Below are 81,072 nucleotides of genomic sequence, written 5' to 3' on the forward strand. Positions count from 1 at the left end.
TGAGCAATCTGCCGAGATATGTGGTTCGGGCATTACGGTGGGACACGAGAACCTCCGAGCGGATGTGGGCCTTAGACAAGCCACACCCCACTCGGAGGTTCTCTTCACATCAAGCCGACACGCCCGCTACCAACGTCCTGACCGGGTACACCTAGAGCCAGCGTGGCGGCGTCAGGTCGCCCCCGGCGGTCAGCCCGGCCGACCCGCGCCCGCACGCCCACCGGACCACGGCCGCCAGTGGACCCGCGACCGTGTCGGTGACCGGCGGACCGTCCTCCACGACCACGAACCGGCGATCGTCCACCTCGAGGACCAGGCCCGCGCCGTCGCCCTTACGTCGCCACATCCCGACGACGTCGTCGAGCAGGGAGTCGAGCACCACGTCGGGGAACTCGTCGAAACGCCCGCCGTTCCCGAGATCGACCGCGTGGATCCACATCTCACGGCTGCGCATCCACGCGGTCTCCGACGCCGGAACCATCCGTCCCTGCGCCGTCCTCACCTCGACGCTCCACGCCTCCTGCCGAAGGTTGCGCCATCTCTCGTCGAGCCGGGCAGCTGTGTGGGTGAACAGGTTTCGCAACGACCCGGCACTGAGCGTCGAGCCCTCCTCGATCTCCCGGGCCCGCTGCTCCACCGACTCGTACATCGGTGTCTCGATACCGGTCGCAGCCCAGTCGAGGAGCCGGCACAACGCGGCGGCATTGTAGCCGACGTGCGCGACGAGATGCTTTCGCGTCCACCCGTCGAGCAGGCTCGGACCGGACAGGTCCGCATCGGACAGCACCGCGAGCCGCTGCGCGAAGTATGCGGTGCCCTCCCGCGCGATGTTCAGCCGCTCGGCCAGATCCAGATCGTCGAAACCCACGGACGCTCCTAGTTCACGATGGTCTTGTTGCGCACCGAGCCGAGCCCCTCGATGCTCACCTCGACCGTATCGCCGTCGCCGATGTAGCGTGCGGGCTTGCGCGCATGACCGACGCCGCCAGTGGTCCCGGTGATGATGACGTCGCCGGGCTGCAGGGTGACGATGTGCGAGATGTACTCCACGAGCTTCGCCGGGGTGAACACCAGGTCGTCGGTGGTGGCCGACTGCATGACCTCGCCCTCGAGACGGGTCTCGATCCTGGTACCCAGCCGGTAGTCGGTGACCAGGTGCGGGCCGAAGCCGCTGGTCTTCTCGAACGTCTTCCCCTGGTCCCACTGCAGTGTTCGGTACTGGTAGTCGCGCATCGTGTAGTCATTGATCACCGAGTAGCCGGCGATGTAGGACTCCGCGTCGGCCTCGGACACCTGGTAGGCCGGCTTGCCGATGACGACGGCCAGTTCGGCCTCCCAGTCCAACTGCGACGCCGCGTACGCGGGCACGATCACATCGTCGTACGGGCCGGTGAGCGCTTCCTTGAACTTCGAGAACAGCGTCGGGTACTCCGGCAGCTCGCGGCCCATCTCCTTGATGTGGGTTCCGTAGTTCAGGCCCACGCAGACGATCTTCCCCGGGCTCGGCACCACCGGCGCGTAGTCGGCGCCGGCCAGGTCGACGACCGCCCCGGACGCGTTCTCGGCGACGGTCTGCCAGTCCGGATCGTCAAGCAGCGCCGACAGGTCCGTATACCCGTCGACGACGGTGGCGGAGGTGTCGGAATCGACGCGGACGGCCGCGGTACCACCGTCGAGGCGGAGAGTAGCGAGACGCATGAGGATCAGGCTCCTTCGGAAATATGAGTGCGATGAAAATGAAGACGCTCCACGATCGGTGCGTCCGAGAAGGCGAACAGGTCTATCCCACCATCGGTTTCGAGGTCCCACGGCACCCACGACGGAACGACGATCATGTCGCCCTTCGCGACGTCGTGCGTCTGGTCGCCGAGCCGGAAACTGCCCTCGCCCTCGAAAACCTGGAACACCACCGAGCCGACGTCCCGGCGGGTGCGGGTGGTCGCGCCGGCGCGCAGTCGGTGGAACTCCGCGCGAATCGTCGGCATCACGTCCCCGCCCGTGGTCGGGTTCGTGTACCGCACGGCGGCGTGCCCGGGCTCGGACGTGGCCGGGTACCCCTCGTCCTCGAGCGCGAACTGCTCCCGCAGTGCCGCGTCGGTGTGCTCCCACCGGTAGCACGCGATCGGCGAGCTGGTCATGGCATCGACGCCGACCAGCGGACGCAGGCCCGGATGCGCCCAGAGTCGCTCCGAGCGTGAGACATCCGGCGTCGACATGTCGGTCACGCCGTCGGCCCCGAACTCGAAGAACCCGGTGTCGGTGTAGTTCACGAACGGGATGTCGAGACCGTCGATCCACGCCATCGGATGATCGGTCTCGTTGTGGTGGCCATGGAAGGCCCAGCCCGGCGTCAACAGGAAGTCGCCGCGGCGCATCGCCACCGGGTCACCGTTGACGACCGTCCACACCCCCTCGCCCTCGACGACGAATCGGAATGCGTTCTGCGAGTGGCGATGTTCCGGTGCGGTTTCACGTGGACCCAGGTACTGGATCGCCGCCCACAACGTCGGCGTCACATACGGCACACCACCCAGGCCGGGGTTCGCCAACGCGATCGCCCGACGCTCTCCTCCACGACCGACGGGCACGAGGTCACCCGCCCGCTGGGCCAGCGGGTACAGCGTGGACCACTTCCACACGAACGGAACGGCTTTCGACGTGGGTGCCATCGGCATCAGATCGCCGAGCTGCGTCCACAACGGATTGAGGTTCTCGGTCGCGAAATCGGCGTAGAGCTGATCCAGGGCGGGGTCGTGGGATTCTGCGGCAGTCATCGATTCTCCTCATGAGCACTCGCGTGCGACATCCGCCTCAACGTACGTAGCCGCTCCCGCGGAAACCCACTCAATTCTGCTGTGCGGAACTTGCGCCGAATGCTGCGCAAAGCGGCCTGCACCGTTGCGCTTCGCGCATAGTTCCGGCGCATTCCCCCTGCATACCGTGCCTGCACACACCCACCTACCTGCCGGCCGCCGAAACGGCCGGCACCCTGTCCCCCGCAGAGGAGAACGACATGTCGACCCCGACGATGAGTTACGACGACCTGCTCGAAGCCCGCCGCGCCAGCGGCGTCGCGATGTTCAACGACAACCGGATGAAGCTCGGCATCTTCGGTTCGAATGTCAGCCACGGACTCATGGCCACGCACGCGGAGACCACGTACGAGCTGACGTGGGAACACGGCAAGAAGATCGCGCAACTGGCCGACCGGCTCGGCTTCGAGGCGATGCTGCCGGTGGCCCGCTACCGCGGCATGGGTGGCGAGACCAACTTCAACGGCTCCAACTACGAGACCCACACGTGGGCCGCGGGCATCGCCGAGGCGACCGAGAACATCATGGTGTTCACCACGATTCACGTGCCGACCAAGCATCCGATCGTCGCCGCGAAGGAGTCCGTCACCGTCGACCACATCTCCGGTGGACGGCACGGACTGAACATGACCATGGGCTGGTACAAGGCCGAGATGGAGATGTTCGGCGGCACCCAGCGCGAACACGATGTCCGCTACCGCTTCGGCTCCGAATGGATCGAGATCGTAAAGCGCATGTGGACCGAGGGTGAGGGAGTGAACTTCACCGGCGAATTCTTCGAGGTCAAGGACGCGTTCTCGTCCCCCAAGCCGATCCAGCAGCCGTACCCGGTGCTGGTGAACGCCGGCAACTCTCCGGCAGGACTCGAATTCTGTGCTCGTGAATGCGATTTCAACTTCATCGCCTTCTCCGACCCCGCCGAGGCGAAGGACACTGCCACCCGGGTGCGCGGCATCGCCCAGCAGCAGGGCAGCGACCTCGGCATCCTCAGCTACGGCAACATCATCTGCCGCGACACTGAGAAGGAGACCAAGCAACTTCTCGACCACATCCTCGAGCAGGGCGACTGGGACGTCGCGCGCCAGGTGTCCGGCGGGCTGGGTTCCGAGAGTGGGTCCTTCGACAAGATCAAGGCCATGCAGGAGCGGTTCATCCTGGGCTACGGCGGATACCCCCTCATCGGCACGCCGGAGCAGATCGTCGACCAACTCCTCGAACTCGAGCAGGCCGGCGTCGGTGGCATGATGGTCGGATTCCTCGACTACGCCCAGGAACTCGAGTACTTCGGTGAGCGGGTGCTGCCGCTCATGCGCGAAGCCGGACTGCGTCAGTGACCCCGAAGTCAGTGACCCCGAAAGCTGTTGTGAAATGAAACTTCTCACCGTCTACGGGAGCCCGACACCTCCGGGAAAACTCGCTCGTGCACTCGGCCTGATCGAGGCTGACGTGCGGGCGCGGTATCCGGGTTGGATCGTCGACCGACTGTGTCCCGAACCCACTGCCGATCCCGTCGTCGCACTCTGGGGCGACGACGCCGTCGACCGCGTGCAGGCCGCAGACGCGGTGGTGCTCGCCTCCCCGGTGTTCCGCGGGTCGTTCACCGGCACGCTGAAACTGCTCGTCGACGCCCTGCCCAACGAGGCCCTGCGCAACAAGCCCGTCGGGATCCTCACCGTGGCGGCCGCCCCGCACCACTTCCTGTCCGCGGAACGGCACCTGCGCGACGTCCTGTCCTGGTTCGGTGCCCTCACCGCCCCCAACGGCGCGTTCTTCGTCGACCGCACCTTCGCGTCCGACGACGTTCCCGCCGACGCCCGCGCCGACCTGCGCGAGTTCGTCGAGCAGGTGACGGCGCTGGCCGAGCGCCTCCCCGGACACCACTTCGGTCCCGACCCCCTCCATGTGCGATTCACCCGGTCGCAGGCGTCCGGCGCCTCGACCCCGGCGACAAGGAAGACGACATGACCACGATCGAGTCGGCACTGCGAGCCGATACGGCGCGCAACTACATCGGCGGCCATTGGGTGCCGTCGGAGACGACGGGCACCTCGTACTCACCGGCGACCGGCGAACCGCTCGGCACCTACTACGAGGCCGACGCCGCTCAGGTGCACGACGCCATCCGGATCGCGAGGCACACGTTCGCCACCCATGCGTGGCGACGCGACCGGCAGCTGCGCGCCAGAGTGCTCGAGGAGATGGCGGACCGCATCGAGGCGGCGTCCGGCGAACTCGCGATGCTGCTCGCCCGCGAGAACGGAAAGATACTGCCGGAGGCGGACTTCGAGCTGAGCCTGACGCCGTCGAAGCTGCGGTACTACGCGGCACAGGCCCTTACCGATTCGGGCGGGGGCGGCCGGGTCCGCGACGGCGTGTACTCGATGCTGCTGTCCGAGCCGATCGGGGTCGCGGGCGTCATCGTGCCGTGGAACTCGCCGGTGGTGCTGGCGGTGCGGTCCTTCGCACCGGCACTCGCCGCCGGATGCACCGTGGTGATGAAGATGGCAGCGCAGACCGCACTCGTGAACGCGCGGCTGGCCGAACTGCTGGCCGACTGCCCGTCCCTGCCGGACGGCGTACTCAACATCTTCACCGAGTCCGGCAGCGACGGCGCGAAACTGCTGGTCTCCTCGCCGGACGTGAACGCCGTCAGCTACACCGGCAGCACTGCGGTGGGCCGGCAGATCATGGCGGCAGGCGGTGCCACCCTCAAGCGCTTGTCCCTCGAACTGGGTGGCAAGACGCCGATGATCGTGTTCGACGACGCCGATCTGGACGCGGCGGTCGGCACGATCGTCGCCGGAATCACCACGTTCACCGGGCAGTTCTGCATGACCGGCAGCCGGATCCTCGTGCAGCGATCCATCGCGGACCGGGTCCGGGAGGCACTCGTCCCCGCCCTCGCGCGGGTGCACGTGGGACCGGGCGACGACGACACGTCCCACATGGGTCCGATGATCGACGTCGCCTCACGCGACCGCCTCGAGGCGCTGCTTGCGGAGCACGCCGGCGACGCGGAGATCCTGGTCCGAGGCGGGCGCCCCGACGACCCCGCGCTCGACGACGGCGCCTACTTCCGGCCGGCGCTCCTCGCCGTCGACGACGTGAACTCCCCACTCGTGCAACGCGAACTGTTCGGACCGGTCGCCACGTTCGAGGTCTTCGACACCGAGGACGACGCCGTCAGGATGGCGAACGCCACCGAGTACGGACTCGCGGCCTCCGTGTGGACCCGTGACGGTGCGCGAGGACTGCGCATGGCAGACGCACTGGACGCCGGCACCGTCTGGACCAACGGCTGGGCCGTCGTCCTCGACCAGTTCGAGGAGGGCGGCTACAAGCAGAGCGGCCTCGGACGCCTCAACGGCCGACGGGCGCTCGAAGAGTTCCAGGAGTACAAGCACGTGGTTCAGGTGATCTGAGCCGCCGGGAGGGTGGGGCGCCGGAACACCGGCCGGCGCCCCACCCGCGTCACCGACATCGCGGCAGCATCACGAACGGCACCGCCGCAGCATCACGAACGGCACCGCCGCAGTGTCTCCGAGGGCGACTCCCCGTACATCTCCCGATACAGCAACGAGAACCGGCCCAGGTTGTAGAACCCCCACGACGCGGCAACGTCGGTGACGGTCACCTCGGGCGAGGACGGATGCAGCAGGTCGTCGCGCACACCGCGCAACCGCACGTCACGGATGTACTGGATCGGAGTGCGATCGAAGTGCCGCAGGAACTGATTCTGCAGCGTGCGGGCACTCGCGCCGGACACCGCCGTCAGGTCCGCCAGCGTCGGCAGGGATCGCGCGTGATCGTGCACGTAGTCGACCGCGCGCTGCAGCGCCTCGGGCACCTCCGGCCCGAGCGGTCGATCCAGGAGCTCGCGATGCGGCCCACCCGCCGCCATCACGAGATTCGTCAATGTCAGCGATTCCAGATGCCGACGGGAATTGTCGTATCTCGTGAGAATTCCCCCGTCCTCCCATTCCGACCGAATGAACTCGATACAACGGAGCAGTCCGCGGCCCGCCGTCGAATTCAAATCGACCACGAGATCGAAATCGACGGGGTCCGAAATTCGTGTCCGAGTCAGATTCTCGAGATGACCCTCCAGGTCCACCCGCGGCACGCGAAGCGCGAACTGCGCAGTGTCGGAATCCCATTCGATGGTCTGCAGATGATGCGGCACCAGTATCGCCGCACCCGCCATCGCCGCGGTCTCGCCCCGCACCGCGTCACCGCGCGCGACCCGACTTCCACCCGAAAGGGTGATGTTCACGTGGTACCAGTGCTTACTGGGCGGCAGTGTAATTCCCGCTCCCACACCGTAAGTCAGATAACCTAGCGTCAGCGCCCCATTCTGGACCGCATTCAGTCTCGCGTCCAGCCGACCACCGCCGCGAGGTTCCAGCACATGCGGTTCGTACACTTCCGACACGACCGACTGTGCCAGGTCGACGTCGTCGGTGCGTAATCGCCCGTGCTGATGAAGCGGCTCGACCGCCTCGTGCGGCAGGGACATTCCGACCTCCACGAAAGTCGTTCCCGCCAATGGATTTCCGGCGAACCCTGGCGCTCCCGTCGATGATAGCCAGGGAAACGCTGGAGATCGAGCCCCTTTCCGAACAACAGGGGACAACCCTCCGCCCGATCGGCACGCCTCGGCTCAGCCGATGTGGACGATCTCGACTTCGATGTCCCGGACGGCACTGCGCAGTTGCGCGATCAGTTGCCCGCCGAGGTGCTGCCGGTACCGCGCGGTCGGTACCGCCGCGGTGAGCGCGGCGATCGCCTGCCGTCGGCCGTTGCGCAGCGCGAGACCGAAGGCTGCCACTCCCGCCTCCGTCTGCTCGACGTTCACCGCGAAGCCGACTGCGCGGGCGGCCTCCAGCTCCGCACGGAACGCCTCGAACTCGCGCGGTGCAAGTCGGCGGTCCATGTCGTGTCCGCTTGCCGACGTCGGTGCCGGATCGACGTCCGGCCCGTCCGGCGAACGCAGGTACAGCTGCTCCAGTGTCTGCGGCGGCAGCCCTGCCAGCAGGATCCGGCCGCCGGCAGTCCGTTCGGCGGGCAGCACCTGCCCCTGCCGGTCTCCCACCCGCAACGTGGAATCGGTCTCGGCCGAGTACAGGAATCGCACCTGCGAACCCACGCGGATCAGCAGATTGACGGTCTCACCGGTCGAGGTGGCAAGTGCGTCCATGTGCGGTCGGCACACGTCCGCGAGCTCACGGGTCCACCCGTGCTGCGCGGGCCCCACGCCCATTGCGGGCCCGGGGTGGTAGAGGCGCTTCTCGTCCTGGACCGCGAACCCCCGATAGACGAGCATCGCGAGCAGTCGATGCGCGGTGGACGGCGCCGTCCCCAGTTCCTCGGCGACGTCCTTGAGCCGGAGAGCCCCCACATCACGGAGCATCTGCAGCAGGCGCAGTGCATTGTCGACCGATTCGAGCGCATACGACGGCCGGGTGATCGTCGTCGACGCCTTGGTGGTCGGCGCTTTCTTCCGCATGACGGAACTCTAGAGCGGCGGGCCGGAAACGCCTCGGGCGCCGTGACCGAATCGGTCACGGCGCCCGAGAAGGGTTGCCTGGGATCAGGCGCTCTGGCCCTCGCGCTCCGCGACGAGGTTCAGTGCGATGTCGACGATCATGTCCTCCTGGCCACCGACCAGCTTGCGCTTGCCGGCCTCGAGCAGCAGGGTGCGGACGTCGATGCCGTAGCGGGCCGACGCGGTCTCGGCGTGGCGCAGGAAGCTCGAGTACACACCGGCGTAGCCGAGGGTGAGGGTCTCACGGTCGACGCGGACCGGACGGTCCTGCAGCGGGCGGACGATGTCGTCGGCAGCGTCCTGCAGCGCGAAGACGTCGCAGCCGTGCTTCCACTCGTGCAGGTCGGCGACGGCGATGAAGGGCTCGATGGGGCAGTTGCCCGCACCGGCGCCGTGGCCGGCCAGCGACGCGTCGACGCGGTAGACGCCCTCCTCGACGGCGACGACACTGTTCGCGACCGACAGCGACAGGTTCTCGTGCGCGTGGATGCCGATCTCGGTGCCCTCGTCGAGCACGTCCTTGTAGGCGCGGACGCGGTCACGGACACCGTTCATCGTCAGGCGTCCGCCCGAGTCGGTGACGTACACGCAGTGCGCGCCGTACGACTCCATCAGCTTGGCCTGCTTGGCCAGCTCCTCGGCGGGAGCCATGTGGCTCATCATCAGGAAGCCGGAGACGTCCATGCCGATCTCACGGGCCGTCTCGATGTGCTGCGCGGAGACGTCGGCCTCGGTGCAGTGCGTCGCGATGCGCACCGAGCGCACACCCAGCTTGTAGGCGTGCTTGAGCTCCTCGATGGTGCCGACACCCGGCAGCAGCAGGGTGGTCAGGCGGGCGCGCTCGAGCACGTCGGCCGCGGCCTCGATCCACTCCCAGTCGGTGTTGGAGCCGGGACCGTAGTTGACGGAACCACCGGCGAGGCCGTCACCGTGCGCAACCTCGATCGCGTCGACACCGGCGTCGTCGAGGGCCTTGACGATCCGACGGACGTCCTCCGGCGAGATGCGGTGGCGCACGGCGTGCATGCCGTCGCGCAGCGTGACGTCCTGGACGAAGATGGTGGGGTTGGTGCTCATCGGGTGGCTTCCTTCTTCTGGGCGATGCGCTCAGCGATCTGCAGGCCGGCAGAGGTCATGATGTCGAGGTTGCCTGCGTAGGCGGGCAGGTAGTGTCCGGCACCCTCGACCTCGAGGAAGATCGACACCTGGTGCGTCGGACGGTTGCTGTCGGCGAGCAGGGTCTCGACCGGCTGATCCGCGGGGATCTCCGAGATCTGGACCTGCTGCTTGAGGCGGTAGCCCGGGACGTAGGCGGAGACGTCGCCGACCATCTTCGCGACCGACTCACGGATCTGGTCGTGGGTGGCCGGGTCCGGCGCGTCCACGAGGCAGAAGACGGTGTCGCGCATGATCAGCGGCGGCTCGGCCGGGTTCAGGATGATGATCGCCTTGCCGCGCTTGGCGCCACCGACCGACACGATCGCACCGGAGGTGGTCTCGGTGAACTCGTCGATGTTGGCGCGGGTGCCGGGGCCGGCGGACTTCGACGCGATGGACGCGACGATCTCGGCGTACGCCACCGGGACGACCCGGGAGACGGCCGCAACCATCGGGATCGTGGCCTGGCCACCGCACGTCACCATGTTGACGTTCGTCGCGTCGAGGTGCTCGTCACCGTTGACGGCCGGCACCACGAACGGGCCGATCGCGGCGGGGGTGAGGTCGATCATGCGCTTGCCGAGCGGGCGCAGACGCGCGTCGTTGACGAGGTGAGCCTTCGCCGACGTCGCGTCGAAGACGATGTCGATCTCGTCGAAGTTGGGGAGACCCACGAGGCCCTCGACGCCCTCGGCGGTGATCGGCACGCCCATGGACGCGGCGCGCGCGAGACCGTCCGACGCGGGGTCGATACCGACCATCGCGCCCATCTCGAGGTGATCGGAGTGATTGAGCACCTTGATCATCAGATCGGTGCCGATGTTGCCGGATCCGATGATCGCGACCTTGACCTTGCTCATGCCTCGGTTCCTTCCTTGAAACGTGTGGTCACGACACCGAGTCCGGACACGGAGACGGTGACGACATTGCCGGCCTGGACCGGCGCCATGGGGCCGAGGGCACCGGACAGGATTACCTGACCGGCGCGCAGCGGCTGGCCCAGTTCGCGTGCCGTGCGGGCGAGCCACACGACGGCCTCGATCGGGTCGCCCAGGCAGGCCTCGCCGTTGCCGGAGGACACCTCCTGGCCGTCGACTGCCATCGACATGACGACGTCCTTGGGCTCGAACTCGTCGAGCGTGCGGCGCTGCGTGCCGAGGACGTAGACGCCGGACGACGCGTTGTCGGCGACGGTGTCGCCGAAGCGGATGTCCCAGTTCTCGATGCGGCTGTCACAGATCTCGAGCGCGGCGACGGCGTACTCGATCGCGCCGCGCACCTGCGCGGCGTCGAGCGGGCCGTCGATGAGGTCGGCGCCGAGCACGAAGCCGACCTCGCCCTCGATCTTCGGCTGGATCAGCACGCTCATCGGGACGTCTTCGCCGTCGGCGTACTGCATGTCGGCGAAGAGGACGCCGAGATCGGGCTGGTTCACGCCGAGCTGCTGCTGGACCGCGACGGACGTGAGTCCGATCTTGCGGCCGACGACGACGGCGCCCGCCTCGACGCGAAGCTCGTTGACGCGCTCCTGCACGGCGTACGCGGCCGCGAGGTCCTCGGCGCCGATCAGGTCACGGATCGGCGCGCAGGGCACACCGGCCGCGGCGGCCGACGCGAGTCGCTCCGCGGCAGCGGCGATAGCGGACTCGCTCACCGCGGTGGGGTTCGTGGACTGGGTCATGACGCTAACTGTGCTGGGCCGAAGCCCCGCAGGCCAACCTTTCGTCTCACTCAGCGATACGCTCGGCGCATGACCGGCGCCACCAACCTCGACACCGTCCTCGGCAAGGCGGTGACGATCCTGCGCGCCTTCCGCCCCGAGGACCAGGCCGTCCCCCTGGCCGAGTTGGTCCGCCGGACCGGACTGCACAAGGCGACCGTGCACCGTCTCGCCAAGGAACTGGTCGCGAACCGACTGCTCGACCGCGTCGACGACGGCTACCGCCTCAGCGGCGGCCTGTTCGAACTCGGGATGCTCGCCTCGCTCGAGCGCAGCCTGCTCGAGATGGCGATGCCGTTCCTGCAGGACCTGTACGAGCGCACCCACGAGACCGTGCATCTCGGAGTCCGTGACGGTCACGACGTCGTCTACGTCGCGAAGATCGGCGGCCACCGGCAGGCCAACTCCCCGTCCCGCACCGGTGGCCGGATCCCGCTGCACTGCTCGGCGATCGGTAAGGCACTGCTCGCGCACTCCGATCCGGAGTTGCGCCGCGAGGTCCTCGCCTCCCCGATGGTCCGGCGGACGCCGCACACCGTCGTCGCACCGGGGATCCTGCGCGGCCAACTCGACAAGGTCGTCGAGACCGGGGTGGCGTTCGAGCGCGAGGAGTCGGCACTGGGGATCGCGTGCGTCGCCGCGCCGGTGTTCGGGCCCGACGACCGCATCGTCGCGGCGATCAGCGTCACCGGGCCCACCAACCGCTATCGGCCCGAGAGTCAGGTCGACGCGGTCCGGGCGGCAGCCGAGGGGCTGCGCAGCACCATGGCCCGCCGCGAACGGCTCCGCTGACGTCAGCCGCGCGCCCCCGCCACCGGGTCCGACCAGATGTCCATCGGAACGCATTCGACGCTGCGTCCGGCACCGTCGAGGATGCGTCCCATCCGCTTGAAGAAGCGGAGAGTCACGGACCGGTCGACGATCTCGAGCGACGGCACCGTTCGCCGCAGCGACCGCTCCACCCGGTGCACGTCCTCGACCGAACGGACCCACACCGAGTAGAAGAAGTTGGCCGGCGCACCGGTGAGGACCAGGCACGCACGGGTCTCGGACCGCGCGACCAGATGCCGGGCCACGTCGTCGCACTCGTCGACCGGCACCCGCGCCCACAGCCACACCGAGACCGGCCATCCCGAGAGTGGTTGCGCGACATCGCACCGCAGCAGCAGGGCGTGCCGGTCCAGGAGCGCGTTCAATCGCCGACGCGCGGTGCTGACACTGCAGTCGAGTTCGGCCGCGATCTCGGTGAGCGGCGCCCGGCCGTCCCGGAAGAGGGTCGTGATCAGCGCGCGGTCGGTCGCGTCGAGGGGACGCAGCGCCGACCCGGCCCGGTGCCCGCGGCCGTCCATCCGCGCACGCTGGTCCGCGTCGAGGGCCTGCAACTGCCACTCACCGCCCACCGCATACGGACGGATCACGAGATAGGTTCGGGTCGAACGAATTCCGGGAAGCGACTCGACGGACGCCAGCAACATGTCCGACAGTGACGCCAGGTCGGGCACGCTGACCGTGAGCAGCAGGTCCCGCGCGCCGCTGGTGTGCTCGACGGTCAGCACGTGCGGCCACCGGGCCAGGGTCTCAGCGGTCGCACGCACCTGCCCGGCCTCGCACTCGATCTCCACCAGGGCTGCCGTCTGCGGCCCCACGGGATGCGCCGTCACCCAGGCCGATCCGGTGTCGGCCAGTCGCGACCATCGTCGCGCAGCCGTCACGGGATCGATCCCCAGCGCGGCGCCCACCCTCGACCACGACGCCCTCGGTTCCAACTGGAGCGTGTTGATCAAACTGAGGTCGATCTCGTCCAGTTCGCCATATTTCTGAGCAAGCCTCTTGTTCACGGCAAAATCCTGCAAATTCGGCGGTGGTGATGCACGTCGTGTGCATCATGCCTCGAGCCGCCGGACGGCGCGCAGCACCGAGGAGAGGAGACGTCCGTGTCGTTGACCGAGGACGCGAAGGACCTGCACGAGGACCTGGTTCGACTGCGCCGCAGTCTCCACGCCGAACCCGAAGTGGGCCTGCTTCTCCCGCGCAGCCAGGACAAGGTGCTCGCCGCGCTCGACGGACTGCCGCTCGAGGTCGGCACCGGGACGTCACTGAGTTCGGTCACTGCGGTCCTGCGCGGCGCGCGGCCCGGGCCGACGGTGCTGCTCCGCGGCGACATGGACGCACTGCCGGTGGGCGAACGTTCCGGCGCCGACTACGCGTCGAGAACTCCGGGGCAGATGCACGCGTGCGGCCACGACCTGCACACCTCCATGCTGGTGGGCGCCGCGCACCTGCTGTCCGCGCGGCGCGAACATCTGGCCGGCGACGTCGTGTTCATGTTCCAGCCCGGCGAGGAGGGCTACGACGGCGCCGGGCACATGCTGGCCGAGGGCGTGCTCGAGGCGTCGGGGTCCCGCCCGGTCGCCGCGTACGGTCTGCACGTGACCGCGTCGGGGCCGCCCGGCGGCGTGTTCGTCACCCGGAAGGGACCGTTGATGGCAGCGAGTGCCGTTGCGACGGTGCGGGTCCTGGGCCGCGGTGGACACGGGTCGTCCCCGTACGCGGCGCTCGACCCGATCCCCGCGGCGTGCGAGATGGTGACGGCCCTGCAGACGTTCGCGACCCGCACGTTCGCCCCGTTCGACCCGGTCGTGCTGACCGTGGGCACCTTCCATGCCGGCACCGCGGCGAACGTCATTCCCGACGACGCCCGGTTCGACATCACGGTGCGGACCTTCTCCCCCGAGAGCCAGGCGAAGGCCCGGGACGGCATCACCCGGGTGTGCCGGGGCATCGCCGCCGCACACGGGCTCGAGGTGGACGTCGACTACGACGAGCAGTATCCGGTGACCGTCAACGACGACACCGAGGCCGAGTTCGTGGCCGACGTGGTCACCGAGGTCCACGGCCCGGAGCGGTTCGCGTGGCAGCCGCAGCCGGCGTCCGCGTCCGAGGACTTCTCGCGGGTGCTGAACGAGATCCCCGGCGCCTTCGTGTTCCTCGGCGCGTGCCCCGCGGACCGCGATCCGACGACGGCCGCGTTCAACCATTCACCGCTCGCGGAGTTCGACGACGCCGTCCTCGGCGACGGCGCCGCGCTCTACGGCGAACTGGCGCTCCAGCGGCTCGCCGCGAGCGAAGCGGAGGGCGCCGCCTGAGCCGTCCCCAGACCGGGCGATTCGCGGTCTTACGGGCGCGCCGCGTCTACTGCGAGACCTCGGGCATGTCGGGGACCCGAGTTGCGCCAACCACCCGGAGCGCGATGGCGACGTACTTCTGGGCAACCGCCTCCGGACCGTGAATACCCTCCGCTTGGTACCACCGGGGAATCACCTGGCACATACCGAGAATCGCCCGAGTAGCCTCGGCGGGATCGTCCACATCGAAGTCTCCGGCCTCGTCTCCGTCGCGCACGCATTCGAGCACCAGACCCTCGACGCTCTTCCGGACGGCGCGGTATCGCTCCCAATTCTCCGGGCCCAGGTACCGCGCTTCGCCCTCGAGAGCGGCCAACCGTGCACGGTTGGTCATCTGCAACACGATCGTGAAGATCACGTTGGCCAACCGCTGCACCGGATCGTCGCCGCCCGCGGCGTTCGCAGCGACCGATCGGGAATGCAGGTCGTCGATGCTGCGCTCGAGGAGCGCGATGAGCAACCCTTCCTTGCTCTGGTGGTGGTAGTACAGGGACGGGACGGTTACGCCGACCCGACGAGCGATCTCCCGGACCGACGCCCCGTGGAAACCCGACTCGTAGAAGGCGTCGAGCGACGCCGACAGGATGGGGGTCAGCTCCAACCTCTCCAGGCTGCACCAGTCACCCGAATCATCTGCACCTTCAGCCACGCCTGTCGACAACTCCGCCACTTGACCACACCTATCGTTCCCATTGTGCCGATGTCCGAGATTACTCGGGCGTCCTAGGACTTCCGATCGACTCCGATACCGCCGTCCGGATCGCCGACCGGCCCGGACGGCGGAGTGTCACTCCCCCAACCACTCCCGCAACACGTCTGAGCCGTCGACCCCCACCGGCCGCGGCGGGGTCGGCATTCCCGGCGAGCTCCGCGAGAACCGTGGTGCCGGCGCGGCCTGGGTGACGCCGTCGACATCCACCAGCGTGCCGCGCTCTCGGAGATAGGAGTCCCCGGCGACCTCGTCGAAAGACAGCACCGGCGTCACGCACGCATCGGTGCCGTCGAACACGTCGATCCAGTGCTCACGCCCCTTCGAGGCGATGACCTCGGAGAACCTCGCCCGCAACGTCGGCCAACCGGACCGGTCGTTCTGATCCGGCAGGTCCGCATCCGCGAGTCCCAGCCCGTTCAACAGCGCCTTGTAGAACTGCGGCTCGATGGCGCCGACAGCCACGGCTCGCCCATCGGCGCAGGCGTACGTGTCGTAGAACGGCGCGCCACCGTCGAGCAGGTTCGTCCCCGCACTCGACGACCACTGACCGAATCCACGCATCGCCCACATCATCTGGGACAGCACGGCCACACCGTCGAGCATGGCCGCGTCGACCACCTGACCCAGGCCCGACCGCTGTCGCTCGAACAACGCCGACAGGATGCCCACCAACAGGAACATCGAACCGCCGCCGAAATCGCCCACCAGGTTCAACGGTGGGACAGGTCGTTCGTCCGGCCGCCCGATCGCGTGCAGCGCGCCGGTCAGCGAGATGTAGTTGATGTCGTGGCCGGCCCGCGGGGCCATGGGGCCGGTCTGCCCCCAGCCTGTCATCCGGGCGTAGACCAGACCCGGGTTGACCTCGGCGCACGGTTCGGGCCCGAGCCCGAGACGCTCTGCCACGCCGGGCCGGTACCCCTCGATCAACACGTCGGCCTTCGAGATCAGCCGCAACACCATGTCGCGTTCGGCGCCGTTCTTCAGGTCGGCGGCCACCGATCGCCGGTTGCGCAGCATGTGGTCCGGGTTGCCGTCCAGCGCGTCGGGGGTGCTCGAGCTCGGTCGTTCGATGCGCACGACGTCGGCACCGAGATCACCCAGGATCATCGCGGCGTGCGGTCCGGGGCCGATACCGGCGAGCTCGATCACCCTCAGCCCGTCGAGAGGTCCGGTCATGAAGTCAGTCCTTTCCCGATCGGCGCCGGGATCACTACCGGCACCGTTGAGACGTTTCAGGGGTACAGGGGTTGCAGAGGGGTTCGACGACGCGGTCGGTGTGTCGACACCGACCGCGGTCAGTGCCGGAACCGCGCGGGACGCTTGTTCCGGAACGCGTCGACGCCCTCCGCGAAGTCAGCGGCGGCGAGTAGTTCGAGTTGCCCCTCTCGCTCACGCTCGAAGGCCTTGTCGAGTTGCCCGAGCGTGGCGGCATTGATCGCGGCCTTGGTCTTGTGGAAGGCGACGGCGGGGCCGGCGGCCAGTCGGCGCGCGAGTGCCTCTACCTCCGTGTCGAATTCGTCGTCGGCATAGACCTGTGCGATGAGTCCCGCATCCAACGCTTCGGCGGCACCGAGGCGCTCCGCCAACAGCGCCAAGGCCATCGCACGCGCCCGTCCGACCGAGGCGGCGACCAGCGCGGTGGCACCGCCGTCCGGCATCAGTCCGACTCTGGTGAAAGCCAGTAGAAAATAACTGGATTCGGATGCCACTACGAGGTCACAAGCCAACGCCAGCGATACACCCACTCCCGCAGCGGGCCCGCGGACGGCTCCGATCACCGGCCGCGAGAAGGTGCGGATCGTGTCGGCGACCCGGTTGGCGGCATCGATGACTGCCGGCGACGGCGGAGCGGAGAGGTCCAGGCCGTCCAGATCGGCCCCGGTGCAGAACGCGCGACCGGCGCCCGCAAGGACCGCGACCCGCACATCGGGGTCAGAGGAGCGCTTCTCGAACGCATCAGCGATTGCGTCCAGCGTCTCGGTACGGACAGCGTTCAAGCTCGTGGGTCGATCGATGACGACGCGCAGGACACCGTCCTCGACGGTACTGACGACACCCTGTTCGGTCGTTGTCACATGAGCTCCTTCGGTTGTCAGCCCTCGGATTCGGAGGGCCACCCGCGCGGTGGCGGAATGAGTCTCGAGCAAGGAACGGTCAAAGCCGCCCTGCGCGTCGGTGCAGCGTCACAATGCCCATCGGAATCAACTTAACGTGCGCTAGATAACACCTACCGTTGATCTTCCCCGTTTGCCATGGTACCAATTTAGCGATCGTTAAGTAAGTAGGATCGTCCTGAAGGAGTCCCATGGCCGACGAGCCGATCAACACCGAGCCCGCCGCACTCTACGAGCGCCGAGGCAGCGTCGCGATCATCACCCTCAACCGTCCGCGCGCACTGAACGCAGTCAACGCGGAGCTCTCCACGGCCGTCGGGACACTGCTCGAGCAGGCCGACGCCGACGCCGACGTACGGGTCATCGTCCTCACCGGTGCCGGACGCGCCTTCTGCGCGGGCGCAGACCTCAAGGCGCTCGGCAGTGGCGCCTCGCTCGACGCCGAGGGCCACCCGGAATGGGGGTTCGCGGGCTTCGTGCAGCACTGGGTGGGCAAGCCGACGATCGCGGCCGTCAACGGTTTCGCGCTCGGCGGTGGTACCGAACTGGTCCTCGCCGCGGACCTGGCAGTCATCGACGAACACGCACAGCTGGGGCTACCCGAGGTCACGCGCGGACTGTTCGCCGCGGCCGGTGGCGTGATCCGCCTGCAGCAGCAGATCCCCCGCAAGATCGCTCTCGAACTCGCGCTCACCGGCGCACCCATCACCGCGGTCGACGGACTGAACCTGGGTCTGGTCAACCGCGTCGCACCCGCAGGCACCGCGCTCGAGGCAGCCCTCGAACTCGCCGAGAGCATCGCCGCGAATGCACCACTCGCCGTGCGTGAATCGAAGTCGATGATCCACCGGACGGCCGCCTACTCGGACTGGGAACAGGGCGTGTGGGACCAGAACGCCAAGGCCATGGAGATCGTGTTCACCAGCGCCGACGCGCAGGAAGGACCGACGGCCTTCGCCGAGAAGCGCACGCCGGTCTGGCAGGGCCGCTGACCGACGACATCGCCGCGGACGTCACGAACCGTCCACGGTCACCCATTCCCATTCGAAAGGAACTCCCATGACGAAGGCTGTCATTGTCGACGCCGTCCGTCTCGCGTCCGGAAAGGGCAAGCCCGGAGGCGTCCTGTCCGGCACGCACCCGGTCGAGATGCTCGCCCAGGTTCTGCGCGCGCTGGTCGAGCGCAACGATCTCGATCCCGCAATGGTCGACGACGTGATCGGCGGCTGCGTCCAGCAGGTCGGTGAGCAGGCACTCAACATCGCCCGCACCGCGCTGCTCTCCGCCGGCTTCCCCGAGTCCGTGCCGGCCACCACCCTCGACCGCCAGTGCGGGTCGAGCCAGCAGGCCGCACACTTCGCCGCGCAGGGCATCATGGCCGGCGCCTACGACATCGTCATCGCGTGTGGTGTCGAATCGATGAGCCGTATCCCGATGGGAACGTCGGGCCTCGGCCAGGACACCGCCGGCCCAGGCATTGCCGCTCGGTACCCTGAAGGGCTTATCCACCAGGGCATCTCGGCCGAGCTGATCGCCGCGAAGTGGAAGCTGGACCGCGAGACCCTCGACTCGTACTCGGCCGAATCACACCGTCGCGCCGCCGCGGCGATCGAGTCGGGCTTCTTCGACACCGAGATCGTGCCGATCACCGTCACGGCCGGATCCAGCGAGACGTACGAGCACTCCACCGACGAGACCGTCCGAGCCGCGACCACCGCCGAGGGGCTGGCCGGCCTGCGCCCGTCGTTCCGCAGCGACGAGTTCGCGGAGCGGTTCCCCGAAGCTCAGTGGCACATCACTCCCGGCAACTCGTCGCCGCTGACCGACGGCGCCTCCGCCGTGCTGATCATGAGCGAGGAGATGGCGTCCAAGCTGGGCCTGACCCCCCGCGCCCGGTTCCACTCGTTCTCCGTCACCGGCGACGACCCGATGTTCATGCTCACCGCGCCCATCCCGGCCACCCGGAAGGTCCTCGCCAAGGCCGGGCTGTCGATCGACGACATCGACGCCTACGAGGTGAACGAGGCCTTCGCGCCCGTCCCACTGATGTGGGCCAACGAATTCGGTGCCGATCCCGCCAAGCTCAACCCCCGCGGCGGCGCCATCGCCCTGGGCCACGCTCTCGGTTCCTCCGGCACCCGCCTGCTCACCACTCTCGTCAATCACCTCGAAGCCACCGGCGGCCGCTACGGCCTGCAGACCATGTGCGAGGGCGCCGGCATGGCCAACGCCACCATCATCGAACGAATCTGAACCACAAACACTTTCGGAAGGAACTGACATGATCGTCAACGACAGCGTCGCCCTCGTCACCGGCGGCGCCTCCGGCCTCGGCCTCGCGACCGCCAAGGCCCTGCACGCGCAGGGTGCCAGCGTCGTCATCCTCGACCTGCCCTCCTCCAACGGTGAGACCGTCGCCAAGGAACTCGGCGACCGCGTCCGCTTCGCCGCCGGCGACGTCACCGACGAGGCCTCCGTCGTCGCCGCCCTCGATCTGGCCGAATCCCTCGGCCCGCTGCGCGTCACCGTCAACTGCGCGGGCATCGGCAACGCCATCAAGACCGTGGGCAAGAACGGCGCGTTCCCGCTCGCCGACTTCACGAAGATCATCAACGTCAACCTCGTCGGCACCTTCAACGTGCTGCGCCTGGCTGCCGAGCGCATCGCGAAGACCGAGCCGATCGACGGCGAGCGCGGCGTCATCATCAACACCGCGTCCGTCGCCGCGTTCGACGGCCAGATCGGCCAGGCCGCCTACTCCGCGTCCAAGGGCGGCGTCGTCGGCATGACCCTGCCCATCGCCCGCGACCTCGCATCGCTGCTGATCCGCGTCGTCACCATCGCACCCGGCCTGTTCAAGACCCCGCTGCTCGGCTCGCTGCCCGAGGCCGCACAGGCCTCCCTCGGCCAGCAGGTGCCGCACCCGTCACGTCTGGGCGATCCCGTCGAGTACGGCTCCCTCGCCGCGCACATCGTCTCCAACCCGATGCTCAACGGCGAGGTCATCCGCCTCGACGGTGCCATCCGCATGGCGCCGCGCTGATCATCTCGGCATGAGGATGGGGCCGACCCCGGGAGTGCGTTCCCCGAGGGTCGGCCCCATCCTCGACAGCGCGTCCGAACTCGTTGCCACCGTGCCGAACTGCCCGCCACCGCCGACACCGGACCTACATCCAGGAGCACCCCTTGAAGCGCAACCACTTCGAAGCCGACCACGAGGCGTACCGCGAGACGGTACGAGAGTTCCTGGCACGCGAGATCGAACCCAACTACGAACGGTGGGAGCAGGAACGTCTGATCAGCCGTTCGGCGTGGACCGCCGCCGGTAAGTACGGCATCGCGGGGCTCGGTATCCCGGAGGAGTTCGGTGGGGCCGGGGTCACGGACTTCCGGTTCAGGCAGGTCGTCTTCGAGGAGATCGCGCGGACCGGAACTACCTCGTTCGGCGCCGGCATGAGCGTGCACGACGACATCGTCGTCCCGTACATCCTGCATCTCGGTACCCAGGAGCAGAAGGCCCGCTGGCTGCCGGGGATGGCCGCCGGAGAGACCATCGGCGCGATCGCGATGACCGAACCCGGCGCCGGTTCCGACCTGCAGGGAGTGCGGACCACCGCAGTACGGGACGGCGACGAATGGGTGATCAACGGACAGAAGACGTTCATCACCAACGGCATCCACTCAGACATGGTGATCGTCGTGTGCCGCACCGACCCGAATGCCGGGTCGAAGGGCTTCTCCCTGATCGTCGTCGAGCGCGACACCCCAGGATTCACTCGCGGGCGCAAGTTGCACAAGGTCGGAATGGCCGCTCAGGACACCGCGGAACTGGTCTTCGAGGACGTACGCGTTCCGGCCGAGAACCTGCTCGGAACCGAAGGCCGAGGCTTCGTCCACCTGATGGAAAACCTGCCACTCGAACGGATCTCCATCGCCGTGTCTGCGATCACCGCAGCCCGCGCGGCATACGAATGGACCAAGGACTACGTGTTCGAACGCAAGGCGTTCGGAAAGCCGATCGGCGACCTGCAGAACACCCGATTCGTCCTCGCCGAGATGCGCACCGAGATCGAGGTCACCGAGTCCCACATCGACCGTGCCGTTCTCGCACTCAACACCGGTGACCTCACTGCTGTGGACGCGTCGATGAGCAAGTGGTGGGCAACCGAACTGCAGAAGCGGGTCATCGACCGCGGCGTCCAGATGCACGGTGGCTACGGCTACATGATGGAGTACCCGATCGGCCGCGCCTACGTCGACTCGAGAATCCAGACCATCTACGGCGGCACCACCGAGATCATGAAGGAAATCATCGGCCGCGACATCGCCGCCGAGTTCCGATGACACAAGACCACGACACTCTCCCCGGCCAGGCCGGCCTGTTCGGAAAGTAGGAGTCATGTTCCCCGGCACCCACAGCGTCACCACACCGGACAAGGCCGCCGTCGTCATGGCTGCGACCGGGGCGACCGTCACCTACGCCGAACTCGAAGAACGATCCGCTCGCTTCGCGAGATGGATGTTCGACGCGGGACTGCGGCGCGGCGACCACATCGCCGTGCTGTGCGACAACGATCCGACGATCTTCGAGTTGTACTGGGGCGCGATGCGTTCCGGGATCTACTTCACGGCCGTCAATCACCACGGCACGGTCGACGATCTCGCCTACGTGGTCACCGACTCGGATGCGGCGGTGCTCGTCGTGTCGGCCGCTCTGACCGGGCTCGCCACGGATCTGGCGGGACGCGTTCCGGCGGGCTGCCTGAGACTGGCCTTCGGTGGCCCGGTCCCCGGCTACGACTCCTACGAGGATGCGGTGGGCGCGGTATCGGCGGAGCCGTTGCCGGACCAGCCGTGCGGGGCGGACATGGTGTACTCGTCCGGGACGACGGGCCGGCCGAAGGGCATCAAGTCGCCCCTGCCCGATCGGCAGGTTCACCAGCCGCCCGGTCTCCCGGTGACGGCGATCGTCGAGAAGTTCTACGGATTCGGCGTCGACACCGTCTACCTCTCGCCGGCACCGATCTACCACGCCGCGCCGCTGCGGTACTGCACAGCAACCCAGTCGCTCGGCGGCACCGTGGTGCTGATGGACCGGTTCGACGCCCGCGACGCCCTCGCAGCGATCGAGCGGTACTCGGTGACGCACGCGCAGTGGGTGCCCACCCACTTCATCCGAATGCTGAAGCTGCCCGCTGAGGAACGGACCCGGTACGACCTGAGTTCGCTACGGGTCGCCGTCCACGCCGCCGCGCCCTGCCCGGTCGAGGTGAAGGAGGCGATGCTCGACTGGTGGGGCAACGTGCTCTACGAGTACTACAGCTGCTCCGAGAACAACGGATCCACCCTGATCGACAGCGTCGAGTGGCGGCGCAAACCGGGCAGCGTCGGCCGCGACGGCGTGCAGGGCATCGCCCACATCTGCTCGGATGACGGCCGCGAACTCGGCCCGGGCGAGGTCGGATTGCTCTACTTCGAACGCGACGACTGGACATTCGAGTACCACAACGATTCCGAGAAAACCGCCGCTGCAAGACATCCCGACCATCCGACATGGACGACGGTCGGCGACGTCGGCTACCTCGACGAGGACCGGTATCTGTATCTCACCGACCGGGCGACCTTCATGATCATCTCGGGTGGCGTCAACATCTACCCACAGCAGATCGAGAACTGCCTCAGCGTTCACCCCGCGATCTGGGACGTCGCGGTGATCGGTATTCCGGATCCGGAGATGGGGCAGTCGGTTCAGGCCGTCGTGCAGGTGATGCCCGGCGCGACTCCGTCCGACGATCTGGCCCGCGACATCATCTCCTACGCCCGTGACCGGCTCGCCCGCTACCTGTGCCCGCGGTCGGTGCGGTTCGTCGACGTCCTGCCCCGCACCGAGACCGGCAAACTGGCGAAGCACCGGCTGTAGGCAACCGGGGCGTCAATCGGATTGCGGGGCTCCCGATTCGGCATCCGCGCGGTCGAGACCGAGCGCTCCGATACACATCTGGTCCAGAGTATCGAGCAGGCTCGCCTCGTCCGCCTCGTCGCCCTGGACGAGCCACAGGTACAGGCTGTGGTCGACCATCGCCGCCATGGCACGGGCGGCCATGACCGGATCGAGGGACGCGCGAACCTCGCCCTGTTCCTGCCACCGGGCAATGGCACGCGCGGTGCGGTCGATCAGCTGTCGACGATGCTCGTGGCGGAGGTCGCGGAATTCGTTGTTGAACGTCGCGACCTGCTCGACGATGGCCATCAGCTTCGCGTTGCGTCGGTACGCCTGGTAGTACGACCGGTTCGTTGCAATCAGTTTCGCGGCCGGCGACAGGTCGGGGTCGAGAGGTTCCCGGCGGTGCACATCGTCGAACAGTCGGGTGCTCAACTCCTGGAACACGTCTTCTTTGGACTCGAAGTACCGGTAGAAGGTGCCGTAGGAGACGGACGCCTCCTGCGCGATCTGCTCCACTCGGGTGTCGGGGAACCCGACCTCCTCGAAGACCTTGCGCGCCGCGTCGAGCAGACTGTCCCGCGTCTTTCGCCCCCGCGCGGTGAGGGTGTCGACGGACGGCGGCGTGGAGGACGTGCTGGCGGGTGGCTTGCTCACTCACGCGAGTATCCCGGAAACATGACATGACTGTCAAGTCACATCACGCCTCGGGCACGGAGCACTCGACCCCTCCAGCGTAGACAGGCGTCGCGGGAGGGGTCGAGGTTCGAGCCGGGATCAGGCCGGAGACGGCCCGCGGAGGTGACGGGGGTTCGCCACCCGCAGCCGGGCGAGCACCGTCGTCGAGACGGTCCGGCAGACGGCGGGATCCGCGTACGGGAGGGTGCCCGCGCGAAGGCGGTCGGCAAGATCGGCCTCGGAACCGCAGCCGAGGGCCGTGAGCGCGGCCTGCACCTCGCCCGTGGAGTCGCCGGCACCGATCTCCCGTTCCGCGATACCCAGCAGGTTGACGCAGATCCGGAGCAGGTACCGCTCCCGCTCGTGCACGCCGTCGAGCACGGGGCCGACGTCGTCGCGAAGGGTGCCGCTGACCAACTCGAGGATCTCCGACAGGCTCGGACGGTCGTGCAGCGATGGCGCCGTGACGTCCGGGAGCGGCTCGACGTCGTCGAGCAGACCCAGGATCAGGAGCAGGTCGTACTCGGACTCGCACACCCGCCGCCCGATCGCGGCGAGCTCGATCGAGTCCTCGGCCCCGCTGAGGTGCCGCTGCGACTGGAACTGGCTGAGCACCAACCACCGGAGGGTGCCGTAGGCCTCCCACCAGTGCAGTTCGTCGTCCGACGGCCGGATGCCCGTGGCGCGTTCGTAGCCGTCGAGCAGCTGTGCCCGGGTACCGATACCGGCGACCGGCGGCTCCGCGCCGAACCGCCACGCGCGCACGCAGAGCCATCCGAGGTCCTCGATCGGGTCACCGAGGTGCGCGAGTTCCCAATCCAGCACCCCGCGGATCCCGGTGCCGTCGACCATCACGTTGCCGAGCCGGAAGTCACCGTGTACCAATGCGTCCGGCCGCTTGGCCGGCCGGTTGTCCCGCAGCCATCGAAGCCCGATCTCGACGACGGGGCGGGGCTGATCGAGGTTCCGGTACACGGCCTCGATCGCATCCAACGGATCGCGGGCATCGAGCATCCCGAGGGTGCCGGTGTCGGCGGAGTGGATCTGCCCCAGCACGTACCCCATGTCGTCGGCGAGATGCGCCCGCACCTCGTCGAGCCCGGGGTCCCGCTGCAGCTTCCGCGGGATCGACTCGCCGACAACCATGTCCATCACCAGATACGGTGCATCGATGCCCGGTGCAGTGTCCCCCGACGCGAGGACGGCGGGAGCCGGAACCCCCACTGCCGCGGCGGCCCGCAGACACGCGACCTCCGCCCGCATCCGGTCGGCGTCGCCGTGCCCGGGCGGGTCCCGGCGCAGCACCACCTCCTGCGATCGGCCGTCCGCGTCGCGGACCTCGATCGCCCACACCTGACGGCTCGCGCCGCCGGTCAGCTGGCGGGGTTCCCCGACGGTCACCTCGGTACCGAAGGCCTCGCGCAGCGTGAGACGAACTCCGTCACCGAGGCTCACGGGAGCGTGGGTCACAGCCACGGCGCGGCACCCGGATCGCGCAGCAGTCGACGCGCCGTCGACATGCGATGCACCTCGTCCGGACCGTCGTAGACACGCGCGTAGCGCGCCTGCCGGTACATCCGTTCGAGCGGGGTGTCGGCAGTCAGTCCGAGCGCGCCGTGCACCTGGATGGCGCGATCGACGACGTCGTGGAGCATCCGGGCTCCCCAGAACTTCACGAGACCGATCTGAATCCGAGCATCGTCGCCGGCATCCATCGCACGGGCGGCATCGAGGGTCATCAGGCGGGCCGCGTGGATCTGCGCCGCGGACTCCGCGATGTACCGGTGAATTTCACCCTTCTCGGCGAGCAGCGACCCGTGCACGTAGCGGGTGTTCGCGCGCTCGCACATCAGCTCGAATGCGCGCTGCGCCTGGCCGAGCCAGCGCATGCCGTGGAAGATCCGGCCGGGCCCGAGCCGGTCCTGCGCGACGACGAAGCCCTTGCCCCGTTCGCCGAGCAGGTTGGCCACCGGCACCCGGACGTCGGTGAGCCGGACCTCGTAATGGTCGCTGGGATCGTGCCCCATGGTCGGGATCGACCGGACGATCTCGAACCCGGGAGTGTCGGTCGGCACAATGATCGCGCTGATCCGGGAGTGCCGGGGCGCCGACTCCGGCTCGGTGCGCGCGAAGACCGAACAGTATCCGGCGTCCGCCACACCGGTGGTGAACCACTTGAGCCCGTTGATGACCCAGGTATCGCCCTCGAGTTCCGCACGGGTCTCGATCAGCGTGGGGTCGGAGCCCGCGGTGTCGGGTTCGGTCAGACCGACCGACGGCAGGAACTCTCCCGCGACGATCGGCGGGATCCACCGTTGCTTCTGCTCGTCGGTTCCGTGCTTGTGCAGCATCAGGGTGTCCTGCATGGACACCGAACCGACCGCCAGCTGACCGAACTCGGATCGGCCGATGACCTCGTTGAGGAAGACGAAGTCGAGGAACGGAACGCCGCCACCCCCGACATCGGCCGGGTGCCCGAGCGCCCACAGGCCGAGCTCCTTCGCCCGTGAGCGCAACTGTTCGAGAGTCTTGTGGGCGACCTCGTCCTCCTTCGCGAGGACGGGTTCCGCCGGGATCACCTCGCCGTCGATGAACGCGCGCATCCGAGCACACAGGTCGGCGATGTCGCCTTCGGGATGGTTCGCAGTCATGAGTGCCTCCTTGTGGCAGCAGCGGTCTGCAGGGGTCGAGTGGCGGCCGAATCGACGTACTCGTCGATACGGGAGACCCGCCCGTCCTCGACGCGGACGAACAGGCTGGCCGGCACCTCCAGCGGACCGTGTCCCGGGAGGGTGCCGCGCACGACGTGCTGTTGAGCGAATCCGTCGGGCAGCGTGTAGCGCCGAATGTCTTCGTAGCGGAGATTCTCGACGGTGCGGCCGAGCCAGCGCAGGGTGCGGAGATTCTCCGCGACCGTCTGTTCCAGTCCGTCGTCGTTGTGCCAGATGCGCGCGTCCGGCGAATACAGTTCGGCGAGCGTTGCCTCGTCGCCGCTGCAGACGGCGGCGAAAAAGCGATCTGCAAGGTCGTTCATACGAAAATGCTTCTCCTCACGGCGGTTACACGGAAGCGACAGCACGCAAGCCGCGCGCGGGACGGCGAAGGCCCGCAAGAACTCCCGGCCCCACCGATGGGGAACGAGGTGTTGACAGATGACCTGGCCACGGATGAGACTATCCAAGAATGTGACATGACTGTCAAGTCAAATACAGGCCTCTTCTCGCCACGCCGTTCCACGAAAGGACCGCCATGAAGGCCGTCAATCCGAAGTTCGAGTTCCGCGGAATCAATCACCTCGCGCTCGTGTGCTCGGACATGCAGCGCACCATCGACTTCTACTCGGGCACACTGGGTATGCCACTCGTCAAGACGCTCGATCTTCCCGGAAACCTCGGACAGCACTTCTTCTTCGACTGCGGAGGCGGAGACACGCTGGCGTTCTTCTGGCTGGCGGACGCACCGGACGGAGTTCCCGGGGTCTCCGCCCCGGCGGGACTGCCCGACCGGGACGAGCTCGTCAGCGCCGTCGGCTCGATGAATCACGTGGCGTTCGCCGTCCCGCCGGAGAAGTTCGACGAGTACCGCAAGCGACTCAAGGCCGACGGCGTGCCGCTGAGCATCACCCTCAACCACGACGACAGCCCCGAGGGCGCATCGCGGGAGATCCATGACGGCACCTTCGTCCGGTCGTTCTACTTCCAGGACCCCGACGGCGTCCTCCTCGAATTTGCCTGCTGGACACGTGAGCTCACCGAGGCCGACGTCTCGCACACGCCGAAGACCGCCGCCGACCGCCGCGTTCCCAGCGCTTCCTGACACCCCGAAAGGACACAGCATGCCCCGCCTTCGTGAGGTCCCCCGCGCCGAGGTGACCGACGAGAAGATCCTCTTCTTCTACGACCGACTGTTCGGCCCCGACAAGGATCCCGCCGTCGACCACGGCACCATCCACGCCACCCCCGGCGACTGGTGGACCGTCTTCGCCCAGTCCTCCGACGTATTCCGGCACGCGGTACGCGGGTTCGCCCTCTACCGCAACGCCAGCCTCGACCCGCTGCTGCGCGAACTCGGCCAGGCCCGCGCCGGCTACGCCCGCGGCAGCCAGTTCGTCTTCTCCCAGCACTGCAAGCAGATGCGCTCCCTCGGCGCGACCGAGGAGAAGATCGCGGCCCTCCCGCACTGGCAGATCAGCGACTTGTTCTCCGACATCGAGCGTGCCGTACTCGCCTACACCGACGGGCTCGTCCACGACGGCGGACGAGTCCCCGACGAGGTGTTCGCGGTCCTCCAGGCACACCTGTCGGACAAGGAGATCATGGAACTGACGTACATCACCTGCATGTACGACATGCACGCCACGATCTGCCGCGCACTGCGACTCGAGTTCGACGACCGCCCCGAGCTGATCGAGGAAGTTCGTATCCCCGAAGGCGTCGTCGTCGCCGACCTCTCCGCCGACCTGGCCGGGGAGTAGCCCACTCCGGTGCGGAAAACCCCTCCGCTCCCAGCTATCCAAGGATGAACTATGGAACTTGTCGCTGTCCTGGAACTGACGTTCAAGCCGGACTCCCTCGAGTCGGCGCGCACCGTGATGGCGCGGGTGCTCACGGAGACTCGCCAGTTTCCCGGTTGCATCTCCGTGAAGTCGGTCGTCGATAGCAAGCACCCCAACACCTGGCGTTTCGTCGAAACCTGGGAATCGGCCGAGCACGACGCCGAGTACCGCAAGTTCCGAGCCGGAGAGGGAGCCATCACCGATCTCGGCCCGCTGCTCGCAGGCGCACCGTCGCTCACCACGGGAACCGTCGACCCGGGACTGTGATCGACCGGCCGCCGGCCGTTCAACGATGAAGGTCCCCTGCTGGAATCACCAGCAGGGGACCTTCGTCGTCCGTGGCAGCGTCAGCTCGTCGCCTGGGCCGCGGTCCCGGCCGACTGCAGGTCCGCCCATTGGCCGTCATCGACGCCGGCCAGCGTGGCGAGGACCTCACGGGTGTGTTCACCGAGACCCGGCCCCGGCGCGGGAGTGGCCGGCTGGGACCGGGAGAACTTGGGTACGACACCGGCGGCGGGCACCGCCACCCCGAACTGATTGACGAGGCGCACCACCATGTCGCGCGCGGCGTAGTGCGGATCGGCGAGCATGTCCGGAGCGGTGTAGATGCGACCGGCCGGAACGCCGCTGTCCTCCATGATCTTCAACAGCACATCGGAACCCACCGTCGATGTCCAGGCACCGATGATGCCGTCGATCTCGGCCATGTTGTCGCCGCGCGGGCCGTGCTCGGCAAACCTCGGGTCGTCCGCCAGCTCGGGCCGGCCCATCGCGGTGCAGAGTCTGCGGAAGACGTTGTCGGCGTTGGCTGCGATGATCACTTCGGCTCCGTCGGATGTGGGGTACACATTCGACGGCGCCACACGGGGCAGCACCGATCCGGTACGGCCGCGGGTGACACCGGCGATTTCGTGGTCGGCCATCGTCGATTCCATCAGGGCCGCGACCGCCTCGTAGATCGCGACGTCCACCTCCTGGCCCCGGCCACTGACCGAGCGCTCGTGGATTGCGGCGAGCGTTCCGATCACGGCGAACAGGGCTGCCAGGGAATCGCCGAGGCTGATGCCGACGCGGGTGGGGGGAAGCTCGGGATTACCCGTCGTGTGCCGGATGCCACCCATCGCCTCGCCGACACTGCCGAAACCGGCGTCCGTCGAACGTGGTCCGTTCTGACCGAATCCCGAGACGTGGACGAGGATGATGCGCGGGTTGATTGCGGAGAGGGTCGCGTAGTCGAGTTCCCACTTCGCAAGCGTGCCGGGACGGAAGTTCTCGAGGACGATGTCAGCTTCGGCGACCAGTTTGCGGATCAGGTCCCGGCCCTCGGGCTGACGCAGGTCGATCGCCACCGACTTCTTGTTACGCGCGATGGAGGGCCACCACAGGCTTTCACCGTCGACCGTGACGCCCCACCGACGCATCGAGTCACCGGATGCGGGCGCCTCGACCTTGAGTACCTCAGCCCCGTAATCACCCAAGAGCTGCCCCGCGAAGGGGCCGGCAATGAAACTCCCCAGTTCGAGCACGCGCAGGCCGCTGAGCGGACCAGAAGATGTAGCCATGCGCCGATTGTACACAATCCAGCCCAGCATCGCCCGATAATCGCGGATACCAGGCCTCTCTGCATACAACTGTCGATGAGGGGTCGGGATAGGCTTGCCGGGAATCGGCCCGACACACGACAAAGAGGCACCGTGGCAACCACACCGCAGGCACCAGGCCAGGTCGCCTACTCCCAGATTCGCCAAGCGATCGTCGAGGGGCGCTACCGACCGGGTCAACGCCTGATCGAACAACGGATCGCCGAGCAGTTCGCGCTGTCTCGTACACCCGTGCGCGAGGCGCTTCGACGGCTCGAGGCCGAGGGGCTCGTCCTCAGCGAGCCGAACCGGGGAGCCGTCGTCCGCACCCTGTCGAGGGCCGACGTATCGGATATGTACGGTCTGCGCGCCCGACTCGAGGCCTACGCCGCCGAGCTCGCGGCCGAGCGCATCGACCCCGCCGAGCGGGAGCTTCTCGACGCGGGAATCGAGGCCTTCGCCCTGGCCCTGGCCTCCACTCCTGCCGATGCGGTCGATCGGGTTCGCGCCGTGGACACTGCGAACAGCCAGATCCATCGGGCCATCATGGCCGCCGCCAGGCACGAGCGGTTGAGCCGCCTACTCGAGAGCACTACCGACGTACCGCTCGTCTTCCAGGCGTTCCGCCAATACGATCGCGGCCAGACGGAGCGATCACACCTGTTCCACCAACTCATCCGCGACGCGATCGTCGACGGCGACGGCCGACGCGCATCAGCCCTGATGTACGAGCATGTCCTGCAGGGCCGCGACGTGCTTCTCGCCCACCTCGCAGCGACCAGCAGCGACGAGGTGGACGAGCTGTTCGGCACGTCAGCGCGGAAAGCCGCCCGCACGAGCGAGCTGACCGGGAACCGGGGCGCCGAGAACACCGCCGAGCCAGTCTGACGCCTCGATCAACTCGGACAGCCGGGCGCCCGACGGAATCCCACTGCGGTCGAGGAGATAGACCAGGTCCTCGGTCGCGATGTTGCCGGTGGCGTCCGGAGCAAACGGGCATCCGCCGATCCCGCCGATCGAGGAATCCAGCACTGTCACACCGGCATCGATCGCCGCGACCGCGTTCGCGTAGCCGGTGTTGCGGGTGTTGTGGAAGTGGCAGCGCAGCCGAACGCCGGGCGCCGCTGCCGCGGTCCCCGCAACCAATCGGGCGACCTGGGCGGGCACCCCGACCCCGATGGTGTCGGCCAGCGCAATCTCGTCCACCCCCAACTCGGCCACCTGCCCCGCCAGGGCGAGGACCGCGGCTTCGGGAACCTCCCCCTCGAACGGGCAACCGAAGGCGGTGGCGATGGTGACCGACACGCCGACGCCGGCGGCGCGGGCATCGTCGACGAGATCACGCACCGTGTGCACCGAGTCCGCGACCGACATCCGCTGGTTGCGCAGACTGAAGGTCTCGGACGCCACGACAACACAATTGACCTCGTTCACACCCGCCGCCACCGCGCGGTCGAAACCGCGGCGATTGAGCACGAGGCCGCTGTACGAGACATCGGCACGGCGCGGAACCCCCGCCATGACTGCCTCCGCATCGGCCATCTGCGGCACCGCGGCCGGGTGCACGAAGCTGGTGGCCTCGATTCGACGCAAGCCAGACGCGATGGCGCGCTCGATGAGCGCGATCTTGTCGGCCGTCGAAACGTGCACCGCCTCGTTCTGCAGCCCGTCGCGGGGGCTCACCTCCACGATCTCCACGGCGCGTCCCCTTCCGTTGCAACTCTGTTCAGCGAACCACACACGATTGTACACATTGTATACAATGCGATCACATCAGGTGGTGGACCACGGACCAGGACTCGACGGGAACACAGTCCGTCGCCGAACCGTCACGGTCGACAACTGCATCGCCGCACTCGCGCGGCGTCTGCACCTCACGACCCCCCGCACCGCCTTGCGGCACCACGCTGCAGGTAATGATTCCACCCCGCCGGCGCTAGTGGGTTCCGACTCCGAGACTCCCCGATGCGTCCAGTGCGCCAACAGTATTGAATGCGCGTGACGGACCTGCTTGCAGCGGGCGGAGTGACCCGCGCGAGCCTTCACTCCCGGACTCCATCGCCGCCCCGCCCCGTCCGGCAAGGGCCCGGTCGCGAGGCGCAACCCATCCGCACTCCGGGGCCACCCCACGGCCCGGTTTCCATACAGTCCGTCGGCCATCAGACCGGAAAGTTTCCATCCGTTTCGGGAATCCACTTGTGACCTGTGGCACTTGCGCGTTAGATTGTGTGCAATCCGCGCTCGCTCGGCCTCGTCCTGACTGGAGTCCCCCACATGCTTTACAGCGATCTTCTGCGGCGAAACGCCGTTCGCTTCCGCAATCGGACCGCGCTCGCGATGGACGATGGATCGGACTCCCGGACCTACGCCGAGCTCTACCAGCGTGCCCTGCGCCTGGCCAACGGTCTGAGCGGCCTAGCCGCGCCCGGTGATCGAGTTGCACTGCTGTCCGAGAACAACCTCGAGTACGTCGAGGCCTACTACGGCGTCCCGAGCGCCGGCATGGTTCTGACCCTGCTCAACTACCGGCTGCACCCCAAGGAATGGGTCTGGATCCTGAACGACTCGGGGGCCCGCGTGCTGATCGTGGAGTCGAAGTTCCTGGAGGTGATCGCGGACCACCGCTCCGAACTCACGAGCGTCGAGCACATCATCGTGATCGGGGAGAAAGCCACGGGTTTCACGCCGTACGAGAACGTCCTGCAGTCCGCGTCGACCATTGCCCCACGGCTGCAGATCAGCGACGACGACGACGCCTGGCTCCTGTACACCAGCGGAACAACCGGTAAGCCCAAGGGTGCTCGGCTCAGCCATCGCAACCTCAACACCGCGTTGGTCCAGTCCGCGATCGAATACGACCCGCGACCGGACACCTGCTTCCTCAACCCCCTGCCGCTCTGCCACATCGCCGGCTACCTGACCCCGCTCCACCAGTTCCACGGCGGCTCGGTCCTGATGATGACCGGCTGGGATCCCGAGCGGTGGATGCAGTTGGTGCGGGATCACCGCGTGACGAGCGCCGGGCTCGTTCCGACGATGGTGCAGATGCTGCTGACCCACCCGAAGATCAACGACTACGACCTCGGCAGCCTGGAGTGGTTGGGCTACGGCGCGTCGAAGATTCCCGCAGACGTGCTGCGCCACACCATCGATCAGTTCGGCCCGATCGTGTACGCGGGCATGGGCATGACGGAACTCGGCGGCAACATGCTCACGCTCGACAAGGCCGCACACGTCCGGGCGGCTCACGGCGAGGAGCATCTGCTCAACGCCGTCGGGAAGCCGATGTCCCTGGTCGATGTCCGCGTCGTCGATCCGTTCGGAGAAGACTGCGCGACCGGCGAGGTCGGGGAGATCGTGGTGCAGGGCGATCAGGTGACCAAGGGCTACTTCGGCAATCCCGAGGCGGACGGCCAGGCGTTCAGGGACGGCTGGTTCCACACCGGGGACCTGGCCCACCAGGACGAGGAGGGCTTCCTCTACATCGTCGATCGCGCCAAGGACATGATCATCTCGGGCGGCGAGAACGTGTACTCCAGCGAGGTCGAGAACGCGATCTACACCCACCCCGACGTCCTCGAAGCCGCGGTCATCGGAACACCCGACGAGAAGTGGGGCGAGCTCGTCACCGCTGTCGTCGTCCGCAAGCCCGGGACCCAGCTGACCGCCGACGACGTGGTCGGCAGTTGCAGGTCCCAGCTCGCCACCTTCAAGCAGCCCCGCAAGGTCGTCTTCGTCGACGAGATGCCCCAGACCGTCAGCGGCAAGATCCGCAAGAACGTTCTGCGGGAACAGTTCTCTGACAACTGACACACCACCCATGGCGCACGAACCGAGGAGAACCCGATGTCTTTCAACGTAGTCACGACCGGCCTCAAGTTCCCTGAAGGCCCGGTGGCACTGCCCGGCGGCGACGTGTTGGTCGTCGAGATCCATCGCGGCACGCTCACCCGCGTATCCCCCGACGGCACCACCACGGTGGTCGCCGAAGTCGGCGGCGGCCCCAACGGCGCCGCGATCGGCCCCGACGGTCGCGCGTACATCGCCAACTGCGGAGGGATGAACGCCACCGAAGCCTACGGTTACGTCTTCGCCGGCGGGACCCCCGACGACTACACCGGGGGCAGCATTCAAGCCGTCGACCTCGAAACCGGCGAGGTCGAGACGCTCTACACCGAGTGCGACGGCATCGCCCTTCGCGGCCCCAACGACATCGTCTTCGACGCGCACGGCGGCTTCTACTTCACCGACCACGGCAAGAGCGATGGCCTGACGACCGATCACGGCCGCGTCTACTACGGCACCATCGACGGTTCGTCCATCCGTCTGGTCGCCGCGGAAATGCACGGCCCCAACGGAATCGGGATTTCCCCCGACGGCACCCGCCTCTACGTCAGCGAAACCTACACCGCGCGCGTCTGGTGGTGGGAGGTCACCGGCCCGGGTGAAGTCGTCGGTGGCCTCACGCTCGCCGGCTCCGGCGGGGGCAACTTCCTCTACGGATCGCCGGACTTCCGCTACTTCGATTCGCTCGGCGTCGAGGCGGACGGCAACATCTGCGTCGCGTCACTGGCCACCCCCGGCATCTGCGTGATCAGTCCGGACGGCGAGTTGGTCGAGTTCGTCGGCATCGACACCGACGGCGACCCCGGGATCACGAACATCTGCTGGGGAGGGCAGGACATGCGGACGGCGTACGTCACCGCCTCGAGCACCGGCAAGCTGCTCCGATTCGACTGGCCCCGAGCCGGTCTGGTTCTCAACAACCAGGCCGTGCCGGTCTGACAACCCCGTCGTCGACGAACCCCCGTGGCGGCCCGCCACCTTCCGGTCGGGCCGCCCGGGGGTTCGTCAGCTGTACCCGATGTGGGCGCGAATCGCGCCGTCGGCCCGCACCCAGCCCTTGCCGCGCGCGTACTTCCGCATCGCCTCGAAACCGGGCCGCCAATCGTCGCCGGCCCCATCCGCTTCCGCCAGACGCGTGACCGCCTCGGCGGATATCCAGGCGTGCCCATCAGCGGTCTCGCCCACCCCTGCGGACGCGAGAGTCTCTCCCACCCTGTCGATCTCGGTGCCGACCGGTGCGCGCACCGCGAAGTCGGTGAAGATCTCCCGATTCTCCAGCCGGACGGCGCCGAACTCGTCTACCACCAATTGCATGACTGATCCTCGATCCTGAGTGTGATGTGCGGCAGGCGGAGACTCTAGATCGTCCTCGTCTCGGAACTCAAGCGCGGGATCCGACCGCGACCCAGTCCGGCATGAACTCGAGATCGTCAGCGTGGTAGCAACTTTCGGTGGTTTCACCCTTGACGGGAGAAAAAACTAAAACTAACGTCACTTTTAGATTTTGTGAACCCCGCCACCGAAAGGACCCTCACATGAAACTCGGCGTCATGAGCCTCGGCGACCACCTCCCCGACCCGCACACCGGAATCCGCACGTCACAGGGCGAGCGCCTGCGCTCCATCGTCGACAGCTCGGTCGAAGCGGAGAGCCTGGGATTCTCCATGGTCGCGCTGGGAGAGCACCACTTCAACGACTACATCATCTCGTCCCCGCAGCTCATGCTCGCCGCGATTGCCGAGCGCACGAAAACGATTCGCTTGGCGACGGCGGTGACCCTGCTCGCCACCTCCGACCCGGTCCGGGTGGCGGAGGATTTCGCGATGCTCGACCAGTTGTCCGGAGGCCGGGCCGAGATCGTCGTCGGACGCGGCATCAACCCCGAGACCTACGCGGCATTCGGCGGCCTGGATCCCAAGCAGGGCCACGCCATCATGGGCGAGAAGATCCAACTGCTGGATCAGCTCTGGAACTCCACGGAGCCCTTCAGTTGGTCCGGCGAGTTCCGCGGTCCTCTGGAGAATGTGCAGCTCAAGCCCTCACCGTTCGCGGGCGTGCCCCGCGTGTGGCTGGGCACCGGCACCACCGAGGAGTCCGTCCGGCGCACCGCCGAGCAGGGACTCCCCCTGATGCTGCCGAGCATCTTCGGCCGCCTCGACTCGTGGGGGCCGCTGGTGAAGCTGTACCGCGAATTGATGACCGAACAGGGCAAGGAGCCCCTGGTCGGGTCGTGCAGCTACGTCCATGTGGCACAGGACAGCAAGGAAGCTCACGAACGGTGGCGCCCCTACCTGGTCAACTACGTCACGTGGGCTCGTGAACTGACCGGGAACAACATGCCCGTCGACTACGACAAGCTGCTCGCAGGGACGGCCATGTCCGGCAACCCCGATGAGGTCGCCGACCGGATGCTCATGGTCAAGGATGTGGTCGACCCCGACATCCACCTGGCGGTCTTCGACGTGGGCGGCCTCCCGCACGAGCTTCTCGTCGAGAACATGCGCCTGTTCTCGTCCGAGGTCATGCCCAAGCTGTAAAGGCGTCTTCTCGATATCGATATGATCCAGGCCTGCAGTAGTCAGATCAAGGGGCCGCATCGTGCACACAAGGCGTACCGACCACCAATCCGCCGGGACCAAGGGACAGCAGACCGCACAGCTGATCAAGACCTCGGCGCGAACAGTTTTCGAACGCGACGGCTATCTCAATGCCAGGATGACCGATATCGCTGACGCTGCCGGCAAGTCTCCGGCCACGCTGTACAACTACTTCGACAACAAGAGCGAAATCCTCGCGGCGTTGCTGGAGGACTTCTTGGAGTACGTCCTCGCCGAGGGGAAGGATGCTCGGCGGCTCGACGGGTACACCCCGGATTCACTGAGATCGGCCATCGCGGCCTTCTGGCGGGCCTACACCGAGTTCATTCCGGAGTTGGTCGGCGTGACGCACGCCGCATCGGTCGAACCCGAGTTCACCCAGGTGTGGATGCAGATTCGCGACGTCGGCGTTCGCCAGATCGCGGCACACATCGTGAATCTGCAGGCCCATGGTTTCACCGATCCCAGCCTGAACCCGGAAGTCGCCGCCTCGGCCCTCTCTTCGATGCTCGAGCACAGTTGCTACCTGTGGCTGGGCACGAACGCGCAGGGCACGGGACGGCCGGCATCCGACGACCAGGCGATCGACACGATCAGCTACCTGTGGTCGCATGCGCTCGGGCTCGCCGAACCACGGCCGGGTGGAACGCGCCGAGCTCGTACGTAGCGATCTCCAGCCGACACAACGACAACGACCCCCGATCGACCCCCAAACTTCCAGGAGAGTGGGTCGACCGGGGGTCGTTCCGTCCGTCGGATGTGCGACCTTGTCGCGGCTGCGACTATCGGGACAGAATCTCGTACTGGCCGCAGTAGTAGAGCAGTGGGCGACCCGACGGCCTCCGTTCGGTGTCCACGACCCGACCGAGAACGATGTCGTGATCCCCGCCGGGGAAGACCGACTCGACAGTGCAATCGATATGCGCGAGGGAGCCCTCGATCAGCGGCGAACCCGTCTCTCCCGCACGCCAATCGATGGTGTCGAACTTGTCGTCGCGTCGCTGCGCGAACAGGTTGCTGACCTCGCGCTGGGACTCTTCGAGCACATTGATGCAGAAGGCCCCCGACGCCTTGATCTGTCCCCAACTCGACGATGTGGAGGAAGGGCAGAACATCACCATCGGAGGGTTTATCGACAAGGAGGAGAATGACTGACAGGTCAGGCCCACCGGCTTGCCCGAGACGGTACCGGTCACGATCACCACCCCCGACGCGAAGTGACCGAGGACGTCCCGCAGTGCGCGGCCTCCGTCCTGCACGATTGTGTCGGAGCTCGCCTCCTTGTCCATAGGCGAGTTGCTGGGCTGCATCATGAGAGTCCTCCTGGCAGAACGCGATTCAAATTACATAACTGAATATAACGTCAGTTTTGGGCGTAGTTCAAATCTCGCCGTCCGCCCTCTCTTCAGCGGAATCCCTTACACGGGAACGAATTCTGATATCCGGGCAGGCCCAGCCGAGGGCCCACCCTTCACGATGAGGTGAGTCCAGCGAGGAGGTGCGCCACCACGGGCAGCGACGCGTCCGCGTCTCCGCGCCGGCCGCGCAAGACGTCCGGCGTCTGGGCCAGAGCACCCTCAGAGACCTCGAAGTCGTGCCGCCATTCGACGAACGTGCGGTGCTCCACCATCAGCCAGCGGCCGTCGCGGCGCTCGAATCGGTCGAGGTAGCGGCCACCCGCAATGCCCTCGTAGTCCGTCTCGCGGCCGCCCCAGAAGGCGTCGACGGGAGCCGTCGGCGGAACGCGGTGGTAGGCGGTGACGTAGGTCTCGACCACAGCGGTGTCGCCGGCGAAGGAGAAGAGCATGTTGCCGATCTGGTGCTGGGTCCGCACCAGGGCACCCATCGATACGCGCGCGCCGGCCACCATCTCCTGCCAGCTCTTCTCAGTGTCGATGAAGACGGTTCGCCCGTCCTCGTGAAACACGCTGGGCATGAGGTCCCATCTGTTCCGGTCGACCGCGTGGCAGAACCGGGTGACCGCGTCGGCGATCTCTGCCCTGTCGACCAACCGTGCCACATCCATCCGGCCGGGCTCGCCTGTGCGCCAAGCCTCGACGACCGGCGCGGAGATGTCGGTGTCGTCCCGCCCACGCGACTGAGAGGGCACGTCGGCCAAGGCTCCCTCTCGCACCTGTCGATGGTTGCGCCACTCCATCAGCAGGCGCCGGTCGGCGATTCGCCAGAGCCCGTCGCGGCGCTCGAAGCGGTCGATGTACCGCGCGCCCAGCACGACCTCGTACGCCTCCCCGGTGCCACCGAAAGACCCGCCCGGAGGCGCGTCCTGCGGAACCTGATGGAAGGCGGTCACATAGGTTTCGACGTGGGCGACGTCGCCGTCGAAGGCAATCTGGATGTTGCCGACCTGGTGATGCGTGCGGCCGAGCGGCTCGAGCAGGGCGGACCCCTGGGCCACGAACTCGCGCCAGTGGCCGCCGATCGCCGACAGCCTGCAGGTGGCATCCTCGTGGAACACCGAGTCCATCAGCCACCAGCGTCGACGATCGGTCGCGTGACAGTACCGGTGGATCACATCGGTGATCGCGGCTCGGGCCGTTACCGATTCGAGTGTGTACTCAGCGTGCATATCTCGATCACTCCTGCGTTTCGAGGGGCACGCCGGCCGGCAGTTCACACGAAGCGGTGCCGTCGTCATTCAGCACGCAGACGGGGCAATCTTCCTGATCCTCGCCGAACGCGAGGTCTGCCGCCTTCATCATCTCCGCCAGGACGTGATGGCGATCCGACTTGGGCACGCGAGGATCGCGCGCGGGCTGCAGGCCGAGCGCGACCATCGACTCGAGCTGCCGGTACCCGGCAGTGGTCGGGTCCACGATGGGGACGCTCGCGCGCGACGCGAGCACATCGGCGACCGGGCTCATGCAGTTGCACCCGAGAATGATCGACTCGGCGCCGTCCTGCACCGCAAGCTCGATCTCGTCGAGGATGCGCTCGATCATGTGCTCGCGTCCGGACCTCATCTGGGTGAGGAAGTTGTCCTCGTCGGCAAGCGTGCCCTGCTCGTCCGGCGTGGAGACGTACCGCACCGAAATGCATTGCTGCCCTATGGGGTTCTCGCGGAGGAGTCGCTCGTATACGAAGCTCATCGTCTCCGGCCAGATCGTGACGATGCTGAACCGAGACCCCAGTGCCGCCGCCGCCAGGAGGCTGGCCTGACCGCTACCGATCACCGGAATGTCAACGGCGGCACGCGCGGCCGCGAGTCCATAGTCCGGTACCCCGCCGATCAGGACCCCGGCATACCCGTCGCGGTCGGCTCGAATGGCCGCTTCCGCGTACGTCATATCGGAGAGAAGCAGGTCGGTCGCATTGACAGGGGTGATTCGAATCTCGGTATCCACCACGTCGACAGCGAAACCTGGCGTGATCAGGTGCTCGGGAATCCGATTTCCCTCCCGCTGCGCGCCGCCCTTGAGGTCCAAATATGCTATGCGCCTGGCCAATTGATTCTCCTAGACTGCGAATGTGAGTGTCGTCACTTCGTCGGAGGCTATCAGAAATAGGTTCCCTCGAGAAGAGAACCGAGACCAGGTCGAGGATGGAAATCGGTGATCGAATAGCCCACTGACAGAATCAGTCTCGTAGATTCGTCGCGCGAGGAAGCAGGCGCCTCGACACACGGAACGGAGGTGGATCCGAATTCAGCCCCGAGCGGCTCGATAGACATCACCGTGCTCGACGCGCATGACCTTCTTGTCGAGCTTGCCGACGCTCGTGCGCGGGAGCTTGTCGACATACAGGACCGTGTCAGGCAACTGCCACTTGGCGAAGGCGCCGCCGAGTAGCGCATGGATCTCGGCGAGCGCGACTTCCTCTCCATCCGTGGTCACCATGATCACGACCGGACGTTCCTGCCATTTCGGATGCTCGACACCGATCACCGCCGCCTCAGCCACCCGAGGATGGGCAATGATCGCGTTCTCCATATCGATCGACGAAATCCATTCGCCGCCACTCTTGATGACATCCTTGAGGCGGTCCGCGAGCTTGAGGTAGCCGTTCTGATCGATGGTGCCGATATCGCCGCTGCGCCAGTAACCGTCGAGGAACTTGTCGGCGTCGTCATCAAGCTTGTGGTACCGCGCGGTGATCCACGGTCCCCGCAGCAGGACCTCGCCCTTACTGTTGCCGTCGTGCGGCAAGTCGTTGCCCTCCGGATCTACGATCCGCACATCGACACCGCCCGCGGGAAGACCCTGATAGCGCTTGATGCTCCACCATTCGTCTTCCGTCACCTTGCCCTGCAAGGTCACCTTGCGGCCGTAGTTGACGAAAGCCATCGGCGCAGTCTCGGTAGCCCCGTACGCATGGATGAAGTCGGCACCGGTCAATTCGTAGAAACCACGCATGAGCGAGAGCGCGGGCTCGGTGGCGCCGGACAGCAGTCGGGTGCGACTGAAGTCCGGTTTGACGTCGAGTGTCTCGATGTAGTCGAGCATCGGCTGGAAGATCGCTGGCGCGCCGTTCGCGACCGTCACGTTCTCGTCGATCATCACGTCCGCCAACATGTCCGTGTCCTGCGCCGAATAGCGGCCGGGCAGAACGATCTTGGCCGCGACGTAGACGGCAGACTGCGGAAGGCCCCAGGACTGACTGTGGAACATCGGCGTGATCAGCATGACCGCGTCGGCGGCGCTCATTCCGTAGGACGAAGCCTGCGTCAGGGTGTGCAGGTAGATCGCTCGATGTGAGTAGTACACGCCCTTCGGCCGGCCGGTGGTTCCGGTCGTGTAGCAGGCGCTGTAGGCGGAACTCTCGTCGATCATCGGCCAGTCGATTTCCGGGGACGCCTTCGCCACCAGGTCCTCGAAATGACGGACGTTCGGCAACGTGGTGGCAATCTCCGAGAGAGGCTTGTCGGACATCACCACCCACGTGACCTCCGGGGCAAACGGCGCCACCGACTCCGCGACGCTCAGCAGGCTCTCATCCACCAGGACGACAGACGCGCCACCGTGGGTGGCGACATACCCCACATCCTCGGGCGCCAGGCGCAGGTTCATCTGCAGCATCACCGCTCCGGTGCCCGGGATGGCCCAGTAGAGCTCGAAATGCCGCTTGCTGTTCCAGTCCAGGATCCCCACCACATCACCGGGTTTCACGCCCAGGTCGGTCAGGGCGTTGGCAATCCGCTTGATGCGCGCGTAGGCGTCGCCGTAGGTGTAGCGGTCCCATCCCCCGTCGCCGGTGCGATAGACGATCTCGCGCTCCGGGTAGTTGCGGGCCGAATGACGGATCAGCGTGGTCGTGTTGAGCTGATACGAGTCGTCATTCGTCGACGGGTGCCCCTTGACAATCGCGGTCATTGCGCGCTCCTCAGATCCGGTTGTCCTACTGGTACTGCTCGCGCCCACCGATGACGCCAAGGGTCCTGCCCACGATGCGGGATTCACGCACCTGCACTCGCACCCTGAGCTGCGACACCCTCTGGGACTGACCACTCAGATACCGCATTATTCTGCATGGCAGAGCATCTCTCTTATTCAGAGTTGCACAGGTCAACGATGCAAGTCAAGAAACGCAGGCCGAAAACTGAAGCCGCCCGGAAACTCTCGACCATCCGACACCGCGTGGAGCACTGCAGCAGGGAGCCGACGAATCGCCTGGCGTTGCTTCGTCAGTCCCGCAAACGCGAAATACCCGACGAGCCGGCGCTGGCCATGGCCAGCGCAAGGTCGGTGTACTCCCGTGCGATCTCGTGGGGGGGCGGGCTCACGCCAGGCTTGTACCAATCGGCCACGGCAACGCACATCGTGACGATCGCAGTGGCGGTCGACGACGCCGGCACGGTTCCGACCCGCCCCGCATCACGGCAGGCCTCCACGGCGGCCTGCACAATGTCCCGGACCTGCAGCCGCGCCTGGAGGTGCAGCGATCGGCCGGACTCGTCGAGCGACCGTAGCTCAGTGGACGCGAGCACCGCCGAGGCCTGACGGTACGTGTGGAAGAGGATCACGCACTCGACCAGGTTCGCCAACCGTTCAGCGGGTGAATCCGCTTCGGCGTCCGCAGCCACGCATCGGCCTATCAGCTCGGCCATCGCGCCCTGCAGCAATTCAGTGAGCAGAACGTCCTTGCTCTCCACGTGGTAGTAGACGCCGGCCATCGACAAGCCGCACCGGTCGGCGATCATCCTGACGGTGGCAGCGTGGTAGCCGACCTCTACAAAGACGTCCAACGCCGTCCGAAAGACCGGGGGGAGGTCCAGCGGCTCGAAGTCTCGCCAGTCGTCGAACCGTGGGCCGGCAGGCTCGGGCGGACGCAGATCCAGCGGCACCCCGAGCGCGGCCGAGAGGGCCTGCAAGCGCTCGTGACCCGGCAGGCTCTTCCCGTTCTCGAACTCACTCAGAGATGACGGGCTCATGCCGACCAGCTGAGCAAGCTGCCGGAGCCCGACCTCGCGCTCGATACGCGCCGCGCGAATCCTGGCGCCCAGCTCTTCCCCGCCGACTCGTCCCGCGCGCTCCATGAGCACCACGGTATCCCGCCGTCACGCGATCACCCGGCCGGACGACCACCATCCACAACGATGGCCTGTCCGGTCATGCACGCCGCATCGTCGCTCCCAATGACAAGCACCGCCGCCCCGCGGCCGATGCGCGAGCCGGCGCCGTGACGATTACAGATTTGGCCTCAAACGGTTGCGACCGGCCACTCCGACACCCCCTCCGACGTGCCGATTCTGTCAAGCAGAAGCAATCTCTGGCACAGCAGCCAGGCACGGCGAATGGATCGTCGTCAATAGCACGATCACCCACCCGTTCGAAACTTAGCGATCGATAGGTCTTGACGAACCAAACGGACGGGAATACGGTCTTCGTGAGACATCCGAGCGATGCGCGTCACAGCCCGAGACGAGTGCGAGCCGGCAGCCGCGGAACCCGGGAGTGGGACCACCTGCGCGCCGCCGATCCGCTTCCTCGACTCAGGCGACATCCTGCTCGAGCACGTAGCCCGGACCCGCAAGTTGCGCAACGCCAACAACTCTCACGCCCTCGCAAGCAAGCTCAGCGCCGCCGACGGCGCCTAGTCAGGAGTACTCCAATGAGCGACATCCTCGAGTTCGCAGACCAGTTCTTCAACGCCGTCTCGGACGGCGACATCGACGCGGTGGCCGGCTTCTACCGTGACGACGTGACCGTCTGGCACAACTTCGACAACCTCGACCAGTCCCGTGAGGACAACCTCGTGACCCTTGCGGGAATCTCCGGCCGCTATGACGCCTTCGGCTACGCGGACATCCGCCACACCGCCCTCGAGGACGGTTTCCTCCGTCAGCACGTCATCCAGGCCACGGTCGGGGAGAAGACCGTAAACGTCCCCGCGGTCCTTCGCGTGTACGTCGAGAGCGGCAAGATCCACCGCATCGAGGAGTACTTCGACCGGGGCCAACTCAACGCCGTGTTCAGCTGACCCGACCCACGACACCGGGCGCCGGGCACCACGACGACCACCGTTCGCGACTTAGCGATCGTTCGATCTTTCCCATCCGATCACTCGGACCTACCGTCGAGCCGAGAATCCGGCGAGATGGCCGCCATACAGCGAGGAGAATGTGACATGACAAACACGGAATTCGAACTAGGTGGCGTGTGCCACCTGGCGCTGGTGTGCCAGGACATGGAGCGCACCGTCGACTTCTACACCAACGTCCTGGGTATGAAGCTGTCCATGACGCTCTCCCTGCCCGGCGGTGGCCAGCACTTCTTCTTCGACATGGGCGGCGGCCAGTTCATCGCGTTCTTCTGGTTCGCCGACGCTGCCCCGCACGCCCCCGGCATCGCGGCGCCCGCGGCCATCCCCGGCATCGGCAAGGAGATCGCGTCGGCGCACGGCTCGATGAACCACGTCTCGTTCAAGATCCCGCTCGACAAGTTCGACGAGTACAAGGCCAAGCTCGAGGCCAAGGGTGTGCAGACCGGACCGATGCTCAACCACGACAAGTCCGAGCGCGGGATCAGCCTCCAGGACAGCGACTCCACGTTCGTGAAGTCGATCTACTTCTTCGACCCGGACGGCATTCTGCTCGAGTTCGCGGCGTGGACCCGCGAGTTGCGCGAGGACGACGTCGCGCACGCACCCCGGACCGCGGACGGCGGCCTCGGCACCCCGGTCGGGACTGCTGCCAAGTGAGTGAGATGCTCGCGCTCGCAGACAAGATGTTCACCGCCCTCAGCCGAGGCGATGTCGCCGTCCTCGACGAGATCTATCACGCGGACGTGAAGATCTGGCACAACTGGGACAACGCCGAGCAGTCCCGTGAGGACAACCTCCGCATCCTCTCGGGCATCCCCACCCGCTATGACGACTTCGGCTACGACGAAGCCCGCTGTACCGCCCTCGAGGACGGCTTTGTGCGCCAGCACGTCATCCGGGCGACTATCGGGGACAAGACCGTCAACGTCCCCACGATCTTCCGGGTGTTCGTCGACGGCGGTAAGATCCGCCGCATCGAGGAGTACCTGGACGCCGGCGAACTTCGCAAGGTCTTTGCCTGAATAGAGACATGATCAAGAGAACAGCCCCGCCGATCGATTCGATCGGCGGGGCTGTTTCCTTGCCTTATCTTGCCGCGCAGGAAGATTCGTTCGATGCCGAGATCACAGGAAGAACGCCGCGACCTCGTCCACCGCCTGGGTCAGTGCGGCGGCGATCTCCTCGCGGGTCACGTCGGACATCCGACTCTTGGGCGTGGAGACGTTCAGCGTGTAGCGCGCCCCGCCGTACTCCCCGAGAGAGACCGCCACCGACGCAACTTCATCCTCGGACTCCTCGTCGCTCATGGCGAACCCGACCCGGCGGACCTCCGCTAGCTGGCGCAACAGAACCGACCGCTTGGTGATCGAGTGCGAGGTGAGGCCCCCCGGCAACTTCTCCTTGGGGTAGAGCTCGCGCACCCCACTGTCCTCCAGCGTGGCGAGCAGCGCCTTGCCCGACGACGTGCAGTGCGCAGGCATCGTCATGCCCATGCGGGATCCCACGCGCACCGCCCGAGCACTCTCGACCGAGTCCACGAAGGTCACCGTGTTCCCGTCGAGACGGGCCAGGTGGACCGTCTCGCCGAGGCTGGCCGAGAGCCGTTCGAGGACCGGGTGCACGCGCGCCCGAACGTCGGTCTGGCGCAGGACCGCGAACGCTATCGTCGTCAGCGCCGGACCCGGCTCGTAAGCCCGCGAGCCCTCGACCTGACGAACGAAACCGCGGTACTGGAGCATCGCCAGCAGCCGGTGCGCAGTCGACGAGGCCACCGAGAGATACTCGCTCACCTCGGTCAGCCGGATGCTGCGACGATCGCCGAGCAGCAGCAGGATCCGAAGCGCATTGTCGACAGACTCGATCGGGTACTGCGGACGATTCGGAGGTGCATCTTCCTTTGCAGTCACGCAGGTAGGGTAACGGCCGGGGTGCGCAACTCGTTCTTGGTGACCTTGCCCGAGGCGTTTCGCGGCAGCGCATCGACGATCACGAGGTCGGTCGGCAGCTTGTAACGGGCCAACCTCTCCCCCGCCCAGGTGCGCAACTCCTCGATGGTCAGATCCGCCGCGCCCTGCTTCAGCGCGACCACCGCGACCGGGGTCTCGCCCCAGGTCTCGTGGGCCCTGCCGATCACGGCAACCTCGGCGATGTCGGGGTGGCCGGCCAGCGCATTCTCGACCTCGGCGCAGTAGATGTTCTCACCGCCGGAGATGATCATGTCCTTCGCGCGGTCCACGACGTAGATGAAGCCTTCCTCGTCCATCCGCACCAGGTCGCCGGAGTGGAACCAGCCGCCGACGAAGGCCTGCGCCGTCGCCTCCGGGTTGTTCCAGTACCCGGACATGAGCCCCTGGCCGCGGTAGACGATCTCCCCGACCTCACCGGGCTGCACATCCACCATGTCGGGGTCGACGATGCGAGCCCAGACCCCGGGCACCGGTCGCCCGACGGAGCCGATCTTGCGGCGTGAGTCCTTGGCCTCCAGCACGCACGTCACCGGGGACATCTCGGTCTGCCCGAAGAGCGCGAGGCTCGCCGCGCCCGGCAGAACCTCGCCCATCCTGCGGAGCAGGGTGTCGCTGGCCGGCGCCGCACCCCAGGAGCTGACACGGAGCCTTGACAGGTCACGCGGCACCCGCTCCTGCTCGTCGCAGACCGCCTGCCACTGAGTGGGTACGAGGAACGTCGACGTGACCCGCTCGCGCTCCGCGACATCGAGGAGGGCGCCCGCGTCGAACGAGACGCTGGGCATGACGACCATCGTGGCGCCCATCAGGATCGCCGGCGCCACCAAGCCGAGGGTGCCGATGTGGAACAGCGGCGCGGCGCAGAGGCTGACCTCGTCGTGCATTTCGAAGCGGAACGCCATCACGTTCGTGGCCGCCTGCGCGGCCAGGTTGCGATGTGTCAGCACGGCGCCCTTGGGGCGTCCGGTCGTGCCCGAGGTGTACATGAGCAGCGCAGGCTCCGACTCCTCGGTCACGGCGATCGAGGCGCCCGAACCGGGGTGGGCGACGAGGACGTCGTACGACGTCGCGCCATCGGCGCTCTCGCTGCCGACCTGGAAGACCTGCACCGGACCCTCGACGTCCGCGGACGCGGCGATTCCGGTGGCGCTCGTCTGCCCGTCCACGAAGAGGACGGCGGAACCGCTGTCGTCGAGTGTGAACGCCACCTCGCCGACGCTGAGGCGGAAGTTGATCGGCACTGCAATAGCGCCGATCCGGTTGGCGGCGATCATGATCTCGATGTACTCGGCCTGGTTTCCCATCAGCAGCGCAACGCGGTCCCCGCGCCCCACGCCGCGCTCGGCGAGCGCGGCAGAGACGGCAACCACGCGCTGCTGGAGTTGCGCCCAGGTGATCCGACGGTCGCCGAATACAATCGCCGTCAAGTCACCTCGTTCGAACGCATGTCGGTCAACCTGGTTGACCCAGTGTTGCTTTCGAGCGAGCCCCAGCTCGTCGTTCTCGGTGCTCATCATCACTGCTTCTCTGGGAAACGCTCGGCGATCCAGTCGCACATCACCTCGGCAACCTTCTCGCGGGCACCGGCCGGCTCGACGAAGTAGTGATCGCCCGGCAGGTCCTTGCGCTGCTTGTCGGTGCTGGCGATGGCGTTGTACAGCGCGTCCGCATCGCTCGGGAACACACCCGTGTCGCCGTCGGGGTTGATGACGAACGCCGGCACGGTGATCTTCTCCATGTGCATTTCCGCGCGGCACTGGGATTCTTCAAGGCTCCACATGTGCAGCCAGTTCCGCAACGTGCTGCCGGCGCCGATGCCGCGGTCGCCGCGGTTGGCCACGGCGGTCGAACCGCGATAGCACTCGCCCGCAGGGCGACTGCTCGGCTCCAGCGTCGCGTCGACCATGCGGGGGTCCGCCCAGGTCCGCGGAACACCGAAGTGCCGGTCGAAGTAGCCGGCGGCGGTGACCCGGGCAAGCTCCTCCCGGGCCCACGCGGTGATCCGGTGGTTGCGGGCAACCTGCGCGGCGCGGTATCGCTCGATGAACTCCGCGGAGTACGGCGGGCCGTTCTCGGGGTTGAACAGGTCGAGTTCGGGGTCGGACAGCGTCGGGTCGTTCTCGTCTACGACAGCTGCGTCCAGCCACGAGGTCAGCACATCAGGCCGGCCGCCGTGCGCGGCGAGCGAGATGTAGGCGTCGCCGGGGATGAGGTCGTCGATCCCCAGCGCGGGTTCCATATCGCGGGCGGGACGGATGCACGACTCGACGGCTTGCGCCTGGTAGGCCGCCATCAGCGACCCGCCGCCGGAATTACCGAGCAGGACAACCTGATCCACACCTGCATGTTCCTTCAACCAGCGGACGCCCACGCCGATGTCGACCAGGGCCTGGTCGAGATTGAAGAGCTCCTCGTAGCCGCGGTACCGGGTGTTCCAGCCCAGGAATCCAACACCGCGCTCAGCCATGAACTCGGCGACGTAATGTTCGGAGAAGTCAATCTGGTAGTGCGAGGCGATCATCGCAATGCGCGGCTTCTTGCCGGCCGGCGTGTAATAGATCCCCTGGCACGGGTAGCCGCCGGCCCCCGCGCGCTTCGCACCCGGGGACTCGCTGCTGACGAATTCCTTGTGGACGTTCGGGCTGGTGGTAGCGCCGGTCATGGTTAGACAACCTCGTATTCATTGAGACTTGCGTATTTCTTCAGGTGCGTAAACATCAAATCGACCCGTTCGAGGACGATGGGATCCGTCAGCCGGCCCTGCTCGTCGAAGTGATCGGGCGCGAAGCTGAGAAGAATCTCGGGCCCCGGCAACACGGGGGACCGCGAGAAGACGAAGGTGTGACGCAGTTCGAACTGGCTGCGCGCCGTGCCGAGGCGGCCGGGCGTCGCGCCCATGAGCGCCACCGGCTTGCGCTCGAGTACCGAGTGCCCGAGCGGCAGCGAGAGCCAGTCGAGTGCGTTCTTCAGGACGCCGGGGATGCCGCCGTTGTATTCCGGCGTCGCAATCAGCAGGGCATCAGCAGCTTCGACCTCGGCGCGCAGCGCGTGGACGCTCTCTGCCTCGTTACCGAAATCATCTTCGTTGAGCATCGGGATCTCGCCCAGCAGCTTCGTGACCCGTACGTCGACGTCGGCGGGCGCCATTGCCGCGGCCGCCTCGATGAGCTTGCGGTTCCACGAGTCCGCGCGGAGGCTGCCTGCAATCGCGCAGATTACAAACTTTCCGTCTTTCATCATGCAGCTCCTAGATATGCCGCGACGACAGCTTCGTCGCGGATAACCTCGGCGGGCTTGCCGAGGGCGATTCTTTGACCGAAGTTGAGGACGCAGACGCGGCTCGGGATGCCCCTGACCATCTTCATGTCGTGCTCCACGGGCAGGATGGCCACGCCCAGGTCCTGGTTCACTTGCACGAGCCCCGGTTCCATCGACAGCGCTCGCGCCAACTCGATGCGGTTCTGCGTGGCGTTCTCCGCACCCGCGACGCGCACCGAACCTGACTGCGGTGCGTACACGCCGAGCAGACCCGAAACCCACGCATCTGCGTCGACTTACCCGCGCCGTTGGGCCCGAGGACGCTGACGATCCGGCCCCGGGGAACCGTAAGGCTCACGTCCTCGAGCGCCAGCGAGGCTGCGCCGTAACGGATCCTGATCCTGTCGATGACCAGCGAGTTCATTTGCCACCTCCGGAGATTCGGGCTCGGATCCAGCCGATAGGCCGCTTGAAGAGCGCGACCGACCTTTGGGCTCGAAGAATGAGGACCAGCACGATCACGAGGCCGTGCAGGAACTGAGAGAGCAGGGGCGCGGTGACGCCACCGCCCGCGCTCGCCTCCTTCGAGACAAACAGAAGGTACGGCGAGACAAGCCGTGAGCATCGCAGCGACCGCGACGGCCCGAATCGTCTTCCTCAACCTCATCACAATGTCCCTGTTGCAATCTGCGACCAGACGCGCATCGAATCTGTGTTCCTGCGCATTGAACAGCCCTGCAGCCCGCGAGTCAAGACCTTACTAGCGATCGATAAGTGCCAATCGTCAGCCTCACTACCTGCATATACCCATCTTGATTTCTCTCTGCAGAGAGCAACTCTGCCAAACATGCAGGTCCTCGTCGCGCGGGCGGAGCACGGGAGTCACCGGCTGTGGAGCGCTCCGAACACGACGGACGGCGGACCCGTAGGGGCGTCCGTAGTTGAACCAGTCGACCCGTTCCAGGGTGGCAACTTCGACCTGGCCCACGGTCCACCCCGAGATTGCCGGCGCGATCGCGCACGCGTGCGCGATCAGCGCCCCGCAGATCGGCAGATCGGTCCGCCCACGCGACGCCCAGTTCGAGACAGTCACCCAGGTTCGGCAGGTTTCGGCAAGTCCACCCGACCCTCTCAACCGATCGGCTTCAGCGTCCCGCCCGCCGAGACGACGGACAACGACAGCGATGCGATGACGTCGACCGGGATCGCGCGAAGCACCGCCTCCTGTATCGAAGTACCGGTAGACGCGAGGCTGTGGCCGCGCGTGAGCACCACCAGCCGATCAAGGGAGTCGGCCACATCGTCGCCCAGGGCAGGTTGTGAATCAAAGCAGCACTGGGGAATACGGCGCTCCGAGTTTCCGGTTGCCTGCGGGCGACAGCGGAGGTGCCGGATGCTGACCCACCAACGGTTCAGCTCACGCCTCGGACCCACCGCAAGGCAGACTTCCATCTCTCTACAGAATCGGCTCTGCCAAATGCGCATGTCGACTCGTTGCGTATCCGAGGTCGCTCGGCGTGGTTGCAAACCGATGCCGGCCCTCGCCAGTGCGCCACATGGCACCCCGCGACAGACCGGGGAGGCTGCAGCCTGATGCGATCGGACCCCGCATCGAACCGCCGCCGCGGCGAGCGCGCGACCACTGCACAGTCTCCAATCTTCTCTTCCATGAAGAAATTGCTTCTGCTACTGTGCTACGTGATGTGGGTCTCTCTCGGTGATCAGCGGGCCGGCAGCGACCCAACTCCCAGCCTCAGCCTGAACGCGCGGTCAGGTCTAAGAACACACCCCCCTGAAGGATGGTAATGAAGCGAACAATTCATCGGCGGGCGCTTTCCACCCTGGTCCTAATTTCGACTTGTGGACTCATAGCCGCTGGATGCGCGTCCTCCGCCGGTTCATCCGACGGCGGTGCCGAACCGAAACTCATTCGGGCCGAGGTGATTGGCGAGCAGTCTCCTGAGGGAAACGCTATCGGAAATGCGACTCTGACTTATGCATCGCATTCGTTGACCAATACACTGGACCCGATCAAGGGCAGGACTTCCCCCTGGCTCGGCGGCACCGAAATGGCCGCAATCTACGACGTCCTGGTGCGATGGGACCCAGAGTCCGCAAACTTTGTGCCGCAGCTCGCCGAGTCGCTCACGGAGTCTGCCGATAGACTCTCGTGGACCATCAAACTCCGTGACGGGGTGAAGTTCAGCAATGGCGATACTCTGGACGCTTCAGCCGTCATGGCCAGCACCAATCGCATGACCGAGGGCAAGGCCACGTACAGCGACCAATTCATGGCGAACGTGCGATCCATGGAGGCGCCCGACCCCGGTACCGTCACCTATTACCTGAACAATCCGTGGACCGACTTTCCCGTGCTCCTGACCACAGGGTTCGGCATGATCACCCACCCGGACTCATTTCGGGACGGGAGCTTCGTCGAGCCGATCGGTGTTGGGCCGTACACCGTCAAATCTGTCAATCCCGGAGTCGAACTCGTTCTCGCGCCACGCGAGGACTATTGGGGTGGGAAGCCGAGAATCGGCGGACTCAAGTTCGTAGACCTTCATGGTGAGCAGCCGATGGTCGATGCGCTCAAGGCGGGCGAGGTACAGATGGCGTATCTCAGGGGTGGAGACGCCATCGAGACGATGCGGGCCGAGTTCCCCGGATACTACGAGCCGGTAAGCATGGTCGACAACGGCCTTATCAATATCAGGGAAGGACGTGCCGCCCACGATATCCGCGTCCGCCAGGCAATCGTGAAGGCAATCGATCCTGTCATCATCAACGAACGCGCCAGGGACGGACTGAACTCGCCCGGACTCGAGCTGTTCCAAGAGTGGTCCAACATGCACGGCGCGATCCCCGGTCCTACTCAGGACATTGACGCCGCCCGCGAGCTCGTCAATGAGGCCAAGGCGGACGGATACGATGGAAAATTGACGTTCGCCTCGTTGCAGGATCCAGCGTCGGTAAATCTGGCATTGGCGATGCAGTCAATGCTCCAAAATGTCGGCTTCGAAGTCAAAATCCAACCTAATGCGACTAAGAATGATATCGCCAAGACGTTCTATGTCACTCATGACTTCGACGTGAGCGTTGGCGGCACGGCGGTGCCCGATTCCGCGCCGCTCCCCAGGCTTCAAGGCCTGCTCGTGACTGGATCCAGCCAGAACGTGAGTGGCTACAGCAATCCCAAGATGGACGAAGTGATCTCCCAGATTCAGGCTGCCGCCACCCCGGAGGAGCGTAGGGCTGGATTCGAGGAGATGCAGACGATCATCAACGAGGATGCGCCGATCGTGCCGTTGGGTTCGGGCGCAAACTTCGTCACCTGGGCGCCGAACGTCCACGGTGCAAAGGCCGGTATGGATGGGCTGGTGCTCTTCGACAAGATCTGGATCTCGGACTAAGCACACTCCGACCTCGAGGCCCTTCGGACCTCGGGCCCGCCCCCAACAACCTGACCACGCCCCGCGGTGTGCAAGTTGGGGGCGGCAGGAGGCAGTGCGACCAGACGGATCGAAGTCCGGCGATGAACGCAGTCCATTGCAGGAATCGAGAGCCTTCTCTTCCATCCAGGACAGGAATGGACTCGCTTCTCGCAGATGCCGTGGCGTCCTACCACGGTGTGCCGGACCGGCGACCCGGCCCAGAGAATCGTCGGGCCGGGCTGACCCTGCTGGGCATGGACACCTCGCCTGAGGGATTACAGGTTCATCGCCGGCCGCGGAGGATTGGGATCAAATCGATTGGCAACCTTGAAAATTCGTTCATCGATGCCAGTGCACGACCCTGCGCGCCTTACGGACTTTGCGGCCGTTACATAGGCCGGCTCAGCAATCACATCGAAGTGAGGATCAACGGATGATTTCAGAAAGGAGACGACTGCAGCGATGACCAAGGCCGTGTTCAAGAAGATCGGCGAACTTGTTGTCGTGCTCTTCGTCGTCAGCCTCGGCACCTTTGGACTGGTGTCGCTTATCCCCGGCGATCCGTCGGTGGCCGCACTCGGAGAAGGGCGCACCCCCGAGGAGTACGCCCAGGCCCGGCTCGAGATGGGTCTGGACGACCCGTTCTTCACGCGCTATTGGCACTGGCTCTCCAACGCCCTGCAAGGTGACCTCGGAAGGTCACTGGTACCGCCGCAGAGCGACGTGATGGAGCGCATCGGCGCAGCCCTGCCCGTGAGCGTCCAGCTCGCCATCATGGGCCTGTTCATCGCGCTCGTCGTGGCGATCCCGCTCGCGATGTGGTCCGCGCGTCACCAGGGCGGCCTGATCGACCGGATCATCAGCGCCTGCACCTTCGGTGTGCTGTCGATCCCCAGCTTCCTCTCCGGTCTGCTGCTGATCATGCTGTTCGTGAACCACCTCGGCTGGTTCCCCCGCTCGCAGTGGGTGCGCATCTCCGAGGGCATTGGCGAGAACTTGTACCACGCGATCCTGCCGGCGATTGCGATCAGCCTGCTCGAGATGGCGATGTTCCTGCGGATCCTGCGCAGCGACCTGATCACCACCCTGCAGGAGAACTTCATCCTGGTCTCCAAGGCCAAGGGCACGTCCAACATGAGACTGCTGGTGAGCGACGCGCTGCGGCCGTCCTCGTTCTCCCTGATCACGATGCTCGGTCTCGTGATCGGCTCGATGATCGGCTCGACCGTCATCGTCGAGACGCTGTTCTCGCTACCCGGTTTGGGCTCACTGATCGTGCGTGCCGCCCAGCAGGGCGACATGCCGATGGTCCAGGGCGCCGTGCTGGTGATCGCGGTCATCTACGTGGTGGCTAACGGAATCATCGATATCTCCTATGGATACCTCGACCCGAGGAGCCGACGAGCCCATGTCTAATCTCACCCATCCCGACCTCAACGACCCGGAACAGGCCATTCCGGCCGCGGCCCAGGGCGCTGCCGTGATCGTGGCCGAACCACCGGCTCCTGACATCATGCCGGGGACCACGAGCGAGCGACGCGACCTCTATGTCCGCGGCGGCATCCTATTGGCGATCGGGGTCATCGCGTTGGGCTTCGCGCTCGGCGCAGGCCCCGTCGTGATGGCGCTGCGCGTCATCGTCGGCATCATCGGCCTCATCGGCATCTACATGGGGTTCCGCCGCATTGGCCTGGCCAAGTTCGGTGGGGACTTCGACCTGACGTTCGTCCTGTCCTGCATGTGGCTGGTCTTCATCGTGGGTATCGCGATCCTCGCGCCGCTGCTTCCGCTGGCTGAGTACAAGGACACGAAGAAGACGCTCTCGGCCAAGGGCTTCGCTCCGCCGAGCCTCTTCTCCGATCATCCGCTCGGCACCAACAACTTCGGCCTCGACATGCTGGCCCGCTCCATCTACGGCGCGCGGTCCTCGCTCGTCGTCGCCGTCACGGCCGTGCTCATCGGGATCATCATCGGTGGCGCGATCGGCATCCTCGCCGGCTACTTCGGCGGCGTGGTCGACTCCGTGATCGGTGTCCTGACCAACTCGCTGCTCGCGGTCCCGGCGCTGATCCTGCTGATCGCTCTGGCCGCGGTGCTCGAGCCGAGCCTGATGAACATCTCGTTCGCGCTCTCGGTACTCGCGATACCGTCGATGATCCGTATCGCGCGAGCGAATACGCTGACATTCTCGCAACGGGAGTTCGTGCTCGCCGCCCGCGCGATGGGCGCAACCCGCTGGCGCGTGATGGTGCGCGAACTCGCTCCGAACGTGGCGTTGCCGCTCGCCTCGCTGGGCATGGTGATGATCTCCGTACTGATCGTGGCGGAGGCCTCGCTGAGCTTCCTCGGTCTCGGCATCCAGCCGCCGATTCCGACCTGGGGCAACATGATCGCCGAGGGTCAGGGCGGCGTGCTCGAGAAGCACGCGTTCATCGTGTTCGTTCCCGGCATGTTCCTGTTCCTGACCGTCTTCTCTTTCAACATCGTCGGCGAGAAGGCCCAGAAGGCCACCGGCGGCTCGCGCGAGGCCAAGCTGTGATGGCCCTGTACGGCAAAGGAAGTGACCGATGAGCAAGCATTCGAACAACACTGAAACCAACAGCGGCTCCACCGCTGCCCCGGCAGGCACCCCGCTCCTCACGGTCGAGAACGTCTCCACGCACTTTCGCACCAAGCGCGGCCAGCTGCGCGCAGTCGACGGCGTCTCGCTCACCGTCGACGCCGGCGAGACCCTGGGCCTGGTCGGTGAGTCCGGCTCCGGCAAGTCGGTGCTGGGCCAGACCGTCATGGGCCTGATCTCCAGCGACGGCGCCACCACGGTGACCGGCAAGATCGTCTTCGGGGGCCGCGACATGCAGACGCTGACCCGCAAAGAGCAGCAGAAGCTGTGGGGCAACGACATCGCGATGGTGTTCCAGGATCCGATGACGGCGCTGAACCCGTTCAAGCACATCGGCACGCATCTGACCGAGTCGATCCGTGCCCACCTGGGCCTCGACAAGCTGCAGGCCCGTGAGCGTGCCATCGAGCTGCTTCGCAAAGTGCGTATCCCCGAGCCGACCCGGCGCGTGGACCAGTATCCACACGAACTCTCGGGCGGCATGCGCCAGCGCGTAGTCATCGCGATGGCCCTGGCCTGCGATCCGACCCTCACCATCGCCGACGAGCCGACCACCGCGCTCGACGTCACGGTCCAGAAGCAGATCCTCGAACTGCTCGACCAGCTCCGCAAGGAGATGGGGATGGCAGGGATCTTGGTCAGCCACGACCTCGGAGTCGTCGCGGGCCAGACGGACCGTGTAGCCGTGATGTACGCGGGCCGCATCGTCGAGACGGCGCCGACGCGCCAACTCTTCGACGCGCCCCGACACCCGTACACGCAGGCGCTCCTCGCCGCCATTCCCCGCATCGCGGATGAGCCCCACCAGGTGCTCGACGCCATCGAGGGCGGCCTGCCCGACATGACCAAGCCGATCCGCGGCTGCTCCTTCGCGACCCGCTGCCTCTACGCGCAGGAGAAGTGCCGGACGCAGACGCCGGAGCTGGTGGCCACGGCCGATACCGCGGATGCCAGGCATCCCCACGAGGCGGCCTGTCACTTCCCGGTCGGCACCCCTGAGGGCGACGCGGCGCTGGCGGCCAACCACAAGGCCGGGCGCACCGCGACCGGCCGCGAGCTGACTTTGGAGGCTGTGTAATGGCTGGCAGTGGCACCGCGCATCTGCGGGTGGATCACAAGCGGATCCTCACCGTCGAGGACCTGGTCGTGGAATTCCCGGCCGGCAAGCAAACCGTGCACGCGGTCTCGGGCATCAGCTTCGACCTGGTCCCGGGCGAGACGCTGGGAATCGTCGGCGAGTCCGGCTGTGGCAAGTCCACGGCCGGCAGGGCCATCATGCAGCTGCCGAAGCCCACCTCGGGCGAGATCGTGCTCGACGGCATCGACTTGGGCGGGCTCTCGTCGAAGAACCTGCGGACCATGCGCGCGCAGATGCAGATGATCATGCAGGACCCGATCTCCTCGCTGAACCCGCGCCGCAAGGTCAAGCACCTCATCACCGAGGGCGTGCGAATCTGGGGCGTCACGGGCAAGGCCAAACTGGAGTCCATGGGCCGCGAGATGCTCAACGCTGTGGGTCTGAACCCGGACATGGTGTGGGAGAAGACCTCCCACGAGCTCTCGGGCGGCCAGTGCCAGCGCATCTGTATCGCGCGGGCGCTGATGCTCAAGCCGAAGCTACTGATCTGCGATGAGCCGGTCTCCAGCCTCGACGTGTCCGTACAGGCGCAGGTCCTGAACCTTCTCGAGGAGACCAAGAAGGAATTCGAGTTCACGATGATCTTCATCGCCCACAACATGGCGGTGGTCAAGAACATCAGCGACCGGATGATGGTGATGTACCTCGGCAAGGTCTGCGAGGTCATCCCGACCGATGACGTGCAGAGCACGGCACGGCACCCATATACGCGGCTGCTACTGGCGTCGATTCCTGATCCGGATCGTGCCCGCGACGCCGAGGACGAACTCGCGACCATCGAGGGGGATCTGCCCTCGCCGCTGAACCCGCCGTCGGGCTGCCGCTTCCGCACACGCTGCCCGTTGGCGACCGAGCGCTGCGCGCAGGAGGAGCCGTTGCTGCAGGAGGTCGGCATGGGCCACTTCGTGGCCTGCCACAACGTGTAGTCCGAGCCTGTTTCGCTCCCTCGCGGGCGAAACTGCAGTTGGCGGTCGTCATACGTTTTCTGCAGGCTGGTCGACAGCGTCCGGTGGGGTCGCGGAATCGGTGTGCGGGAATGCCGTGAGCACAACGGCCTTCCCGCCGCCCATCATTGCACCACCCTCCGGAAGATCCCGCATGCTGTCGGTGGTCGTATACCATTGACGGGCACGGACTTCCGGATAGCCGGACGCGAACTCCAGATTGATCGAGGCCACCACCACCGACGCCTGCTCAATCGAGACCCCAGACAGGCAGGTTCGGCATGCCCTGAGTCTTGCCTGCCGCTGCCCCGCCAACAGACTGTTGCACCACAGCAGTTTTCAGACCGACATGCAGGTCGGACATCACCTATCCGACTTGCGACGAAGGCGATATACACCTGCGCTGATCACATGCGGACCGAGTTGGTGACCGCGGCTGTCTACATGGCCGTCGAGACGCAGGCATGGTCGGCTGACAGGCACAATCATGCACTTGGACAGAGACTCTCAGTGCACCGCTGCGGCGACGACTCAGACCTGCGAGCGGCATGGACTCTGCAGCCAATGGGACGGACCCGGACGTGTTGGGATAGCGCCGGCCCCGAATCTCTGTGGTCGACTCCAAATACGAACTTTGCTACCGAGTAAGCTACGTCCAGAATGTTGAACTAGTTGCCGCAGTCGATAACTGACTGATCTACTGCAACACTACGCGGAGGCACTCCACGATCAGGATGCTCAGCCCACTGCAGTGAGGCACCTGTGCCGTGGGCGGGCAGGGACGTGTCGGCATGATCGAGATGGGTCATCGCGCAGTATCTTGGGTTGAGTCACTTTGATCGGCAAGGCGTTCACCACTACGCGATGGCCCGCCGCCGTCATGGCAGCGATACGCGGCCAATCCGGCTGGTCAGGGCCTCACCAAATGCCCACCACCCCCTGGACTCCTCCTATGGGAGCCCAGGCTGCGAGATGCGGTGCCGGCTGCCCGGCACCACGGCGTCGTCACGCTGCCGTGAAGCCTGCGTCGATTGTCAGGACACTCCCGATCGCCGATGCGGCACCGGGCGAACTCAGCCACATAATGCCCGAGGCGATCTCTTCAGGTGTGCTGTACCGTCCCAGCGGATATCCAGCACCGCCTTTGGATGGTGCCTCGCCTTCGAAAGAGTCCACGATCCGGTCGGCCATAGGTGTCTGGACGCCAGATGGACATACCGCGTTGATACGCACTCCGTTTCGCGCATACTGCAATCCGGCGCTACGAGTGAGGCCGAGGACGGCATGCTTGGAAGCGCTGTAGATGGCAGAGCGAGCGGAGCCGACCAAACCCGCGCCGGATGAGACGTTCACGATGGTGCCGCCCTCCGCCTGTTTCATCATCTGTTCGATCTGCGCTCGCATACAGTGCCAGACGCCCCGAAGATTCACGTCCATGGTGCGATCGAAGAGTGCGTCATCCTCTTCCAGAAGCTTCTTCGTTGCTCCTTCGACGCCGGCTGCATTGACAGCGGAGTCCAGTCTTCCCCATCGAGAGACAGTCGCCTCAACTGCTGCTCGCACTTCGTCACCCTGTGTAATGTCACAATGTAACGCCAGTGCCTCCGAACGGATTTCCTCGATCTGATTGACGACTTCCGCGAGCGCTTCCCTGTTGCGATCGACGACAGCCACCTTTCCGCCTTGTGCCGCGAACGCCAGTGCCGATGCTTTCCCGATACCGGATGCCGCTCCGGTAATGAAAATCGTCTTGTTCTCAAAGTCCACTACACTGAACCTCTCGGGAGTGTGAGCTAGTGCTCACCGATATCTTGGAAGTCGGAATCTGCACTGCTGTCTGCGTATGCCATCGGACAGCCTCGCGTCGTGAATCGAGCCAAGTTGCAGGATGCGTCCCCGCAATGTCCTCAAGGTTGCGTGCCGAGCCGGGACACCTCGTGGCGCCAAGCGGCGCCGATGTTGAGACCAGCACCCAGGTTCGGCAGGTCCGCCAGATCCTCGGCACCGATCGGCACCAGCGTGCCGCCCGCCGAGACGATGGACAACGACAGCGAGGCGATCACGTCGACAGAGATAGCGCGAAGCACCGCCTCCTGCACCGACGCGCCGGTGGACGTGAGGCCATGGCCGCGCATGAGCACCACCGGCCGATCGCCCAGGGAATCGGCCACATCGTCGCCCAGGGCAGGGTTGTGAATCAAAGCGGCCCTGGGGAATACGGGCACTCCCCCGTGTGCCAGCACCGCTCCCGGGATGTCGTAGGCCCCGACGATGGGCAGGATGGGCAGCCCTGCGAGATCGGCGGCCACGACATTGTGCGGGTGCGCGTGAACCACAGAGATGACATCCGGACGGCGCATGAGGATCCGGCTGTGCAGCGGCAACTCGTACGGCACGGTGTAGCCGCCGTCCAGTTCGCCGGCAGCACCCGGCTCACCGGTGAACCCCACCAGGCGGATGTCCTCCGGGGTGGTGTGTAGCAGCCCGCGCTCCCGTGGGCCCCGACAGCGGATCAGCATCCGCGACTCGTCGATCCGGAAGCTGATGTGCCCCAGGATCCCCGGGGCCAGCTGCCGGGCGGCGAGCACGCGGCAGCCCTCGGCGACCAGCTCCCGGAGCTCGTCCAGTTCCCCGGGCCTCATGCCTGCACCGCCGTGCCGGCGATCTGCGCGTGGACCTGGTCGGCCGGGCCGCCGGCCGCGATGGTGCGCCGCAGCTGGACCGAGGCCTTAGGCCAGTTCACGGTCAACCCGCCGCTGGCCCGCCCGTCCGCGTCCTGCCAGATCGCGGCAAGCCGGAAGGGCTCCGCCTGCTCCACGACGACCGGGGTGCCCGTGATGTCGCGGGTGCCGAACAGCTGGATCTTCCAGTCGTACTGGTCGCTCCAGACGTAGGCCACCGGGTCGTGCGGGACGGGGGCATCGGGTGCGAAGATGTTGTGCGCCACACAGTTCGCCTGCTCCACCGCGTTGGTCCAGTGCTCGACGCGGGACGCCTTCCCCTGTCGCGGTTGGTACCAACGGGCGATGTCGCCGACGGCGAAGATGTGCTCGGCGCCGGCCACTCGGCCGAACTCGTCGCACTCCACGCCGTCCTCGAGCGCCAGGCCCGAGGACTCCAGCCAGCGCGTGTTCAGTACCGCGCCGATACCGACGACGACGGCGTCCACGAGAAGGCTCGCCCCGTCGGAGAGTTCGGCCCTGATGCCGCCCTCCACATGCTCGAGGGTGTCGACGGTGGCACCGAAGCGCGCGTCCACCCCGTGCGCACGGTGCAACTCTGAGAAGCGCTGTCCCAGCTCATCTCCCATCACTCGCGCCATGGGGGTGGGCGCCGGGTCGACGATCGTGACCTCGATGCCCTGTTTGCGGGCGAGGGAGGCGACCTCCGCGCCGATGAAACCCGCGCCGACGACCAGCAGGTGACTCGCGCCCAGCAGGCTCTCCCGCAGCGCGCGGGCGTCCGCGATGGTGCGCAGCACGTGCACGCCGGGGACCGACCACGGCGCCGGCCGGGCGGCCGCGCCGGTCGCGATGACCAGCTCCTCGTAGTCGAGAACAACCCCGTCGCCCAGCACGACCTGCCTGTCCTGCGGACGCAACTCGACTGCGGCCCTGCCCAATACGAGCTCGATGTCGAGCTCGCGCGCCTCCTCCGCGGTGAGCAGTGGAACGTGTGCGTCGCCGTCGAGCGGGGCCTTGGACAGCGGCGGCTTGTCGTACGGCAGATGCGACTCGGCCTCGACCACCGTCACCTTGCCGGCGTAGCCCTCATTGCGCAGCGCCCGGGCCGTGCGGATACCGCCGACCGAGCCGCCGACGATGAGAACCCCGCCGCTCACTCGTCCTCCAGCCAGAGGGCGTTGGCCGGGCAGCTCTTCGCCGCGGTCTCGACCCGCTGGCGGTCGGACTCGTCCACGCGGGTCTTGAGCAGCACCACGAGGCCGTCGTCGTCCATGTCGTAGACGTCGTCCGCCGCGACCACGCAGTTCGCGTAGCCCTGGCACAGTTCGAGGTTCGCCTTGAGAATTGCCATTTTGGGATCCTTCCTTCAGTAGGTCGCGCGGACCACGGCGTTCAGACTTTGATGCCCATACCGCCGTCCGAGTGGACGACGCGGCCGGAGATGCCGCGCGACCGTTCGGAGGCGAGGAATACGTAGCTCCAGGCGTGGTCGAGGCCGTCGAGCGCGACGCCCAGCGGGTTGCGGCCCGCGAGTTCCTTCGCCCGGTCCGGGCCGTCGAGCCGGTTTTCCGTCAGGCCCAGCGTCGCAAGCCCGCTCAGGTCGGTGCCCAGGGTGCCGCCGGGGGCGACGCCGTTGACGCGGATGTCCGGCGCCAGCTCGTACGCGAGGGTGGTGACCAGCCCGCGCACCGCGAACTTCGACGAGACATAGAGCGTGCCGCCGCGGCCCGGGTAGTAGGCCGAGGTCGACTCGGTGAGCACGATGGAGCCGCCCGACTCGCGCAGCGCGGGTATCGCCGCCTTCACGCTGTGCAGGTGAGACTTGACGTTGACGGCGAACATCTCGTCGAACGCCTGGTCCAGCATGTCGGCGTCGATGCTCTCGAGCTTGCGGTAGAAGTCGAAGATGCCCACGCAGTTGACCAGGACGTCCAGCCCGCCGAATCGGTCCACGACCGCCGACACCGCGGCGTTGTTGGCCGCCGCCTTGGTGGCGTCGCCCTGCACGACCTCGACCTCGGGGTGCTCGGCCGCGAGGGCCTCGCACTTGGCCGCGTCCAGTTCGAGCACACCGACGCTGGCCCCCTCCGCGAGGAAGGCGTCGACCACGCCACGCCCGATGCCCGATCCGGCCCCGACGATCAGTGCGCGCTTGCCGTCGAGCCAGCCGGTCACGAGGCGTCCTCGGTGGCGATGAGCGACTGGAACGGCTTGCCGACCATGGCCGAGAGCGTCGTCTCGTTCTGCCAGGTCAGGGCCTCCAGCTCGAGCGCGTCCAGGGTGATCCACTGACCGGACTTCGGCGACTCGATGAGCAGCCGCGCGCCGTTGCGGGTGTGCACCTTCGAGATCCGCATGTCCGAGAACTCGTTCGCGATGACGATGGTCTCGCCGTCGCGCTGGTCCTGCAGGACACCGAGCCGCGAGTTGGCCCGGGCCGCCGCCGCGGCGTCCTCCGCCTCACCCTCCCAGGAGAGCTTCACAGGAACACCGCCAGGTTCTGCATGCGCAGCACCGACTCGTCGGCGGCGATGTGCCGGCGGGCGAGCCGCCAGGCGCCGTCCTCGAGACGCAGCAGGTCGACGCGCCCGACCGAGAGCAGCGAGGGCTCCAGCACGTCGCCGCGGCTGCGGAACAGCAGGACGGCCGACTCCACGACGAGCTCGTTCTCGTTCTCGGTCGCGAAGGTGCGGACATTGGACAGGTGGTGGCGCAGGCGCGAGGGGGGGTCCTCAGCCCAGGCGTGGCCGGTGTCGAAGCGCGCGACACGGCGGCTCAGCGAGTACTTGTCCTCGTCGAAGTGCGCCATGTCCTTGGCCGTGTCATAGCCGGTGCCCAGCGCGGTGGTGACGCGGATCGGCATGAAGTAGTGGATGTCCTCGGCGAGGGTGTCCAGCCAGGCGTCGTAGTCCTGCTGGTCCAGGAGGTAGGACTCTTCCACCAGCCAGCGATGCGCCGTCAGGTGCCGCTGGTCGTCGAACGCCAGCGAGGCACCCACGGCCGTCGTCGTCGACGCAGCCTGGCCCAGCGGGGAGCTGGCGGAATCGATGGGGATGTAGGTGCTCATGGCTACGCCTCCGCCTTCTCGCTGCTGCACTGTGCCGCCGTCTCGCTGCTGCACTCGCCGTCGACCTGCGGCGCACCGACGTGAATGTTGGCCGGCACGGGCGCCGGCTTCTCGAGGTAGTCGGCCCACTCGTTGAGCAGGTGCCGCTGGTTGTATTCGCCGTAACCGACGTGCGCGACGCCCGGACCGCAGAACTCGTCCTCGGTCAGGGGCTGCACCACCGGGCTGTCGTCGTGCAGCATGCCCATACGACCATTGAGCAGCAGTCGGCGGGCCATCGATCCACCGGCTGTGTTGGTCAGCGAGACCCAGTTCTCGACGTCGTCCTGCTCGAACATGCCACTGCTGCCGAAGCACATCAGGTAGGCCTTGTAGGAGAGCTTCTTGAACTCCTCCGGGGCCTCCTTGTCGACGACGAACCAGGACAGGACCTCGGTCTCGTCGGCGCTGATCGGCTGCCACTGGCGGATCGAGATGAAGGGCAGGACGTCGTCGCCCTCGGCGACCTTCGGCCAGTTGTGGACCAGGCTGATGTTCGGGAAGACCGAGGCAGCCGAGATCATGAAGCCGTCGCGTCCGATGACGTCGATCTGCTCCTGGGACCACTGCCCCTTCATCCGCTCGACCATCTCGTCGGGGTAGCCGACGTAGTTCATCTTCTCTTCGAAGGTGCCCGGGGGCAGCTTGTACGTGGTACCGCCGCCCTTGCCGGCCCAGTACGTGTTGCCGTCCTTGCGCTTCTCGGCCTTCGGCTCACGGAACAGGCCGATCTCCACGACGCTCGTGTGGGTCTGGGGCGTGTGGTACATGTCGCCGGCGAAGTTCTCGGCGCCGATCTTCCAGTTGGCCTTGACCCGCCAGCGCTGCGGTCCGCGGACCTCGACGCCGCTGGCGCTCTGCTTGGTGTAGTAGTCGAGGTAGAACTTGAAGTCGCCGAGGAAGTCCTCGAGCGGCTCGGCGTCCGCGTCCATGGACACGAAGATCAGGCCGTTGTAGATGCCCAGGTTAGGGGCGGGCAGCAGCCGCTGGCCCTTGCGCGCGAAGCCCTCCTCGCCGCCGTAGGCCTCCTTGTGGAACGGCATGCCGACGATGCGGCCGTCGTTCTTGTAGGACCAGCCGTGGTACGGGCAGCGGAAGTGCGAGGCGTTGCCCTGCTCGGCGCGGCACACCTGCATGCCGCGGTGCAGGCACATGTTGAACATCGCGTGGATCTCGCCGGACTGGTCACGGCTGACGATGAACGAGTTGTCCATGACCCGGCGCACGACGTAGTCGCCGACCTGCGGCAGCTCCGACTCGTGGGCGACGAACATCCACGCCCGGCTGAACAGGCGCTCCTTCTCCGCCTCGAAGACCTCGGCGTCGTTGTAGATGTGTGCGGGGAGCATGCCCCGCCGGACGTTGGCGAGGACGTCGGCCGCGTCGCGCATGGGACCTCACTTCGAAAGGAGTTCAATGTTTCTGTATTACAGAAATAGATTCTGCATGCTGGTCTCGGCTGAGTCAACCACTTCCCAGCGGCGAGCCCCGGAATCCACGCAATGCGGAGCAGCTTGCGAGCCCCGCACGGCGGCGACATCCCGGACGTGCCGATCACGCGAGGGGCCTCACCGAGAAGGAGGACAGCATCGGAACAGTGTTCGATGCGCGCCATGACCGAAGCCGTCAATGACAGGCCGCAGGCAGGGATGGGCGGGGATGGGAGGGGATGGCGGCAGCGTTCCACGCTTGCTCGACGTCATCCACAACGCGCGCCCAGGACGGTTCGATCCCGAGCATCAGCACGTGCGAGAACGGAGGGAACCGCATACCCGCCATCGGAAGTAGTGGAGCGATCGAGGGCCGTCGCCGGCACACCAGGGACTCCACCGCAATGGCCACATAGATTGCGGGCCAGAATTTTTGCCGAAGAACCTCACCGTGGCGCAGGGTGCACCGCGCGGCGACGGACGCCTCCGTCCGCGCGGCCGGATTCGACGTACCGCAGGGCACAGCGGCGCGCCGGGGGCGGACGCCTGCAGGTTGCCGACCCAACGAATCGATCAATCTCCCGACGTCGACTACCTCGGCGGGTTACCGGCGCCGAAGCCCACGGCGACTCACGACGCCGGCCCGGTCCGCGCCCCCACGCGGACCAGGGACGGGATCACTTGGCCAGCAGGCCCTTCGCGATGTGGGTCACCTGGATCTCGTTGGAGCCGGCGTAGATCATGAGCGACTTGGCGTCACGGGCCAGCTGCTCCACCTTGTACTCGGCCATGTAGCCGTTGCCACCGAACAGCTGGACGGCCTCCATCGCGACCTCGGTCGCTGCGCGCGAGGAGTACAGCTTCATCGCCGACGCCTCGGCGAGCGTGACCTTGTCGCCTGCGGCGGTGCGCTCGATTGCGTTGAACACCATGTTCTGTACGTTGATTCGAGCGACCTCCATTTCGGCCAGCTTGAGCTGGATGAGCTGGAACTGTGCGATCTCCTTGCCCCACAGCTTGCGCGTCTTGGCGTAGTCGATGCACAGGCGGTGGCACTCGTTGATGATGCCGAGGGCGAGCGACGCGATGCCGATGCGCTCGGCTGCGAACGACTCCTTCGCGCTCTCCTTGCCGTCGCCCTTGGCGGGGTTCTCGGTCTCGCCGAGCAGACGGTCCTTGCTGATGCGGACGTTGTCGAAGAACAGTTCGCCGGTGGGCGAGGAGTTCATGCCCATCTTCTTGAACGGCGCACTCTGCGTGAAACCTTCCATGCCCTTGTCGAGCACGAAGCCGAGGACCTTGCGGTCGCGGCGGTCGACGGAGGCGTCGCCGTCGTCCAGCTTGGCGTAGACGATCGTGACGTCGGCGTAGGGGCCGTTGGTGATGAAGGTCTTCTGGCCGTTGAGGATGTAGTCCTCCCCGTCACGGCGGACGTAGGACTTCATGCCACCGAACGCGTCGGAGCCGGAGTCGGGCTCGGTGATCGCCCAGGCGCCCACCTTCTCCATCGTGACAAGCTCGGGCAGCCAGCGCTTCTTCTGCGCGAGGGTGCCGCGGCTGCGCAGCGTGCCGACCGTGAGACCGAGGCTGACGCCCATCGAGGCGACCAGGCCCAGGCTCACTCCCGCGAGTTCGCTGTTGAGGATGACGCCCATGCTGCCGGCGCCGCTGAAGCCGCCGCCCTTCTCGCCGGACTCGGGGAGGGTCTCACCACGCTCCTCGGCGTCCGCCTTCGCGAAGGCCTTCTCCAGCGACTCCCGTGCCATCTCGTCCATGCCGAAGGTCGCGTACATCTTGCGGATGATCTCGAACGGGGGCAGTTCACCGCTCTCGAGCTTGTCGACGTGCGGCTTGATCTCCTTGTCGATGAAGCCACGCAGGGCGTCGCGGAACATCAGATCGGTATCGGACCACTCGTACATGTGAACTCCAGTCGGTGCGTTTCGAAGAGCCGGGCAGCAGATGGGGCCGCCCGTGGCGGCCGTCACACCCGAATATAGAACAGGTTCTCATCGGTCGAGCCGCCGCTCCCGGTCCGGGATTTAGTTAGTGCACGACTTAATCGTGTATTATTCATTCCATGACGACGACCCTCGAACAGGACATCGACTGGGGTGACGCAGACCCGCTGGCCCTGGACCGCCAGGTGTGCTTCGCGCTCGCGGTCGCCAACCGTGCGGTTCTCGCCGTCTACCGCCCCCTCCTCGAGCCCATGGGCCTGACGCACCCGCAGTACCTCGTGATGCTCGCGCTGTGGGGCAGTGCACCGATGTCCGTCAAGGAGATCGGGCAGGCGCTGCAACTCGACTCACCGACACTGTCGCCGCTGTTGAAGCGACTCGAGTCGAGCGGATTGATCACCCGCACCCGCAGCGCCGCCGACGAACGACAACTCATCGTCGAACTCACCGACGCGGGCAAGGCCTTGCGCGAGCGGGCCGAGCGGATTCCCGGTGCGGTGGTCCAGCGACTGGGCGTCAGCCTCGCCGAACTCGAAGAACTCCACTCCGTCCTCACCCGCGTCAACACCGCCGCCCTGCAGGCCGGCGCGCTGCACGAGTGAACCGCCCCCTCCAGACAGGTACAGGAACCAAGGACATGTCCCCCCGCTCGAAGGCCAAGAGGCCCAATCCGTTCCAGTGGGTCGCCTACGCGTGCGGCCGCAAGCTCCCCGACTCGATGCAGGACTGGGTCCGCAACGACCTCATCGGAGACTGGGCCGTGCCACGTCACATGGTGCGCAGCATGGTGCCGTTCATTCCCATCTTCGCGGCGTTCTTCCTGTTCCCCGGCCCGGTGTGGCTGCGCGGCTCGATGGTGTTGCTCGGCGTGTTCCTGGCACTGTTCTTCTCCGCGGCCTACATGGAACAAAACCGACGCCGTCGGCTCGAGAAGCACGGCCTGGACCCGAGCCTCGAGAATCCGAAGAAGGTCGCCCGTGACAATGCCGAGAAGGCCGCATACGAGAAGGCCTACCCGCACAGCCTCTAGGAGCCCCCACCCCGTGCACGCCGGGCGTCGAGAGCCGAGCCCAGCAGCATGATGCCCTCGTAGCAGCTGGGATCGACGCCGGCAAGCTCCCGGATCCGCCCCAACCGGTTGTGGACCGTGTTGGGGTGCACCGCGAGGGCATGCGCGGTCCGACCCCGATCGAGATCGTGATGGAGGTAGGCGTCGAGGGTCTCCAACAGTTCGGGATACGGATCGAGCGGCAGCAACCGGTCCACCAGATACTGCTGTCCGGCAGTGGGCCGGGACAGTTGGAACGGCAACGCCAGGTCCTTCAACTGGTACACGCCGGGTCCACTTCCCATGCGCGTCGCCAACTCGAGAAGTTCGAGGGCCAGTCCCCCCGGACCCTTCAGCTCCCCACGCGCACAGGGCTCGGTCACCGCTGCCACCACCGGGGCAGGGGCAGTATTCGACACTGCCGCAGCCAGATCCACGGCCGACCGGTACCAGTCGGCATCCGCGTCGGCCTTGCGCGGTACCAGTAGCGTCGCGCAGTCCACCTCGAGGATCCCGAGGATCGGTGGCAGCCCCCAGCCGTCGATCACGCGCCGGGTGCGTGCCTGATCGGACCATCGCCCGGACGGATCCGACGGCAAGTCGCCGTGTCTGATCGCGAGGACCGAGTACTCGTCCGCCAATTCGATTCCGCACCAGCGGGCGGCGGGATCGGCGTCCTGCCCGGCGAGCAGCAGGCGCGCCAGCAACTCCTTCGACGGCTGCTCGTCCCCCTCCAGCGCGACCCGCTCACCCTCGTAGGCCTCGACGACAGCGCGCGTGACGACCTCCTGCAGTCGCAGCACCGCGACCGCGATGTCGACCAGAGCCGACGCCCGCTCCCCCGCCGCAGCCACCCGACACTCGTCGAACAGGATCCGGCCGAAGCGGTGCCAGTTGTGCAGCACCGCGGACAACGACACCCCATCCGCCGCCGCCTGCACCGCGCCCTCCCGGACCGGTCGCAGCTCGGCCGCCGTGAACACCCGGTTCTCGCGAATTGCCTGAGATGCCAGCGCGAAGAACCGGCGGGTGCTGTGCTGCAACAATTCCGGATACTTCGACGCGTACGCCACCCGCGTGCCGCCCTGCGCGTGGCCATCGAACCTGGCGTCCAATCTGTCCAGGATCGCGATCACCGCGGCATCGGGCGCATGTCGGGTCGGCTCGTCCTCGGACGGCATGCCCGAACCATACGCCGCCGATCCGGCGGTTCGGGACTCAATCGAGCGGGGACGACCAAGACGAACGCTGTCGATTGACAGCGAAGCGCGACGCCAGCTCATCCAGCCATACCTCTGAAACCTGCCATCGTCGGCCGGCTCGGTGGGACGCTCGGGTCATGACGACTGTGTCCGGCGACTTCGAGCTGACCATCGAGGAGCTTCGAGCCGTCGCGCGCTACGTGACGGAAAGCGCTCCCACCAGGTCGGTCACATCCTGCGCGCTGCTGCAAGTGCAGCGCGCATCGGTGAGTTGAACGCTGGCGACGATCCCGACGTCGGGAACGAGCTGATCGAGCAGGCTCGGCAACGCGCCACACCTACGTTGACGGATGTACTTGGCCGGTATCCCATCGCGCCGCGTGGCAAGGGCCGCGTGGCGCAGCTCATGAGCTCCCTGGACGCTTCTCTCCGCGTTCGCCGTCACTAACGGAGCCCGGTCCGGTTCCGTCGGGCCGAGCCATTCTTCAGTGGAACATCGTGATCACCCACAAGCCAGTCGGAAGTCGACCAGGCACGGATAGGTCACAGCCAGCCACCGCAGCGTTTCGAACGGCAAGGGCAGGAACCAGAAGGTGTCACCCATGTCGGCACCTCTCTCTACCGGCAAGTGGCCGTCAGCCAGCAAGGCGCGTTTTCGGTGGCCCACTGCCAATCCCACTCACTGAAGAACGGCGCCGGCATCAGCCACACGAACCACGGCCAATCACCTCCCATTTCGATCACCTCCTCAGCGTGGCGGGATGCCCCACAGCCAGAGCTGGTACAGCGCGTCATAGAGCCAGGGCGGCACGGGGACGATGTCGATCACAGGCGCGTGTCCACGGATAGGAACGGGACGAACCAGATCCACGTATCCACCGTCACCGACCCCCGAAGATGCCCAGCCCTGCGAAGAAGTCCACCACGACGTACACCATGGGAGCGAGAGGACCGAACCAAATCTCATACGAGTCCACCGGATTCCACCTGCCTATCGCCTCGGGCTAGACGGGCGAGTCGTACGAACACGTCGCGAGACCCCATAGCTGGCACGGCGTGATCCCGCGTAGCCCTTCCCGCCGCACCGGGGGCCAATCCATCGTCCACCACCACAACTGCAGGTTGAGCACGATCATCCCCTTCGATACCTAGCGGCAATCTCCCGCCGGGCCGTCCCTGACCGGCGGGACCATCGCCTACGGAACGTCGACGGTCGCGAAACCCGGCGTGGTCGTGCCTGGTGCGGGTAGCACGGTCACAATGACCCGCCCGGTCCCGGTCGGCAGGATTGCCGCCGGGTAGCCGTACTGGGCGACTGACATCCGGGCGGAGCCTGCAGCTCCGCTCGACAGGTTCAGCCAGTGCACGTCGCCCAGGATTTGGCAGTGACCAGCCCCAGGCTCGCCAGTCACTGCACGACCGTCTTCCGTCGAGCCGGTGATCGTCACCGTCCCAGGCGGCTCGCCGACCAGGGCCTCACAGCGGACCCGGGGAGCGTCGAAGCTGCCGTTCGGGTTTCCGAACGACGCCGGGTTGATCTGGAACGGAACAGTGACCGCAGCGGAGGCGGCGGCCGCCGGCACCAGAACCGAACCGGCCACGACCGCAGCACAGGCGACCGATCGGCGCACGAAATCGAGCATGGTGACCTCCCAATCGGATTCGCTTCAGGGGCAGTATCCGCCCAACCAGCATGGGGCGTGCTGTGTAAGCCACTGTTGCCACTCAGGAGGGACTGGCCAAAACAGAAACCAGTTGTCCATCGTCGAGCACCTCCGATCCGAGGTAGCAGTTGTCCGGCCCGCGCGATCGCCCCTCAGCGCGGGTTCCGCCAATACTCGATGGGACGTGTCATATTACCTGGTCAGAGCACTAAAAGGTCCCCGCGCCCGAAATGAGCACACTCGCTTCGACGCACGAGACCACCTAGTGCATGCCATGCAATGCACAACACACTCACAACAGATGATTGTTGTGCAGCAAACGCTTTCAGCTCTGCTGCTCTCAAAGATGTTTGTTCGCAAAGAAATTTTCGATGAGTGTTGCGAATGCAACACTGCCCAGTACCCCCCCCCCGATCAGGTGCGCTCGCGGCAGCGGATCCGAACACGCCCACAATTACCAACGCAATTGGTTTATGCAATGCAACGCATTCCACACTCCAATCCCGATAGGGGCCGGGGGCGGCATCCTCCCGTAAATCGGCCAACCGGCAAGGCGACCCACTCCCCCCTTCCCCTCTCTGCTTCAGAAAATCGTGCTGACCTGTACTTTTGGGCCCCATCTGTGGTCTTGCCCAAAATCGCAACGCAACAAGATCGTGCCGAAAAAGGGCCTTTTTGGTGGTTCTTGAACTGGTCCCGACTCCCGGATTCGGTGACGAATTCGGGCGGCTCGGCCAATTATTCGGACCTTCCGTTCGGCTGCATCCGGGGACTAGCCTGACCTGACAGGGTCGGAACAGACGGCACACCCCGGAGGTTGCACATGATCCCTAGTGGCTGGATGTGGGGACTCCCGTCGCCGTGGGCGTAGCGGCGCACGATCTGGGCCGTGATCCCGTGTGACCTCGGCAGACGCCGCCCCTGGCGGGAGGTGAATTGATATGAGTGCAACAGCTTGGGCTTTCTACGGACCATGGGCCCCGCTCGCCTACGCCCTTTCGTTACTCGGCGTGCCGGTCAACTGAAACGGCACAGCGGGCCAGCATGATTCGATTGCCGGCCCGCTGTCGTGTTATCAGGCATGTTCTACCTCTGTTTCGATCGGGGGTCGCACCCATCGAGGGCGGAGAACGACCCCACCTCTCCCCGCACGTGAACGCCGACGATCTCGCGCTGAACGAGACGAATGACGAGTGCAGTGACCCCACTCCGGACCTGCTCGGCAACAAAGACGTTGCGACGATGCCGTGGGTAGGGCCACTGTCGATCGCCACCGCACGACGCCTCGCCTGCGACTGTCACCTCACCCGATCGTGATTGACGACGGAGTGCCGCACAGGTTGCTGCACCACTCCCACTGGCAAGTCGAAATCGGCACCGACCGCCCACCCGTGGTTCACCCCACCCACTCCGGTCGACCCCTACAGAAGACCCATCCGCGCCCACGGGCGGGCGAGCCCCGCGCGGCCTGAGAGACGGCGGATCACTACGCCCGAAGGGGAAGTTGCTGAAACACATCAGCAATCGTCGATGACTCGCAGACCGTCAACAGCGGCAGACGAGCGTTCGCTGTCGAGATCCGCCCCTGCGCGTGCAGAACTGCCTTGATGACAGTCGGATTGGGCGCAGACATGAGCGCCTCCGCAGGCGCCACCAGTCGGTTCGCCAAAGCGCGTGCCTCTACCGGAATCCCACTGCGCCACAAGTGGAGAAGCTCGACAAACACACGTGTGCACACGTTCGCCGACGCCAGAACCGCACCCGGCGCCCCCATCGCAAGCATCGGCGAGACCAATGTGTCTTCACCGGCCAGAATCGCGAACGAATCCGCGCATTCTGCGAACAAGTGCGCAGTGTCGGTATCCACAGTTCCCACAGCCTGCTTGATTCCGACGATCCGGGGATGCCGCGACAGACGCACGATCGACTCCCAGCCCAGAGACTGACCTGTCCGATACGGCACGTTGTACAAGACCAACGGGAGCGGACTGCGATCGGCGACGTGCTCGAAGTGCGCCACCACACCGGCCTCGGACGGGCGCGTGTAGTACGGCACAGCCGCCAGAACGCCCACCGCATCGACCAGTCCGTGGACCTCCTCGATGGCGCGCATCGTTCCCGCCGTGTCGTTAGTTCCGGCCCCGACGAGAAGTGGCACTCCCCGTTCACGGGACACCTGGCCGCAGATCTCCAGCACCTCGCGCCGCTCGTCCGGTGTGAGCGAGGAAGGTTCACCGGTCGTTCCCAACGCGACGATTCCGGACGCACCCTCGTCGATCACCTCATGTGCGAGGCGTTCCAGATCTGCGGTGGCCACTTCATCAGTGTCGGTGAATGGCGTAATGAGGGGAACGAAGATTCCTGACGGATGAAAGTTCATTGAATCAGTCTCAGTCGCCGCGACCTGAAGAAACAGTTCACATTTCTGATACAAAACATAAGCTGAACTGATGCTCGACATCCGCAAGCTCAGGCTTCTTCGTGAACTCGCCCACCGCGGCACCATTGCGGCCGTGGCGCAGGCACTGTCGTACACGCCCTCGGCTGTGTCGCAGCAGCTTACGGCGCTCGAACGCGAGGCCGGCCGGTCCCTGCTCACCCGCACGGGCCGTCGCGTGACCCTCACTCCGGCCGGGGCTCTGCTCGTCGAGCACACCGAGGTGGTTCTGGCCGATCTGGAACGGGCCGAGGCCGCACTTTCGGCACGGGCACAGGGACCGACGGGCTCGGTCCGCCTGGGCACGTTCACCACCGCGCTGCAGACCCTGGTCCTACCGGCGCTACTCGAAATCGGCCGAGCCGAGGGCAACCTGGACCTGTCAGTGATCGAGGTCGATCCTGCCGATGTGCCGGATCTGCTCCGCGGTGGCCGATTGGATGTCGCCCTGGTACACGAGTACGACAACGTCCCGTCCGCCATGGGCTCGGGCATCGAACTCGAACCGCTGCTCGACGAGGTCGTGTATCTCGCGTCGCCGAGCACCTCCACGACGAGCGACACGGCAGCGATCCGCAGCCATTCCGAAAGCCGATGGATCGTGGCCAACCCCGGAACCCTCTGCCACACGATGACCATTCGCACGTGCCAGTCCCAGGGCTTCGAACCTCATGTCGCTCATCGCGTCGACGACTTCACAGCGGTCCTATTGCTCGTCGCGGCGGGGGCCGGGGTTGCACTCGTTCCTCGGCTCGGAGCCACCGACGTGCCGCCGGGGGTGGTGCTCACCGCCCTCCCCATAGGCCGGCACACCCGGATCGCCTACCGCGAGGGCAGCCGGTTCCAGCCGGCATTCGCTGCGGTGAGTGCCGAGCTTCATCGTGCGGCCAGGCGCTTCCACACCGAGCCTCATGACGAGTGATCCTCGGCCTCCGCGAGTCGATGCCGGAGGTGTTCACGCTCGGGTTCGGTCCCGGCCATGTCCAAGGCTCGCCGGTAGGCATCGGCGGCTTCCTGCCGGCGGCCGAGCCGGAGCAGCAGTTCGGCCCGGGCGGCCGCGTAGGGATGGTGGTCGCGCAGGCGGGGGTCGTCGGCCAGCGCGTCGAGGAGCGCGAGGCCCGCGGCGGGACCGTCCCGCAACGCGACCGCTACCGCGCGATTCATCGCGACGACCGGCGACGGCACCAGCCGGAGCAGCACGTCGTACAGGGCCACGATCTGCGGCCAGTCGGTGCTCGCGGCGTCTACGGCCTCGTCGTGCAATGCGGCGATCGCCGCCTGGATTCCGTACGGGCCGGGCGGGCCGCCGGTGAGCGCGACCAGCACCAGCGCGCTGCCCTCCTCGATCATCGGGCGATCCCAGGCGGTGCGGTCCTGATCCTCCAGCAGCACCATCTCGCCGCCCCGTCCCGTTCGGGCCCCGCGGCGGGCGTGGACGAGCAACATCAGCGCCAGCAGTCCCGACACCTCACGTTCGTCGGGCAGCAGACGATGCAGGACGCGGGTCAGACGGAGCGCTTCCTCGGCTACGTCGACGCGCTGCAACTGCGGTCCCGCGCTCGCGGCGTAGCCTTCGGTGAAGATCGAGTACAGCACCTGCAGGACACCCGGCAGGCGCTCCGCCAGCTCGTCGGCTGCCGGCACCCGGAAGGGTATGCGGTTCGTCTGGATCCTCTTCTTGGCCCGTGTGATTCGCTTCGCCATCGTCGCGGTCGGCACGAGGAAGGCCCGGGCCACCTCGGGTGTGGTGAGGCCCGCCAGGCAGCGCAGCGTCAGGGCCGTCCGATCCTCGGCAGGCAACGCCGGGTGCGCGCACGTGAAGAACAGTTGCAGGCGCTCGTCGGGCAACTCACCGCCGACATCCGCGGGCGGGGCGGGGTCGGCGCGGTCCGCCTCCACCTGCAGCACCGCGATCCTCTCCGCGAGCGCCCTGTCCCGGCGCAGTCGGTCGACGGCCCGGCGCCGGGCCGTCGTGAGCAGCCAGGCACCGGGCTTGGACGGCACCCCGTCCGCCGGCCAGTGCCGCAGCGCCGACTCGATCGCCTCCGACGTCACCTCCTCGGCCAGGTCCAGGTCACCGAACCGGCTCACCAGGGCGGCGAGCAGTCGGCCGCGTTCCTCCCGGAAGACCGCCTCGACGGACGTCTCCGGGTCGGTCGCGCGACCGCTGCTCTCCGGGCACATCGGTGATCAGTTGCCGAAGTCGGCGATGGGGCGAACCACGATTCGCCCGCCGCCGCGCGATCCCGGGCAGCGGGCAGCCCAGTCGAGCGCGACGTCCAGGTCGGGGACGTCGATGACGTAGAAGCCGCCGAGCACCTCACGGGTCTCGGCGAACGGCCCGTCGGTGGTGATCGTGCGGGTGCCGTCCTCTGCCACCTGGATGCCGGTCGCGGTGACGAGGTCGGCCAGCGACTCCCCCGAGACGAAGATCCCGGCGTCCTTGACCTCCTTGTCGTAGACCATCCAGTCCGCGGGGGTGCAGCCACTCGTGGCGTCGGCGGATTCGGCGTTGATCAGCAGCAGGTACTTCATGATCGGTTCCTCCTCGGGAGGTGCTCGTTGTTGCGGTACACCATGACGACGAACGAGGAGGCCCCGAAAGGACAGCGCCGGTGAACTTTCTTTCGCGCCGTCAGTCGAGCCCGCGCAGGAACTCGAGCATCGCGGCGTTGACCTCCTCGGCCGCCTCCATCTGCACGAAGTGCCCGGCATCCGGGATCATGTGCGTCGAGCGCAGGCCCGGCACCATCGAGGCCATCGTCTCGAACGGATTCGCCCCCATCATCTCCAGCACGGGGTCCTTCGATCCGGCGATGAACGTGGTCGGGACGGTGATCGGACGCCCGTGCAGTTCCTCGTTCTGCTCCCACACGTAGTCGTCGGCGCGGTACCAGTTGAGGCCGCCCGTGAAACCGGTGCGCGCGAACTCGTCGACGTAGTAGTCGAACTCGTCCCGACTCAGCCACGACCACGGCAACGCCGGCGGCTCGGGCAGGACGTCGAGGTAGCCGTTGCCCTCGGACGGGAAATCCCAGCAGTCGAGGTAGCGGTTGGCACCGCTGAGCGCATGGAAGATCTTGGACAGGAACTCGCGCGGATGCTCGCCGAGTTCCCTGTCGGCCGGGCCGTACTCCTGGAAGTAGTGCAGGTGGACGAAGTGCTGTGATGCGAGATACCGGAAGCCGTCGGTGGGCCGGACGGGCGACCGCGGCATCCGCGGGACACTCAGCTGCATCAGGGCACGGACCCTGCCCGGGGCCCACGCGGGCAGGTCCCACACCAGCTGCGCACCGAAGTCGTGGCCGGCGAACACCGCCTGCTCGATACCGAGCGCGTCGAGCAGGCCCACCATGTCGTCGACGGTGTGCCGACGGTCGTAGTCGCGGGGATCCGACGGCACGTCGGTGCCGCCGTAGCCGCGCATGTCGGGGGCGATCACCCGGTATCCGGCCGCCGACAACGCCGACAGTTGGTGTCGCCAGCTGTACCAGAGCCCGGGGAAGCCGTGACACAGCACGATCGGATCGCCTTCGCCCTGCTCGGCGATGTGCATGTCGATGTCCCCGACGCGTACCGTCCGGTGCGTGAGTGTCGTTGCAGGATCGGCCATTCCGGAAGATTACGTCACTTCAGGCGTGGGCGGAGCCAATCCACGAGGTCGTCGAGCACCTTCTCCTGCTCGGGTTCGTTGAACACCTCGTGGAACAGACCGTCGTACGTCTTGAACGTCAGATCCTTCGATCCGGCGCGCGAGGCGATCATCCGACTGCCGGAAATGTCGGCGAGGTGGTCCTCGGTGCCGTGGAGAACCAGAACGGGGAGAGTCAGGGACGGTAGCCGTGCCGGGAAGCTCTCGGCCGCGGTGATCATCCCGCGCGCGATGCCGGCCTTGACCTTTCCGTGATGGACCAGCGGGTCGGACTCGTACGCCGCGACCACGGCGGGGTCCCGGGAGACCGCCTTCGCGTCGAGGGTCTCGACGGGGATCCCCGGCGCGAACCGGCCGAGGAGCTTGCCGATCTCGATCACGATCTTGGGTTTGCCGGTGGTGACGTCGACGGCCGGCGCCGACAGGATCAGGCCGGCCAGCTCGTCCTGGTGGTCCAGCGCGTAGGACAACGCGATCGCGCCGCCCATGCTGTGCCCCAACAGGAACCGGTCGAGGCCGGGGTTCTCGGTGATCGCGATGGCGGACAACTGGTGCAGATCATCGGTGAACTCCGACCAGTCGCGCAGCTCGATCCGCTTGCCACCCGAGCGGCCGTGACCACGATGGTCGGGGGCGTACACCGCCAGGCCCAGCGCGGTGAGGCGCGCGATGACGTGGTCGTACCGGCGCGCGTGCTCACCGAGACCGTGCGCGAGCAGGAGGATTGCCGTCGGCGGACCGTCCGGTCGCCAGACGTCGTACACGATGCGGGTGCCGTGCACCCCGACGAATTCCGACTCTGTGTGCTGCACGATTGCGAGTGTAGGTCGGCCGACGCCGATGTGGGGCGCTTGTCAGCCACCGGTTCGGGCGGGCACGATGAAAACGTCCCCGAGGAGTGGCGATGAGTGCACTCGACGCACCGTGCCTGCGGTACACCGACCAGGCCGGGTGTCCGCGCGAGTTGACGTTGTCCGTGGACACCCCGCGGGTGACGGTGGGCCGCTCATCCGAGGCGGACGTGCCGCTGGTGTCGGATCCCGAGGTGTCGCGGCTGCACGCGACGATCGAATGGATCGGCACCGATTGGACGATCGTCGACGACGGCCTGTCCCGCAACGGCACCTTCGTCAACGGTGAGCGCATCTCGGGTCGGCGACGCCTGCGCAACGGTGACAGCATCCGGATCGGCAACTCGGCGTTCGTGTTCCGCGATCTGTCCGGTCAGGGTGGTGAGCAGACGCGCATCGCCGCGGACATCCCGACCGTCCGTTCCCTGACACCGACGCAACGATCCATCCTGATCGCCCTGTGCCGGCCGTACAAGCACAACGCGGCGTTCGCGAACCCGGCATCGAACCAGCAGATCGCCGACGAGGTGTTCCTCAGCGTGGACGCGGTCAAGACGCACCTGCGGGCACTGTTCGCGAAGTTCGGCGTCGAGAAGCTCCCGCAGAACCAGAAGCGGCTCCGACTGGTCGAGAAGGCCCTGCACAGCGGCGTGATCACCGAGCACGATCTGTGACGGCTCAGGCCACGGACTCCACCGACTCCACCGACTCCACGGACTCCGCGACCCGCGTCGACTGCGCCCGGAGGCGGCCGAGCGCGCGGTGCTGCGCGATCCGGACCGCCCCCGCCGTGGTGCCGAGGGCCGCCGCGGTCTCCGCCGCCGACATCCCCCACATCACGCGCATCACCACGACCTCGCGGTACCGCGCCGGCAGCGAGTCGACCAGCGCGCGGGCCTGGGCGCCGCGCTCGGAGGCGATCGCCCGCTCCTCGGGGCCGGCGTCCGGGCAGACGGGGTCGGTGGCGTCGCCGAGCGGGTCGCAGGCCCGCCCGGCAGCGCGTCGGGCGTCCACCACTTTGTGCCCGGCGATCGCATACACGTAGGTCAGGAACGACGCGCCCTGCTCCCGGTACCGCGGCAACGCCGTCAGCACGGCGACGCAGACCTCGTGCGCGACGTCCTCGGCCACCTCGCGCAGCGCCCCGCGGCCCAACCTGGCGTAGCAGTAGCGGCGCACCAGCGGGTAGACCACGGCGAGCACTTCCGAACGCGCCTCGTCGTCGCCTTCGACGGCGCTCGGCACCCGGTCGTCCAGGACCGCGCGGGCGCGCGCCGCCGTCATCTCACCGATTCGCGTCGTGTTGCCGACGATCCCGTACATGTCGTTCTCCCTCACCGGCGGTACGGTCGACCGCTCCGTACCTTCGATCCTCGGCGTGTCGCGGCCGAACCCATAGGCACCCTCGGGTGCGGGTCGCGCACCCGCGCTCGTCGGTCGTTCCGCTTGTCGGGGACCGCCGCTAGGGTTCGGGACATGCCCGTTGAACAGAGTGTCGACGACCAATTCCTCGCTGCCGCAGATCCTTACCGGCGCGAACTACTGTCGCACTGTTACCGGATGATGGGGTCGATCCACGATGCCGAGGATCTGCTGCAGGAGACGCTCGTGCGGGCATGGCGCGGATACGGCAACTTCGACGGCCGGTCGTCGATCCGTACGTGGCTGCACCGGATCGCGACCAACACGTGTCTGACGGCGCTCGAGGGCCGGGCGCGACGTCCACTGCCGACCGGTCTCGGCGCACCCAGTTCCGACCCCGCCGACGACCTGATCGAACGCGGCGAGGTGCCGTGGCTCGAGCCGATTCCGGATTCGATGGTGTGGGGCGAATCGGGCTGGGGCGCCGACGACCCCGCGACCGTCGCGGCGCGACGCGAATCGGTGCGCCTGGCGTTCGTCGCGGCGCTGCAGCATCTGTCGGCCCGTCAGCGCGCAGTGCTGGTGTTACGGGATGTGCTGCAGTGGAAGGCCGCCGAGGTGGCCGACGTCCTGGGCACCTCGACGGCCGCGGTGAACAGCATGCTGCAGCGGGCCCGCGCACAACTGTCCGAGGCGACACCCACGCCGGACACGCTCGTCGAACCCGAGTCCGACGAGGCCCGTGAACTGTTGCGCCGGTACGTCGACGGATTCGAGCGGTACGACATCGACGGGCTGGTCGAGATGTTCACCCGCGACGCGGTGTGGGAGATGCCGCCGTTCGTCGGGTGGTACGTCGGCGGCGTCGACATCGCGCGTCTCATCAAGGAGAAGTGCCCCGCCCAGGGCGCCGGCGACATGCGCCTGCTCCCGACGGCGGCGAACGGGCAGCCCGCGCTCGGCCTGTACATGCGCGGCGCGGACGGCATCCACCGGCCGTTCCAACTGCATGTCCTGGACGTCACCGAGCGCGGGGTCGCGCACGTCACGTGCTTCTTCGACACCGAACTGTTCGACAGATTCGGCCTGCCCGCCCGACTCTGACGACTACTGCCCGGCCGCAGTCGGATCCATCCACATGACCTCCCAGACGTGGTTGTCGAGGTCGCGGAAGGAACGCCCGTACATGAATCCGTGGTCCTGCGGGTCCATCCACTTCGTTCCACCGGCCGCGATGGCGGCGTCGACCAGTGCGTCCACTCCGGCGCGGCTGTCAGCCGAGATGCACGTGAGGACCTCGCGACTCTTCGTGGTGTCGCAGATGTCGTCGGCGATGAAGTCGCGGAAGCGGTTCTCCTGCAGGAGCATGATCCACGCGGACTCGTTGATCGCCATGCATGCGGTGTTCTCGTCGCTGAACTGCTCGTTGAACTCGAAGCCGAGGTCCCCGAAGAATTTCCTGGTGGCGGCGATGTTCGCGACCGGCAGGTTTACGAAGATCAATCGGGACATCGGGGTCTCCTGACTCGAGGTGATGTTGGGGTGCGAGCCTGCGAGATGCTCACACCGGGACAGACCGGGGCCACGCAGAAAACTCATCGCGCGCGCCGGTCCGGCCGGGAAGGGGGTATGCACATCCGCGTCGCGGTGGTGTCATGGATTCATGAGTGAGGACAAGCGCCACTTCGTGGCAAACCGACTCGACGGCATCATCCACACGCTGGAACTCCACGCCCCGACCGCGGACGAACCTTCGCCGGTGCCCACCGCGAACGGCTTCACCGGATCGCTCGCCGAGGCGCAGCGGCACCGCGCCGAACTGGAGTCGGCGAACCCGGAACGGGTGGACCAGATCGCCGCGGGCTACCCGGAGATCGCGACGGACTGGGCACAGAAGCAGCCGACCTGACGGCCGCAGCACGCAGGTCCGCACCGCAGGTCAGGCGCCCTGGCCGGCGGCCGCGGTTCAGTACCCGAGGCCGTCCGGCAAGCCCAGATCGTCGAGCCTCCTGATGCGCCGGTGCTCACGAAGGACCAGCATCGGCCCGATCACCAGGCTCAGCGCGCAGATCGTCCCGGCGATCCATGCCCAGCCCTGGAATCCGTAGCCTGCCGCCACCAACGCCATACCGAGCGTCACGATCGCGATCCCGACCAGGGCGTATCCGGGCCAGTTGCGGGAATCCTCGATCGCTTCGCCTGGGTGTTCGCGCACCCTGCCGGTGGATCTCTGCGGGTCGTCGTCGAAGTAGTTCACAAAAGCCTCCCGGTCCGATGTTCCGTTTGCGCTCTCGTACTGCACTCATCGTGATTGTCCCCCGCGCAGGACCGCGTCGCACGAATACCGACGGTTCGGCTACCCACCCGAGGTGT

Annotated in this window: 84 protein-coding genes and 1 pseudogene; 35 read left to right on the plus strand and 50 right to left on the minus strand. The window is 66.5% G+C overall.

Annotated elements, in window-relative coordinates; genetic code table 11:
* Positions 1–151 precede the first annotated feature (151 nt).
* The 3 genes from IJ15_RS0121595 to IJ15_RS0121605 are packed head-to-tail and all read right to left on the minus strand — an operon-like array spanning position 152 to position 2,774.
* A complete protein-coding gene (locus IJ15_RS0121595) occupies positions 152–868 on the minus strand; it encodes a maleylpyruvate isomerase family mycothiol-dependent enzyme (protein WP_031940421.1) in 717 nt (238 codons plus the stop codon).
* Between the two features lie 8 nt (positions 869–876).
* A complete protein-coding gene (locus IJ15_RS0121600; RefSeq protein WP_031940422.1) occupies positions 877–1,698 on the minus strand; it encodes a fumarylacetoacetate hydrolase family protein in 822 nt (273 codons plus the stop codon).
* 5 nt (positions 1,699–1,703) lie between these two features.
* Positions 1,704–2,774, minus strand: coding sequence for a cupin domain-containing protein (locus tag IJ15_RS0121605; RefSeq protein ID WP_031940423.1), 1,071 nt, complete (start codon positions 2,772–2,774; stop codon positions 1,704–1,706).
* A gap of 239 nt (positions 2,775–3,013) precedes the next feature.
* On the opposite strand from IJ15_RS0121605, the gene IJ15_RS0121610 reads away from it, so the two are divergent.
* The 3 genes from IJ15_RS0121610 to IJ15_RS0121620 are packed head-to-tail and all read left to right on the plus strand — an operon-like array spanning position 3,014 to position 6,235.
* Positions 3,014–4,147: an LLM class flavin-dependent oxidoreductase gene (locus IJ15_RS0121610; protein ID WP_051919426.1), complete on the plus strand. Its 1,134-nt coding sequence runs from the start codon at positions 3,014–3,016 to the stop codon at positions 4,145–4,147.
* A 34-nt stretch (positions 4,148–4,181) separates the two neighbouring features.
* Positions 4,182–4,778: an NADPH-dependent FMN reductase gene (locus IJ15_RS25345; protein WP_051919430.1), complete on the plus strand. Its 597-nt coding sequence runs from the start codon at positions 4,182–4,184 to the stop codon at positions 4,776–4,778.
* Positions 4,775–6,235, plus strand: a complete 1,461-nt coding sequence (locus IJ15_RS0121620; protein ID WP_031940426.1) for an aldehyde dehydrogenase family protein — start codon at positions 4,775–4,777, stop codon at positions 6,233–6,235. The genes IJ15_RS25345 and IJ15_RS0121620 overlap by 4 nt, the downstream gene beginning before the upstream one ends.
* Positions 6,236–6,327: 92 nt before the next feature.
* On the opposite strand, the gene IJ15_RS0121625 is transcribed toward IJ15_RS0121620, so the two are convergent.
* From IJ15_RS0121625 to IJ15_RS0121645, 5 genes are all read right to left on the minus strand, one after another.
* Positions 6,328–7,446, minus strand: coding sequence for an AraC family transcriptional regulator (locus tag IJ15_RS0121625; RefSeq protein WP_197059883.1), 1,119 nt, complete (start codon positions 7,444–7,446; stop codon positions 6,328–6,330).
* A gap of 27 nt (positions 7,447–7,473) precedes the next feature.
* Positions 7,474–8,319, minus strand: a complete 846-nt coding sequence (locus IJ15_RS0121630; RefSeq protein WP_051919433.1) for an IclR family transcriptional regulator — start codon at positions 8,317–8,319, stop codon at positions 7,474–7,476.
* An 84-nt stretch (positions 8,320–8,403) separates the two neighbouring features.
* Positions 8,404–9,435 carry a 4-hydroxy-2-oxovalerate aldolase gene (dmpG, locus tag IJ15_RS0121635; RefSeq protein ID WP_031940429.1) on the minus strand — a complete coding sequence of 344 codons (1,032 nt, stop codon included), beginning with the start codon at positions 9,433–9,435 and terminating at the stop codon, positions 8,404–8,406.
* On the minus strand, positions 9,432–10,376 hold the full coding sequence (locus tag IJ15_RS0121640; protein WP_031940430.1) for an acetaldehyde dehydrogenase (acetylating): 945 nt from the start codon (positions 10,374–10,376) through the stop codon (positions 9,432–9,434). The genes dmpG and IJ15_RS0121640 overlap by 4 nt, the downstream gene beginning before the upstream one ends.
* Positions 10,373–11,197 (minus strand): 2-keto-4-pentenoate hydratase, encoded by an 825-nt coding sequence (locus IJ15_RS0121645; protein WP_031940431.1) that lies wholly within the window; start codon positions 11,195–11,197, stop codon positions 10,373–10,375. The genes IJ15_RS0121640 and IJ15_RS0121645 overlap by 4 nt, the downstream gene beginning before the upstream one ends.
* A 69-nt stretch (positions 11,198–11,266) precedes the next feature.
* On the opposite strand from IJ15_RS0121645, the gene IJ15_RS0121650 reads away from it, so the two are divergent.
* Positions 11,267–12,028 carry an IclR family transcriptional regulator gene (locus IJ15_RS0121650; protein ID WP_031940432.1) on the plus strand — a complete coding sequence of 254 codons (762 nt, stop codon included), beginning with the start codon at positions 11,267–11,269 and terminating at the stop codon, positions 12,026–12,028.
* A 2-nt stretch (positions 12,029–12,030) separates the two neighbouring features.
* Here IJ15_RS0121650 and IJ15_RS0121655 read toward each other — a convergent pair whose 3' ends face one another.
* Complete coding sequence (locus IJ15_RS0121655; RefSeq protein WP_031940433.1) at positions 12,031–13,074, minus strand: Lrp/AsnC family transcriptional regulator; 1,044 nt, start codon at positions 13,072–13,074, stop codon at positions 12,031–12,033.
* A gap of 96 nt (positions 13,075–13,170) precedes the next feature.
* On the opposite strand from IJ15_RS0121655, the gene IJ15_RS0121660 reads away from it, so the two are divergent.
* Complete coding sequence (locus tag IJ15_RS0121660; protein ID WP_031940434.1) at positions 13,171–14,382, plus strand: M20 metallopeptidase family protein; 1,212 nt, start codon at positions 13,171–13,173, stop codon at positions 14,380–14,382.
* Between the two features lie 46 nt (positions 14,383–14,428).
* On the opposite strand, the gene IJ15_RS0121665 is transcribed toward IJ15_RS0121660, so the two are convergent.
* The 3 genes from IJ15_RS0121665 to IJ15_RS0121675 form a co-directional block, all read right to left on the minus strand.
* On the minus strand, positions 14,429–15,091 hold the full coding sequence (locus tag IJ15_RS0121665; protein ID WP_197059884.1) for a TetR/AcrR family transcriptional regulator: 663 nt from the start codon (positions 15,089–15,091) through the stop codon (positions 14,429–14,431).
* Positions 15,092–15,208: 117 nt separating this feature from the next.
* Positions 15,209–16,309, minus strand: coding sequence for a CaiB/BaiF CoA transferase family protein (locus tag IJ15_RS0121670; RefSeq protein WP_031940436.1), 1,101 nt, complete (start codon positions 16,307–16,309; stop codon positions 15,209–15,211).
* 119 nt (positions 16,310–16,428) lie between these two features.
* Complete coding sequence (locus IJ15_RS0121675) at positions 16,429–17,208, minus strand: enoyl-CoA hydratase (protein WP_031940437.1); 780 nt, start codon at positions 17,206–17,208, stop codon at positions 16,429–16,431.
* 230 nt (positions 17,209–17,438) lie between these two features.
* Between IJ15_RS0121675 and IJ15_RS0121680 the strand changes: the two genes are divergently transcribed.
* The 5 genes from IJ15_RS0121680 to IJ15_RS0121700 all read left to right on the plus strand — a co-directional run bounded on the left by IJ15_RS0121680 (position 17,439) and on the right by IJ15_RS0121700 (position 23,167).
* A complete protein-coding gene (locus IJ15_RS0121680) occupies positions 17,439–18,239 on the plus strand; it encodes a crotonase/enoyl-CoA hydratase family protein (RefSeq protein ID WP_031940438.1) in 801 nt (266 codons plus the stop codon).
* Between the two features lie 67 nt (positions 18,240–18,306).
* Positions 18,307–19,500 (plus strand): thiolase family protein, encoded by a 1,194-nt coding sequence (locus IJ15_RS0121685; protein WP_031940439.1) that lies wholly within the window; start codon positions 18,307–18,309, stop codon positions 19,498–19,500.
* Between the two features lie 28 nt (positions 19,501–19,528).
* Positions 19,529–20,290, plus strand: coding sequence for a 3-hydroxyacyl-CoA dehydrogenase (locus tag IJ15_RS0121690; protein WP_031940440.1), 762 nt, complete (start codon positions 19,529–19,531; stop codon positions 20,288–20,290).
* A gap of 143 nt (positions 20,291–20,433) precedes the next feature.
* Positions 20,434–21,591: an acyl-CoA dehydrogenase family protein gene (locus IJ15_RS0121695; protein ID WP_031940441.1), complete on the plus strand. Its 1,158-nt coding sequence runs from the start codon at positions 20,434–20,436 to the stop codon at positions 21,589–21,591.
* A 55-nt stretch (positions 21,592–21,646) separates the two neighbouring features.
* Positions 21,647–23,167, plus strand: a complete 1,521-nt coding sequence (locus IJ15_RS0121700; protein WP_031940442.1) for an acyl-CoA synthetase — start codon at positions 21,647–21,649, stop codon at positions 23,165–23,167.
* A 12-nt stretch (positions 23,168–23,179) separates the two neighbouring features.
* Here IJ15_RS0121700 and IJ15_RS0121705 read toward each other — a convergent pair whose 3' ends face one another.
* From IJ15_RS0121705 to IJ15_RS0121720, 4 genes are all read right to left on the minus strand, one after another.
* Positions 23,180–23,845 (minus strand): TetR/AcrR family transcriptional regulator, encoded by a 666-nt coding sequence (locus tag IJ15_RS0121705; RefSeq protein ID WP_031940443.1) that lies wholly within the window; start codon positions 23,843–23,845, stop codon positions 23,180–23,182.
* Between the two features lie 120 nt (positions 23,846–23,965).
* Positions 23,966–25,342 carry a phosphotransferase family protein gene (locus IJ15_RS0121710; protein ID WP_331281039.1) on the minus strand — a complete coding sequence of 459 codons (1,377 nt, stop codon included), beginning with the start codon at positions 25,340–25,342 and terminating at the stop codon, positions 23,966–23,968.
* Positions 25,333–26,517, minus strand: coding sequence for an acyl-CoA dehydrogenase family protein (locus IJ15_RS0121715; protein WP_197059885.1), 1,185 nt, complete (start codon positions 26,515–26,517; stop codon positions 25,333–25,335). The genes IJ15_RS0121710 and IJ15_RS0121715 overlap by 10 nt, the downstream gene beginning before the upstream one ends.
* Positions 26,514–27,047, minus strand: a complete 534-nt coding sequence (locus IJ15_RS0121720; protein ID WP_231569628.1) for a nuclear transport factor 2 family protein — start codon at positions 27,045–27,047, stop codon at positions 26,514–26,516. The genes IJ15_RS0121715 and IJ15_RS0121720 overlap by 4 nt, the downstream gene beginning before the upstream one ends.
* Before the next feature lie 68 nt (positions 27,048–27,115).
* Between IJ15_RS0121720 and IJ15_RS0121725 the strand changes: the two genes are divergently transcribed.
* The 3 genes from IJ15_RS0121725 to IJ15_RS0121735 are packed head-to-tail and all read left to right on the plus strand — an operon-like array spanning position 27,116 to position 28,688.
* On the plus strand, positions 27,116–27,682 hold the full coding sequence (locus tag IJ15_RS0121725; protein WP_031940447.1) for a VOC family protein: 567 nt from the start codon (positions 27,116–27,118) through the stop codon (positions 27,680–27,682).
* 19 nt (positions 27,683–27,701) lie between these two features.
* Entirely contained in the window at positions 27,702–28,340 is a 639-nt protein-coding gene (locus IJ15_RS0121730) for a carboxymuconolactone decarboxylase family protein (protein ID WP_031940448.1), read from the plus strand.
* 51 nt (positions 28,341–28,391) lie between these two features.
* Entirely contained in the window at positions 28,392–28,688 is a 297-nt protein-coding gene (locus IJ15_RS0121735; RefSeq protein WP_031940449.1) for a putative quinol monooxygenase, read from the plus strand.
* A gap of 80 nt (positions 28,689–28,768) precedes the next feature.
* On the opposite strand, the gene IJ15_RS0121740 is transcribed toward IJ15_RS0121735, so the two are convergent.
* Positions 28,769–29,983, minus strand: coding sequence for a CaiB/BaiF CoA transferase family protein (locus IJ15_RS0121740; RefSeq protein ID WP_031940450.1), 1,215 nt, complete (start codon positions 29,981–29,983; stop codon positions 28,769–28,771).
* Positions 29,984–30,115: 132 nt separating this feature from the next.
* Here IJ15_RS0121740 and IJ15_RS0121745 point away from each other — a divergent pair, with 132 nt between their 5' ends.
* The gene (locus IJ15_RS0121745; protein WP_051919436.1) at positions 30,116–30,889 is read left to right on the plus strand and encodes a GntR family transcriptional regulator; all 774 of its coding nucleotides are present in this window, start codon (positions 30,116–30,118) and stop codon (positions 30,887–30,889) included.
* Here IJ15_RS0121745 and IJ15_RS0121750 read toward each other — a convergent pair.
* The gene (locus IJ15_RS0121750; RefSeq protein WP_031940452.1) at positions 30,815–31,699 is read right to left on the minus strand and encodes a hydroxymethylglutaryl-CoA lyase; all 885 of its coding nucleotides are present in this window, start codon (positions 31,697–31,699) and stop codon (positions 30,815–30,817) included. The two genes, IJ15_RS0121745 and IJ15_RS0121750, sit on opposite strands and share 75 nt — an antisense overlap.
* Positions 31,700–32,275: 576 nt before the next feature.
* Between IJ15_RS0121750 and IJ15_RS0121755 the strand changes: the two genes are divergently transcribed.
* A complete protein-coding gene (locus IJ15_RS0121755) occupies positions 32,276–33,811 on the plus strand; it encodes a class I adenylate-forming enzyme family protein (RefSeq protein WP_031940453.1) in 1,536 nt (511 codons plus the stop codon).
* A 36-nt stretch (positions 33,812–33,847) separates the two neighbouring features.
* Complete coding sequence (locus IJ15_RS0121760) at positions 33,848–34,786, plus strand: SMP-30/gluconolactonase/LRE family protein (RefSeq protein WP_031940454.1); 939 nt, start codon at positions 33,848–33,850, stop codon at positions 34,784–34,786.
* A gap of 66 nt (positions 34,787–34,852) precedes the next feature.
* On the opposite strand, the gene IJ15_RS0121765 is transcribed toward IJ15_RS0121760, so the two are convergent.
* Positions 34,853–35,161: a hypothetical protein gene (locus IJ15_RS0121765; RefSeq protein ID WP_156112184.1), complete on the minus strand. Its 309-nt coding sequence runs from the start codon at positions 35,159–35,161 to the stop codon at positions 34,853–34,855.
* Between the two features lie 221 nt (positions 35,162–35,382).
* Between IJ15_RS0121765 and IJ15_RS0121770 the strand changes: the two genes are divergently transcribed.
* Together IJ15_RS0121770 and IJ15_RS0121775 are read left to right on the plus strand one after the other, a co-directional pair.
* On the plus strand, positions 35,383–36,384 hold the full coding sequence (locus IJ15_RS0121770) for an LLM class flavin-dependent oxidoreductase (RefSeq protein ID WP_031940456.1): 1,002 nt from the start codon (positions 35,383–35,385) through the stop codon (positions 36,382–36,384).
* A gap of 61 nt (positions 36,385–36,445) precedes the next feature.
* The gene (locus IJ15_RS0121775) at positions 36,446–37,111 is read left to right on the plus strand and encodes a TetR/AcrR family transcriptional regulator (protein WP_197059886.1); all 666 of its coding nucleotides are present in this window, start codon (positions 36,446–36,448) and stop codon (positions 37,109–37,111) included.
* Between the two features lie 115 nt (positions 37,112–37,226).
* Here IJ15_RS0121775 and IJ15_RS24945 read toward each other — a convergent pair whose 3' ends face one another.
* The 5 genes from IJ15_RS24945 to IJ15_RS0121805 form a co-directional block, all read right to left on the minus strand.
* Positions 37,227–37,757 (minus strand): flavin reductase family protein, encoded by a 531-nt coding sequence (locus IJ15_RS24945; RefSeq protein WP_156112186.1) that lies wholly within the window; start codon positions 37,755–37,757, stop codon positions 37,227–37,229.
* Positions 37,758–37,915: 158 nt separating this feature from the next.
* On the minus strand, positions 37,916–39,031 hold the full coding sequence (locus tag IJ15_RS25350) for a nuclear transport factor 2 family protein (RefSeq protein ID WP_051919441.1): 1,116 nt from the start codon (positions 39,029–39,031) through the stop codon (positions 37,916–37,918).
* 7 nt (positions 39,032–39,038) lie between these two features.
* Positions 39,039–39,887: an aspartate/glutamate racemase family protein gene (locus IJ15_RS25355; protein ID WP_156112187.1), complete on the minus strand. Its 849-nt coding sequence runs from the start codon at positions 39,885–39,887 to the stop codon at positions 39,039–39,041.
* A gap of 219 nt (positions 39,888–40,106) precedes the next feature.
* Complete coding sequence (locus IJ15_RS0121795; RefSeq protein ID WP_031940460.1) at positions 40,107–41,771, minus strand: long-chain-fatty-acid--CoA ligase; 1,665 nt, start codon at positions 41,769–41,771, stop codon at positions 40,107–40,109.
* A gap of 311 nt (positions 41,772–42,082) precedes the next feature.
* Complete coding sequence (locus IJ15_RS0121805) at positions 42,083–42,934, minus strand: helix-turn-helix domain-containing protein (protein WP_156112188.1); 852 nt, start codon at positions 42,932–42,934, stop codon at positions 42,083–42,085.
* 366 nt (positions 42,935–43,300) lie between these two features.
* On the opposite strand from IJ15_RS0121805, the gene IJ15_RS0121810 reads away from it, so the two are divergent.
* From IJ15_RS0121810 to IJ15_RS0121825, 4 genes are all read left to right on the plus strand, one after another.
* The gene (locus IJ15_RS0121810; protein WP_031940462.1) at positions 43,301–43,495 is read left to right on the plus strand and encodes a hypothetical protein; all 195 of its coding nucleotides are present in this window, start codon (positions 43,301–43,303) and stop codon (positions 43,493–43,495) included.
* 14 nt (positions 43,496–43,509) lie between these two features.
* Positions 43,510–43,878 carry a nuclear transport factor 2 family protein gene (locus IJ15_RS0121815; protein ID WP_031940463.1) on the plus strand — a complete coding sequence of 123 codons (369 nt, stop codon included), beginning with the start codon at positions 43,510–43,512 and terminating at the stop codon, positions 43,876–43,878.
* A gap of 147 nt (positions 43,879–44,025) precedes the next feature.
* A complete protein-coding gene (locus IJ15_RS0121820; RefSeq protein WP_156112189.1) occupies positions 44,026–44,598 on the plus strand; it encodes a VOC family protein in 573 nt (190 codons plus the stop codon).
* 5 nt (positions 44,599–44,603) lie between these two features.
* Entirely contained in the window at positions 44,604–44,963 is a 360-nt protein-coding gene (locus IJ15_RS0121825) for a nuclear transport factor 2 family protein (protein WP_031940465.1), read from the plus strand.
* A gap of 102 nt (positions 44,964–45,065) precedes the next feature.
* On the opposite strand, the gene IJ15_RS0121830 is transcribed toward IJ15_RS0121825, so the two are convergent.
* The 7 genes from IJ15_RS0121830 to IJ15_RS26205 all read right to left on the minus strand — a co-directional run bounded on the left by IJ15_RS0121830 (position 45,066) and on the right by IJ15_RS26205 (position 50,651).
* Positions 45,066–45,848 carry an IclR family transcriptional regulator gene (locus tag IJ15_RS0121830; protein ID WP_031940466.1) on the minus strand — a complete coding sequence of 261 codons (783 nt, stop codon included), beginning with the start codon at positions 45,846–45,848 and terminating at the stop codon, positions 45,066–45,068.
* Complete coding sequence (locus tag IJ15_RS0121835; protein WP_031940467.1) at positions 45,845–47,425, minus strand: long-chain-fatty-acid--CoA ligase; 1,581 nt, start codon at positions 47,423–47,425, stop codon at positions 45,845–45,847. Before IJ15_RS0121835 ends, IJ15_RS0121830 begins: the two co-directional genes overlap by 4 nt.
* Positions 47,425–48,570: an alpha/beta hydrolase gene (locus IJ15_RS0121840; protein ID WP_031940468.1), complete on the minus strand. Its 1,146-nt coding sequence runs from the start codon at positions 48,568–48,570 to the stop codon at positions 47,425–47,427. Before IJ15_RS0121840 ends, IJ15_RS0121835 begins: the two co-directional genes overlap by 1 nt.
* A 2-nt stretch (positions 48,571–48,572) precedes the next feature.
* Positions 48,573–49,145: an NADPH-dependent FMN reductase gene (locus IJ15_RS0121845; protein WP_197059887.1), complete on the minus strand. Its 573-nt coding sequence runs from the start codon at positions 49,143–49,145 to the stop codon at positions 48,573–48,575.
* Positions 49,145–49,426, minus strand: coding sequence for an ABC transporter ATP-binding protein C-terminal domain-containing protein (locus IJ15_RS26785; protein ID WP_031940470.1), 282 nt, complete (start codon positions 49,424–49,426; stop codon positions 49,145–49,147). The genes IJ15_RS0121845 and IJ15_RS26785 overlap by 1 nt, the downstream gene beginning before the upstream one ends.
* Positions 49,315–49,833, minus strand: coding sequence for an ATP-binding cassette domain-containing protein (locus tag IJ15_RS27005; RefSeq protein ID WP_331281040.1), 519 nt, complete (start codon positions 49,831–49,833; stop codon positions 49,315–49,317). The genes IJ15_RS26785 and IJ15_RS27005 overlap by 112 nt, the downstream gene beginning before the upstream one ends.
* A gap of 464 nt (positions 49,834–50,297) precedes the next feature.
* On the minus strand, positions 50,298–50,651 hold the full coding sequence (locus tag IJ15_RS26205; protein ID WP_156112190.1) for a hypothetical protein: 354 nt from the start codon (positions 50,649–50,651) through the stop codon (positions 50,298–50,300).
* 320 nt (positions 50,652–50,971) lie between these two features.
* Here IJ15_RS26205 and IJ15_RS0121860 point away from each other — a divergent pair, with 320 nt between their 5' ends.
* The 5 genes from IJ15_RS0121860 to IJ15_RS0121880 all read left to right on the plus strand — a co-directional run bounded on the left by IJ15_RS0121860 (position 50,972) and on the right by IJ15_RS0121880 (position 57,284).
* Complete coding sequence (locus IJ15_RS0121860; protein ID WP_031940471.1) at positions 50,972–52,579, plus strand: ABC transporter substrate-binding protein; 1,608 nt, start codon at positions 50,972–50,974, stop codon at positions 52,577–52,579.
* 483 nt (positions 52,580–53,062) lie between these two features.
* Positions 53,063–54,016, plus strand: a complete 954-nt coding sequence (locus IJ15_RS0121865) for an ABC transporter permease (RefSeq protein WP_031940472.1) — start codon at positions 53,063–53,065, stop codon at positions 54,014–54,016.
* Positions 54,009–55,139, plus strand: coding sequence for an ABC transporter permease (locus IJ15_RS0121870; RefSeq protein WP_081880867.1), 1,131 nt, complete (start codon positions 54,009–54,011; stop codon positions 55,137–55,139). Before IJ15_RS0121865 ends, IJ15_RS0121870 begins: the two co-directional genes overlap by 8 nt.
* A gap of 28 nt (positions 55,140–55,167) precedes the next feature.
* Entirely contained in the window at positions 55,168–56,298 is a 1,131-nt protein-coding gene (locus IJ15_RS0121875) for an ABC transporter ATP-binding protein (protein ID WP_051919455.1), read from the plus strand.
* Positions 56,298–57,284: an ABC transporter ATP-binding protein gene (locus tag IJ15_RS0121880; RefSeq protein ID WP_031940475.1), complete on the plus strand. Its 987-nt coding sequence runs from the start codon at positions 56,298–56,300 to the stop codon at positions 57,282–57,284. Before IJ15_RS0121875 ends, IJ15_RS0121880 begins: the two co-directional genes overlap by 1 nt.
* Before the next feature lie 1,023 nt (positions 57,285–58,307).
* On the opposite strand, the gene IJ15_RS25710 is transcribed toward IJ15_RS0121880, so the two are convergent.
* From IJ15_RS25710 to IJ15_RS0121925, 9 genes are all read right to left on the minus strand, one after another.
* On the minus strand, positions 58,308–59,069 hold the full coding sequence (locus tag IJ15_RS25710) for an SDR family oxidoreductase (RefSeq protein WP_081880868.1): 762 nt from the start codon (positions 59,067–59,069) through the stop codon (positions 58,308–58,310).
* Between the two features lie 140 nt (positions 59,070–59,209).
* Complete coding sequence (locus IJ15_RS0121890; RefSeq protein WP_031940477.1) at positions 59,210–59,944, minus strand: class II aldolase/adducin family protein; 735 nt, start codon at positions 59,942–59,944, stop codon at positions 59,210–59,212.
* Complete coding sequence (locus tag IJ15_RS0121895; protein WP_031940478.1) at positions 59,941–61,143, minus strand: NAD(P)/FAD-dependent oxidoreductase; 1,203 nt, start codon at positions 61,141–61,143, stop codon at positions 59,941–59,943. Before IJ15_RS0121895 ends, IJ15_RS0121890 begins: the two co-directional genes overlap by 4 nt.
* Positions 61,140–61,337 carry a ferredoxin gene (locus tag IJ15_RS26505; protein ID WP_031940479.1) on the minus strand — a complete coding sequence of 66 codons (198 nt, stop codon included), beginning with the start codon at positions 61,335–61,337 and terminating at the stop codon, positions 61,140–61,142. The genes IJ15_RS0121895 and IJ15_RS26505 overlap by 4 nt, the downstream gene beginning before the upstream one ends.
* 41 nt (positions 61,338–61,378) lie before the next feature.
* On the minus strand, positions 61,379–62,161 hold the full coding sequence (hcaB, locus tag IJ15_RS0121905) for a 3-(cis-5,6-dihydroxycyclohexa-1,3-dien-1-yl)propanoate dehydrogenase (protein WP_031940480.1): 783 nt from the start codon (positions 62,159–62,161) through the stop codon (positions 61,379–61,381).
* A complete protein-coding gene (locus IJ15_RS0121910; protein ID WP_031940481.1) occupies positions 62,158–62,469 on the minus strand; it encodes a hypothetical protein in 312 nt (103 codons plus the stop codon). The genes hcaB and IJ15_RS0121910 overlap by 4 nt, the downstream gene beginning before the upstream one ends.
* Positions 62,466–63,053: a 3-phenylpropionate/cinnamic acid dioxygenase subunit beta gene (locus tag IJ15_RS0121915; RefSeq protein ID WP_031940482.1), complete on the minus strand. Its 588-nt coding sequence runs from the start codon at positions 63,051–63,053 to the stop codon at positions 62,466–62,468. The genes IJ15_RS0121910 and IJ15_RS0121915 overlap by 4 nt, the downstream gene beginning before the upstream one ends.
* Positions 63,054–63,055: 2 nt before the next feature.
* Entirely contained in the window at positions 63,056–64,483 is a 1,428-nt protein-coding gene (locus tag IJ15_RS0121920; RefSeq protein WP_051919460.1) for an aromatic ring-hydroxylating oxygenase subunit alpha, read from the minus strand.
* A gap of 716 nt (positions 64,484–65,199) precedes the next feature.
* Positions 65,200–66,444 (minus strand): acyl-CoA dehydrogenase family protein, encoded by a 1,245-nt coding sequence (locus IJ15_RS0121925; protein WP_031940484.1) that lies wholly within the window; start codon positions 66,442–66,444, stop codon positions 65,200–65,202.
* 158 nt (positions 66,445–66,602) lie between these two features.
* Here IJ15_RS0121925 and IJ15_RS0121930 point away from each other — a divergent pair, with 158 nt between their 5' ends.
* Both IJ15_RS0121930 and IJ15_RS0121935 read left to right on the plus strand, forming a co-directional pair.
* The gene (locus IJ15_RS0121930; RefSeq protein ID WP_031940485.1) at positions 66,603–67,085 is read left to right on the plus strand and encodes a MarR family winged helix-turn-helix transcriptional regulator; all 483 of its coding nucleotides are present in this window, start codon (positions 66,603–66,605) and stop codon (positions 67,083–67,085) included.
* Positions 67,086–67,120: 35 nt separating this feature from the next.
* A complete protein-coding gene (locus tag IJ15_RS0121935) occupies positions 67,121–67,513 on the plus strand; it encodes a DUF5313 family protein (protein ID WP_031940486.1) in 393 nt (130 codons plus the stop codon).
* Here the strand turns inward: IJ15_RS0121935 and IJ15_RS0121940 are convergent.
* Positions 67,510–68,712, minus strand: a complete 1,203-nt coding sequence (locus tag IJ15_RS0121940; protein WP_031940487.1) for a PucR family transcriptional regulator — start codon at positions 68,710–68,712, stop codon at positions 67,510–67,512. The two genes, IJ15_RS0121935 and IJ15_RS0121940, sit on opposite strands and share 4 nt — an antisense overlap.
* A gap of 158 nt (positions 68,713–68,870) precedes the next feature.
* Between IJ15_RS0121940 and IJ15_RS26790 the strand changes: the two genes are divergently transcribed.
* On the plus strand, positions 68,871–69,008 hold the full coding sequence (locus IJ15_RS26790; protein ID WP_231569629.1) for a hypothetical protein: 138 nt from the start codon (positions 68,871–68,873) through the stop codon (positions 69,006–69,008).
* A 921-nt stretch (positions 69,009–69,929) separates the two neighbouring features.
* On the opposite strand, the gene IJ15_RS0121960 is transcribed toward IJ15_RS26790, so the two are convergent.
* Positions 69,930–70,376 (minus strand): hypothetical protein, encoded by a 447-nt coding sequence (locus IJ15_RS0121960; RefSeq protein WP_031940488.1) that lies wholly within the window; start codon positions 70,374–70,376, stop codon positions 69,930–69,932.
* A 1,071-nt stretch (positions 70,377–71,447) separates the two neighbouring features.
* Between IJ15_RS0121960 and IJ15_RS27010 the strand changes: the two are divergent.
* Positions 71,448–71,858 (plus strand): annotated as a pseudogene (locus tag IJ15_RS27010) (HNH endonuclease signature motif containing protein); the annotation flags it as partial.
* A gap of 25 nt (positions 71,859–71,883) precedes the next feature.
* Here the strand turns inward: IJ15_RS27010 and dapA are convergent.
* The gene (gene dapA / locus IJ15_RS0121970) at positions 71,884–72,858 is read right to left on the minus strand and encodes a 4-hydroxy-tetrahydrodipicolinate synthase (protein WP_231569630.1); all 975 of its coding nucleotides are present in this window, start codon (positions 72,856–72,858) and stop codon (positions 71,884–71,886) included.
* Here dapA and IJ15_RS0121975 point away from each other — a divergent pair.
* Entirely contained in the window at positions 72,848–73,756 is a 909-nt protein-coding gene (locus IJ15_RS0121975) for a LysR substrate-binding domain-containing protein (protein WP_031940490.1), read from the plus strand. The genes dapA and IJ15_RS0121975 overlap by 11 nt on opposite strands.
* Here the strand turns inward: IJ15_RS0121975 and IJ15_RS0121980 are convergent.
* From IJ15_RS0121980 to IJ15_RS0121995, 4 genes are all read right to left on the minus strand, one after another.
* The gene (locus IJ15_RS0121980) at positions 73,744–75,018 is read right to left on the minus strand and encodes an RNA polymerase sigma factor (RefSeq protein ID WP_031940491.1); all 1,275 of its coding nucleotides are present in this window, start codon (positions 75,016–75,018) and stop codon (positions 73,744–73,746) included. The two genes, IJ15_RS0121975 and IJ15_RS0121980, sit on opposite strands and share 13 nt — an antisense overlap.
* A 6-nt stretch (positions 75,019–75,024) precedes the next feature.
* Positions 75,025–75,369: a YciI family protein gene (locus IJ15_RS0121985; RefSeq protein ID WP_031940492.1), complete on the minus strand. Its 345-nt coding sequence runs from the start codon at positions 75,367–75,369 to the stop codon at positions 75,025–75,027.
* Between the two features lie 100 nt (positions 75,370–75,469).
* Positions 75,470–76,447 (minus strand): alpha/beta fold hydrolase, encoded by a 978-nt coding sequence (locus IJ15_RS0121990; RefSeq protein WP_031940493.1) that lies wholly within the window; start codon positions 76,445–76,447, stop codon positions 75,470–75,472.
* A 14-nt stretch (positions 76,448–76,461) separates the two neighbouring features.
* Positions 76,462–77,298, minus strand: coding sequence for an alpha/beta hydrolase (locus tag IJ15_RS0121995; protein ID WP_031940494.1), 837 nt, complete (start codon positions 77,296–77,298; stop codon positions 76,462–76,464).
* Between the two features lie 92 nt (positions 77,299–77,390).
* Here IJ15_RS0121995 and IJ15_RS0122000 point away from each other — a divergent pair, with 92 nt between their 5' ends.
* The gene (locus IJ15_RS0122000; protein WP_031940495.1) at positions 77,391–78,011 is read left to right on the plus strand and encodes an FHA domain-containing protein; all 621 of its coding nucleotides are present in this window, start codon (positions 77,391–77,393) and stop codon (positions 78,009–78,011) included.
* A 4-nt stretch (positions 78,012–78,015) separates the two neighbouring features.
* Here the strand turns inward: IJ15_RS0122000 and shbA are convergent, their stop codons facing one another.
* Complete coding sequence (gene shbA, locus IJ15_RS0122005; protein ID WP_031940496.1) at positions 78,016–78,621, minus strand: RNA polymerase sigma factor ShbA; 606 nt, start codon at positions 78,619–78,621, stop codon at positions 78,016–78,018.
* A gap of 192 nt (positions 78,622–78,813) precedes the next feature.
* On the opposite strand from shbA, the gene IJ15_RS0122010 reads away from it, so the two are divergent.
* Positions 78,814–79,803, plus strand: a complete 990-nt coding sequence (locus tag IJ15_RS0122010) for a sigma-70 family RNA polymerase sigma factor (RefSeq protein ID WP_031940497.1) — start codon at positions 78,814–78,816, stop codon at positions 79,801–79,803.
* A 3-nt stretch (positions 79,804–79,806) separates the two neighbouring features.
* Here the strand turns inward: IJ15_RS0122010 and IJ15_RS0122015 are convergent, their stop codons facing one another.
* Positions 79,807–80,211: a VOC family protein gene (locus tag IJ15_RS0122015; RefSeq protein WP_031940498.1), complete on the minus strand. Its 405-nt coding sequence runs from the start codon at positions 80,209–80,211 to the stop codon at positions 79,807–79,809.
* A gap of 151 nt (positions 80,212–80,362) precedes the next feature.
* Between IJ15_RS0122015 and IJ15_RS0122020 the strand changes: the two genes are divergently transcribed.
* Positions 80,363–80,608 carry a hypothetical protein gene (locus IJ15_RS0122020; protein ID WP_031940499.1) on the plus strand — a complete coding sequence of 82 codons (246 nt, stop codon included), beginning with the start codon at positions 80,363–80,365 and terminating at the stop codon, positions 80,606–80,608.
* A 57-nt stretch (positions 80,609–80,665) separates the two neighbouring features.
* Here the strand turns inward: IJ15_RS0122020 and IJ15_RS0122025 are convergent, their stop codons facing one another.
* Entirely contained in the window at positions 80,666–80,956 is a 291-nt protein-coding gene (locus IJ15_RS0122025) for a hypothetical protein (protein WP_031940500.1), read from the minus strand.
* Positions 80,957–81,072 lie beyond the last annotated feature (116 nt).

Source organism: Prescottella defluvii, assembly GCF_000738775.1.
Classification (GTDB): domain Bacteria; phylum Actinomycetota; class Actinomycetes; order Mycobacteriales; family Mycobacteriaceae; genus Prescottella; species Prescottella defluvii.

Bases quoted from the DNA above. Each gene is read 5' to 3' on its own strand.
- IJ15_RS0121935 (WP_031940486.1), top strand. From the start codon at position 67,121: ATGTCCCCCCGCTCGAAGGCCAAGAGGCCCAATCCGTTCCAGTGGGTC.
- IJ15_RS0121890 (WP_031940477.1), bottom strand. From the start codon at position 59,944: ATGAGGCCCGGGGAACTGGACGAGCTCCGGGAGCTGGTCGCCGAGGGC.
- IJ15_RS0122015 (WP_031940498.1), bottom strand. From the start codon at position 80,211: ATGTCCCGATTGATCTTCGTAAACCTGCCGGTCGCGAACATCGCCGCC.
- IJ15_RS0121875 (WP_051919455.1), top strand. From the start codon at position 55,168: ATGAGCAAGCATTCGAACAACACTGAAACCAACAGCGGCTCCACCGCT.
- IJ15_RS0122000 (WP_031940495.1), top strand. From the start codon at position 77,391: ATGAGTGCACTCGACGCACCGTGCCTGCGGTACACCGACCAGGCCGGG.
- IJ15_RS0121915 (WP_031940482.1), bottom strand. From the start codon at position 63,053: ATGAGCACCTACATCCCCATCGATTCCGCCAGCTCCCCGCTGGGCCAG.
- IJ15_RS0121630 (WP_051919433.1), bottom strand. From the start codon at position 8,319: ATGCGGAAGAAAGCGCCGACCACCAAGGCGTCGACGACGATCACCCGG.
- IJ15_RS0121925 (WP_031940484.1), bottom strand. From the start codon at position 66,444: ATGTACGAGTGGTCCGATACCGATCTGATGTTCCGCGACGCCCTGCGT.
- IJ15_RS0121735 (WP_031940449.1), top strand. From the start codon at position 28,392: ATGGAACTTGTCGCTGTCCTGGAACTGACGTTCAAGCCGGACTCCCTC.
- IJ15_RS24945 (WP_156112186.1), bottom strand. From the start codon at position 37,757: ATGATGCAGCCCAGCAACTCGCCTATGGACAAGGAGGCGAGCTCCGAC.
- IJ15_RS0121920 (WP_051919460.1), bottom strand. From the start codon at position 64,483: ATGCGCGACGCGGCCGACGTCCTCGCCAACGTCCGGCGGGGCATGCTC.
- IJ15_RS0121975 (WP_031940490.1), top strand. From the start codon at position 72,848: ATGCTCGACATCCGCAAGCTCAGGCTTCTTCGTGAACTCGCCCACCGC.
- IJ15_RS0121795 (WP_031940460.1), bottom strand. From the start codon at position 41,771: ATGACCGCGATTGTCAAGGGGCACCCGTCGACGAATGACGACTCGTAT.
- IJ15_RS0121815 (WP_031940463.1), top strand. From the start codon at position 43,510: ATGAGCGACATCCTCGAGTTCGCAGACCAGTTCTTCAACGCCGTCTCG.
- dapA (WP_231569630.1), bottom strand. From the start codon at position 72,858: ATGTCGAGCATCAGTTCAGCTTATGTTTTGTATCAGAAATGTGAACTG.
- IJ15_RS0121825 (WP_031940465.1), top strand. From the start codon at position 44,604: ATGCTCGCGCTCGCAGACAAGATGTTCACCGCCCTCAGCCGAGGCGAT.
- IJ15_RS0121760 (WP_031940454.1), top strand. From the start codon at position 33,848: ATGTCTTTCAACGTAGTCACGACCGGCCTCAAGTTCCCTGAAGGCCCG.
- IJ15_RS0121820 (WP_156112189.1), top strand. From the start codon at position 44,026: ATGACAAACACGGAATTCGAACTAGGTGGCGTGTGCCACCTGGCGCTG.
- IJ15_RS27005 (WP_331281040.1), bottom strand. From the start codon at position 49,833: ATGAGGTTGAGGAAGACGATTCGGGCCGTCGCGGTCGCTGCGATGCTC.
- IJ15_RS26205 (WP_156112190.1), bottom strand. From the start codon at position 50,651: ATGCGCATTTGGCAGAGCCGATTCTGTAGAGAGATGGAAGTCTGCCTT.
- IJ15_RS0121930 (WP_031940485.1), top strand. From the start codon at position 66,603: ATGACGACGACCCTCGAACAGGACATCGACTGGGGTGACGCAGACCCG.
- IJ15_RS0121870 (WP_081880867.1), top strand. From the start codon at position 54,009: ATGTCTAATCTCACCCATCCCGACCTCAACGACCCGGAACAGGCCATT.
- IJ15_RS25345 (WP_051919430.1), top strand. From the start codon at position 4,182: ATGAAACTTCTCACCGTCTACGGGAGCCCGACACCTCCGGGAAAACTC.
- IJ15_RS25350 (WP_051919441.1), bottom strand. From the start codon at position 39,031: ATGCACGCTGAGTACACACTCGAATCGGTAACGGCCCGAGCCGCGATC.
- IJ15_RS0121620 (WP_031940426.1), top strand. From the start codon at position 4,775: ATGACCACGATCGAGTCGGCACTGCGAGCCGATACGGCGCGCAACTAC.
- IJ15_RS0121680 (WP_031940438.1), top strand. From the start codon at position 17,439: ATGGCCGACGAGCCGATCAACACCGAGCCCGCCGCACTCTACGAGCGC.
- IJ15_RS0121700 (WP_031940442.1), top strand. From the start codon at position 21,647: ATGTTCCCCGGCACCCACAGCGTCACCACACCGGACAAGGCCGCCGTC.
- IJ15_RS0121605 (WP_031940423.1), bottom strand. From the start codon at position 2,774: ATGACTGCCGCAGAATCCCACGACCCCGCCCTGGATCAGCTCTACGCC.
- IJ15_RS0121960 (WP_031940488.1), bottom strand. From the start codon at position 70,376: ATGCTCGATTTCGTGCGCCGATCGGTCGCCTGTGCTGCGGTCGTGGCC.
- IJ15_RS0121645 (WP_031940431.1), bottom strand. From the start codon at position 11,197: ATGACCCAGTCCACGAACCCCACCGCGGTGAGCGAGTCCGCTATCGCC.
- IJ15_RS0121690 (WP_031940440.1), top strand. From the start codon at position 19,529: ATGATCGTCAACGACAGCGTCGCCCTCGTCACCGGCGGCGCCTCCGGC.
- IJ15_RS0121770 (WP_031940456.1), top strand. From the start codon at position 35,383: ATGAAACTCGGCGTCATGAGCCTCGGCGACCACCTCCCCGACCCGCAC.
- IJ15_RS0121865 (WP_031940472.1), top strand. From the start codon at position 53,063: ATGACCAAGGCCGTGTTCAAGAAGATCGGCGAACTTGTTGTCGTGCTC.
- IJ15_RS0121985 (WP_031940492.1), bottom strand. From the start codon at position 75,369: ATGAAGTACCTGCTGCTGATCAACGCCGAATCCGCCGACGCCACGAGT.
- IJ15_RS0121940 (WP_031940487.1), bottom strand. From the start codon at position 68,712: ATGCCGTCCGAGGACGAGCCGACCCGACATGCGCCCGATGCCGCGGTG.
- IJ15_RS0121845 (WP_197059887.1), bottom strand. From the start codon at position 49,145: ATGAAAGACGGAAAGTTTGTAATCTGCGCGATTGCAGGCAGCCTCCGC.
- IJ15_RS0121880 (WP_031940475.1), top strand. From the start codon at position 56,298: ATGGCTGGCAGTGGCACCGCGCATCTGCGGGTGGATCACAAGCGGATC.
- IJ15_RS0121990 (WP_031940493.1), bottom strand. From the start codon at position 76,447: ATGGCCGATCCTGCAACGACACTCACGCACCGGACGGTACGCGTCGGG.
- IJ15_RS26790 (WP_231569629.1), top strand. From the start codon at position 68,871: ATGACGACTGTGTCCGGCGACTTCGAGCTGACCATCGAGGAGCTTCGA.
- IJ15_RS0121730 (WP_031940448.1), top strand. From the start codon at position 27,702: ATGCCCCGCCTTCGTGAGGTCCCCCGCGCCGAGGTGACCGACGAGAAG.
- IJ15_RS0121715 (WP_197059885.1), bottom strand. From the start codon at position 26,517: ATGACTGCGAACCATCCCGAAGGCGACATCGCCGACCTGTGTGCTCGG.
- IJ15_RS0121725 (WP_031940447.1), top strand. From the start codon at position 27,116: ATGAAGGCCGTCAATCCGAAGTTCGAGTTCCGCGGAATCAATCACCTC.
- IJ15_RS0121980 (WP_031940491.1), bottom strand. From the start codon at position 75,018: ATGTGCCCGGAGAGCAGCGGTCGCGCGACCGACCCGGAGACGTCCGTC.
- IJ15_RS0121610 (WP_051919426.1), top strand. From the start codon at position 3,014: ATGTCGACCCCGACGATGAGTTACGACGACCTGCTCGAAGCCCGCCGC.
- IJ15_RS0121840 (WP_031940468.1), bottom strand. From the start codon at position 48,570: ATGACCGGCGCTACCACCAGCCCGAACGTCCACAAGGAATTCGTCAGC.
- IJ15_RS0121740 (WP_031940450.1), bottom strand. From the start codon at position 29,983: ATGGCTACATCTTCTGGTCCGCTCAGCGGCCTGCGCGTGCTCGAACTG.
- IJ15_RS0121755 (WP_031940453.1), top strand. From the start codon at position 32,276: ATGCTTTACAGCGATCTTCTGCGGCGAAACGCCGTTCGCTTCCGCAAT.
- IJ15_RS0122010 (WP_031940497.1), top strand. From the start codon at position 78,814: ATGCCCGTTGAACAGAGTGTCGACGACCAATTCCTCGCTGCCGCAGAT.
- IJ15_RS0121805 (WP_156112188.1), bottom strand. From the start codon at position 42,934: ATGGAGCGCGCGGGACGAGTCGGCGGGGAAGAGCTGGGCGCCAGGATT.
- IJ15_RS0121860 (WP_031940471.1), top strand. From the start codon at position 50,972: ATGAAGCGAACAATTCATCGGCGGGCGCTTTCCACCCTGGTCCTAATT.
- IJ15_RS0121600 (WP_031940422.1), bottom strand. From the start codon at position 1,698: ATGCGTCTCGCTACTCTCCGCCTCGACGGTGGTACCGCGGCCGTCCGC.
- IJ15_RS0121765 (WP_156112184.1), bottom strand. From the start codon at position 35,161: ATGCAATTGGTGGTAGACGAGTTCGGCGCCGTCCGGCTGGAGAATCGG.
- IJ15_RS0121835 (WP_031940467.1), bottom strand. From the start codon at position 47,425: ATGATGAGCACCGAGAACGACGAGCTGGGGCTCGCTCGAAAGCAACAC.
- IJ15_RS0121640 (WP_031940430.1), bottom strand. From the start codon at position 10,376: ATGAGCAAGGTCAAGGTCGCGATCATCGGATCCGGCAACATCGGCACC.
- IJ15_RS0122020 (WP_031940499.1), top strand. From the start codon at position 80,363: ATGAGTGAGGACAAGCGCCACTTCGTGGCAAACCGACTCGACGGCATC.
- IJ15_RS0121685 (WP_031940439.1), top strand. From the start codon at position 18,307: ATGACGAAGGCTGTCATTGTCGACGCCGTCCGTCTCGCGTCCGGAAAG.
- IJ15_RS0121810 (WP_031940462.1), top strand. From the start codon at position 43,301: ATGCGCGTCACAGCCCGAGACGAGTGCGAGCCGGCAGCCGCGGAACCC.
- shbA (WP_031940496.1), bottom strand. From the start codon at position 78,621: ATGACGGCGGCGCGCGCCCGCGCGGTCCTGGACGACCGGGTGCCGAGC.
- IJ15_RS26505 (WP_031940479.1), bottom strand. From the start codon at position 61,337: ATGGCAATTCTCAAGGCGAACCTCGAACTGTGCCAGGGCTACGCGAAC.
- dmpG (WP_031940429.1), bottom strand. From the start codon at position 9,435: ATGAGCACCAACCCCACCATCTTCGTCCAGGACGTCACGCTGCGCGAC.
- IJ15_RS0121670 (WP_031940436.1), bottom strand. From the start codon at position 16,309: ATGACCGGACCTCTCGACGGGCTGAGGGTGATCGAGCTCGCCGGTATC.
- IJ15_RS0121650 (WP_031940432.1), top strand. From the start codon at position 11,267: ATGACCGGCGCCACCAACCTCGACACCGTCCTCGGCAAGGCGGTGACG.